We start from the raw sequence: 95,425 nt of genomic DNA, 5'->3' as shown, positions 1-95,425 counted from the left end.
GCTTTTATGGAATCTTGCATGTCTGTGACCTCTTCAGGTCTTTCGTCAATCAGAAGAACAATTAAATGCAAATCATCATAGTTTGTCAAAATACTATTTGCTATTTTCTTTAAAAGTGTTGTTTTACCAGCTTTTGGTGGAGCTACAATAAGACCTCTCTGGCCTCTTCCAATTGGAGCAATCAAGTCAATTAGTCTTACTGCCAAATCGTTCGGCTCTTTTTTGTTTTCCAAAACAATTCTTCTATTTGGGAAAATTGGAGTCAAGTCTTCAAAAGGTGTGCGTTTTGCAACCTCTTCAGGTTTCATGTCATTGACGCTTTGGACGTACAAAAGCCCTGCAAATTTTTCATTTTCCTTGGGTAGTCTAATTGGACCTCTTATCTTGTCACCTGTTTTGAGATTGAATTTTCTGATTTGAGATGGTGAGACATAGATATCGTTTGGTCCTGGCATAAATGAGTCGTCTCTTAGAAAACCGTAGCCACCACCGCCACCTGGCTCATATATAATCTCCAAAACTCCTTCACCTATGCCACCTATCTCAACTTTACCTTCAAGTTCTTTTAATTCTGGTGGAATTTCAATAACCATTTTATCCTCTTTTTTTTCTTCTTTTTTTTCCTTCAGCTCTATGATTTTCTTTTCCTCTTCTCTTTTTTCCTCTGCCTCAGCAACTTCTTTAGGTTCTTGTTCCTCTTTGGGTGCCTTCCTTTCTCCCTCTTGCCCTTGTTCTTGCACCTGTGTTTCTATTTCAGACGGCACTGCTTCGACTTTGTTAGATTCTTCTTTACTTTCTATTTCTTCAATTAACTGTTTATTTTGAGCATCAAGCGCTACAGTTTCCTGTTGCTGAAGCATTTCACTTTTTTTCTTTCTTCCTCTTCTGCCTTTTTCTTTTTTCTCTATACCTTCTAATATTTGTGCATCTTGTGGTGTTGTACCAATAAACTCTTTAATTGCTTCTATAAGCTGATTCTTTTTGAGCAAAGAATATTTTTGAATACCAAGACTTTTAGCAATCTCTCGAAGTTCAATGATCGACTTTCCTTTTAAAAACTCATCAACCGAATTAGGCACTCTTTTCCCTCCTTCTAATAATATTAGAATTTTTTCTTGCATTTATACACTATTAACTTCTGTCTGGGGAAGTTAATCTCAAGAGATGAAGGCCAATCTGACATATTTTATTTTAAAAGTATAACATTATATTGTCAATAGCAGATTTTTAAATTTGAATTAAAATTAATACAAAAACAAAAAACCCCGAACGCTCTATAAGTTGCATTCGGGCAAGTACTTGAATTTTATACGCTTATTTTTCATCATAGCCGTTTGGATGTGTCGAGTGCCATTTCCATGCAGTTGAAATTATAACCTCTAAGCTATTGTACTTTTGCTCCCAGCCAAGCACTTCCTGTGCTTTTTTGGATGATGCAACTAAAATTGAAGGGTCTCCTGGTCTTCTCTGTCCAATCTCATATGGAATCTTTTTCCCAACAACCTCATTTGCTTTTTCAATTACCTCCATTACAGAAAAGCCCAATCCGTTTCCAAGATTAAATATATCGCTTTTATTATATTTTTCCAGATATTCTAATGCTTTTAGGTGCGCATCACACAAATCAAGAACATGTATATAATCTCTTATACATGTGCCATCTTTTGTGTTATAGTCATTGCCGTACACAGTGACCTTTTCGCGCATACCAAGTGCTACTTGAAGAACTATTGGTATCAAATGAGTTTCAGGGTTGTGGTCCTCACCAATAATTCCATCTGGATGAGCACCGGCTACATTGAAGTATCTGAGTGACACAAATTTTAAACCATATGCTGTGTCCATCCATTTTAACATTTTCTCAATTGCAAGTTTTGTCTCACCGTAAGGGTTTGTTGGCTCAGTTTTGTCTGTCTCAAGTATAGGAATGTTTTCTGGCTCTCCATATACTGCTGCTGTTGATGAGAATACAAGTTTTTTAACATTGTGCTTTATCATTGTATCTACAAGATTGAGTGTGCCATAGACATTGTTATAGTAATACTTTATTGGATTTTGTACACTTTCACCAACTAAGGAAGATGCTGCAAAATGAATTACTGCTGAAATTTCATTTTCAGAAAAGACTTTATCTAAAAACTCCTTGTCTTTCAAATCACCCTTGTAGAACTTTCCACCAAGTACCGCTTTCGAATGACCCTTTTCGAGATTGTCAATTACAACAACGTCATACCCTCTTTCAAGCAAAAGCCAAACCATATGGCTTCCTATATATCCTGCTCCACCCGTAACAAGAATCATCTTAGTCCCAACCTTTCCTTTATTATTTTAAATTTCTATCTCTCTTGCTCCATCGTCAATGTCAAAGATGTAAAAGTCAGGCTTTAAAGAAGTTTTTTGATAATAATTCTCTCCAACCTTTTTTATAAACTCATCAATAGCATCCTTGTGAACAATTGAAACTGTACAGCCGCCAAAACCAGCACCTGTCATGCGACTGCCAATCACCCCGTCTATCTCGAGAGCTTCTTCAAAAAGTGTGTCAAGCTCAAACCCGGTCACTTCATAGTCATCACGTAAAGATATATGAGAGTCTATCATGAGCTTTCCAAAACTGACAAGGTCGCCTTTTTCTAACACCTCTACTGACTTTAATACCCTGTCATTTTCATAAACAACATGTCTTACCCTTTTCAAGATGGTTTCATTTTCAATTAAGTTTTTATACTTTTCAAATGTGTCTCTATCCAGCTCGCCAAGGCAGGAAATTGTAAGCTTTTTTTGCAACATTTTAAGTCCTTTTTCACACTCTTCTCTTCTTTCATTGTATTTTGAGCTGGCAAGACTTCTTTTCTTATTTGTATTACTAACAACAATCTTGTAATCACCAAGCTTTAAAGGTACATACTTGTACTCCATAGTCCTTGTGTTTAAGAAAATTGCATGGTCTTTTTTACCAAGGCTTGATGCAAACTGGTCCATAATTCCACAGTTTACACCAACAAATCTATTTTCAGCTCGTTGGCAAATAAAACTTAAAGCTACCTTATCAATGGGTTTTTCATTAAAAATCGAATAGATTGCAATACCAGTTGCACACTCAATTGCTGCAGAAGAAGAAAGCCCAGCACCGTGTGGAACTGTGTCATGAAAGAGCATATCAGCACCACCAACATTATAGCCTGAGTTCATAAGCTCTTTTATAACACCAAGTTGATAATTCCCCCACTTGATAGACTTGTAGCTATCTATATTCTCAATATCAGCTTCAACAAGCTCTTTTAAATCTGTTGCATAAAGTCTTATTTTGCTGTCATCTCTTTTTCTAATCAAAATGGTTGTGCCCACATTGAGCGCTGCAGGGAAAACATACCCACCATTGTAGTCTGTGTGCTCGCCAATCAGGTTTACTCTTCCGCTTGAAAAAAAGCACCTTATCTTTTCATCCGTCTTACCATAAACCTCTTCGAACACCTTCAAAAGATCTTTGATTTCCATTTTTATTTGCCTCCTTGCATCTTGTCCAAAAATCTCTTGTACGCCTGTCTTAACTCTTCTGCCTTTTCTTCGGGCGATGTTGTATTGCACGGCGCCCATGCGCCTGTCTCGCTTGATGCATTGAACTTTTGTTTGTCTTTTGAACGCATCGGCGGATAAAATTCAACGTGAAAATGATAGAAGCTTGAATAGTCCTTGTCAACATTTACAGGTAGCTGATGAAAACACATCATATACGGAAATTGATAGTCAAACAAGCTGTCAAGTGTGCCTGTAGTTTCTTTCAAAATCTTTGCAAAACTGTTCTTTTCGTCATCTGTAAATTCTGATATTGTTCTAACATGGCGTTTTGGTGAGATAAACACACCGTATGGATACTCTGTAAAGAAAGGAAGGTATGTCACAAAGTGATCATTTTCGATTATTACTCTTTTCTTAAATTCCATCTCCTCTTTGTCAATTCTACAAATTAGGCACTCATTGTAAGAATTGTAGTGCAACTCAGCACTCTCAAGTTCGCGCAAAATCTTTAGTGGAATCCACGAATAGCCGTATATCTGCCCGTGTGGATGTGGCATTGTAACACCCACAACCTCGCCTCTGTTTTCAAAGATGAATATAAACTTTATATTTGGATCTTTTTTCAAGGCTTCAAACCTTTCAACCCACAAGTCTACAAGCTTTCGAATATGCTGAACGCTCAGCTCAGGTAATGTTATTGTATGATTTGGTGAGTACAAAATGACCTCACACTTTCCATAAGCAGGAGCCACTTTATAAAAATTGGTTGCCACAGGATCAGGTTCTGGTGGATTTTGCATTAGTGCCGGAAAATCATTGTCATACTCTAAAACGTCGTAAGTTTCTGGTACTCTGCCAGAACCAGGACAAAAAGGACACCAATCTTTCGGCATTTGAGGTCTTTCTTGCCTGTGTGATGCAATCATCACCCAGTCGCGTAAAAGTGGGTTCCATCTTAGTTCTGCCATCTTTTCTCCCCCCATGTTTTTAAATTATTTTTTAGCTTTTCTTCTATTTTCATTCTAAAAAAAAAGAAGTGCAATTTAAATGCACTTCTTTTTTATGTATTAGCATTTTTTTTAGATATATCGTAAATATATTTATCCTTTTTGTAATTCAACGGCGACACTCCAAATTTTTTCTTAAAAAGTCTGCTAAAATAATTCTGATCTTCTATCCCAACCATTTTTGAAATCTCTCCAATTGGAAGGTCTGTTGTCTCAATGAGTTCTTTTGATTTCTTCAGTCTTATGTTAATAAGATACTCCTTAAATGTTATCCCAAGCTGTTTTTTAAAAAGATAACTCAAGTATGTCGGTGACAGATACACCATCTTTGCCAAATCATCTAATGTTATATCTTCCATATAGTGGTTTTTGATGTATTCGATTATCTTTTCAATTGACGACAGTGAAGATATTCTGATCATCTCAGAGTCTAAGATGTACTTTGCAACAATGTGCATCATGTCGAGTACACTTTGTAGCTTTTCATGGTCTATATGAGTAAGGTTAAAAAAACTTCTTCTTGCAGCTTCAATATCAAGTGGCTGGTCTTTTATTTTTTCAAAAACTTCCTGCCACTTCTCTTCAGTTGGGGGCTCTAACAAAATCTGTCCTATAAAAAGTGCACCTATATAGCTATTGTTGAAAAAAAGAGGTATTACAGCTTCAACAAGTCCCATGTGACACCTGTAAACATGTACACCTTTTTTCTTCTGGGCAGTCTGTGCACCGGCTAAATCAGAATTTCGGCATGCTTCACCATTTTGGTAATACTGCTTCATTAACATACAAAATCCACATGTGCCCTTTTTCTTATTCTCAACCCATTGATTGTCTGCTGTTAAGAAATTTGCCGATATTCCTGTGATATAAGAAAAGTTGTCCAAAACCGAAATCAAATCGTCATATTTGATAATCTCTTTGAAATCCATGCCAATTTAACACCCTTTATTATTTTTAGTCAATACAAACAATCTTAATACCATTCTCTGCCAAAACCCTTGCAGCAATTCCTGTACCGTCTACAAGCCTTCTTGAAAAGCTACCATCATACACCTTGCCAAAGCCACAAGAAGGACTTTTGGACTTTAAAAATGCAATGTCAGCGCCAAAAAACCTTGCCACTTTTAATGTTTCTATAGCTCCTTTATAAAAATTATCGGTAAAATCTCGGCCTTCTATATCAAGCACCTTACCATCTTTAATTTCACAAGGGTTTCTTGGGGTTGGAAGACCACCAAGCTGCTCAGGACAAACAGGTATCAAAATATACTCTTTTTTGAGTCTCTTTACTATCTCACTTCTCAAGTTATTTGTTCCATCATATTTCGTATTAAGCCCTATAAGGCAGCTACTTATAAGTGCAAACCTCATCTTTTCCCCTTCTCTTTTAAAATTGCTTCTTCCATAAATTTAACTATACTGTACTGAATCTGCTTTGCACCTATGCCTGTTTTTGCAGAGAATTGATAGAATAGATCCTTTTCAATTCCAAGTTCTTTCGAAATAAGCTCTGTGTTTTTTGTAAGTTCATTATTAGAAAGTTTATCGCATTTTGTCAAGACAATCATAATAGGAATCTCTTTCTTATCAAAAAAGCCAAGCATAATTTTGTCATCTTCTGTTGGAAGATGCCTTGAGTCAAGCAGCAAAACCGCAAGTTTTAGCTCTTCCCTTTCCAAAAGGTACTCTTCTATCATATCCTTCCATCTTTTCTTCTCCTCTTTTGAAACCTGAGCGTAACCATAGCCGGGAAGGTCGACAACTCTGAACTTGTTATCAATATTGAAAAAGTTTATTGTTCGTGTCTTGCCTGGTGTTGAGCCAACTTTTGCCAATTTGTCTTTAAAAATAGTATTTATAAACGAAGATTTTCCAACATTCGACCTTCCACAGATACACATCTCAGGCATCTTTATAGGTGGATAGTCATCCTTTTTGACAGCAATTTTCTCAAGCTTTGCATTTGACAGGTTTATCTTCAAATTCTCTTTTAACCCCCCTTTACTTCTTTATTGCAATTTTAAACACCTCATCTATTGCCTTGACAAAAACGAAGTTCATGTCCTTTTTAACATAGTCTTCTAGCTCGTCTACATCCTTTTTATTCTCATAGGGTAAAATCACATTTTTAATTCCAACTCTTTTTGCAGCCAAGATTTTCTCCTTCACACCACCAATTGGCAAAACTCTTCCACTTAAAGTAATCTCTCCTGTCATTGCAACGTCATGTCTTACAGGTTTTTTAGAAAGAGCTGAGACCATTGCGGTCGCCATAGTAACCCCAGCAGACGGTCCATCTTTTGGTATAGCACCTTCTGGCACATGAATATGAATATCACATTCTTTATAAAAATTCTCATCTATTCCGAGCTCTTTTGCACGTGCACGGATGATACTAACTGCTGCTTTTGCCGACTCCTTCATCACATCACCAAGTTGGCCGGTAAGCTCAAGTTTACCGTTTCCTGGCATAACCAGCGCTTCAACAAAAAGTGTCTCACCGCCAAAAGGTGTCCATGCAAGGCCTGTTACAATTCCTATTCTGTCTTCTTCAATTAGTTCATCTCTTCTGTATTTCCTTACACCCAGATATTTCTCCAAGTTCTTTGTGGTAACCCTAACCATTTTTTTGTTCTCTTCCAAAATTTCTTTTGCAACACGCCTGCAAAGCCTTGCAATCTCTCTTTCTAAGTTTCTAACACCTGACTCTCTTGTATAGAAGGATATTACATCACGAATCACAGCTTCATCATATCTAATTTGAGACTTCTTAAGTCCATTTTGCTCTATCTGCTTAGGGAACAAATATCTTTTTGCAATCTCCACCTTCTCTTCTTCAGTATAACCTGTAATTTCAATGACTTCAAGCCTGTCAAGAAGAGGCCTTGGAATTGTCTCAAGTGTGTTTGCTGTTGCAATAAACATCACTTCTGACAAATCAAATGGAATTTCAATATAATGGTCACGGAATGCATAGTTTTGCTCACTGTCAAGTACTTCTAAAAGGGCTGATGCAGGGTCACCTCTAAAATCATGCGACATCTTGTCAATCTCATCTAAAAGTATCAGCGGATTTTTTGTCTTTGCCTGCCGAAGAGCATAGATAATTCTCCCTGGCATAGCACCAACATATGTCTTTCTGTGTCCACGAATTTCTGCCTCATCCCTAAGACCACCAAGAGAGATTCGTACATAGTTTCTATTTAAGGCTCTTGCAATTGATTTTGCAATAGATGTTTTACCAACACCGGGCGGTCCAACTAAGCATAAAATAGGACCTTTTAGGTTATTTTTTAATTTCCTCACTGCGATATATTCAAGAATCCTCTCCTTGACCTTTACCAAACCATAGTGGTCCTCATCTAACACCTTCTTTACCACATTTATGTCAATTTTCTCTTCACTTTTTACATTCCACGGAAGTTCAACAATCCAATCCAAATATGTTCGGATAACTCCAACCTCAGGTGAGTTTGGTGGAAGCTTCTCAAGTCTATCTATCTCCTTGTAAACCTTTTGCAGGTTTTCGTTACTCAGGCCTAATTTTTGTACCTGTTCTCTGTACTCTTGTGCTTCTGAAAAGAGACTATCTTTTTCGCCAAGCTCGCTCTGGATTGCTTTGAGCTGCTCTCTCAAGTAATATTCTTTTTGCATCTTGTCAATCTGTTTTTTAACCTTGAGGGTAATCTTTCTCTCTATTTCGATTATCTCTTTTTCTCTTAACATGAGCTCATATAGCTTTGTGAGCCTTTCTTTTAGGTCTACTTGTTCTAAAAGTAGTTGCTTGTCTTCAAGCTTGACAATTACATTCGCTGCAATAACATCAGCAAGCTGTCCAGGATTTTGAATTGTGGTAACAGATAAAATAGCATCAGGTGGAATTCTACTTGTTAGCCTTGCATACTCCTCAAATGCAGAAACTACGTTTCTTATAAGTGCTTCTAATTCAGGGTCGTCTAAATTACCACCGTTTTCTTTGTATTCTTCAACCTCTACCAAAAAGTATGGATCAACAGAAACATAGCCTATGACTTTTGCCCTGCTAAATCCTTCTACCAAAATTCTTGAAGTTTCGCTCGGAAGTTTTAACATTTGCTTAATCTTTGCAACTGTTCCATATTGATATAAATCTTCTGGGCTTGGCTCTTCCTGTTTTGGGTCTTTTTGAGCCAAAAGCAAAACCTGCTGGTCGCTGTTCATAGCTTCTTCTAAAGCTTTTAGCGAGATCTGCCTTCCAACATCAAAGTGAAGCATCATATATGGAAATACCACAAGTCCACGCAACGGTATAACTGGTATAGTTCTTTTGGTTACAGCAATCATCAACGCCTATCTGCCTCCGTTTTTAATTTTTGAATTTGAGGTGTATAATTATATTAAAAACCCAAAAAGGAGCTAAATTACAATGGAAAATCTATTAGATGAACTCATTCAAAATCCTATTATACCAGCTGTAAGAGATAAAGCAATACTTGAATCTGCATTAAATTCTAACTGTAAGGTCATTTTTCTTCTTCACTCTACTATTTTAACCATTAGGGATGAAATTAGTATGATAAAACAAAAAAATAAACTTGTCTTTGTCCACATTGACCTCATAGAAGGGGTGGGAAAAGACGAAAAAGGGATTGAATTTCTCAAAAGCATTGGTGCTGATGGTATTATATCAACAAGGCAAAACCTAATCAACCATGCTTTTTCACTTTCTCTTCCTTCTGTACAAAGAATATTTCTTATAGACTCACAATCAATATCTTCAGGACTTAAAATGATAGAAAACTCAAAACCAACATTTGTTGAAGTGCTGCCAGGTATTATACCAAAAGCGATTTATAAGCTTTCACAAAATACTCAAATTCCAATTATTGCGGGTGGAATGATTGAATCAAAAGAAGAAATATTGGAGGCATTGGGCGCTGGAGCTGTTGCAATATCAACAAGCAACAGTAATCTTTTTTCTCTTCTTTAAAAAGAACTTTTTTTTCTCACTTTTCTTGTTGCTATTACATCAGCACCAGTATCTAAAATATTCTTTACAACAACACTACCAACCTCAACTGGTGCTGTAACCTCTACTTTTCTTAAAATTACCATAGCCTCAAAAAGAAGTTTCTTCGGTATTGGCTTATTTGTTCTAACAGGCAAAAACTCAAACTCTCCATCTTTCACATGAATGGTTGTTGTGAGAATTCTTTTGGGCTGGGTAAACTCATCTTTTGCATACTCAAGCCCACGGCTACATCCATAACCTATATATTTTATTTCATTCCCTTCTTCTTTTTTCTCAATACTGCAGCCTTTTGGGCACAAAATACACGTAATTTTCTCCATCCACCCTCACATCTCCCTTTTTTTAGCTATTTATCATCTTCAAGCTTCAAGATTATATCCCCAGAAAAATCTATCTGGGATAATATTTTTTCTGACAAGGCGATGCTTTCCATCTCACCAGGTGAAAGGTACTGCTTTTTTATTTTCAAAAGTTCTTTGCCTGAATTTATAAGTAGAATTACTTTGTCGTGGTAAACATTGTTAACTCTAAATCTTAAAATTGTAGGTTCCAAAAAGTTCCTGTTCAAGTGCTGTGGTACAACATATCTGATACCATCTGATGCTATAATATTTGTTAGCTTTCCTTTTTGAAAAAGTTCTGGATTTTGGCAATAAAGTGCAGCGTACTTACCAGCAGTTTCAGCCTCTAAAGTTACATTATCAACAAGGTCGTGAATATGAAGAACATTCCCACATGCAAATATGCCGTGGGCAGTAGTAGAAAATGTGTTATCTACAAATGGTCCACCTGTTCTTTCATCTATCACTACCCCTGCTTTTTTGCTAAGCTCGTTTTCAGGAATCAGTCCGACAGAAAAAAGTACTGTGTCGCATTCAATAAACCTTTCAGTAGCCGGAATTTCTTTAAAATCTTTGTCAACAGCTGAGATAGTAACACCTTCAACCCTTTCCTTGCCGTGGATTTTTACTACTTTATGAGAAAGAAGAAGAGGAATACCAAAGTCTTCTAAACACTGGACAATGTTTCTTCTGAGCCCTGTTGAGTATGGCATTATCTCAACAACTGCTTTTACCTCAATTCCCTCTAATGTAAGCCTTCTTGCGATAATAAGGCCAATGTCCCCAGAGCCAACTATCACAGCTTTTTTGCCTATTTTATACCCTTCGATATTTATAAACCTCTGAGCCTGTCCTGCAGTAAAGATTCCTGCCGGGCGTGTACCTGGTATCTGCACTGCACCTCTTGTTCTTTCTCTTGCTCCCATTGCAAGCACAATTGCCCTTGCTTTGAACTTTTTAAGACCACGTTTGTTCACAATTATAACTTCTTTCTCAGGAGTTATATCTATTACATGTGTGTCTGTCAAGTACTCAATGCCGTTTTTCTCAACCAATTCAATAAACCTTTGAGCATATTCAGGTCCTGTTAATTCTTCTTTGAAATAGTGAAGACCAAAACCGGGGTGGATACACTGATTTAAAATCCCACCTAAAAAACTATCTCTTTCTATTATCAAAACCCTTTTATCATCTAAGTTTTCAAAACTCTTTAAGGCTGCTGCAAGCCCTGCAGGCCCACCACCTATGACTATTACACTATACTCATGCATATTAATTTCCCCACCTTTTCTCAATCAAAATATATGAATTTTTCCCAAATTTAGTTATCTGGGTTTTATCAACGTTAAGTTCTCTTGATAGAATATCAATTATGCGTGGTGTGCAAAATCCGCCCTGACACCTTCCCATACCTGCTCTTGTTCTTCTTTTGATGCCATCTATGGTCCTTGCACCTCTTTTTATTGCCTCAACTATCTCATATTCTGATACAAACTCACACCTGCAAACAATATTCCCAAAACTCGGAAATTTTTTAATCATCTCATTTCTTTCTTCCTCAGTAAGCTCTGAAAACCTTTTTATATCTTCTCTATAGGGGTTAAAATTGGATTTTTGTTTTGCATTTAATTTTTCTGCTATCATGCCGGCAACATACTTTCCTATTGCAACTGATGATGTCAGGCCAGGAGATTCAATCCCCGCAACATTTATGAAGTTTTTAACTCTCTCGTCCTCCTCGATTATAAAATCATGAGTATCAGGTGTTGCTCTGATACCTGAAAAGATTGTAATTACATCCTTTTTAGTTAAAGTCGGGACAACTCTTTTTGCCTTTTCAAAAACCTCATCAAGTCCTTCTTGAGTTGTTGATGTGTCGTCTTTGCACTCTATATACTCTGAATTTGGACCAAGAAGGACATTTCCATCTACAGTTGGTGTAACTAATACACCTTTGCCTTTTTCTGTTGGCACTTGGAATATAACTCTTTTGACAATTTCCTTCTCAGGCTTATCTAATATAAAGTACTGTCCTCGACGCGGGTAAATTGTAAACTTTCTTGCACCTGCCATCTTGCTTATTTCATCTGCATGTACACCTGCACAGTTTACAAGAATTCGAGTCTTTAGCAGCCTCTTGTCTTGGAAATAGATAATAAAATATCCATTTTGTGTATCTACTCTGCACACCTTAAAGCCAAAATAGACCTTGGCACCGTTTTGGATGGCATTTTCATAAAGTGCAATTGTGAGCTTATATGGATTTGTAATTCCCGAATATGGCGCAAAAAGGGCAGCTCTAATCTCTCTGTTCAAATTTGGCTCATTTTCTAAAACCCATGATTTTCCCTTTATCTCAAGCCCTTTCACACCATTTCGTTTGCCTCTTTGCAAAAGCTCTTCTAAGATATTTATCTCTTTTTCATCAAATGCAACAACCAATGACCCAATCATCTTATACTCAACATCAAGCTGCTTGCAGACCTCTTCAAACATTCTATTTCCTTCAACATTGAACTTTGCCTTGTTTGTACCTTCAATAGGGTCATATCCGGCATGCACAATACCAGAGTTTGCTTTTGATGCACCTTCTGCAACATCTTCCATTGCTTCAACACAGGCAATTTTCAAATCGTAAAATGAAAGCTCTCTTAAAATTGACATACCAACAACTCCAGCTCCAATGACAATAACATCATAGATTTTATCCATTTTTCAGCCACCCTTTTTAAAATTTAGTAAATAAAAAAGCCTGCCAACAGCCCCTTTCTCAAAAGAAGCTGTTCACAGGCTTCTCCACATCTCTTGCCAATACTATTTTAAGACAGTTGAACTAAAAAATCAACAGAAATTTTCAAAAGCCCATTACAAACTCTATGTCTGGTCCATGCTTGTCAGGACATTATCAAAATAATTTATACTGCACTTTTTTCCGTCCCAATGAATGCAAACATCACAGCTCATATCACCTTTGTGAGAGTAACCACCATCGTTAAACTCTGGACACAATTTTGCAACTGCTCTTTGCTGTTCCTTGCTTGCCATGTTTTTTATCACCCCTGGCTTGGTCTTAAAATACTTTCTATAATAAATAACTTTTCCTGTGAAGATGGTCTTTTATACGTCTTTAACACAAAATATGTGCTATAATTTATCTTAAAGCACAAATAGTATCTTACCGTGAAGGAGGCCTTGAAAATGAGCAAATTTTTCATGCCAACAAAGGTCATATTTGAAAAAGATGGTGTTTTGAAAAATAAAGATCTTTTCAGGCTCGGTAAAAAAGCTTTCATCGTGACATCTCCATCTTCTCTGATGAACGGCTCTTTAGAAGATGTAACAACTGTATTAAAGGAACTTTCAATTGAATATTCAATATACAGCAAAATTGCTCAGAACCCAAGCGTAGAACAGATAGATGAAGTTTCAAAATTGGCAAGAGAGTTTTCCCCAGACTTTATAATTGGAATTGGTGGAGGTTCTCCTCTTGACTCATCAAAGGCAGTGGCAGTGCTGTGTGCTGAAAAAAATCTAAAAGCTCAGGACCTTTTTGACTCAAAATTTGAAAAGTGCTTACCTATAGTTGCAATACCAACAACATGTGGTACAGGAAGCGAGGTTACTCCATATTCTATTTTGACTTTGAAAACCATTGAAAATAAAAAGAGTTTTGCATCAGAATTAATATTCCCTAAAATCGCTATAGTCGATTATAAATATCTCACCACTCTCCCTCACAACGTCATTGTAAACACCCTCTTTGATGCTCTTTCTCATGTAATAGAAGGTTACCTTTCAAAATCCTCAAACCATATAATTGAAGCTTACGCTAAAAAAGCCTTGAGCCTGTTTGCAAGTTCAAAAGGTAATCTAAAAGAGAACGCTCTAAAAGAAACTGACCTTGAAAAGTTTGCATGGATATCATTGATTGGGGGAATAATTATTGCACAGACAGGTACTTTAATTGTTCATCCTTTAGGTTACAACCTTACTTATTACCATGACATCCCACACGGAAGAGCCAATGCAATCTTACTTTCAAGCTTTTTGAGGCTTGAGAGCAAATATTTAAAAGAAGAAGTAAGCTTTGTTTTAAACAACATGGGCTTTGAAAGCATAGATGAATTTTCTGAGTTTGTAAGATTTTTTGTTAAAGACTCTATTCCAAAATTACCAGGTGACAGAATAGAATATTATGCAAAAAGAGCACTTGAGTCTAAAAATGTAGCAAATTTAAGACATGCAGTCTCGCTTGATGAAATGGTAGATGTTTTGAAATCTTCGGTTGAGTAGTCAAAAATAAATTCATAGTTATACAATCGATTTACAGGGGTATAATATAATCAAGAAAATTATTCTTGTAAAGGAGATGTTCGAATGGCAAAGCTACTGTATATAAAGGCTAATCCAAAGAGCGACCAAAGTTCAAGAACATTTATAATCTCGGAACATTTTATAAAGGTATACAAAGAATTTCATCCAAATGACCAGATTATCACTTTAGACCTTTACAAAGAAGGAATTCATTTTCTTACTCAAGAGGACATCAACGATATCTTCGCTCCAAAGACTGAGGCATCAAAGCATCACCCTATTTTGAAGTATGCCTATCAGTTTGCCAATGCTGACAAGTACGTATTTGCAGCACCTATGTGGAATTTGGGCATTCCTGCAATCCTCAAGGCATATATAGACTATATCACAGTCTCTGGAATAACCTTTAAATACACAGAACAAGGGGCTGTGGGGCTTCTTCGTGGCAAAAAAGCAGTTCATATCATGGCAACAGGCGGAGAGTACAAAACACCTCCATTTTCGGACTTTGAGATGGCAAACAGGTACCTGAAAACAATTTTGGGTTTTATGGGAGTTGAGGATTTTCAGACAATAACAGCTCAGCGGCTTGACATCGTAGGTGAGGATGTAGAAAAGATTATCTCAAATGCGTTGAAAGAGGCTGAGGAGATAGCAAAAAGATTTTAAAAAGAAAATTTTGGGGACAGATTAAAACAGGGGCTGTCAAAAAAATAATTTGATAGCCCCTTTCTTGCAATACAAAGTGTTCGTTTATTTCATACTTTGATACAGTAATTAGATTTAACATTATTTTTATTTCCCATATGAAACTGTCATCCCTGTTACAAAAGTATTCTTTTTTTCAAATATTTTTCGCACCTTTTTCTCTCTTAAATCATACTCAAAAACAGCACTTGGATAAGCTTCAATCCCTTCACCAAACATCATTCTCTTTACATCTTTAGGAATACCGATAAACCAGAGTTTTTTCCCATCATTACTTAAATAACCTGCTATCGGAGAGGAAAACTCCTCAACAGATGTATCTTTTATTTTTTTTAGCATACTTTCAGTTAGTATTGGTACTATTACTTTTGACTTCAGATCTAACTTGTATATGCCCGTTTCTCCCTTTTTTCTGGTAGAGTTTAGATAAATATTGGTTGCACTAAAAGTAATAATATTACTCTTTGGTACAAAACCTAAAGCTCCAATTGATCCTGCTTTGAGTTCAGTAATTTTCGTATATTTTTGATTTTTTAAATCAATGATGTAAAAAGTATGTTTTATTGAATCAACAGAGGAATTATCCTCATACATCTTTTTCTCATCCTTATATGAATAAGCAACAGTCAAAATGTGATTACTATCAATCACCTCAATTTCGTCAAATGCCATATCAGAATTTATAGGTTTTACCATTTGAGCTTTTTTCTTTTCAACATCAAAAATCCATATTCTTGGTATTGGAGAACTCAATCCAACTCTTGATACACATATTTTCAAAGGTTTTTCACTGAGAATTTCAATATCTATTTCTCCAGCTTGATCATTATTAGTAACTTGAAATACTTTTCGATTTTTCAAATTCTTCACAAACAACTCCCAAGGCCCAGTTCCAATTGCATCATCATACGCAAGCCATTCCTCATTTGTAGAAATATCTCCAAAGGTCATAACTTCCCTGTTTTTAAGAATTAGTTCTTCCTTTCTCTTTTTAGGTATAATCTTCCACATATGAGTCTTTCCATCTTTATCATATACTGAGATAAGTAACTTTTCCACTACCTCTTCTTTGCTGGCTCCCCCTTTATTATAAATTCCTAAAGATAAGGATAGTAGCAATAAAATTGCTACTATCCTTATTACATCTATTTTTAACTTTGAATAGGCCATTCTATTTTTCCCCTAAAAATTCCTTTACTTGGATTATGAATTTTTGAAAATGCTGTTTTTACCATATCCAATATTCTACCTTGCATATATGGACCTCTATCTAATATTTTTACTGTTGTGCTTTTGCCATTTTCAAGACTGGTTACCTTTACCCTTGTCCAAAATTTAATTGTCTTATGTGCAGCACTTTCGCTATCCAATATAACTCCTGCTGCTCCTTTTTTTCCTTCACCATTATACCATGAAATATAACCTGTTTCTGTATTCAACTTTATAGCACCCTGTTGCAAAATGTTATTACTATTTTCATCATCGTTTGCTTTATTTTCTATTTTTTCTGATTTACTATCATTAGTTTTGATTTCATCTAATTTCACTTCTTTTAAATCAATTTTCAAAGGTTCTTCTTGCCCCTGATGAATAACAACTGGTGCACCTAATGCGTCATATACAACTATCATTCCAGGCTCTACTTCAGGTAAATCCTCTTCAGGTAGCGGTTTACAATTTTCTGCTATTTTTTTGTCTTCTTTTGATAAAGAAACTAGATTATCACTGCCTTCAGACAAAATAATTAATTTTCCATTTTCATCAAATGTAATAATCGTGCCTGGTTTCATATAAGAGGGTATTTTATTATGGCTTTTATCTATTTCGTTACTATTCAAAGCCGTTGCAGCTAAAGAATTCCAACTACTTAACACTAAAAGCAAAACTGAACAAAAAGCAATGATTTTGTCAAAGTTCATTCTAAACATTTTTTTGGTAAACATTTACTATCCACCTCCCATTTTATTTTGCATCCCTTCATGAGCGCTCATGAAAAGGTGAACGCCGTTGGACTAAAATAAAAACTTCATTTTGAAATAACATCATAACTTACAATACCGCCCTTTACCTGAAATAATAGCTCAACCTTTTTATTTTTTAGCCTATAAATATTAGTATCAAAAATTTTATTAGGTACAAATGACTGATAGTTTCTGTCAATAAAATAAATTGCTTTATCATTTCCATATATCGGCCAATAGACATTAATGTCTTTTGGCACATCATTCACAATTTCCAATTTTCCAGTATTAAGGTCAAGAATAACCGGCTTTGACTTAAACGGATCATTTATAGTAGAATAATCTCCAAATCCTCTATATTCTGGCTCACCCTGTGTAAATAAATATTTATCTTCTGATACAAAACATCCCGGTGAGTTGCTCAAACCTGTGTTTTCAGTAAATTCTTTTTTCGTACCACTTTTTAAATCAATTGCAGAAATCCATACATATGGTGGTTCAGCAGGAGTCCTTGATTGTAATACAATCCATTTATTGATTCTGTTTATTGCTGTAAAATATATTATTCTATATACTTCTTTCACAGAAAAATTGCCAATCTTCTCAGATAAAAGTTTTTTCTTTGTTTTGTTCAACAAATCAAACATAACAAGAGATACAGCCAACTCATTTTCTTTATTATCATACTCACCACACACTATATATCTACTATCAGAGGAAATAGAGGGACAGCAAAATTTACCTTCTGCTATACGTGTTAATAAAAATTCATTGTTATCTTCATCTCTTACTTTATTTTTATTCCTCAAAAGATACAACGCTTTACTTGTCGCTATTACAAATTCTTCTTTTTCTTTATTTACGCTGATATATTCTATTCTTTCATTTAATTTTTGCCGATACACCTCTTTTCTGGTTTTATAATTAACAACAATTATTTCTTTCAGGTCGTTTGTGTAAGCTATATGATTTTTTCCCCATGCAAAAAATCGACGTGGAAAAAGCGTAAAATTTTTATCAATCTCACTATCTGCTGTTTTAAATTTGAATAACAAATTGTCATTTCCACGGCTATCAATTACTCTTCCTTCCAATGTTCTTCCATAAATTTCATTGATGTTTTCATTTCCTAATATTCTTACATATCCAATTTTTACAATATTTTGACGGCTGTAAATTATTAAAAATCCAACTAAAAGTATCCCAGCAAAACAAGCTATTACAGCAAATAGTTTGGGCACAAGCAATTTTTTTTTTAACTTCATTCTTTTTTGCTCCTTTCATTTTTTTAATAAAAATTCTCTGATACAAACACTTATTATAACTGTCTTGCTGACAATTGAACCTATGTCTTTTTGTCTATAATAAAATCCCCCTTGTGGCAAATTTTTGATAAAGCCACAAGGAGGTATTTTGATTTGATAACATACATATTAACTACGGACACTGATACGCACCATATGAACCTTCTACCTCAGACTTGCTTCGTGCACGATGGATAACTCGATCATAACCTCCAGTTGTACTTTCATATACTATATAGTTGCCAGAAGCATCCTTTTGATAAAACAGCATAACATGACCACTGTTACATAAAGCATCTCCTTGTTGCAAGGCACTAAAACTGATACTTTTACAGTATCTCATTATATCATAAGTACTCCATTTATAAGGCAACATCCAGCATTTACTAACAAAACCCGAGCAATCGACCCCAGTTGTTCCTCCTACATAACCACTACTACTTGTATAAACATTTCCTGCAGCATAACCCTCATTAATTTTTTGCCCAAACTCTGATAAAGAATCTCCTCCACCCCAACAATATGGAACCTGATAATAGTAAGTATTATATGAGGTTATAAAACATGGTCTTTTCCACAAATTAGGATTTGCTACTTTTGAACCATCAAAATTCTGTTTTGAACAATACCATTTGTAATTATTGTACTGGTAAGCAATAGACATAATTTGGTTTCTATTTAGACTTGAGGTACTTATATATTTAGTTTGCTCATTAACTGAATATCACTGTTTTTGTTCTCAATTAAGTTTTTTTCACTTCCCAATGATTCTTTATATTTGATATACTGATCATTTGTCATCCACGAATCAACTTCTAATACATAAACATTCTTTTCACAGGGCACCAATACAAAGACGTCATTCCCTTCAAGTACTGCATCACGTATCGGGAAATAATATTTACCATCTGGAATCTTAACAAGTCCTTCAATATTCTGTGTTTTTGAATTTAACTTGACTATCCATTCACCGTAATCGTTAGTTATCTTCCAAAACTGAATAAAACCTCTTCTACCAATATATTCATAAGCACAATTTTCATTAACAAACCATCTTGGAAATTCAAAAGCATCACCTGTATCTATGCTTGCTTTACAAGCAGAAGCGTTTACTTTGCTTACACTTCCATCAGAAGAAAATACTCCTTCTCTTTCTTCTGCTACATATAATTTGTTTTTGTTGATATCCTTAGCTAAAAAACACGTTTTCATTTTATCACCAGAAAGCACAACAAATGGACCGTTATCATTTACATCAAACTTGTAAAACGGCTCTAATCTCAGCTCTTTATTTGTTGAGATATCAACTACTCCATTATTTATTGTAATTAAAGTATTTGTACCAGCATTAAACAAATATATTTTTCCTTCTTTATCTACTGCCATACCGTGAATCCATTGTTCATTTGGTATATTAATTCTTCTAATCAAATTACCATTTTCTTTGCTGTATACGAGTACTCTGTGATGAACATTATCCAGAACATAAACTTTATCACCTTTTACATCAAAAGCATTAGGACCTTCATGTGAACCATATCCTATAATGCCAGTATATTCAATGCCATCTACCGAAACAGGAATATTTACTATCGTTTTGAAGTTTGGAAAATCAGTTTTTTGAACAGCAGAAACTGAAATTGCAGCAGTTTTATGAGTTGAAAAATAGAAAATGCTTACTATCATTAAAGTAAGTGTAATTAAAAATGATAAAATCTTTTTGTGGTTTTTCATATTCCCATTCCTCCTACCTATTTTATTTTGCATCCCTTCATGGGCGCCCATGAGAGGTTGATGCCATTGTAAACTATAACCTCTCAAGAAATAATTTTAATCATATACAGGTCTAATACCAAATAGCAAATCAACCTGGTGGTATATAAACTATATTATTTTGATAAGACATTGTATAAATTGTTATATCTATTAATATCCACCTTACTATCTTTGCCTAAATTCTACATTGGTAATTTTATTTTGTCAAACGCGTTTTTTACTTTTTTTAATCAATTTTTTAGCATTTTTCAGCTGTAAGCTCTCTCTTTTTTCAAATATCTTTAAATCCCTTGAATTTTCTTACATTTCCATGTAAATAAAAAGCTGCCACCTTTCCGGTAGCAGCTTTCTAATTATCTTTAGGTCACTTTTAAACTATATCCCTTTTTACCCTCATCAAACTATTGAACAAAAACGGCAAAAGGAAAAATGCAAGCAGAACAAGACCTATCACAACACAGATTGAAACCTGCATTAATGTCAAAATCCCAGATGGCAGCATTGCCGCAAATGTGCCGGCTAAAATTATCACCGCGGATGTTACAACATGACCAATGTTTGCTGAGGTAAGTCTCAGTGCTTTGTTTATCTCCAAGTCTTTATATTCATAAAATCTTATCAGCAAGAACACACTGCAGTTTATTCTAAAGTATACTTTTCCTTTCCTTCTCTATCCATTTATCCTTAAATACAATCATATTATGACATAGAGCCTAATTTTTGTTCCTTTACGTATCTATACATTTTATCAAATTTACCCATAAAATTATATTACAAAAAAAGAAAAAATCGCCTTTATTTTTACAAAGGGACTTTTGTAGATTGCTGAAATAAAAATAACCTGCAAATCTTTGAAAATAAAGGATTGCAGGCTATTTAAGCTTAAGAAAAATTCTATAGCGAAAAAATACTCTGCTCACTTTCCCTGAGATTTTTGTTTTTTATTCAAAATTGTTCTATCGCCTTTTTACAGGTTCTTTTCTCCAATCAAAAGAGTCTTTAAAAATGTCTAATCTGTGACCATTAATTATAACTACATCATTATTTATCCATTTAACATCAGCTCTATCTTCCGGGTAATCCCAGTATATGTTTCTAATTTTTAAGCCACTTTTATAACACAGCTCTCCTCTAACTCCATATGCTGTTGTTGCACCACCATTGATTAAGTAAAATTTAATTTTATATTTTCCATCAGGGGATAAAGATTCACTTAAAAATTCGCCATGCGGAAGCATGTTCATATCAAAAAATCGCCAGCAGACAAATAAAGTAAATAATAATATGAGCATTAATATTGTCATCAATAATTTGATTAATATTCTTTTAAAAGAACCTTTGTTTACTTCAGCTGAACCATTAGATTTATAAACCTTGCTCATACCATGATATCCCTTTCCTAATTGCTTCTTGATCATTCGGATCATCAAAATAGCTATTACACCATGAAATTCTAAAATTGCCAGTTAATATTTAAACAAGTTTTTTAAATTCTTATTACTTATTTTATTTTGCATCCCTATCATGAGCACCCATGAGAGGTTGATGCCATTGTAAACTATAACCTCTCAAGAAATAATTTTAATCATATACAGGTCTAATACCAAATAGCAAATCAACCTGGTGGTATATAAACTATATTATTTTGATAAGACATTGTATAAATTGTTATATCTATTAATATCCACCTTACTATCTTTGCCTAAATTCTACATTGGTAATTTTATTTTGTCAAACGCGTTTTTTACTTTTTTTAATCAATTTTTTAGCATTTTTCAGCTGTAAGCTCTCTCTTTTTTCAAATATCTTTAAATCCCTTGAATTTTCTTACATTTCCATGTAAATAAAAAGCTGCCACCTTTCCGGTAGCAGCTTTCTAATTATCTTTAGGTCACTTTTAAACTATATCCCTTTTTACCCTCATCAAACTATTGAACAAAAACGGCAAAAGGAAAAATGCAAGCAGAACAAGACCTATCACAACACAGATTGAAACCTGCATTAATGTCAAAATCCCAGATGGCAGCATTGCCGCAAATGTGCCGGCTAAAATTATAGCAGCTGAGGTTACAACATGCCCTATATTTGCCGAGGTAAGCCTGAGCGCCTCGTTTATCTCTAAGTCTTTATATTCATAAAACCTTATCAGCAAAAATACACTGTACTCTATACCCAAAGCTAAGAACACAACAAAGTGAAAAATGGCACTGCCCAGTTGAGTGCTTCGTATTTGAAAATACCATAGAAGACTCTCATCTTTTATATAATTTATCAAGTAATTATATAAAACCTCATATACTTTCATTATATGACATTATATTCCTAAAATAAAATTTAATTGAAATCAATTTGATAAATTTTATTAAAATATCTCAATAAGTCCCTTTCATGAGTAACCATAATAATAGTAGTGTTTGGATCTTCTAGTAAACTGGAAATAACTTTTTTCCCCTCTTCATCTAAATTTGCAGTTACTTCATCAAACAAATAAAATTGCCTCCCTTTGAGCATTGCTCTTCTAAGAGAAATTCGTTGTTTTTGCCCACCTGATAAATAAATTCCATTATCACCCGCACGTTTGTCTTTTATTTCTTCCAACATTAGTTTTTTCATAACGCTCTCTAAAGTATTTATTTCTTTGTTGAATTTCACCATCTTGATATTATCTTCCACTGAAAAGTTAAATATAAATGGCTGTTGAGAACAATACCCAATACTTTCTCTTAAACTCTCTAAATTTATTTCCTTGAGTTCAATCCCATTAATGTAAATTTCACCTTCATAGTCCTCATAGAAACCCAAAAGAATTTTTAAAAAAGTAGTCTTTCCAGACCCATTTTCACCTATTATTACTACTTTATCTCCTTTTTTTATGTCAAGAGAAATATTCTTGAAAATATAATCTTTATCAAACCTATATCCTATATTTTTTATCTCTACAATTTCTATATCCTTTGTTAGTACTTTTCCTCCATATCTTTCTGGAGAGTTTATTAAATCTAATATCCTCTTTGAGAATATTTTAAGTTTATAAAACTGGTTAATCGTATTAATGATGTAATTTATCATTCCCTTTATCAAAATTGAATATCCAGCTATTTTTATAAAATCTCCCAAGGAAATTTTATTTCTTAACATAAAATAACTGCCCAAAATATACATAAATAGCATTGAAATCTGAGAGAAAGTATCATCCATTGTCTTTAAAATAACTGAAGTTTTGATCTTCTCTTTTACATACTTTTCAATAAAGTCTTGGTAGCACTTTTTTATCATTTCCTCTATTTCCTTTTCTAATGAATGAACTTTGATATACATAAAACTTTGAACAACTTGATTTTCTAATTCTCTTAATTCATCTTTCCTCTCCTGACCATATTTTGTAATTCTCTGGTTTTGTTTTTTTGTGATTAGAGGAACTATTATAGGAAGTAAAACTAATATAAAAGATAATATTGAATAAAAAATTTCTATTTTTATCATTACATATAGTACGTAAAGTATGAATATACAAGAAAATAAAATTTCAACAACATCCAAAATTGCAAATCTAAATAATCTTATATCATCATTAAATCTTGTCAGCACTTCACCATCTGTCAATTTACTTAATTTCAAAAGCTTTTGACACAAAAATTTTTTGTAGATATTAGTATCGTGTAGGACTACTACCTTCCCAAACAATAAAGCTCTATATATAGAAGATATGCACGGCAAAACAAAAATAACAATACACAGAATAAATAGAAGATTAATTATGTTGTTTTTCAATAAATAAAAATCTCTTTTTAATGCTGCATCCATATAAACTCCTAATTTTGTTGATACCAAATATATGTCTACAATATTTTGTAGAGAGAAAATAATTATATCACACAACAATACATACCAATATTTAACCAAAAAATCTTTAACTAATTTATTTTTTTCTTTAATCACCATAAAATACTACCTCACTGTTAATAAATTTCAGCAATTTCGTTTACTGATTGGTTTTCGATTCTCCAAATTTTATTTACACAACTTGCCAATTCAATATTATGTGAAACAATTATTATTGTTTTTTCACTTTTACAAAGAATATCTTTCAAAATTTCTATACTTTTAGTATCAAGATAATTAGTCGGTTCATCAATTATTAAGATTGAAGACTTTTTCAACAACCCTCTTATTATTGATATTTTCTGTTTTTGCCCATCTGAAAGTTGATTAATTTTTTTTGATAAAATATCATCCAAACCAAACAAGTGCAGTAAACTTCTTTTTCTATCTTCCAAATTGTCTTGAATCACCATATTAAGGTTATTATCTATATTTTGTGTAAAGAAAGTAAAATTTTAGGGAATAAATGAAATGTGTTTACTGAAACTCTTAAAATCTACTTTTGAAAGTGGTACACCATTAATAAGAATATCACCTTTAAAAGATTCATAAAGTCCCATTATAAGCTTCAAAAGAGTAGTTTTTCCACTTCCATTAGAACCCATAATCAATATTTTATCTCCTTTGTTGATACGAAAATTTATTTTGTTGAAGATACTCTTAGAATTTTCATAGGAAAACGAAACATTTTTAAACACAATATTTTCAATTTCATTTATTTGTATCATATTCCCATATTGATTTTCTATATCAAAATTTAATATTTCACTAATTCTTTCAAAAGAACTTTTTTCAACCCTCAAATTTTGAAAACCTTTTGCTGCTACTTTAAAATTATCAATTACAATAGGAAAAAGTGATATAAACACTACAACCAAATCAGGAGTTATTAATTTTTTATATAAAAATAAACCTAACATGATATATGTACTAAATTTTGCTATATTGTTGCATAAGTTGTAAAGTATATCTTCAATTGTTCCTACTTTTTCCATTTCATTTGCACATTTTTTGCTGACTTCTTCCAAGGAAAGAAATCTTAAAGAGGCCCATTCATAAAGATTATATGCTTTTATTACTTCAATTCCTTCAAAAGACTGTTTAATAAAACCTGTTAACTCATCATCTGCACGATGACTTTCCTCAACTATTTTATTCATATATTTTATTGTAAAAAACAGTGGAAATATAGGTAAAATCCAAAGACCAAAAAAAATAACTGAAAGAGAAAAATTTTTTAGACCCAAAAAAATAAAATAACCTGCTAAACATATTAAGGCTGAAAAAACTGAAGAATAATGAACATAAAAACACTTTACTATATCATTAAAGTCCTGCTCTAATCTATTTAAAATCTCACCTTGTCCATATTTTTCTATTAATGAATATTTGTTATTCAAAAACAACATAAATAACTTTTTCTTTAGTTCAATAATTCTATTCTCTTTAAAAAATTCAATTAACAATGAAAAAAATAATTTGCCAGAAATAATAATAAGATAAATTAAAAGAAAGGTAACTACATTACATATAAAAACCTCCATATCTTTTTGGATAGCTAATGAAAATAATTTAGCAAAGGTATTAGAAATATATATGTTTATGATACCCTCAATTAAATTTATAAAAACAATGAAAATAGTAGGTAATAACAATACTATTCTTACATAGTATTTAAAATTCATCCTTTTGCACCCTTTCCCAATAAATATAAGCTTATTCAATAATTCTACTCTGTATTGTTATATAAATTATCTAATAACCAATTACATGTTACTTTTGAATCAATCACCTTTTCTTCTAAATCCCAATCTGGCAAAAGTAATCTGTAATAGGTGCATTTATTGATTTATAACAAGTAATTGAGGTAGTATTGTTTTGATCTAAAAATACTTTTAAATATAGATTTTTATAATTATATACTAAGCAAGAAAGAATTAACTCCTTTTCTTTTTGCATTATTATTCTAAATTTATTGTTTTCGAAATGATATAGTTCCGGTATATATGCAACATTCAAAGTTTTATTGTAATTCTTTAATTTTGAAACGAATTAATTGTAATTATTTTGTATTTTAAAATTTGTTTTTATATCTATTAAGAAAGTTCTCACATTATTTTGCATTACATCTTTATAGTTTTGTAAATTTATCAAAGTCTATTAATTGAATTAACATAATCACACCTTACAATTAAATCTACCACTGGCAATTCATATCGTTTAATGACAATTTGATCATAATTTTCTCTCATAAGACAAGTAGCTATTGTCACATTTTTAAAGTTCAACTCTTTTAAGGACTTTAAAGCATTTATTGCTTTTTCAAAAAATCCATCACCTCTAATCTTATTATGAATTTCTTTAGGACCATCAATACTAATTTGAAATACAGAAAAATCTATATTTTGTATTTCCTTTTAATATATCCTTTGTGAGTAAAAAACCATTAGTACTGATTAATATTTCCATATTTTGTAGTATGCATATTGTAATATCTCTACTATATCTTCTCTTGCAAACGGTTCTCCACCTGTGAAAAAGATTTTCTTTACCAAAATTCATCACTATAAACATCTATTAGCTTTTTAATTTTCCCGAGTAGTCAACTCATTATAAAATGGTTCGCCTGAGTTGCCATAGCAGTGTTTGCATAATGCATTGCATCGTTTAGTCACCCTTATTGAAGCTGCAAGTATAGGTATATCACCTAATAACTCTTTAATTCCAATAGTCCCATATTTCAATAGTTGTTTTTTTTAAAGCAATCCTATTACTAAATAAATATCCATTTTAAACACTCTGTAGTCCATATTTATTTGCTTATAAATAGGCATCTAAACATTCCCCATCTTAATCTACATTTCTATATATTCTTTCAAAAAATAACAAAACAAAAACTGCTAAACCCGAAATTAAAATAAATGCAGCACTTACAAACAAGCCATATGAAATACCTAAAACCTTTATAAAGTAACCAATTCCAATACCTGCTAAAATTTCGCCACTAGCCTCTGCAAATTGAAAAAATGATAATGCAGTAGCCCTTATTTCAGAATTTATATATCTATTTAGATAACTTTGAAGATAAGGCCTAAGAAGAACTTCTAGTATAAAAAAAAGTATTAAACATAAATATGAAATAATATTTAACTTTACAAAGACAGCAATAGTTACTATCATAAACATTGAAATTTTTAGACAACCAATTATTAACAACTCATTCTTTTTAGGACTATCCAATTTGTTTTGTAAAAGCATAAACATAAGACTAAAAATAGCACTGATTATATATATATTACTTATCAAGAAAATATTAAATTTTTTAAATTTAAGAAATGTTTGATAAAATCTTTCTATGCCATCTAATCCTATTGCGAATAAAAATACTGCTAATGACAATAAAAATAAACTTTTAGTTGAAATAATATAACAAATAGATAATTTAATCTTATTTATCATTGACTCGTTGCTATTTGAATTATAAGATTCTTGTAACGATTCAGGTACAAAAAAATAAGTTATCAAAGCTGCAATAATATATAATATTGCCGATACTATAAATGGTAGGATGGCATTTATTTTGTACATAAAGGTTATAAAAACTGCTCCAATAATACTTCCTGTAATAAAAACAATGTACATTTTTCTAATCTCAATCTCAAATTTATCGCTTTTCCCTTTCAGAATTAAATAATCAGCTAACCATGCTTCTAATGCTCCAGATTCAAAGGAATCTGCTAATCCCATTATTAATACAGAAAATAGGAACATACAAAATGTATTTCCTAATGAAAATAAGAAAAAAGCAATAAAATTTAAAAGAGCTGATAAAAACAATGAAACTTTTCTACCATATCTATCTGCAAATGCCCCAAAAGGAATTTCTGTAACAAACCTAATTGTTTCTAAGACACTACCCAGTATTCCGATAGCAAATAATGAAACTTTTAAATTTGACATATGTAAAATCCAAATAGGAAAAAATAAACCTTTTGCAGTCCCTTTAATTAAAACAGTAATAAAATAAGCTAACATAAAAATTCCCCACCTTTTTTGTAGTTAGTAAGTCACTAAATAGTGACTTGCCACTAAATATCTAAACTTTGTGACCACCCATTACTACTGAACCTCTAACGACTCCTTGATTTAGTTTCCTCAGTCACAATTTATCTAAAATCAACAAGTCCACATTGACGTATTTTTTTAGTTTCTGCTGATATGAATTACCTGCTCTTGAAATGTATAAATCTTTAAGCATCCTATTTACTTTTGTAACCAGTACCCTATAGACCAATGACACAGCTTTTAATTCTAACGCTATTGCAAGATGAGTCTTTCCTGTTCCAGGTAGCCCTATTGATGCCCACATTCTCTTCTATTCAATATCTTTGATTACTTTCCTCACAGTTTTTCTATCAATGCCCAACATTCTGGCTATCTGGCTTTTGTTGCATTCCTGTTTGTATAATGTATGAATTGTAATATGCATTGCTATTGTCAGCATCCCTTCGTTTTCTTCTTCTGTAGTTTTTATATACCCTATTCTACACTACAGAAGGTATTTTTGGAATTGCCAGGTGGAGAATTTTTTGTGTCATTTCTGATGATTTTATTTTATCATTAGCACTTTTACTCCAAATATCTTCAAATTTCTTCAATTTTTTTCGCTTTCTCACAATAAAAAAGCTACCTCATTTTTGGAAGCAGATACTTGCTATTATCGGATTTATTAGCTTCTTCCAAACGTTTGAATTAACTTGTTATTATCTTTTCTACATTTATCCTTTTAAGTATCACTAAACCAACAATAAATACACCCCAACATAACAATATAAGTCCAGCTTTTAAAACTTGAATTGATATATTACTCGAAAATGCCAATTTAGGAATATATGAAAATAAGAAAACAAGTGAAAATTTTACTCCACTTATCAATACGCTGTTTTTCGTAGTGAGACTGACCGAATAAATTATGAATATACATCCTAATGAAAACACAAAAACAGTGAGAATAACAAAAAGAAATAAATAAATGTTATTCAAATGACTTTTTAATAAAATAAAGGTAACCCATATGAAAACAATTATTGAGCTTGTAATTAAAACTGGAATAACTTTTGATAAAAATATCAATGTATTACTTAAAGGTGATGTAAAATATCTATGATAAACATAACTACTCTTGTCCTTATCGAAATTAATGGTTGTTATAAATACAATTGAATATGAAATAGTTATTACAACACACAATGTATAAAATAAGCTTATCGAAGGTTTATCTTTTAAATAATTTAAAAATTGTTCAAAATTCTTAAGCGCATACCACACCGCAATGTTTAAAATTAGTAATAATATAATTGCATTTTTAATGTAATTTTTGACTTCTAATTTTATTATTTTAAAAAACATTTTAACTAACCCTCCCTTCTATAAATTTTACATATAAATCTTCTAATTTTTCTATCATCTGATAATTCTTTGGTTTAATCTTTAGAAACATTTTCTCATCAAAAACATATAATTTGCTATTTTTCACTCTATAGGTTTGAAATTCAGGATAATCTCCTTCTACCAAATAAAACTTTTCTGAAACAGGTATTTCGAAAATCGTTTCACCGCTTTTTATAAATCCAATTCTATCACTAATTTCCTGTACCTCATATAAATTGTGAGAAACAAAAAGTACAGTTTTACCTCTCTTTTTTAAATCAAGCAACAGCTTTTTAAAAACTACTTGAATTTCCGGATCTAACCCAGATGTAGGTTCATCCAGAATAAGTATTTTAGGATCATGCATTAAAGCACCAATTAAAGAAATTTTTCTCTTTGTTCCTTTTGAAAGTTGCTTGAATTTTTTACGAAAATCTTCCCTTTTTAAGTCTAATATTTCAACATAATCATATATTCTATGTTCATCTACTCCAAACAAATAACACATATGCTTCAAATTATCTATAACGGACCACTCTAAATTATAAGTTTCTATTTCAAACATAACCCCTATTTCTTTAAAATGTTTTTTCGAAAGTTCTTCACCAAAAATTTTTATCTCTCCATCATCCTTTTTAAGTAGCCCTAACAAAGTATAAATTGTAGTAGTTTTACCAGCTCCATTTGGCCCCAATAAACTATAAATTTCTCCTTCATAAATGTTTAGGTTTATTTCTTTGAGAATCAACTTACCATTGATGCTCTTTTTTAATTTTTTAATCTCTATTGCTTTCATTTTAAATTTTGTTACCCCCCCAATTTCTTATTTTTTCTTTATTTTTGCTATTATTTTGTTTATTGTTGCAATATATGCAAATTATATTATCTTCCATAAAACATAATAAGTTGCAAAATATAAACCTATTATTACTATTGTACCACCTTCTATCCCATTCATCTCGATCACAGCAGATAAAAGCCAGATAGAAAATATTATATAGGAATTTGCCACATAGTTAGAAAGCTTTCTCAAAATAAAATTATTAGGATTTCTTATGAAAAGAGATTTTAAACCTCTTATTATTAACACTAAACCATATAACATACCTATTGTTAACAGATATTTATTAAAATTTTTATGAGCTATATAAGTAAAAGATATTAACAGTGCTGAAACCCCTATTATTATATCAACAATCCATAACTTATCTCTGTTTGAATCTGTGTAATAAAAAGTTTTTTTTATGATGCTTTTTCCTCTCAAAATCATGTAAGCAAATCTTAAATAACCATAAAAACCTAAAATAAAGTATATGTATATATAATATTTCATCATTTTCATCTTCCCTTTCGATATACATTTTTGTATAATTTCTCAATCCATCTAAATTTTGCTATTGAAATAAACAATTTCGTTTCTGTTACTGTTATTATTGATTGTAATCATTCAAAAAAAATTAAAAAATGTTACTATCATTAGTACTATACCAGGCACATTTCACTTTATCTATAAAACCTTTCTCAAAAAGCTTTCTAACACGCAATGGACAAGGAATACAAAAATTTAGAAAGCTGCATTCATTGCAAATCTCTTTTTGAGCACTATTAAGATTTGCCCACTTGCTTAATTTTTCTTTCCAAAATTCAAAAAATAATAAGGGTGAATATGGTTCTATTTTACCATAATATCTTTTTAGGATCAGCCATTACACATGGATGCACGTAAAATTGAGGATCTATAACAATATATTTCCAACCTGCTCCACAATTTCTATTAATATATTCTCTATTAAATTCCTTAAGTTGAATATATGGAATAATATGTCCATATTTTTCTTTAACATATTTATCTTCTTCAGAAAGTCTTACTATATCTTCATATTGCCAAATATAATCACATGCTTTTCCAAAAGGAAGTATTGGACTATATGAAAATGCGTTAACCCCAATTTTCGGACACAAAGAGGTTGATGCTGTATATTAGCATACATAATAGTTAATTGGCATATATTTTTATAAACTGGTAATATATCCTAATTAGCTTGTTCAATTTCTTTTCTTTAATTGTAATTATTATTAATTCGTAAATAAATTGCTATATTGCTTATTTGTAATATTTTGCTTGAATTTTATTACAATATTTTCATTATGTCAAACCCGTTTTTTTAGCTTATTATCAGCCATTTTTACCTATAAAACCATCTCTTTCTTCATATATCTTTAAATTTCTCTAATTTTCTTTCATTGCCTCACAATAAAAAAAGCTGCCCCCTTTCTTGGAAGCAGCTTCCTAATTTTTTCAAAGATGCTTCTTAGATTACATCCCTTTTTATCCTCATCAAACTATTATACAAAAACGGCAGAAGGAAAAACGCAAGCAGAACAAGGCCTATCACAACACAGATGGAAACCTGCATTAATGTCAAAATCCCAGATGGCAGCATTGCCGCAAATGTGCCTGCTAAAATTATCACCGCTGATGTTACAACATGACCAATGTTTGCTGAGGTAAGCTTTAATGCCTCTGAAAGTTCTAAATTTCTATATTCGTAAAACCTTATCAGTAAAAATACACTGTAGTCTATACCCAGAGCTAAGAACACAACAAAGGTGAAAAATGGCACTGCCCAGTTGAGTGCTTCGTACTTGAATATTCCTTTGAAAATCATCTCTGCTATTGAAAGATAAACATAATACTTAGCAAAAACTATTACCAGAAATACTTCAATAACGAAAATTAATTTTGAAAATATTTAATTATTTTCTTCATTTAGATGAAAACTTTTCACTTTTGATAAATAAAAATTGAACAGTAAACATAAAGATTAAATAACTCAAAAGTATAAAAAATGATACTAACAGCGAATTATATGCTTGATTCTCAGGAACTATTATTATGCTTCCATATTTTAAATTTTTAAAAAATCCATTTAAGAAACCGTATATATTAAATATAACCAAAAATTTTATACAAAAGACTTTAATGGAAAATTTATGAATTGCTGGCTCAAAAAATATCAGAAATAAGGGTATACTTAACGAATAAACAAAATTCTTAGTTAACAGATGTAACGTATATGATAAATTTCCCACCAAATATAAACAAAAAACAACACTAATTAATTGTATAATTAGTTTGTACCATGGTAAAGTAATAGCAATTATAATTGCATCAAAAACCACACCCAAAAGTATAGAAATCAAACTGAAAAGTAAAGAATACCAAAATATTGTAAATTGCTTAAGTAAAAAAAAGTATTTTCTTTTCAGAATTGTAGAATAAATAAAGAGTAAATTTGCTTGGTATTCTCTATCACATATTAGAGCAGAAATAATTGTTATCGCTATACCGCCAATTAAATTACAATATAACAACAAACCTGATGCATAAGGAGAAAAAATACTATTTGAAGTTATGTTTCTATTTGTGTTTCTATATATCATAATCATTAGTATTACATAGAAAAAATATATTAAAAGAATAAGTTTAGATTTAAACAGTTTTTTTATCTCAGATTCTAATGTTTTGAAGCTAATCACTATATCACCTACCACTCTCTCAATATACCTCTCTCAATATACCTTTGATTTTCTCAAAATATCTCGCGATTTCTTTAAAATTCGCTATCGAAACAAATAATTTTGTTCTTGATATTGTTATTATTGCTTTATTCTACCATACCCAGCTTAGACTCAGCCTCTCTATTGTATTTATCTTGTTGCTCTACCATATTACGGCGGGTATCTATCCACAACAACCATGGTGTTTACCCTCTCATGTCTCTCAGGGTCTTTTCTCACTTGCCCTCAATTCCCTCGTCCCATCTACCATGGCGTGGACGTCAGTTATGCTCGTATGCAGGGTCTTCGCCCGTATGGAGGATGTACTCTGACCACCCGCTCACATTTTTCAATCTACTTTCTATAAAAAATCATTTAATCCTTTCTCCTTCATTTCTTAACCATCAATACATTTTCTAAGATGTGAACTATTATTAAAAGGGGCACTTTGCTACTCGACATGACTTAATCTCCTCGCAAAGCTAAGAATTTCTTTACCCCCTCAAGATGTGAATCACTCAAACTATTTCTCCTGCTTTAAATTAAGAATGTTCAAGCAATTTTTCTCACTTCACTTCACGCTGTCCTTGCTAAAGCCTCTCTCTTTATATCGCTCAACATCTTGTTCCCATCATACTTTACGCCTTTTTTCAAAATCGCATAAAATACCCTTATCAATTTACAACACAGTGCTATTAATGATTGCTTCTTCTTCAAGGGATTGTTCTCTCGCGTGGTGTAATACCTGTGCAGCTGCTTAAATTCTTCATTCTTTGCTACTATTGTAATCATGGCCTTGAACAAGCTACTTCTGAGCCTCCCTCGCCCTCTTTTACTTATACACGTCTGACCCTTGTACTTGCCAGAACTATTCTCAACTATATTGAGTCCCGCCAATTTCTGTATCTGTCTCGCATCCTCATACCTCTTTATATCTCCAACCTCAGAAATAAAGCCAACTGCCGTTTTTACACCAACACCTTTTATTTTAAGCAGTTCCTCTCCATTCGGCACCTCTCTCAAAAGCTCTGCCATCTCGGCTTCTATCTCTTCTATCTGCTTCTTTAAAAGCTCATATTGACTCAGCAAATATTTTATCTCTTGTCTTGCCAGCTTTCTCCCTTCTTTTTTACCTATACTCCTTTTGGCAGTCTCTACTAAATCCATCGCCCTCCTGCGACTAATCGCTCGCCTATCTAATTTGTCACGCCAGTACCCTATAATCCCTTCCACTTCATTTTCCACTACATCACAAGGCAATGGCACCTCCTTTAATGTTTCTATTGCCGTCTTGCCTTCCCAATCAGAAAATACTTCTAAAAATTCTGGAAAATACATATCGAGCCAGTTGATTATTTGATTTTTTAAAACGTTCAGCTGTTTTTGAAGCCTTTCATATATGTTCATCGCTACTCTCATCTCAGCATATATACCCTCGGGTATATTTGGCTCTGTATATCTTCCATCCTTCACAAGCTATCGCTATCGTCTTCGGATCCTTTATATCGCTCTTAGTTTGCGTACTATCATCAAGCTCCTTGCTCCTCTTCACGTGAAAAGGATTCACTAAAACCACTTTTATGCCATTCTCTCTCAGATACTGCTCAAAGCACAGCCAGTAATGCCCTGTAGGCTCTATCCCTACTATCATGTTGTCTTTGCCATTTGCTTTCATTATCTTATTTGCCCAATCCAAAAATTTCTCCATACCTTCTTTCCTATTCTCAAACTCTATTCTCTTGCCAAGCTCCACTCCTCTAAAATCAAATGCTCTGCCTACATGCCTTTCCTTTGCTATGTCTACTCCTACAACTAAAGTTCTCTCTGTTACTTGTAATATCTTTTCATTTTGTGTATACTTCAAAGAGGATACCTCCTTTGTTGTGTTTTGTCGTAAGTTGTACAACTTACATTCTGTATTTTACCAGGAGGTACCTTATCTCTTCAAATCTCATTTCTCTTCATTTTCACTCATTTTCGTTCATTACAGGAATGCTCGTATCATATAATTATCAAATCAATTAAAACTTCATATCTCAATTGGTACATTTAATTATCAGTACCAATTGATTACTGGAAATTTACTTTGATAATGCACCTTTCTTAAAACACTCACTTCTCAAAAATTGAATATTAAAATTGACTGCTACAGTTTAAATTTGCCCTTTATCTTTGGTAAACTAAAATCAGAAAAAGTTTAAGCCTGATTTAGTTTATTTGGATATTTTTGATCACCTCCTGCTGGACGTGCTTTGACATCTACACGCCACAGCTTGATAAAGACTTCAGCCCCAAAGGATTACATGAGTAATGTTTACTCGAAGGCTTAAGCACTGACAGTTTACCACATCTGATTTGAGCATGTCAGATGTGTGCACCCTGTAAACTGCTCAAGTAGCTCTAATATCGGCGAGGCTGCTATTGTCATGTAATCCCCAGGGATAAAGGGCTTAATACTTTTTCTTACCACTACTTGCAAAAAGGAGGTCTTCAAATTGCCAAATACTTTAATCGTGGGCATTGATATCAGTAGTCAGTCAAACTCTATCTTCTTCATCGATGATGCCGGTAATCACTTGATTAAAAAACCTTTTTCCTTGCCTAACGATCAAGAAGGCGCTAACGAATTAATCAAAAGAGTTATTGATTGCCTCAGCCAGTATAATCTATCCTGTATTAAGTTTGGCATGGAAGCAACTTCACATTACGCTTGGCATCTGCACTTGTATCTTGCTTCTTCATCTGAACTGCTGCCATATAAACCAACCTTTTATGTCCTCAACCCAAGCATTGTCAAAGGCTTCAAAAAAATCTACACTTTCTTGCCTAAAACAGATAGCATCGATGCAATTATCATCGCTGAATGCGTTAGGTTCAGTAAGCTAAATCCAACACCTTTACCTGATTTTAAATATGCTGCGCTACAACGCCTTACCAGAATGCGCTATCATCTTGTTCACAATTTGACACGTGAAAAAAACAGAGCTCTAAATCTCATTTATCTTAAATTCTCTACTTACACCCAGGATTGCCCTTTTTCCAATATCTTCGGTAAGGCCTCTTGCGCTATCATCGAAAACTTTACACCTGACGACATTGCCTCCATGCCTTTAGAAGATTTAATTAAATTCGTATCCGATAACGGCAACAATAGACTCTCAGATGTTAATAAAATCGCTGAAATACTTAAAACTGCTGCTAATCGTTCCTTTAGATTACATCCTCTGCTGGCTGAGTCAAATAGCTTAGCTTTGTCTATGACTCTTGAAAACATTAGATTCATGCAAAAACAACTTAAAAAACTTGATAAAGAAATCTCAAAACTTCTTAAAGCTTTCTCTCAAACATTAACAACCCTCCCTGGCATAGGTGACGTTCTTGCAGCTGCTATCTACGCTGAAATCGGTGATATTAAACGCTTCAAAAATGAAGCTGCTTTGGCAAAGTATTCTGGCTTGGTTTGGACTCAGTACCAATCAGGCAACTTCAATGCCCAGGAAACCTCATTAGCTAAGTGTGGTAACCAATATTCTCAGAATACTATCTTGTTGAAGCTGCTAACTGTGTGATGTAGCACACATTCCGTTATAAAGCTTTCTACAACAAGAAGTTCTCAGAGGTGGACCTGTCATCAGCATAAACGTGCCCTCGTCCTCACCGCAAGACACTTAATTCCTCTGATCTTTGCAATGCTCTAGCCTTAGTCAAATATATCAAGAAAGAGGTGATGTTTACAATACTTAGTTAGTCCCAATTTTTTAATTTAATAATCTTCCTCAGATAAGCTGCCAGTTAAATTTTTCCATGCTGAGCGGCTGGGTATTTTATTGCCTTTTTCACCCTAATTATCTAAAAAAATTTTTTAAAAACCCCCTTGACATTATACCGTTTGTCTTAGTAATACAATACTTTACTCTATTTTTATATACCCTTCTCCTACACCTTTATGAAAAGCAAGAATAACCTCATACTCTCCATTTTTCAAGTTACTGATCTCTAACTTTTCATCTTTTTCATCCCCAATGTCTTTTTTGTAAATTAACCTGCCTCTTCTGTCTTTTATTTTAATTGTTACCTTATTAGTACATTTTATGTGTTGACAATTAAGCACCAATGAATCCTTGTTTACATAAATCAAAAAAGATTTTTCTTGTCCATATGTAACATTGTAGTTAAATTTTATTTCTGTTGTATATTCTTTTGTGCCAATCCTATTAATAGAAGTATTATAACTTATTTTATCACTACTTAACTGCCGAAAATTTACTAAATTAAAAAACAACAACACACCTAAAAATAGAAAACAAACCAAAATAACTTTTAGTAAAAATTTGGCTCTCATTTGCTCAACCACCACCTGTACACACTAATTATCTGAAACAAAAAAGCCAATTAGTAATATAATTACCAAAAACACTATAAGATAACTAATAGAAACTAATAACAATAGATTGAAACTATTTAAAATGCTCTTATCAATCAATTTTATTGTTACATAATTTTCTGAAGAGGCTATATTAGAAAAAACTTGAGATATTAACATAGAATTAACTGTAGTAAACCAATATTTATTTAAATATTTAAATACATTAGAGATGTTACATAAAATATTTATCAAAAACGGTAACAATACTGCAACAGAAATCGCAACATATATTTTTCTTATAACGATTGCTAATATATATGAAAAAAGACTTAATTCAAATGAAATCAGTAGTATAACTAACGATTGTCCGATTAATCTTTTAAAATTAAATCTAAATTCAATATCAGAAATTCGAAAAACACAGAATACGTTTGTGATTATAAATGTAATTAACAAAATTCCAACCAATAAAATAAGTAGTGTAAATATTTTGAGAACATGTTGTTTTATTCTACCTTCAAATATATGAGAAAAACAAAAAGTGTTACTATGAAACTCATATCCTCCTACGTACCCTCCAAGTACAGCTCCTAAAAACAGAACATGCATTATATAAAAGAAAATCAATGAGAATGAATTTAGCTTTTCTAATTCAATCTTATATAAATAAACTCCTGAAGTTTTATTAAAAAACCTATTAACTAAAGCTATCACAAAAATTAAAATGTAAATAATCATTGAAATTAAAAATAATTTGGATTTTAAAACTTTCTTTAATTCGCCTGCAAGAATATTATAAATCATTTTCAACACCTACTCCTTTGTCACTGCCTTAAATACACTTTTTATTGTTTCCCTATATGTTTCAAACCTCTGTAACTCAATACCATTTTTTACTACTTGTTCAAGAAAATTTATTTTTTCATTTTCTTCAACTATAAATTCAGTATTAGCAACTCTCGTGTAATTCAACTTTAATAAATCTACAAGTTTAGTAAATTTTTCTGTATCTTTATTGCTAACTTTTACAAATTTTTTATTTTTAATTTCTAAATCACAAACATCGCTTTTTTTCTTTATTTCTCCTTTGTGAATTATGATAAACTCATCTATTACATTTTCAAGCTCCTCGAAAGCGTGTGTTGAAATAATTATAGTCTTATCTTTTTTTTCTTTCATTTCTTTAATCTTTTCTTTAAACCAAAACACACCTTCAATATCAAGTCCATTAGTTGGTTCGTCTAAAATAAACAATTTTTTATCACCAATGCAAAATGCAAAAGCAAGTTGAAGTCTCCTCTTCATCCCAAGCGAAAAATCTTTAACTTTTTTCGATGCTACTTCTTTCAAGTTAACAGACTCAAGAATTTTAAAAATTTCTTCCTTTCGTAATTTTATTCCCTGCATTTTAGCTATTATGTCAATATTATCATACGCATTTAAGTCAAAATATCCTGCTAAATTTTCGGAAAGATAACTAACTTCTTTTAAGCCGCCATCTCGTGGATTTTTACCAAAAACAGAAACACTTCCTTGTGTAGGAAACAAAAGTCCTAATATAATTTTTAACAATGTGGATTTTCCTGCACCATTTTTGCCAAACAAACCATAGACTTTACCTTCTTCAAACACAATATTTATTCCTTTTAAAACTTCCTTGTTGCCAAAGCACTTGAAGATATTATTAACACATACTGTTGTCAATTTTTTCACTCCTTTAAACGCTTAATGTTCCATAAAGTGTTATCAATGGGGCAATTTCTTAACGAAATTGCCCCGTACTTCTTAAATACTTAAGGCAATGCTGTAGCCTGAACAAACACATCTCGTGTTTGTATTGGTAAACCCAAAAATAAATATTGTGTTTGAACACCAACACCTAAGGTAAATCTAGCATATGCCTCACAAATACCTTTAGTGGAGGTTTGAGAAATCCATGACGAGCTAGCATTACTATATTGCCAAAGCGATAAAGTGTTTATCCATGGGAGACTATAAGTAGTAGAATAATTCACAATTTTAGAACCATCTGAAGAATAATGTCCCTTTACACCCAGTCCAAATACAGGAACACCACACCACGAATAATATTGTACCGAATTTTGCGCTGTTTTTAAAGTTGTTCCACCCAACGTAGCGGTAATATTATTTAATATAAAAAAGATAAAAACAAATACAAAAACCGCAATAAATTTTAGTAACTTTTGCTTTTTGAACATCTTACTTCTTACCCTCCCTACTTTTTATTTTTGCATCCCTTCATGAGCGCTCATGAAAAGGTAGATGCCTCTGTAAATCAAAATTTTTTATGCAATGTAAGCAAATTCCAATATCTTTTGTATTCCCTGGTATACCAACCTATTTGCATATAAATTATCTCATTCACAAGAGACAATATGCAAATTGCTATATTTATTAATATTCTCCTTGGAATTTTCACCTCAATTTTACTTTATTAATTTCCATTCTGTCAAACTCGTTTTTTTTTTTTTTTTTTTTTTTAGTTAATTTTATGCAATTTTTAGCTATCAGCTCTCTCTTTCTTTAAATATCTCTAAATTTCTTAAATTTTTTCATGTTTTTTCACAAACAAAAAGCTGCCCCCTTTCTTGGAAGCAGCTATACTTAAATTGTTTTTAAAAAGCATTTTTAAACTATATCCCTTTTTATCCTCATCAAACCATTGAACAAGAACGGCAAAAGGAAAAATGCAAGCAGAACAAGGCCTATCACAACGCAGATTGAAACCTGCATTAATGTCAAAATCCCAGATGGCAGCATTGCCGCAAATGTGCCGGCTAAAATTATCACCGCTGATGTTACAACATGACCAATGTTTGCTGAGGTAAGCTTTAGTGCTTCTGAAAGTTCTAAATTTCTATATTCGTAAAACCTTATCAGCAAAAATACACTGTAGTCTATACCCAGAGCTAAGAATACAACAAAGGTGAAAAATGGCACTGCCCAGTTGAGTGCTTCGTATTTGAATATTCCTTTGAAAATCATCTCTGTGATAGACAGTGCAAGGTAGTAGTCGACAAAAACTATTATTACCATTATTGCAGCATTAAAGATTGACCTTGAAATTAGGAACATGAGAATAAAGATGCTTATTATCATTATTAGTCTCAAAGTCTTAAAATCTTTAAAATAAATGCTCTTCAAATCATGGTTTGAAGATGATATCCCACCAACTCCTACCGACATAAACTTTGTGTTTATAAACTCTAAAGAGTTATTTAAAACCTTTTCCACATTATCAACAATATCAATTGCCTTGTTTGTATACGGATTTGTGTCAAGAATCAAGATTATCTTTGTTATTGTTCTATCTTTGTTCATATATGAATCTAAAGCCTTTTTGAAGCTACTGCTTTTTATAGCCTCTGGTGGGACGTAAAAGATGTTTGTTGTTTTGTATCCTTCAAAATAACCCTTCATACTCTGCATAGAATTTGCCATCTTGTTAAGTGCATCAGAAATCTGTAAAAGAGCTGATTTTAAGCTTGTAAACCCTGTCTGAAGTTCATCAACTTTTTTTAGAATCTGTTCTTTTTGTTTGTCAAATTCCTGAAGTTTTGAATACATAAGGTTTACACCTGAGATTATTTGCTTTTGACCTTTGTCAATTTGATAGTAGCCACTTAGAACCTTCCCTTGAGCATCAGCAAGCTGTTTTGAAGCTGAAGTTATGCTATTAATAGAATTTGAAATAAGCTTCAGAGCTTTGTCAGCTTCATTTATCTGGGCTGAAATCTTTTCATATTCAGAAGAAAACTCTTTTAGCTTTGGAGCAAACTTATTTGCTTCAGTTTCAATTTTTGATAAAATCTCAGATGCCATAATATAATTGATATCCCTTGAGATTTCCGGATACTTATTTGAAAGTGCTTTTAAATTGTTATTAGCAGTATTAATACCTGTCAATAAAAGTTCAATTTGATTTACATCAAATCCCTGTAATTCACTTTTTACCTTATTTATTGACCTTGTATACTCAAAATAGAATTCTTTAAAGCCTTCAGACAGCTTGCTGCTTCCAATTGAAAGCTTATTAAGACCATCATATATCTTCTTAGAACCATTTAACCCCTGTTCAAATCCACTGTTTAGTTTTTCTAAAGAAATTTTCAATTCATATACACCATTCTCAAGCTGTGAAATGCCAGTTACAAGTTTTTGAACATCAAATTCTTTTGTTGACATATTTAAATTTTTATTTATAGTCTCAATTGCATTGTTAACTTTCAAAAGACCATCTCTCAAACTATCAATACCTTTTATAACAGTATCTGCTTGGTTTGACAAAGTAAATTGTTTTATAATCTCCCCTTCAGGTCTTGTGACTGAATACACATCTTTTATACCTTTTTGCTTACTCAATATCTCAGTTATTTTTTCAATGTCAGACAGAGCATCTGAAGTTGCCAAGTTCTTATTAGATTTTAAATAAATTGTAACAGGAAATGTTTTCCCACTGCTAAAGTTTTTTGAAATTATGTTAAATCCTTTTACGGATTTGTACTTTTCAGAAAGCTCGTTTAGTGTGTTGAATGACAAATCGCCTCTGACTGATAAGAGAAAAGGTATTAAGATTAATATCACTGTTGTCAACACCACATAAGGATATTTAGTCGAAAGTCTTGCAGCAGTTTCCCAGAGTTTGCTGTGGGTGTGGTGTATTTCTTTATTAAATGGCCAGAGAAGATTTTTACCAAAAATTTTAAGCACAGTTGGAACCAAGGTTAAAAGCACAAGCAAGAGCACCAGCACGCTTATTGCAATTGCTGTCATTGCCCTGAAAAAGTTAAAAGATGCTGCTGCAAAAGCTGAAAAGCCTGCAAACACTGTAAGACAGCTAAATATAACCGTTTTCCCTGCTGTTTTGTAAGTTGTCAAAATTGCATCATCAACATTTTTACCATTTGCAAGCTCTTCTCTGAACCTTGAAATTATCAACAGGTTGTAGTCAGTTCCTATGCCAAACAGTGACACAACTATAAATGTTCTTGTAAAAGTATTGATTGGAAAATTAAACTTATCTGCCAAATGTCCAACTATGCTAAGTGAAATTAAAAACGAAACACCAACTGTTAAAAGTGAAACAATTGGTGTGACAGGAGAGCGGAAAACAAGAACTAACACAATTATAATAAATATAATTGTGATTACATCGGTCTTTTTAACACCATCTTCTGAAGCTTTTACAAAGTCTTGAGTAATTAAATCTCCACCTGTAAGATACACCTCTAAATTCTTTGGTTTTTGAACAGATTCTATAAACTTATAAATATCATTTCTTATTTCAATAATTTCTCTTCTTGACTTGTCTGCTTGAATGCTTGCAAGGACAACCTTGTTGTTGCTTGATACGTAGTAGTTCTTTAACTCTGGATTCTTAAAATGAGTTGAAATATTTTCAATGTTGTATCTTTCTTTGCTATTGTCAAGTCCATAAATTATTTTCTTGATTGCTTCAATGTCTTTATTCGAAAGACCATTTTTGTCATAAAATACAATTGCTACTGTTGAAAGCTTTTTATCCTTTGGCACTCCCTGATACTCTTTTTCTAACGCTGCTGCAACTTGAGATGGATATTCCTGACTAATTTTAGGTTCACCTTTGAGTCGAACTATTTTATTTATATCTGGCATAGTAACTACAAATATAACTGTTAAAATTGCCCATATAATAGTGCCTAGCCACGGACGTTTTAAAATTACTCTCACACACCTCACCTCTTTTAAAATATTACACAGCCTATTTTAACATATGCACTGACCAAACGTCAATGACTAAAAGTCAATTTAAAAATTAAAAAATTAGCTTTTGCAAAGGAATATACCCTTTACAAAAGCTTTATCTTCACAAATTTGAGTTTTCCAACTTGCAAGACATCTCCATTTTGAAGTTCAATGTTAATAAAAACCCTATCATCGCTCTGTTAACTAAAATTAGTACAACCTAATCTTAGGTTATGAAAATTTGGAATAACTTTTGATATCATTATACTACATTCTTATCAGTATTACAATTGACTATTATAAAATCCTTTATATAACAGCCCAAACTTCTGCTTTTTCAAAAACTTTCTTATTTTGTCTCAACACCACAATTGAATAAAGCAAAAGTTTTTAATTAATAAAAGGGCCTGCAAATTTTGCCGTAAGCCCTTTTCAAATTGTTGTTATACATTACTTATTCTGGTATACCTGCCTCTTTGGCAGATTCCTCAAGTTGTTTTCTGACTTCCTCTCTTGTGTATTCTTTCACCTCTTCATACCTCTTCTGCCATTGTTCAATGACTTTTTCGGTTATTCCACCTTGCTCTGCTAACTCCTTACCTTCTTCTGTCTTTAAATATGTTATCTTTTTAACTTCTAGATCATAATCAAAATTTCTTACCTTAGCATAATATTCAATAGCATAGTCTTTATATCTCTTCCATACACTCTTCCAATTCTGTGGATTTCTTTTAAGTTCATCCATTAAACTTTCATAATAAGCCATTGCCTCTTTATCAAGTTCTTTTTTCTTCTTCCTGATTGAATAAAATTCATCATCTCTGTCTTCTGCTAAAGAAGATTTTTGCATATAATTACTATCTATATTGTTTGTGTCTTGATACCTATCAGCTATAACTGAATGATTAATTAAAATTAAATCAAAAACTTTTCTTGCAATTGGATCATTTATTTCAGTTGCAAGATTAGTATAAACAGCATCGCATGTGGTCTGACTCTGGTTGCTATCTTCCTGCTTTCCACTTACCACTTCTTCAGTATTTTCTGCTCTATTATTTAGCTCAGATGCCAAAACTACCTTCTCCCCTGCTTTGACTGTGTCCCCCTTCGATTCTGTCTTTCCTCCATAAAAAAACCAACACAACAATCCACAGCCTGTCAAGATAAACATGCATATTATACCAATTATTATAATTCTCCTTCTCATTTCCATAGCTCCTTTCTCATTACATTTAACACCTGTCGTTTATACATACAATAATTAGCAGCTGATGCCACCAGAGTTTGAGAAGGACTGTATAGAAACATACTGTAACTTATATTTTGATTCACATTTATATAATATATTCCAAGCTTGTACCATATGCTCTGTTAGTTTTAGTATACCAAAATATTATCAAAAAAACAATTGAAAATACTATTAAACCTAAAAAATACTTTAAAAACTTTATTTGCCAATAAATGTTGCCATTATTTTTTGGCAATTTAATTTGATATTAGTACAGTTAAAATTTTTACTGATATAATTCTGATATAAAATCAAGCTTTACATAATAATATTACTTCTTAAATAATTTATTTGCTTTTTATCTGGCACAACAACAGACAACCTACTAAACTCAAATTCCTGCGTTTGTAAAATCGTAATGTTTCTTAATATGAAAATCAAAAAAGCTTTTGCGAAGATTTTTCCTTCACAAAAGCTTTAGTTTTACCAATTTTATCTTTTAGCTGTATGGCATCAAAGCTTTTAAATGTCAATTTCAAAACTTACACTCCATAACAAATCATATATTTATTCTCCTCTTTTGCTTTTTTAATCTTCTTCAAAAGTTCCTTAAGACTTTGGTCTTCTTTTGTCCTCGGGTCACTTTCTACTACTTTCTCTAATTCAGGAAGAGACTCGGGCGGTATCAATGTGACTCCATTTACGTCTATACCATAAAACTCTTTATCAAAACCTCCTCCAACATAGGTTTTTACTCTCCTCAGCCCCATCTCCCACCAGTCCAATACAATATCACTATCCACATATATACAATCATACTTTTCAGGCTCATACTCACCATAATATTTGTTTCTATCTATCTCGTCAATAATACCAAATTCACACATTGTACCTTTGTACATTTATAAAAACACCTCCATAATGTAATAAATTAACACAACTTTATTATTTACCAAAACTAATTAAATCCCCGGTTGGAACTAAGTTCACGCATACTGCATCTAAATAATACCCATTGTATCTGAATCTGTACACATTAGGAGTTTTACCATCAACAAGTTTTTGTGGCGTTAATTTCAATTCAATAACTCTTTTCCTAAATTCATCAGCCTTTCTTACATACTCACATATATTTGATGCTGCTACTTCTTTACCGTGTGTTTTGAAATGATAATTTAAACACTCAGCTCTTGAACCAAAACTTCCTGGTCCCCATAGATTAAGTAAACTCTGGGGAATTTGACGACTTCCTGTTGATGTGGCACTTCCAAAAGTTTCTCCCCCATCTTTAGCATACCATGTTATTTTAATTCTTTCTTCACAAGTTAAAAGCGGAACTCCACTTACAGTGTATTTGTTCTTCCCAATCCCAACATTAGAAAATTGAAAGCTTTTCTTCATGTTCCCAGTATCTATAGTACCATATACCAAGTCTACTGAATCTATTCCTAAATTTGTTATATCGAAAATAATTGAATCTTCAGTTGCAACCCAATTTAATATAACATAATTTGGTAATGTGTTTCCTAATATTTTCTCTTCGCCTTTATTAGTTTGAATTTCTCTAATTTCAGAACTGCTATCTGAACTACCTAAAATTTCATTGCCATAGTTCTGGGTAATATTAGTAACTTGTTGTGCTCTTAAATCATCTGCTACATTTGCTAAAGTTCCTGTACAAAAAACTCCTATTAATACAAGTATTACAACTATCATACTTGTAAGTCTTAAGATGCCTTTTCTCATATCCCCAAATCTCCTTTCTATTTTTTACATTATAATTTCTTCTCTACCTACCTAACCAATAACAAAATCCTTATAACTTCTATAGGCTACAAAGGGCAAAAATAATAATTTTAATTACCACAGGCAACACTTTTTCTTTAGTTCAAATTAAAACTTTTTATAACAATGTCACCTCTTTAACTATTTATTTACTTTTACTATATCACAACAACAATAACAATAACAATATGTAAACTGTCTAAATTTTTATTTAGAGTGCTTGTAATATTGCAACAAAAATACAACCATTGTTTTATGCAAAATAAAAAAGCTTTTGCAAAGGAAAAACCTTTACAAAAGCTTTACTTTTACAAATTTTAGCTTGCCTACCTGCAAAACATCGCCGTTTTGAAGTTCAATGTCAAGTTCATTTACCTTATCACCGTTGAGTTTAACAGCACCGCTTTTTATAAGCCTCATTCCCTCGCTTGTAGAGGAGCAAAGTTTATTTTCTACCATAAACCTTGGCAGGTAAACCTTGGGACTCACAAGCTCAACCTCTGGAATGTTATCTGGTATGTCTTTTTTCTGGAACACTTTTATAAATTCTTCTTCAGCCTTCTTTGCAGCCTCTTCGCCATGGTATAGCTTTACTATCTCTCTTGCAAGTCTCATCTTTGCATCTCTTGGATGCAAAGTCCCTTCTTCAAGCTTTCTTTTCATCTCTTCAATCTCTTCAGGCTCTAAATCGCTTGTTAGTTCATAGTACGAAATCATAATCTCATCAGGGATTGACATTACCTTTCCATACATTATATTTGGCGGTTCATTTATTCCAATATAGTTTCCAAGGCTCTTGCTCATCTTGTTAACACCATCTGTGCCAACCAAAATTGGCATCAAAAGAGCAACCTGGATTGTTTTGCATCCATACTCCTTTTGCAGCGTCCTTCCCATAAGAATATTAAATTTCTGTTCTGTTGCGCCAAGCTCAACGTCAGCTTCAATCACAACAGAGTCATACCCCTGCATAAGTGGGTAAAAGAACTCATGTATAGAAAGTGGCAAGTTCTTCTCCATTCGCTGGCGGAAAGTTTCTCGCTCAAGCATTCTTGCAACTGTGTACTTTGATGCCAGGTTTATAACATCTAAAAAATTCATAGGCTCAAGCCATTCGCTGTTGTATCTAATTGTAGTCTTTTGCGGGTCAAGAATCTTTAAAACCTGCTGCTTGAATGGCTCTGCATTTTTTTGGACCTCTTCTTTTGTAAGCTGTTTCCTCGTCTCAGATTTCCCTGTCGGGTCACCAATCATTGCTGTAAAATCACCAATTATCAAGATTATGTTGTGCCCCAAATCCTGAAGCTGTTTTAGTTTCCTTAAAACAACAGCATGCCCAAGATGCACATCTGGCACGTTTGGGTCAAGGCCAAGTTTTATGTTTAAGGGTCTGTCCTGCTTTAGCTTTTCAATGAGCTCTTCTTCAGTAATTATCTCAGCTGCGCCTTTTTTGAAAACTTTAAGCTGGTGTTCTATGTCCATCTGCCACATCTTCTCCTTTCTATGTTTTTATATTCCAAGTCTTTCCTTTACCATCTTCACAAGCCAGTTTGCTTCTTCAACTTTAAAAAGATAAATCAATCCTGCATAAATTGCCATACCAAGTACAATAGCTATTAAAGTGTAAAGAGAAAAAGGAGCAAAGTGCATATTTAAGTTTATAAACCTTTGCTTAAAAAGATATACAAAAATGCCCATTATTAAGCTTGCAATGAGCGATTTTACAAGCACACTTGCGATCCTCTTCCAACCAATTGACCCAAGCTTTTTGCGAAGAGAGATAAACAAAAGCACTGTTGCTATATAGTTTGCAGACGCAAAGGCCATTGCCGCACCTGTGTGCTTGAATTTATGTATAAAAATTATGTCAAGAATGATATTACAAACTATTGCAATAACACCATTTTTTACTGCTGTTTTTGAATCTTTTAGAACATACAATGTTCTGTTCAAAATATCTCTCAAACCTAAACCCACAAACCCCAAAGAGTAAAACATGAGTGGTGATGCTGTGAGCATAGTAGAATAAACTGTAAAATTTCCTCTCTGGTAAATTAGCCTTGTTATCTCTTTTGAGAGTATCATGCCACCTACTGCAAATGGCATCATAAGAAGAATAATTGAGTTTACTGAAGATACAAAAAATTTTCTGAAATTTTCTTTATCACCCTTTGCTTGAAGGTTTGAAAGTGTTGAAAATGCTAAAACCGAGATAGATGAAGAGAAAAACACCAACTACCATGTCATTGAGCTTCCCAGCATATGCAACCGCAGCAACAGCACCACTACTCGTCCCTGTCAAAAGATACCTATCAATAAACGTGTAAACCTGTGCCATGCTGCTGCTTATAAAAACAGGAAAAGAGAATTTTATCATGTTTATAATATTTCTATCCTTCAATCCAACCACAGGATAGAATTTAAATCCATATTTTTTGGCATTGTATAGCTGATAGACAAGGCTCAAAAAATACCCAAAGACAAAACCAACTGCAACAATGTATATATCTATCTTCTTAAAATATCCAAAATATGATAAAAATATAGCAACAAAAATTGCAAGATTAAACGGAATGCTTGACAAAACTGGTTTTATAAAATTGCCATTTGCCTGAAGAAATCCTTGCAAAATGTTTGCAGAACTTGTAAACAGTATCATGAATATGGTTATTTTAAGTAACCTTGAAGCATAAAATATCTGCTCACTTTTACTTGCATGTACTTGAAGTAAAATGAGCTGTTTTGAAAAGATAAAACCTAAAATTGCTACAACGCTCGATGCAAGAAGTAACGTATTTATTACGCTGTTTGTAAACCTTACTCCTTCATCTCCACCTTTTTTCTCTCTAATCTCAGTGTAAAAAGGAATAAAAGAAGTTGAAAATGCAGCAAATACAGAAGCAAAGAGTATATTCGGAAGCTGCAAGGCCAAAGGAAAAGCATCTGCTTTTATACTGGTGCCAAACCTTGCACCAAACGCTACCTCTCTAATAAATCCTATTAGCTTTGTAAAGACTGTTACAGCAAAAAGTTGCAACGCTATTTTTGTTGCTTTCTTGAACTGCAATTTATGTTCCTTCCTTTCATATTCAAAAAGGTTTTACTCTATGCTTTCTTCTAAAATCTTCTCAATACTCTTAATCTCTTTAATTAACGCCTCTTCGTCAATTGTCAAAAGTCTCCCATCCATGTATAAAATTTCACCATCAACAATTGTAGCATAAACATTTGAAGGATTGCTACTATAAACAATGTTTGAAATAGTATTGTAGCAAGGAAGCATATTTAAATCATTTGCTTTTATCAATACAATATCAGCACTAAAACCCTTTTTTAGTCTGCCTGTGTTGTGAATATCTGCTGCCATCGCAGCATTTACAGTTGCCATTTTCAAAACCTCTTGTGCTTTCAATATTTCAGGAAGCCTGTACATTCCCTTTTCCAAAAGTGCTGCAATGTGAATCTCTTCTAAGATGTTGAGGTTGTTGTTGCTTGCTGCAGAATCTGTGCCAATTGCAACATTAACACCTGATTTAATCAAATTAAAAACTGGAGCAAATCCATTGCCAAGCTTTAGATTGCTAGTTGGATTGTAAACAGCTGTGACACCATTTTCAGCTAAAATCTCAATGTCCTCGTCATCAACATACACACAGTGTGCTGCAATACATGGTCTTGTAAAAAGCCCAGCTTTTTGGCATAGCTTCACAGGCGACATATCGTATTTTTCATAACACTGGTTTACCTCATCTTCAGATTCGCTTAAGTGTATCATTATCCCAGTGTTAAATTCTTCTGATAGCTCAGCAACTTTTTCAAGCAGCTCATATGAGCAGGTATACACAGAATGAGGTCCAAAGAAAACCTTTATCTTGTCGCTTGAATAATTATAAATCAATTCTTTTGTCTCATCAAGTCGCTGCTGCTGTCTTTCATCTGTTTGAAGTCCTCTTGACAAAACAGCCTTGATTCCAGTTTCAAGAGCTGCTTTTGCTGTCATATCTTCATGAAAGTACATGTCAAAAAACATTGTTGTTCCACATTTTAGCATCTCAGCAATACCAAGCAAAGAGGAATAGTAAACTATCTCTTTTGTTAATTTCTCCTCAGCAGGAAAAATCTTTTCAAAAAGCCACTCATAAAGAGGAAGGTCGTCTGCATACGACCTCAAAATGGTTTGACCACAGTGAGTATGTGCATTTATAAATCCAGGCAGAGCAATGAGATTTTCTGCATTTATAACCTTGGTAGCAAACATCTTCTCTTTTGATAGTTCTATACTTTGTGAAATCTCTGAAATCTTGCCATTCTCAATCAAGATATCTCCTTTTAAAACTTCATTCTCTCCATCAAGAGTTATTATAGTTGCACCTTTTATTAATAAGTCCATTATCTACACTTCCCAACTATTAAGATATTTTTTCTGCTCATTTGTGAGCCTATCTATTTCAATTCCAAGCGATTTAAGTTTAGCCATCGCTACATAAGAATCTATTTCGCTTGGCACCTGATAGACTTTTTTATCCAAATTCTTGTAATTTTGCGCAACATAAATGGTACAAAGTGCCTGAATGGCAAATGACATATCCATAATCTCTATTGGATGGCCATCTGCTGCTGCAAGGTTGACAAGCCTGCCTTCTGCAAGTACAAATACATCTTTGCCATTTTCAAGCTTGTAACCTGTGATATTCTTCCTTGCTTCATAAATTTTTATAGCTTTTTTCTCAAGCGTTTCTATGTCAATTTCAACGTTAAAATGCCCGCTATTACACAAAATTGCTCCATCTTTCATCTCCAAAATGTGTTCATATCTTACAACATCTTTGCACCCCGTTGCGGTGACAAATATATCACCTATCTTAGCAGCATCTTCCATCTTCATTACCTCAAACCCGTCCATATATGCCTCTAAAGCCTTTATAGGGTCAACCTCTGTCACTATTACCTTCGCACCAAGACCTTGAGCTCTTTTTGCAATGCCCTTGCCACAAAAACCATAGCCTGCAACAACAACATGCTTCCCCGCAACTGTGATATTGGTTGTCCTCATTATTCCATCCCATGTTGACTGACCTGTACCGTACCTGTTGTCAAAAAGGTGTTTGCAGTATGCATTATTGACTGCAATCATAGGGAATTTAAGCTTTCCATCCTTTTCTAATGCTTTTAATCTTATTATACCTGTTGTAGTTTCCTCACATCCGCCCATTATCTTATCAGAGAGGTTTTCAAGTTTTGTGTGAAGAAGGTATGTCAAATCACCACCGTCGTCTATTATCAGCCTAATATCATTTTCAAGCGTCTTTTCAAGATGGTAAAAGTATTCTTCTTCAGTTGCGCCTCTTATTGCAAAGACTTCAATATCCTCATGTACAAGCGCTGCTGCAATATCGTCTTGTGTTGACAAAGGGTTTGAGCCTGTCACATACACATTTGCTCCAAGGTCTTTCAAAAGCAGTGCCAAATTTGCCGTCTTTGCCTCAAGATGAACCGAGATTGCCACATTTATACCGTTTAAAGGTTTTTCATTAATATAATCTTTTCTTATCTGTTCGAGTATAGGCATAAACCTCTTTGCCCACAGAATCTTCCTCAGCCCTTCTTCCCATAGACAATAGTCTTTTATGATTGCCAACAACACCACATCCTTTTTTGGTTTATTTATACTCTGTTTTTCTCTAAGTCCTTGAACTTTGTATGCTTGTCCAAGAACAAAAGCTCAATTGTTCCAGTCGGACCATTTCTGTGCTTTGCAATTATAAGTTCTGCTATGTGTTTTTTGTCAGTGTCAGGATTGTAATACTCGTCCCTGTACAAAAACGCAACAATATCCGCATCTTGCTCAATTGCACCACTTTCACGAAGGTCAGAGAGTATCGGTCTGTGGTCAGCCCTTGTTTCAGGTGCACGGGATAGCTGTGAAAGAGCAAGCACAGGGACATTTAGCTCTCTTGCCAAAGCTTTTAATGACCTTGAAATCTCAGCAATTTCTTGTTGTTTGCTTTCAAATCTGCCACGAGCTGTCATAAGCTGCAAATAGTCAACCATCACAAGACCAAGACCTTTTTCTTTGAGTTTGAGCCTTCTACACTTTGCCCTCATCTCAGAAACTGTTATGGCAGGTGTGTCGTCAATATAAATTGGAGCATTTGACAAAAGTGCCAAAGCCTTTGCAAACTTTTTCCACTCTTCATCTTCCAAATTACCAGTGCGAAGCTTGTGGCTGTCTATCATTGCCTCTGAACAAATCATTCTTGTGACAAGCTGTTCTTTCGACATCTCAAGCGAAAATATAGCAACAGGAACACCTGCCCTTAAGGCTGCATGCTGGACAATGTTAAGTGCAAAGCTTGTCTTGCCCATTGCAGGCCTTGCAGCAATCAAAATCAGATCTGATGGCTGAAGCCCTGCTGTCATTCTGTCAAATTCAGCAAATCCTGTTGGCACACCTATGATATGTGATTTTCTGAGATACAGTTCCTCTATCTTATTGTATGTTTCAATTAATATTTCTTTTAAATGAGAAAAATCTCTTGAGCTTTTGTGAGAAATCACATTGAAGATAGTCTTTTCAGCAAAATCAACTATATCTTCAACTCTTTCTGTCTGGCTTTTACACTTTTCTATTATCTTCATTGATGAGTTTATAAGCTTTCTAAGTAGCGACTTTTCCTCAACAATCCTTGCATAATATGTAGCATTTGCAGATGTTGGCGTGTTTATAACAAGATTTGTCAAATATTCACTTCCACCAACCGCCTCAAAACTTCCTCTTTCTCTTAGACGTTCTGAAACTGTTATAACATCTATGGGCTTGCCCTCTTCAAAAAGGTCCATGATAGCTGCAAAAACTTCTTTTAGCTGTGGGGTTGCAAAATCATCTTCTGTCAAAATCTCTGTGATGTCAGAAATTACCTCTTTGTCAAGAAGCATCGCCCCAACAACAGCCTCTTCTGCCTCGCGGCTTTCTGGCATTTCACTGTGGCTTTGGAGAATATCAGGTTCCATGGTCAAATCACTTCCTCTTTAGCTTGAGGTCACATGGACTTTCAGTTTTGCCACAATACCTTGATAAAGTCTAATTGAAACCTCATAACTTCCAATTTGCTTTATTGGGTCTTCAAGCTCAATCTTTTTCTTGTCCATGTCAATTCCAAGCTGTCTTTTTATCTCATCAGCTATTTCTTTGTTTGTAATAGACCCAAAGAGTTTTCCGTTTTCACCTGCTTTCGCTTTTATTATTACCTGACTTTTCTCAAGCTTGTCTGCAAGGTCTTTGGCAAGCATAAGCTCTTTTTCTTTTTTCTTCTGCTCAGCCTCTTTCTTTTCTTTAATGTGCTTTTCTAACCCCTCTGTTAAAGGTGCTGCGAGCTTTCTTGGAATTAAATAATTTCTTGCATACCCATCATTTACTTCAACAATTGAGTCTTTTTTACCCAAGCCCTTGACATCCTGAAGAAGCACAACTTTCATAGCAAAACCTACTCCCCTTTTTTATTTTTAAGTTTTTTGATTTTCCACAATGTATTCATCAATTGCTTTGAAAAGTATATCTTTTGCCTCATCCAAGGTTACATTTTCAAGCTTGCTACCTGCTGTCTCCAAGTGTCCGCCACCGCCTATTTTTTCTAAAATTAGCTGGACATTTATCTTGCCGTTTGACCGGGCACTAATTAATACTGTGTTGTCTATTTTGCAGACTACAAAAGATGCATCAATCCCTTTTATATTCAAAAGCTCATCTGCTACCTTTGCTATTATAACATTATTCCTGCAAGTTTGTGAATAATCAATAACAACTGCAATATTTCCATAAAGTACCTGTGCATTTGATATAAGCTGGTGCTTTAAAATGTAATCTTCCAAGTCCTCTTTTAGATATTCTTTTATACTCTCAGGCAATGCTTCATTTTCTCTAAGGTATGTTGCAACCTCAAATGTTCTAACACCTACATTTTTGGTAAACCCTCGCGTGTCAATCATAATACCAGCAAGCATAATTTCTGCTTCAACTTTTTTGAGCTTTATTCCTTCATAACTCAAAAGCTCGGCAACGAGCTCTGATACAGACGATGCGTATGTCTCTGAATAGCAAATGAGAGCTTGTTCAATCCAGTCAGCTGCTCTTCTGTGATGGTCAATTACAATTATCTTCTCAAAACTCAGAATCATATTTGGCATATCAACGTAACTTGTCCTCTGCGTATCAACAACAAACAAAAGTGAATTTTTTGTCTTTAGCTTGAGCGCCTTTTGCTCGTCAATTATCATGTTTTCATATTGAGAATCTGATTTTAGCATTTCAACGAAATCCTTTATAGTTGGGTTAAAAGAATTTATAACAATATATGTCTCCTTGTTTAAATTTAAGCAAAGTTTCGCAAGACCAACTGAGGCACCTAAACAGTCCAAGTCAAAATACTGATGGCCCATGATAAAAACCTTGTCAGAGTGCTTTATAATTTCTTTTATAGTCTGTGCCATGACACGTGAGCGGACTTTTGAGCGTTTTTCATGCTCTTTTGTCTTCCCGCCATAAAATTCAAACTTTCCATTGTAGAAAACCACAAGCTGGTCGCCACCACGTGAAAGTGCCATGTCCAGCGCTGTTTTCGCATCTTTTTGAGCTTGGAATATAGAGTCATCTCTTATTCCAATACCACAGCTGATTGTAGGAATTATTCGATTATACAAGTTTACCTCTTTTATCTGATCAAGTATATTAAATCTTCTTTCTTGCATTTTGTAAAACGCTTCTGTATTACAGATGAAAAGGTACTTGTCTCTTTCATATTTCATCAAAAACACATCAGACCTTATCTGGTTATAAAACCAGTCCATGACCCGCCTTTCAATCTCAGATGCAATGTTTGACTTTGAAACCTCCGGTGCAGAATTTAAAACATCATCGTAGTTGTCAATCATAAGATAACCAAAAACCACATTTTGAAGTTCAAACGTCTTCTGAAGAGTAACATAATCTGTTATGTCGATAAAGTAAAAAAGCCTCAAATACCTTTTGTCGTTTTTCTCTTTCTCTACCTCAACAAGAGTAATAAAGACATTGAAAAAATAGCTCTGATACTCAAAACTATCCAGCCTTGGCTTGTTATCTAAAATTGCCTGATAAAGCTCTGGAAGTTCATCTTTTAGATTTTTGCCAATAAGTCTCTTGTCTTTGGATATTTCTAAAAACTTCTGGTTATACCATATAATATCTCCGTTGTACTCTGTGATTAGTATAGGTAAAGGAAATTTTAAAAGTGTATCTTTTGATGCAGTGTCAATGTTGAGGGTAAGTGTTTCTATAAATTCTAAAAGTTGTTTATTCTTCTTTCTATTTATTCTTATGTTATAAGCTGCAAGTAAGATTATGAGTGAAAAGCAAATTATACCAATCCTAAGGTTATAGTACAAAATTATTAAATTAAAAACAAAAGAAAGTGCAAATCCTGCTTGAGATACAGAAAAGTCAAATTTAAAATGTACCTTTTTATCTTTCACAATTTCACCTTCTTTGGTCCTCTTTTCTTAAAATCAAATACCAAATCTAAAAAGCCGATTAAAAACATTATCGGTAAAATTTGAAAACTAAAAGTTATAATAACAATCATCATCCAGCCTCTAAAAAATAGTGAAGAAATCTTCTCAGTAATAATTGCATATATTAAAGAAAGGGATTGAATAAAAAGAAGCCATAAGAGAATTATTATCATGTTGCTGACAACAATGTACAAAAGGTTCACTTGTGTCAGAAAAAAAGAAAGTATAAAGAAGACAACAACCCCTACTGTCACTTCTTTTGGCATAAATAGCTTTTCAAAATTTAGAAAATCCTTTTCAATTTTTAACCTCTTTGCAGTCCATTTAAAAAAATAGTAGGCAACAGTCCCAAATGTAATTGATTCTATTATAACAAAACTGGGTACCATCAGTTTCATAAATTCGGCAAACTTATCAAGTAAAACATCTTCGTTTAAGGCTTTAAAATATTCCTCAAGCATATTCTTTAAGAACAAAATTAATCCATTTATAATGTCAATTTTATATAGACTTTTGATTGCCTTTATCATAAAAACTTGGTATGCCAAAAAAGCTACTATTAAAGCCGAAAAGTCTAAAATATAGTTTTTTGCGTATTTCAAAGTGATATAAATTGTAACTGGAACAATGTATACAATCAAAAGATAAACAAATACTATTGGAGTTTTATCCATAAACATAAGTCCAATACTTGCAAAGACATATGAGATTATAATTCTTGGAATAAAATTTTCTTTGGAAATTAAAGTATATAAAGGAACAAACAAGAGTACTAATAGAGGATTAAACTGTGACAAAAACAAAACAAATTGAAGTAAAGCAAAAATCCCAATAAGCAAAGACTCTTTTGCCAACTTTTTCATACTCTTCTCATCCATCCTCACTTTTTATTTCACTCTCTCATTACCGAATAAGACCCAAGAAGCTTATAAAATGCAGACTTTCTCTGCACAACTTTTAGAGCATCACTCACATCCTCTTCATCTATAAACCCATCAATATCAACAAAAAAAACATACTCGCCAAGACTTGTCTTTGCCGGTCTTGATTCTATCTTAGTTAAATTTAAATCATATAGATTAAATATGGCTAAAATCTTATATAAACTTCCCGGTTTGTCATATGTTGAGAATATTATTGATGTCTTGTTCTTTTCTCCTCTTTCAAAATTAGGAATCTTATTCAAAACAAAAAACCTTGTAAAGTTATTGTCTTGATTTATTGGCCCATCTATTATCTGCAGGTTATTTTGCTTTGCTGCAAAGAGCGAACAGATGGCAGCATCAACTTTGCCTTCTTTGCACATCCTTGCCGCATACGATGTACTGTTTACCTGTATTAGCTCTGCGCCCTTGTAATTTTGTCTTAGATAGTCATGACATTGTGAAAATGCTTGCGGATGTGAAGCAATCGAGTTTATCTTCTTTGTATTCTCTCTGCTACAGAGGTAATGCTCAACCTTTAAAACTATTTCTCTTATGATATAAACATCTGCTTTCAGAAGATTGTCAAGTGTAGTTGACACACTTCCTTCAATAGAATTTTCAACAGGGACAATTCCGTGCACTTTTTCATCCTCAGTAACCATCTCAAATACATCATCTATTGTATCACAAGGTAGGAGGTCTATATTTTCATCTTTTATTATAAATCTTTTTGCAGCTTCATAAGAATACGAACCAATGGGACCTAAATAGGCAATCTTCACCTTTTCACCTCAAATCTGCTTTTTATATATTTTAACATTGATTTTATAAGTATTAAAGGCTCAAAATAAAGTTTAAACAAAAAAGGTCCTTTGACCAGTAAACTTGCGGCCAAAGAACCCTTTTGGAAAGCCCATTTTTATTATAAAAACTTTACTTTTCACCACAAAGCTCTAAAAGTCTCTCCCATCTTCTATCAACTTCCTGCTGAATCTGCTCAATTAAATGTTCATTCCCTTTCTTGAATAGGTGTCTGAATCTCCCCTGTGTCTTTAAAAACTCAACAACAGGAAGCTTTTCTTTTGGCTTGTATGTGAGTCTGTACTGACCGTTTACAACCTCGTAAAGAGGCCAGAAGCATGTATCAACTGCAAGTTTTGAAATTTCAATTAGCTTTGATGTTTCATATCTCCAACCTCTTGGACACGGAGCCAAAACATTCAAAAATGCAGGACCGTTGGTATAAAGTGCTTTTTCTGCCTTTTCAATTAAGTCTTTCAAGTTTGGTGTTATGAATGCTGTCTGTGCAACATATGGTATACCATGTGCAACCATTATCTCGGTCAAATCTTTTCTCCATTGCATCTTACCAGGTAAAACTTTTCCTTGTGGTGATGTTGTTGTATCAGCATAAAGTGGTGTTGCAGAAGATCGCTGGATACCCGTGTTCATATAAGCACCGTTGTCGTAGCAAACATATACCATGTTATGACCTCTTTCCATTGCACCAGACAGTGACTGCAAACCTATATCGTATGTTCCACCGTCTCCTCCAAATGCGATGAATTTAAATTCACCTTGAACTTTTCCTTTTTTCTTCAAAACCCTGTACGCTGCCTCAGCACCTGCAATTGTTGCAGCAGCGTTTTCAAATGCACTGTGGATAAATGAATCCTTCCATGCTGTGTACGGATAAATACAGCTTGAAACCTCCAAACAACCTGTTGCAACACCAACAACTGCTCTGTCTTCTGGCTTTAAAGCTCTTAAAATTGCTCTTACAGCAACGGGCGCACCGCAGCCTGCGCACATTCTGTGCCCGCCTGTAAATCTTTCAGGTCTTGCAGCAAGCTCTTTTATATTGTATGCCATTTTAAAGCGCACCTCCTTATTCTCTCACGCCAATGTAGTTGTAGACTTCTCCGATATTGCCTGTCTTGACAATGTCAAGAAGTCTGTCAAAAACTTTTGCAATATCATCAATCTTTACGTCTCTTCCACCAAGGCCATAGATGTAGTTGATAATCTTGATACCATCAGCTCTTCCGTACAGAGCACTTGTAATCTCAGTAAACAGAGGACCACCTGCAGCATTAAAGCTGTCTGTCTTATCCATTACAGCAATTGCTTTAAGGTGCTTAAGTGCCCCTACAATCTCTTCAACTGGGAATGGTCTGAAAAGCCTTGGCTTAAGCAAACCTACCTTGTATCCTTTGCTTCTGTACTCGTCAACAACAGCTTTAGCAGTTCCTGCTGTTGAGTTCATAACAACAATTGCAACCTCTGCATCATCAAGCTTATAGGTTTCAAAAAGTCCATACTTTCTTCCACTTATCTTCGCAAACTCTTCGGCTACCTCTAAAACTACCTTCTTTGCATTTCTCATAGCTTCTGCCTGTTGCCTTTTGTGTTCAAAATAGTATGGTGGCAAGTCCAACGGACCCATTGAAATTGGATTTTCTTCATTCAAAAGGTAATATTCAGGATTGTACTCACCAATGAAGTTTCTTACAACCTCATCTTCTAAAAGCTCTATATTCTCAACAGCGTGGCTTGTGATAAACCCATCGTAACATACCATAACAGGAAGTCTAACATCTTTGTGCTCTGCAATTCTTATTGCTTGAATTAAAGAATCATATGCTTCTTGATTGTTTTCACAATAAATCTGAATCCATCCACTGTCTCTTGCACCCATTGAGTCTGAGTGGTCATTGTGAATATTGATAGGACCAGAAAGTGCCCTGTTTATAACTGCCATTACTATTGGAAGTCTCATTGAAGCAGCAATATATAGCATCTCCCACATCAGAGCTAAACCTTGTGAGGATGTAGCTGTCATTGTTCGAGCACCAGCTGCTGAAGCACCAATGCAGGCACTCATTGCACTGTGTTCAGATTCAACAGCAATAAACTCTGTGTCAACCTCACCATTTGCAACAAATTGAGAAAAATACTGTGGTACCTCAGTTGAAGGTGTTATTGGAAACGCGGCAACAACATCAGGATTTATCTGTCTCATAGCATACGCTATTGCCTCGTTACCGCTAAGTCTATCACGAATTGCCATTATTCTATTCCCTCCTCTGTAAAATTCTTACTTCTGTTCTTCTACAAAGTCAAAAGCCTTAAATGGGCAAACTTCTGTGCAAACACCACAACCTTTGCAATGGTCATAATCAACGCCAACCATCTTTCCATTTTCAACCTTTATAGATGAATCTGGACATACGTAGAAGCAAAACAGGCATTGTTTGCATTTATCTTCATGCCAAACAGGTCTCATTGTTCTCCAGTCGCCTGTTTTGAAATCCTCTGCATTCCCTGGGTCTATTATTATACCAGCGGGTGTCAATTCCTTCCATGTTGATTCCTCTGTTACTCTCATCTTTCTCATTATCCTTGCACCTCCTGCATTCCTCTAACAAACGCCTTCAAGTTACCCTCTATCACATCTGGCTTTGTCGCAAATTTGTGCTTGAGTGACTCCTCCATGTCCTTAATAGCTTCATTTTCAGGAATAATGCCTGTTACCTTAATTACAGCACCCAACACTGGAACATTGGGGAAATACTTACCCAAGCACTCCATAGAAATCTTTCTTGCGTCAATTGTATAAACCTTGCCATCAAAATCGCCTAAAAGCTTCTTGATTTCATCTGGAGATTTTGAAGTGTTTACAATGATTGCTCCGCCTTTCTTGAGTCCTTTTGTAACATCGACACTGCCAATGAGTGTCTCATCAACAACCACAACATAGTCTGGTTCATAGATGTTGCTATGGATTGTAATTCTCTCATCGCTTATTCTGTTGTAAGCTGTGATTGGGGCACCCATTCGCTCAGGACCATACTCAGGAAAACCTTGAACGTATTTGCCTGTGTTGAAAGCAGCTTCAGCTAAAAGAAGTGAAGCTGTCTTTGCACCCTGGCCACCTCTTCCGTGCCATCTTATCTCAATCATCTTGCCCATGTTCGTACCTCCTTTTTTAAAAACGTTACAGTCTTTTATTTGAACTACTAAAGAGAATCAATATTAACACTACCTTTTTATTATATATTTTGAATGTTAAAAAATCAACATATTTTTGAATACACCATAATTGTAATTATTTGTTATATGGCTTGATTTGTTTTTGTATTTAGGGTATAGTTATTTTCGATGAAAAATTTTTAAAAGAAACTTGTGGAGGGAGAAAGTGAAGGGCAAAAATGCTAAAATTGTGTTAAACATTATTGCAATATTACTTTTTTTAATTGCAATTGCCTTAGTTGGAGCAAAGTATTCAAAACAAATAATAGCACTCACATCAAGCCCAAGCAAATTCAGAGATTGGGTACTTTCTTATGGAAAGTGGGGCGTACTGGTTTTTATACTTTTCCAGGTTCTACAAGTTGTAGTGTCAGTTATTCCAGGTGAAGCTGTTCAGGTCTCTGGTGGATACATCTATGGAACTTTCGCGGGCACTTTTTACTCACTCACTGGGATAATGCTCGGTTCAGTAATAGTCTTTTGTCTTTCCCGACTTTTAGGATATAACTTAATCAAAAAAATTGTATCAGAGAAAAGTTTAGAAAAATTTTACTTTGTAATAAACTCGCCAAAAATTGAGGCAGTGATATTTCTTCTATTTTTAATTCCTGGAATACCAAAAGATATACTGGTGTACATTGCTGGACTTTCTCCAATTAAACCTATTAATTTCTTCATAATAACAGCCATTGCAAGATTCCCTGGAATTTTCTTTTCATCTTATTTTGGCAGCAATTTAGAAAAGAAAAATTATGAAGTTGCAATCGCAGTTGCAGTTGTGGCAATTGTTCTTTTCATAATCGGTCTTGTTTACCATGAAAAAATTATAAAAAAGATATCTTCTCTTGTTCATAAAAAAAGGTAGCAGCCTTTTTAAAAGGCTGCTACCTTTTCTGTTTTTTTACTTTATAATGTCTGTGCCCATATACTTTCTTAAAACCTCAGGCACCACTACACTCCCGTCCTTTTGCTGGAAGTTTTCAAGTATTGCTGCAACAGTTCTGCCCACTGCAAGACCTGAGCCATTTAATGTGTGGACAAAGTCGAGCTTTCCATCTTTTCTTCTAAACCTGATATTTGCTCTTCTTGCTTGATAGCTTTCAAAATTAGAACAAGATGAAATTTCAACATACCTTCCGTAACTTGGCATCCAAACTTCAATGTCGTACGTCTTTGCAGACGAAAAACCTAAATCACCTGAACAAAGCAAAACAACCCTGTATGGTAATCCTAAGTGCTTTAGCACATCCTCAGCATCGGCTGTAAGCTTCTCAAGCTCATCATAAGAATCTTCTGGTTTTGCAAACTTTACAAGCTCAACCTTGTTAAACTGATGCTGGCGAATAAGCCCTCTTGTGTCTTTGCCGGCAGCCCCTGCTTCTGCTCTAAAACATGCAGAGTAGGCAACATATTTTATCGGGAGGTCTTCTTCTTTTAATATCTCTTCTCTGTGGTAGTTTGTAACAGGCACTTCTGCAGTTGGTATCAAAAAGTAGTCATCTGTTGTTTTAAAAGCGTCTTCTTCAAACTTTGGAAGCTGCCCTGTGCCAATCATAGATTTTCTGGCAACCAAAAATGGTGGGAAAAGTTCTATATATCCGTGTTTTTCTATGTGAAGGTCAAGCATAAAGTTAATTAAGGCTCTCTCAAGCCTTGCACCAAGCCCTTTGTAAAATGTAAAGCGGCTACCTGAAACTTTTGAGGCTCTTTCAAAATCTAAAATCCCTAATTTTTCTCCTATTTCCCAGTGAGGCTTTATCTCAAAATCAGGGACCCTTGGCTCTCCCCATCTGCGCACCTCAACGTTCTCTGTATCGTCCTTGCCAACCGGCACAGACTCATGAGGAATATTGGGAATGGTTAGCAAAATCTTTTCTATCTCATCCTCGACTTCTTTAACCTGGCTATCTAACTCTTTAATTTTATCAGACAACTCTTTTAGCTCATTCATAAGCTCTGTTGTGTCTTTTCCTTCTTTTTTAAGCTTTGGAATCTCTTTTGACTTTTGATTTTGAGTAGCTTTCATTCTTTCAACTTCTGCAAGAAGTTTCCTTCTCTTTTCATCAAGTTCTAAAATAGGTGCAATTGAAATATCCTTATTTCTTTTATTGAGGCCTTCTTGGACTTTTTCTGGGTTTGATCTTATAAACTTTAAATCAAGCATTTTATGGTCTCTCCTTCTATAGTTAAGTTGTTTTTCTAAGGTTGATTATAAAGTTATTCTGTAGTTTAAATCTTATCAGTGTTTTCAGAGCTTGTAAATATTTTATCACAAAAAGCTGCTACTTTACAAACCCTAAGAAATGTTGTATTATATTATTTGCAAAATCCAAATAGATGCGCCCGTAGCTCAGCAGGATAGAGCAATGGTTTCCTAAACCATGTGCCGGAGGTTCGAGTCCTCTCGGGCGCACCATTTTAAAAAGGAAAATCAACAACCAATAACAGAAAAAGAATAAAAAACTTGTGCTGCGAAAGTAGAAAAAGCTTAATTTAAGCACAGGTTTTTTTGTTTTTTTAACATTTCTGGCAAAAGACCTTCAAAAATTTGACTTTATATATTAAGCAGATATCCATTCTTCTTAAGCCACTCTTCATGCTTTTTATAGTCAGGCATAAGCATCTTTACCTTTGTCCAAAAAGCCTTGCCATGATTTTTCTCTTCAAGATGCACAAGCTCATGAACAATCACATAGTCTATTACAGACAGCGGTGCCATAATAAGTCTCCAAGAAAAGTTTAAGTTACCTTTTGCAGAACAAGAACCCCATCTTCTCTGTGCATTTGTTATATTTACTTTGTTGTATTTAAAATCTCTTTTTTGAGCCCACCAGTTTACTCTCTCAAGAATCTTCTCATAGGCAGCTTTTTTATACCAATCTATGAATACATTCTTTGCTTCTGGCAAAGCACTTCTTGAGAGATAAAACCCATTTTCGAATTTGAGCGGGACATCTTGGTTTTCCACTATGTGCAGTTTATAATACCTGCCAAGGTATAAAAATCCCTCTCCGCTGACAAATTCTTTTGGCAAGACTTTGGGATCTCTCGCTTCTATCTCTTTCTTTCTCTTGTCAATCCACTTTCTATGTTTTTGAATAACATCCCATATTGTTTTTTCATCCACATTGATCGGAGCTTTGACTATGAGTGTGCTATTTTCTGTTATTTGCAAAGCTATGGTTTTTCTATTTGAGCGTATGATTTTTTCAATTTTAATGTCTAGCATAATATCACTTCCTAAAATGATGATAAGCAAGTTCTAAAAGTCTTTGAGCTATTTCATTTCTCTTGTTGAATATATTTTGACCGGAAGAATTAGAGATATATACTGCAGTTTCAGTTTTAACTCCATCATGGTTGTTTTCATACATAGCAGGTGATATTTTTTCAAGCAAATGCGAAATTATAAAGAATTTCAACTTTCTTTGTTTTGTTGCACTTTCCCAAAAATCAACCGCTTGAACCTCTCTGCTTATTAATTCTACCAAATCTCTTGTTGTGCTAACAAGAAAATCTATTTCGCTCTCAGAAAGTTCACTTACAGGTTTTTTCCCAAATATTTGGTCTTTTAGCAACCCAAAAAACGGCATTTCTTTCTTAGGGTCAAGCCCATAAGTCTGTTCTGCTTCTCTCCCTTTTTTCAACTCTTCTCTTAATTTTTCTAATTCAATACATTGAGCATCCCAATTTTCTTTGTATTCTTGAAGTAACCTCTTTAGTCTATCTGAAAACCTCTCATAAAGTTCTGGATCTTCTTCCCAATGCTCATCAATATACTCAATTATCGCATGCTGTAACTCTTGAGCTTTTGCCTTGCTTGATTTTTTGTGAAGTTTTTCTAGGAATTTGTCTTCAAAAAGTGGAGTAGGTGGTACTTTGGGATCTATTCCCTGAGAGATCAGGTATTCTTCCACAATTTCTCTTATCTTATTGCTTGCATCTTTTATACTCAGCTTGTCATCTCTGTATCTATTTCGAGCGGATTCTTTTATGAAAGCAAGAATTTTCAAGTCAGTAAGGTATCTTAGTGCTGCAGGGTCAGGAAAAACCTCGTCCATACAACGGTTAAACCATCTCACAAGAGCTATAAATTCATTTCTGACCTGCTCATCAACAAGAATGTCAATACATTCATCTACATTCTGGCGCCAGTTTCTAATGCCATATTTTTCAAAAAACTCTTCAATAAGATTGTGAACATACTTTAGCTCATCAATGCTCTTTGCTTTGTTCTTTACAACCTCTGAAATTTCCTCAATATCTTCATCTGCGTAAATAGCCAGGGCCTCTTTTAAATGTTTTAAAACACCTACATAATCTACAACAAAACCACATGACTTATTTTTATAAACTCTGTTTACTCTTGCAATAGCTTGTAGCAAGTTATGTCCTTTTATCACATTATCAAGATACATAACCTGCTCAACAGGTGCATCAAAACCAGTTATTAGCATATTTTGAACAACCAAAATACCAACATTGCCGCTGATACCATTTTCATCCACTTTGTCAAATGGAAGTTTAAAACTTTTGATTATCCTTTCGTGCTCATTTGGGTCAGTATAAGGACGATACTCAGGTGGGTCATTCTGAGCTCCTGAAATAACCACACCAACCTCTAACTTTTTCAATGTTTCTAAATCTATTTTTGAATTATTTTCTTTTTCCAATTCAGAAATCTTTTCTTTGAGAGCCTCTTCAAGTGCTTTTTTATATCTTATTGCAGCAAGACGTGACACTGTAACAACTTGAGCTTTAAATCCATTTGGGAATATATGAGTTATATAGTGCTCTATCATATCTCTGGCTTTGTCGCGGATTACCTCTTCAGCTTCAAGATATGCTCTCCATGTGAATCTTCCCATTATCATTCTTTTTGTATCTTTATCAGCGTCTTTGAAAACATCTTCAAACTTTGCATTTGCTGCCTCTTCGTCTGAAAGCTCTGCGCTATGGACTCTTCCTTCATATACAATCTCAACAGTCACACCATCTTCAACTGCCTGCTTTATGCTGTACTTGTCTATGTAATCGCCAAATGTCATCTCGGTCTTTTCTATAGGTGTACCTGTAAATGCTATTTTTGTTGCATTTGGAAGAGCTTTTCTTAAATTTGCACCCAGCAGTTTGTATTGTGTTCTGTGTGCTTCATCTATCATTATTAGAATATTAGGTGATGTATTGAGGACAGGAAATTCTCCTTTTAATTCCCTCTCTTGAAATTTATGAACCATAGCCATGACAAGTTCGGGTGTGTCAGTTTTTAAAAGTTCTTTAAGTTCCTGAATGCTTCTTGCTAACTTAACAGTAAATCCAACACTTCTTGATGTTTCATTTAACTGCTTTTCAAGATCTCTTCTATCTGTGACAAAAACAATTTTATAGTTTCCAAATTCAGGATTGTGATAAAGCTCTCGAACCATAAACATCATTGTCAAAGATTTACCGGAGCCTTGTGTATGCCAAACAATTCCTCCTCTTTCGGTTGGTGTTTTGCCTTCTTTTATCCTTTTTATCATCTTCTTTACTGCTCTAAATTGCTGATATCTTGCAACAACCTTTATCATTTTGCTCTTTGGATCTTCTTTAAAGATGGTGAATGTGTGAAGCAGATCAAGAAGGTTTTCTTTTGAAAGCATACCATGAATCAAAACCTGTTGACTTGTTACATTTCCATCTGGATTTACGTCTGACAGTGAAAAAGGATAAGGGTCTTTCCACTCAACAAAGTGCTCATACTCTGAAGTTATTGTGCCATATTTTGCGACCTGATTGGATGTAGCTACCACAAATAGGTTGTACCAGAAAAGCTTTTCATTTCCCTCAATTACGCCACGTCTGTTACAATAGCGCATAAGCTGAGTAATTGCTTCAGAAATTGGGTCAGCAACTGCTGGAGATTTGCATTCAACCACCACAAGAGGCAAACCATTTACAAAAAGAACTATATCGGGAATAATATGTTTTTCAGTCCCCGTTATATTCACTTTAAACTGTGATATAGCAATGAATGAATTATTGTCCGGATTTTTAAAATCAATAAACTTAACAGTTGGGCTTTTTTCTCCTGTTTTTCTATTTTCAGAAACTGAGGTGTTCTCTAAAAGCAAGTCGTGGATTTCTTTATTTGCCTCTAAAAGAGAGTTTGACTGTGGTGTTGTAATTCTTCGAACAACTTCACTTATTTGGTCATCTTCTATCCATGGGTTTATTCTCTTTAAAGACTCCCTTAAAACTCCCTCAAGGATTACTTCTTTAAAGCTTTCTCTAAATTTCTGGCTTTCACCATATTCAGCTTCTAATGAAGAAGTGAACGATATTATTTCTTTTGTATCCTCAGGGTTATCTTTGTTCTGCCTATAAATCTTCCATCCAAGCCTTTGAAGCTGAAAGAGGAATGGATTTTCAACATAATGTTCTTCGTCAAGTTTGTAAAACATTTTTAACTCTCCTCTTCAAGAAGGAATTTTACTGCCTTTTCTAGTTCCGGCAGCTTCTTTTTGATAACCTCCCAGATTATTTCAGCATCTATTTTCCGAAATACTCATGAATAAGAATATCTCTTAAACCAGCGATTTTCTTCCATTCTATTGGATAAAGTTCTCTTTTATCATCCGGAATCTGCTTAACAGCTTCACCAATATTTTCAAGAGCTTTTAAAACTGCATAAAAAACCAGTTCATTTTCAACAAAATTGTTGTATTTTTCAATCCCTTGTGTAAACTTTTTAATGCGGTCAATCTCTTCAATGATGTCTTCAAGAATTACTTTTAGTATACGCTTTTTAGACATATACTGCTTCCTCCATTATGAAAGGTTTTAGACGTGGATTTATAGCTGATTTAATCACAAGGTCAACCTTTTTACCAAAAAGTTCTTCAAGGTAGAATTTCAAATTCATATAATTATCGAATGTTTTGTAACCCTCTTTAAAATCAACAATGATATCTACATCACTATCTTTTCTTTGTTCGCCTCTTGCATAGGAGCCAAAGATAGCAATTTCAATTACTCCGAACTTTTCCACTAAATAATTTTTTCGTTCTTGTAGAATTACTTGTATATCATTGTTCATTTTTCTTCCTCCTCAATAAGGTGGTTTACCCTGACTTTGCCTGTTAGCAAATCTTCCATTAAGCCTTTTTTGATTCTTTCAAGTTTTTCCTTATAGGCTTGCTCTTTTTCTATGGCTTCATCTATTTGAGATAGAATTGAAGCTATGCGTTGTTGTTCACGAGGGAGTGGTAGGGGAATTTCAAAATTAAAAATTTGAGATCTAGCAATTGCTTGAAAGGTTGAACCTTCCCCTATTGCTTCAACATTAGATTTTTGAAACGTCATTAGATAATATAAGAAAAGAGCTTTAATACCTTTTTTTGCACTTAATGAAGCTAACCCTCTTCCGATACAGTAAGTCTTATCTGCAATATTAACATCACCTACTGGAGCTCTAACTGAAATCAATATAGAATTCTCAAAGGCTATTTTTAAAGGTTTAGTGGTATATTTAACCTCTACAGGATGCTTACTTTCAAATTCTTGTTTGCCTTGCAAAAAAGGCATTCCTTTTCCTTCTATATTGTATGATTCACTTGGTGGAGACTGTCCCATGGTTATTTCTACAACTTCCCCCAACCTCACCACTTCCCACTCCTCTGGAATCCTCCCAAGCGGTGAGTCCTTGAATTTATCAATATTCTCATCTCTCAACCTCCACCTCTCGCTTTCACCTTCACCCTCACTTACCACTCCTTTAGTAAGCAAATCTTGCATCAAACCTTGCTTTATGCGTTTGTATTTTTCTATAATGGCGTCAGTCTTCTCAATTGCACTGTCAATTGTCTCAAGTATTTCAGCGATTTTGCGTTGTTCGGGGAGAGGAGGCCTTGGTACTAAAAAATTTTTAATAAAAGTTGACGATAAACCGGGTTGAGCAGATCCTGTTATTCTATCTGTTATTTGTTTTTGACCAAAACGTGAAAAAAGCCAGTAAAATAAATATTGTTGAACGAATAATTTTTTGCTCCTGATAATAAAAAGGTGTTCATTAATAGCTATATCCTTATAAAACTTCTTTTTTAACATTGCAACTTTTCCAGTGTTGGCACCATCCTTATTTATAAGTATATCATTTTCCTCTGTTTTTCCCTTTGTCATAATTTTAAAAAATTTCTCAGGGATATATTTGGCATTTACATCTGAAAAATTTATCCTACCATCTAAAGTTATATGTTCTCCCCCTAAACTTGGTATTCCTTCATCTGAAGCACCACCTTTTGGCCTTAGACCCGATATTAAAACACAATCTCTTTCAAGAGACACTATTGTCCATTCTTTTGGAAACTCTGCATTATTAGCCACTTTCACATTACCTCCATTTGACCCCTTTATGACCCCATTGTGACCCATTTGACCCCTTTAGAGATCTTTTAATGAATAGTAAGTTCCCTTTCCTGTTATTCCTACTTTTTTAAGTAAATCTTTTTTAACAAGTTCTTCAAAATCTCTACTTGCAGTCTTTTTTGAAACTTTGTTGATCTCTTGATATTCCTTATTCGTGATTCTTCCTTTCTCCTTTACATACATAACTGCCTTTATCTGCCTTTCATTTAACCCAAGCTTGGCTAAATACTCTTCTGTGTATATGTCTTTATAAAATTCGACCACAAAACCGCCTTCTTCTTTAAACTCAGGTTCTGGCAGTCCTGCTTCCCTGCAAAGTTCAACCATTCTTTTTGTACCGCTTCCCCATTTTTCAATTAATCCTGCAAGGAAAAATACATAAGCAATATGCCTGTTGCGTGGTATTGATCCATGATCTTGTTTTAGCATCTCAATTGTTATTTCTTCTGGCAGTTTACCCGGATTGAAAAACCAAATTTTATTATCATAAATCTTTATTTGAATGTCCGCAAGGCTTAAATAATCCCTATGAATTAATGCATTTATTACTGCCTCTCTTATAGCTTCAAGAGGATAATCCCATATATCTTCTCTTTCTATCCCTTTTATTTCAAATCGAACATTCAAATGTTTTTTAATAGCTTCCATTAATCCATCAAGCTGTTTGAAAAGATTTCCACTAACATCAATGGTATCAAGTATGATGGTTGGAGTTTTAAATCTTCCAACACGGGCACCTGCACCGTGGATATACTTTTTGAGGTTTTTTACCAAAAAGCAACAATCCTGCATTTGTAAGTTTATCCTCTTTTACAAGTTCAAGGTTTTTGAGAATCTTTTCGATGGAATCTTCTTCGGATATTTCGGGCAATCTTTTCTTTGCCATCCTTTTAAACCTTTCTATTGTTTCGATGTCTACTTCGTCAACGCCTGCCTCAGAAGGTAATGAATCCCACGAAATTCGTTGTTTTTTTAACATAAATCTCACAAGTTCATTTCCGCTAAGTTGCTGAATGGTCGAACCTGTCCGAATGTAAAACTTGCCATCATATGAGATCGGCACTTCTGACTTTTCCACTTTTATTTTTATTACCTCCTGCCCTTTTACCATTTCAACATCAACATCTGCAATAACTCCAAGTTTGCTTAAAATTTTATTTGGTATGTCTTCAAGGAGTTTATCTATATTGGTTATTCCAATAGGATTGCCTTTGTCATCTACACCTATGTATATTATTCCACCTTCTGAATTAGCAAATGCACAGATTGTTTTAAGATGCTCGTCGTTCCACTGTGCTTTAAATTCCACTTGTTTAGACTCTCTCATAGTATCCAAGTTCCTCCAAAAATTTATTTAACCTACTGACCTCCTGCTCTCGTTCCTTTAAAAGATGTTCAAGAGACACATGATATTTATCCCAAAGCTTTTCAAAAATCTTTATCAGTTCTTTTTTCTCTGCATTTAAGTACTTTTCAAGTTGATTGCTAATTAATTCAAAGAACTTTTCAAGCAAAAGCTCTTTTGTTTCTTCTTCAGTAATAGATTCAATCTTTTCATCTATCTTATTTTCAATTTCCTTTTGCTTTCTACTTATCTCACTTCTTACCTTTTTAATTTCCTTTTCTTTTTGAGCAATATTTTCCAACAAATCTTCCCATTTTTTTGCTTCTCTTTTTGAAGCCTCGCTGTCTTTTGATCTTAAATCATTAACCAAGTCCTTCAAAAACTCTTTGACCTTGCTTGCAGTTTTATCACCCTGTTGCTCTTCATCCCAATCTTCAACTTCTTCTAAAAGTTCACTTAAATCTGCTTCAGTTGAAATGGTTAATAAGGTCAATAAGCTGCTGATCTTTGAGTCGGGTTTTTCCTTTTACTGCGTTAAAATCTATGTGTTTCAAAACTCCATCAAGCTCTGAATTTGCTTCCTCTAAAGCGCTCAGAGCTTTATTTAGCTGATTCCCAACATCTTCTTTTAATTTCAAAATATTTTCCCATCTTGCCTTTTCAGGGACAAAAAAGGCATCACCATAAGAGCTTGGATCTTCTAATAGTTCACGTATTTGTTTTTCAGAAAATCCCATAGCTATAAATCTGTCTTTCAACTCCTGCCTTTTTTCTTCAAAAACATCTGAGGTGTATTTTAGAAAAAGCATACCAAAAATATATTCTTTATACTCAGAGGCATCCATCTTACCTCTGAGTATATCAGCTGCCTTGAAAAGATGGGTTTCAAGCTGTCTTAAGGTTATTTTGTCACCAGCCAAATCAACCCCTCCGATTAAACTTTATTGACACAATAAATATTATACTATAGTCATTTTATTCTTTGTTATCTATTTTACCAATTACTAAATTATTTCTCAATCAATTCAATCTGTGAAAATTCCCAATCTATATCACTTTGAATTTGGCATACCCAGAAATCACTTTACCCTCTTTAGCCTCTTATTTTCTGTCACTCCAGGAATTCTTCCTCTTTTTGCAACAGGTTTGCCGTCAACCTCTTTTATATCCATTGTCATGTCAATTGGAGGTGCAGAAGAAATATAGCTTCCAACACCAAAAGCATCAGCCCCTGCTTCAGATAAAGCTTTTATCTTCTCAGGGTAAAGCCCGCCTGAGACAAATATTTTCACATGTGAAAAACCCTCTAAATCAAGCCTTTTTCTTACCTCGTAGACAAGCTCGGGTGTAACGCCGCCTCTTTCACCCGGGGTGTCAAGTCTTATGCCATGCAACCTTTCTTTCAATGTCCTTGCAACATCCAGCGCCTCTTGAGCTTCGTCCTTGAACGTGTCAACAAGTATGATGCGAGGTGAGTCTTCTGGAATCACCTTATCATAGGCCACTGCAACATCTTCTGTTGACCCAGCAATCAGTATTGCAGCATGTGGAATTGTTCCCGATGGAGAAATTCCCAATATTTTGGCTGCCAATATGCAGCTTACCCCATCAGCGCCACCCACTTTTGCAGCCCTTTCCATCACAGGCGCAACTGAAGGATGGATGTGTCGCGCACCAAAGCACAAAACAGGTTTTCCATCTGCTGCCTGCTTGCACTCATGCGCAGCTGTTGCCCACGCAGATGAACTTGCAAGAATGCCAAGAATTGGTGTTTCAAATATACCAAACTCTGTGTACTTGCCCTCTATTCTCATCACAACTTCTTTTGCTGAAAAACTTTCTCCCTCTTCTAAGGAGTACACTTTACAATCTATATCTTTTAAAAGATTCAAAACTTCAGGAAGTCCACAAAAAATTCCATCTCTTCTTGCAAAAATTTCAGCCTTCACCACTGCATCTTCTTTTTTAAGATACCTTAATACTTCCAGTGTTTTTATAAAATAAATGTCAGTAGTTAATCCCATCTTTATTTCATCATGCTGTGCTGAGAAAAAAAGTCTGTCTTTATCTGTTTTGAGCTTTTCAACATCTTCAAGTTTGTTTATTCTCATGGACCTGCCTCACTTCCTTTAGGATATTTTTTGAAAATCTCAAATTCCTCGTCTATTACATTTGCTTCTATTAAAAGTTCTTTGTCCTTCAATATTTCCTCTGTCTTTCCAATTTTTAGAATCTTATGATCAGGTGACATAACAATCATAAAATCAGCAAGTAGTAAAAGCACATCAAAATGGTGGGTTGAAAGAATGATTGTCTTTCCAGCATTTTTCAGCTCGCTTAAAACTTTCGCAATGAACCTTATACTCTTTGGATCAAGATCGTTTGTTGGCTCATCTAAAATAAGAATATCAGGATTGTTTACAAGGATTGATGCAAGTGCTACCTTTTTCTTTTCACCACCGCTTAAAACAAGTATATCACTTTGTAATAAATTCTCAATCCCAAAAAGTTTTGCGATCTCCAAAACCCTCTTTTCTATTTCTTTCTCATCGGCTATGTACTGCCTTGGTCCAAATGCAATTTCATCAAACACATTAAGATTAAAAAGCTGTAGGTCAGTATCTTGAAACAAATAGCCAACCTTCTTGTAAAATCCTTCTTTGAACAGCTTTTCAAAAGTGGATTTGTCAAGCTTTTTGTCAAAAAAATAAAGTTCACCTTCAAAGTTAAGTTCTACTCCTGCAAGAATCTTCATAAGCGTGGTCTTGCCACTGCCGTTGCAGCCAATGAGTGCGTATGACTTTCCTTTTTCTATTTCAAAATTCAGATTATCGAGAATAATCTTATTGTTAATTTTATATGTCAAATTCTTTGCCGAATAAACGTTCATACTAACATCCTCTCCAAGACTGTCAATATTAGTGCCGTTAAAAGTGTGAGAATTTCACCTATTCCCATTCTGAATTTATAAGTTGTAGAAGCACTTTTATTTTTGGGACTATATCCGCGAGTTTTCATCGCAATAAGTGTATTTTCTGAGAGATACAAACTCTTTGCCATTACAACCTTGAGCATTTGTTTTACAAATACCATCTTGTTAGGAGTCTTCCCTACTGTCCTTGTCTTTTTTGCTAAAAGAATGTGCGTGATTGTTGTAATGAGAATAAAAATATTTCTCAGTGTAAGTTCCACAAGCCACATAAATTCTCTCAATCCCTTAAAAAAAGAAAAAGGCTTAAATAGCCTATCGATTTTTGAGTTGTAGATTATAACCTCACCTATCATAATTATAATACCCACTTTTAAGCTCTGTAAAACAGTGGTAATGAAATTTTTAGTCAACACCGTATAAGGAATACCTATTGCAAACGTCAAAAGCGGTACAAAAACCCACGAAGAAATTAACAATGCTTTTAAATCTGCTTTTGAAATAAGAGCAATAATAATAATTAATGCAAATGACAATGCTATAAAATATAAACTTTGTGATGTCGCAACTAAAAAACTAAACCAAATCAAGAATATAAGCTTTGCCCATTCATCAATTTTTGAAAAAACACTTTTATTTGTTTTAAAGAACCACTGCGAAAGCTTTAAATACTCAGAAATAGATTTTTGTACGTAGCTTTCTTTTTCAACACTTATTGCAAAGGTATCTTCGCTCTTTAAAAACTCTGGTAACACTTTATAACTACTTCCTTTCAGCCATTACGAATTTCAAGATATAAAATAGTGCAAATATAACCACAATTCCAATTACTGCAGACAAGATATATCCTATATAATCATTGTGAATAAACTTTACTGTGTAACCGTCAAACAAATCAAATTTGTATATATCAGCATACTTTTTTATTCCTTCTGGCACAAACCCTAGCATCTTTTTTATCTCCTCTTGAGTCCACTCTCCAAAAGTAGGGTTTTGAGTCAAAAGCCCAATGGGAGTCAAAAAAGCAAGCGCCAAGAGGATTATAAAAATCTTATTTATATTGTTTATATATTTCTTTTCTTTCATTTTAACTCACTCACCTCTTTTTTCTTCAGCTTTAATTGTAGCAAAATTTTTTAAAGGTGAATAGAGCAGAACTGTCAGTGCTGCCTCAATTACTGCTACAACCAAAAGGTGGGGTATCATCATTGCAGGAATGGTGGTCTTTAAATCATACATGAAATACAAAGGCTTTCCTGCTTTTGTAAATAAAAGTGGTTGAAGGCCAAGCTCAATGGCTGTCAAAAGCGCTGCAATGTTCATTGAGAAATAAGACGAGATAAATATCCGAACCTTTTCATTTTTGAGACCTAATTTTTCCAAAAGTTTGCTTATAAGAACCGCAGTTAAAGGTATTGCCACTGCCATGTTAAATATATTTGTCCCAAGCGCCAAAATTCCACCGTCTCTAAAAAGTAGTGCTTGAATAATCAAAACAACGCTTGAGGCAACTGTTGAAGCCATTGGTCCAAACAAAAATGTTATAAGCGGTATTCCGGTTATGTGAGCAGAGCTTCCACCGACAACAGGAAAGTTAAACATCATGACTATAAATGTAAAAGCTGATGCAACAGATAACTGAATGTAGGTCTTTTCATCTGCCTGTTTTCTAAATCTGTTAAAAGCATAGCCAACTGCAACTGCTGATACTGCATAAAATGTTGCACACGTCTGAGGACTTAAATAACCATCTGGAATATGCAAATTCAATCAACCTCCTTTAAACTTGAATTTAATTTAATAAATTCAAAGATTAGCCTGCAGAAAATAATAAAAACCCACTTCAGGTTTTTCAACCCTTCGTGGGTTTATTCTTATTACTTTTGCTACTCTTTAATTTTTATAGTTTTTGGTTTTTATTTTACATTTCCCTGCTTTCGTAGCAGTGAAACTTCAACTTTAATTTTATCAAGATATTTTAAAAAAGTAAAGGCAAATAACATCATAAAATTTCCTTCTCTTAAACTCAAATCCCCCTATATGCACTTTATAACAACCTCTGCAATCTTTAGACCTTCTGCTAAAACTCTAACTCTAATCTCTCCTTTCTCTCTAATGCTTTTTACAACTGCAAGTGCACGTCCTTTATACAGCTTTCTTTGAGAGCTAACAAAAAGCTCGGTTGACAATGGGTCAGCCGTTCCTAATGCCATAAACCTACCTGCACCTTCAACTTCTACAGTTACTGTGTTATCTGCATATGGTACTTCTCTTTCATTCTTATCTACTGCAATAATTTTTATATAGCACAAATCACCACAAGAAGAAATGACATTTCTGTCAGGCAGCAGTTTTAAAGCAACTGGCCTGTCAGTTGTTTCTATCTTATCTCTGCCAATTTCTTTGCCATTTTTATATACCACAGCTTCAATTACACCTGGTTCATAAACTGTGTTATAAACTGCTTTAAATTGGCTATTTATTCCACATACTTTTCTTCCTAAGCTTCGACCATTTACAAAAACTTCTACCTCGTCTGCATCTGCATAAACATGAACTGCTATAGGCATCCCTTCATAACCTGGAAATGTATAGCTGCGCTCAACTGGTTCCCACGCCCAGGGTCTAAAGTACAATTTTTTCCCAAAAAGTTGTGGTGGAAGGACTACAATATAGGGCTCTTTTCTCAATCCCCAAACTATATCTCTGTAATACGATTGAGGACGTTTATCTCCACAAATATCAATATCTCCACAATTTGCATAAAACCATGGAAATTCTCCACCAAACATCTTAGCCTCATTTTCGTCTGTGCAAACTCTACCTATCCCAGCTTCACCTAAATAGTCAATAGCAGTCCATACAAAATCTCCAATAACATTTGGATTCTTTACAGTTTCAGTCCAGTTTTTGAATAAAGTATATGGATATGTCTCCGTTCCGCATATGATACGATTAGGATATTTTTCTAAATCATATGAATATCTATCGACCTTGTAGTTATAACCTGCAACGTCTAAAAACTTAAAGAATTTTTCTGTAACTTTCCCCCATTTATCGTTACCAGCTACTGCTTCTTGTTTTAACATTCTTATTACATTACTTCCATCTTCAATTGTTGTGAGCAAACTCTCATAATCAGCTGGAATAGCACAAAACGCAGCGGTAACCAATCTTGTTGAATCCAATTCTTTTACTTTTTGTGCCAAGCGCTTGCACCAGGTATATATACTTGAATATCCTTCTTCATCATCTACATCAATTCCAACACCCCATGTAATTTCATTACCAATAGACCACATTATAATAGACGGATGATTATAATCTCTCATAATGGTGGCTTTTAAATCTTCTTCCCAATATTTATCAAAGAATAGATGGTAATCATAACTCACTTTGCCTGCTGTCCAGACATCAAAAAATTCTTCAATTACAAGCATACCTAATCTATCACAGGCATCTAAAAACGCGGGAGCAAACGGATTATGGGCAAGTCTTACTGCATTGAATCCTGAGGCTTTCAAAAGCTCAACTTTTCTCTCTTCTGCTCTGTCATAGCTGGCACTCCCAAGAGGTCCGTTGTCGTGATGGATACATCCACCTTTTAATTTTATGGGCTTACCATTTAGCTTTAAACCTTCCTTTGGACTTACCGAAATTGTCCGTATTCCAAAAAACGCAGAACTGCTATCTTCAATGTCTTCATCTATTTTAATTGTTGCAAGGATTTTATAAAGGTAAGGATTTTCTATATCCCAATATTTAAATGGTGATAATGTTATGATTTTACTAACTGTCTTTTCCTCATTTTCACTGAGGATAAGTTGTTCCTGACTGCTTGTTATAAGCTCACCATCGTTAGAAAAGATACTAAACTCCATAACTCCTTGAACACTTTCATTTGTACTATTTGCTACAGCTGCTCTAACTTCTAATATTGCTGTTTCATTTTCAATAGCCTTGGTTTCAACATGCAAATGCCACGGTTTTATGTAAACTTTGCCACCTACATGAAGCCATACATGCCTGTATATGCCACAGCCTGCATACCACCGTGAACTTGGTTTGTGAGTATTTTCCACATGCACAACAATAGTGTTCTTATCATCAAACTTAACATGTTTTGTTATGTCCACAAAGAAACTTGTATAGCCATTGAAATGCTTAGCAACAAGCCTTCCATTTACAAAAACCTCAGAGATTCCCATAATTCCCTCAAATTCAAGAATTAAGTTTTTGCCCTTCCACTCTTCTTCTAACATTAACTCTTTTTTGTAATATAAACTACACCCTGGAGTATATCCTTCTGAGGCACCTGAAGGATTATTTTCGCATCTTGGTCTTTCAATCACAGCATCATGTGGCAAATCTACAGGTTTCCACTCACACTCTAAGTTGGCTACATTCAATACGCTGTATAGGGAACTTTCAGCATATTCCCATGATTTGTCTATATTGACTTTCTTCATAACTAAAGTACAAATCGTCTGAACGGCACACATATATATCACCGTTCAGACGGCTGGGGTATTTATTTTTCCGCCCTGTAAAAGAAGTTGTTCCAGCCCCAGCAGGCGGTTTTTGGAACAACCTCGCACACTTTTTTATTAGCCTTGATATTTTGACATCTTTTCAATAGCTTCCCATAGACCATTTAGATATGCAATGCCAAGGGCTCTGTCATAAAGCCCATAGCCAGGTCTTCCCTTTTCACCCCAAATCATCCTTCCATGGTCAGGTCGCAAATACCCTTCAAATCCTATATCGTATATCGCTTTCATTATCTCAAACATATCAAATGAGCCATCTGTCGACAGGTGCGATGTTTCATAAAAAGACCTCTCACCTGTAAATTTGATATTTCTCACATGCATAAAGTGAATCCTGCCCATCTTACCAAAATACCTTATCAGCTCTGGGATATTGTTTTCCCTGTTTGCTCCAAGTGAACCTGTACAGAGCGTAAGACCATTATATGGGCTGTCAACAGCTTTTAAAAATCTTTCTATGTTCTCTTTATTTGTTACAACCCTTGGCAGTCCAAATAACGACCATGGTGGGTCGTCAGGATGAATTGCCATCTTAACATCGCACTCTTCACAAACAGGGATTATGTTCTCTAAAAAGTATATTAGATTTTGAAGAAGCTTTTCTTCATCAACATCTTTGTACAGATCAAAAAGATTTTGCAGCTGTTTTAGCCTGTAGCTCTCCCAGCCAGGAAGCGAAAATCCTTTTGAGCCACTTTCCATACTCTTTACCAACTCATCTGGCGTGAGATTCTTTAGCATCTCATGGTTGTATTCCATAACCTCTGAACCATCAGGTAGCTTTTTAGCAAGGTCTGTCCTCAGCCAATCAAATACAGGCATAAAGTTGTAACATATTACCTTTACACCTGCTTTTGCTAAGTTCCTTATGGTCTGCTTGTAGTTTTCTATATACCTATCTCTTGTTGGAAGTCCAAGCTTTATATCTTCATGAACATTTACACTTTCTATCACCTCAAATTTGAGCCCTGCATCCTCCACCATCTTTTTTAGCTCAAATATCTTCTCTTCTGGCCATACCTCACCAACCGGAATGTCAAAAAGAGCAGTCACAACTCCATATATTCCTGGAATCTGACGAATATACTCAAGTGGAATGTTGTCATCCTTTGGACCAAACCATCTAAATGTCATCTTAAAACCCATTTTTTCTCTGTCTCCTTTCTATTTTTGTTTAATTGCAGCCGACATACTTCTCAAGTGTCTTTCGCACAGCTCCAACACCTTCTGTCATCTCTTTAAAATAATCTATAACCTTGTTTGCAAGGCCTATCTCAAAAAGATTTACTCTAAAGAGCATCTCGTTTGACAATATTGGCTTTAGCTTTTCATCTAAGTTTTCTACCTTCTTGCCAAGCTCAATCCAATTCATGTGTTTTTTAAGCTCCTCTAAAAGCGGGTCAGGACTTGGCTCAAAGGGCTTGCCACTGTCATCTACACACATCAAGTATCTTAACCATCCTGCTATCACAAGCGGTATGAATTTTAAACTTTTTACATCCAAATTAGGACTTTCGCTGTACGCCTTTATTGTCTCACCAAATCTAATTGGCATCTTCTGTGATGTGTCTGTCGCTATTCTTTGTGGTGCATCTGGTATATATGGGTTTGGAAACCTTTCTTCAATTACCTCCTTAAGATATTCTTTTGGGTCAATTATCTTTGGGTCAACCACAACTGGCAAGCCCTCTTCATACCCTATCTTCTCTATAAGCTTCTTTAAACACCCGTCTTTTACCTCTTCATAGATTGTCTTGTAACCCAGCAGACATCCAAAGATAGCTAAGGCGGTGTGAAGCGGATTGAGACAAGTCTGAACCTTCATCCGCTCTGAGTTCTCGACTGTCTGCCTGTTTGTAAAATAAACTCCTGCCTTCTCAAGAGGTGGTCTGCCATTTGGAAAGTTGTCTTCAATCACAAGATATTGAGATTTTTCTGTATTGACAAAAGGTGCTATATATGTGTTTTTGGAAGTGCAAATTATCTCTATTTTCTCTAACCCGTCTTTTTCAAGTAACTCCTTTATGCTCTCAGAAGGTCTTGGAACAATCTTGTCTATCATGCTCCATGGAAAGCTAACTGATGAAGAATTGCTAAGATACTCAACAAAACCTTCTTCTACTAATTTGTTTTTTACCCACTCTTTTGCTATTTGAATGATTGAATTATAAAGCCTTTCACCGTTTTTTGAGCAATTATCAAGGCTCACAACTGCAACTGGGTGCTTGCCATTTTTGTACCTCACATACAAAAGTGAGGCAACCTTCCCCATACTACTTTTTGGTTTTTCTGGTCCGTTTTCTATATCTTCTTTTACTTGTGGCAGATATTCACCATTTAAATCAACAATATTGTACCCTTTTTCTGTAATAGTAAATGTCACCATCTGCAAAGATGCACTTTTAAAAATCTCACAAAGCCTTGCCCAGTCATCTTTAAAATCAGGGTCGCACTTTAGCGCCTCAGTAATACTTGCAATTATTCTTTTTTGTAGATTTCCTTTTGCATCTGCTGTAACAACTAAGGAAAGATTGTCATATGGTTTGTAGATTCTATCAATTATTTCATAGTCAAATAGCTCTGCTGCAATAACCCCTGTCTGAACCTCGCCTCTTTCTAACAAATCCTGCTCAAGTGCTGCAATATACCCTCTAAAAATATTTCCTGCTCCAAAGTGAATCCATGTGGGATTTTCATATGTGTTTTTTATAACATCCTCTATATCAAATTGAGGCATCTCAATTTGAATCTTTTGCCACAAATCTTTATGTGCAAGGCTTTCTCTATTTAACTTTAGCATTTTTGGCACCTCGTCCTTTCTACAAAAACTCAAGTTTCTATTTTACGGATATATGAGTCTTCCTTTTTCATCAGGAATTCCTGTTTTTCTGTAAAAGTATGTATTGATCACATCTCGCCACTCAATTGCATGTTCTTTTTGCATCTTTAGCCGCTCAGAAACTCTATTGAAGATATCTTCATCTATCTTTCCTCTTAGCTCTTCCCACTTTTGGATAAGAACATCTACCTCTTCAGCACCTTCAAAGTGCGAATCATACATGAACTGAATGAGCGTTTTGCCTGATTTTAATCTGTGAGTGTATGGCACTCTGTGGAAAAATAGTAAAAGGTTTTCTGGACATTTTTCTATATCGTCAAAGATTTTTTGCCAATGCGGATGATACTGCAAAGTATATCCTGTACCCTTTGATGTCCTGTCAACCCCAATTGCTTTTGTATCTGCTCTGTGGTAGGTCCCCCACTTTGAATACTCATACCCTTCTGGATTAGGACCATAGTGGTGACCCGGATTTACCATCCACCCCAAACCAAGAGGTGTTGTATACTTCTCATAGATTCTATGCGAATTTAAAAGTATCCAAAGAATATTTTCTACAACCTTTTTATCATCCCCAAATGTAAGCAAAATCCATTCTTTAGCAATACCTTCAACTGACCCATCTGGATTCCAAGCAAGTTTCCCAAACGTCCAAAGATTTGCCTGGGCTAAATCGTGTCCTGTCCAGTTTATGCTACTACCTATGTTTGACACACCAGCAAATCCACAATACTTCCATCCAAATAGACTTCCATCTACTATTCTTTTGACATATGAACCTTTGCCTTTGCAGTAGGTGTCAAACTCTAAAATCTCTTTCCACAAGGTACCTAAATAGCAAAGATGAATCTGCTGGCCTGTATATTCCTGAGTTATTTGTAATTCTATCATTTGATTTGTCTTTTCCATACCACCAAAAAGTGGTGATACAGGCTCCCTTACCTGAAAGTCCATTGGACCATATTTTACCTGAAGTACAACATTATCAAGAAACTCTCCATCAAGAGGTTTGAAGTTTTCATACGCAGCCTTTGCTCTGTCAGTCTTTGTGTCTCTCCAGTCCTGAAGGCAGTTGTAGACAAACGCGCGCCAGATGACAACTCCACCATATGGCAAAAGAGCTTTTGCAAGCATGTTTGCTCCATCCGCATGACTCCTGCCATATACATATGGGCCAGGATTGAACTCAGAATCAGCTTTTACTAAAAAACCACCAAAGTCAGGTATATAGCTATAAATTGTCTTGACCGTCTCTTGCCACCATTTAAATACATCAGGGTCAAGAGGGTCTGCAGTTGAAAGTCCTCCGATATAAATTGGACTTGCAAAATTTATGCTAATATACAATTTTATACCATACAATCTGAAAGTCTCAGCAATTTCAGAAAGCTCAGGCAAATACTTTGGAGTTATCAGCCAAATTGCCTTTCCTCTGACATTGACATTGTTAATTACCACCCCATTTATACCAATTGACGCAAGTAGCCTTGCATAGTCTCTTACACGTTTTAAAGACCTTTTTACCCTGTTGTTTGAAAAAAAAATGGAACTTCCTGCATAACCTCTTTCAATGCTTCCATCCATATTATCCCAGTGGTTGATCACCCTCAAAGGTGCTTTTGGATTTTCTATGATATATAAACTACTTAAATTGCTTTTTACCCTCAGCCTATTGATAAGTTCGAATGTACCATAAATTATTCCACTCTCAGTTTTAGCAACAAGTAGAATAATGTTTTGCGTTTTAGTTGCAACAACCTTTATCAAAAAGCCTTCATTGCCAATTTGCTCTTTTTCTTCTTTTTCAAGAAACTTTTCTATTACTTCATTTCCCAACTTTCCTATTAATGTACCATGATGAAAGTCAAGATAAGAAGTAGTTTGTATATTGGGTTCTACTCCAAAAATGTTTTTGATAGCCTCTTTTAGCTCAAGGGCAGCATTTCGAAAATAGTAATTGTTATCCAATATAAAAATGTTTGAAATGAAAGGTATAACCTTTTTCAAATACTCTTCATCTTCGCACCTTTTGTAATCAAGCCAACACATAGTATATTGATTTTGTGGCACTCCTTTTTGTTTGACGTGTTCCATAAGTCTACACTCCTTCTTAAATGAAAATCATTATTCTATCTGAAACCGATTTCTATTTAACTTAGTTTTTTACATTTAATAATTAGTTTCACCTATCATTGAACTCCTATATTTAGATGGGCTTTTACCTACATACTCTTCAAATTTTAACGCAAAATAATCAGTGTCATTATAACCCACTTCTTTTGCAATTTCATAAATTTTTTTATCGGTCTTGAGTAAAAGTTTTTTAGCCTGTTCGATTCTTAATATGTGCAAATACTTATTAAATGGCATGTTAAAGTGCTTTTTAAACATCCTGCCCAAGTAAATTGGATTGATATAAAACTGCTGAGCAATGCTTTTTATAGTGATATCTTTATTGTAGTTTTCCTTTATGAACAGCTCAATCTTCTTCATAAAGCTTGAACTGTTGAACTTTGTAGCTTCAGTAACGTACTCTGCTATTTGAAGTAATATCTCCATTACCTTTTCAATAAATTTGCTCTTTTGGAGATTGCTCCTATAGATAAACTTAAGACTGTCTGCCTCAAAAAGTTGATACACTTCAAAATAATCTATAACCTCGAGTAACGTAAGAAGTATGAAGCCTTTAATTATCTCAGGAGAAATCTTTTTGTTGTGGCACTCATCAAAAAATTGAGAAAGTTTGTATCTAATTTCTTCGCATTTTCGCTCTTCAATCAATTTAATAAGTTCACTGCCCAACTTCTTATCCTCAATGTACATTTCAAAATCCTCTATTTGAGCAGCTTCAATCACTCCAGTTTTCTCATAAAATTGGGCAAAGCTGAGTTTTTTAAGAAGCTGTTTGTAAAAACTATGTATATTCTTGTAATTTTTGATTTCATCAAACACTATGGATTGCAAGTTCAATCTTCTTGTTATGTATTCATAAACTTGTCTTATCACCTGACCCCTTCTACTCTTCTGCTCAGCCTCAATGATAAGTATTATGTTAAAAAAGCTGTCCCAGTAACATCTAAAGTCAATCCCTTTGTTTGCAAACTTTGCGTTAACTTCTCTTTCAATCTCTAACAAACTCTCACAAATAGTCAAGTCATCTTCATATTGCAGAGCTTCTTTTTTGCCAATTCCCATCCATGTTGCGGTACCGTCCATGCCAAGTTGTTCTATAGTGGACACCTCATTAAATTCTACTACCCTCATGAACTTTGAGTTTCTTTTCAGGTATTCAAATAGGTTTTTTCGTCTGTGATACTCTCTTTCGTTGAGGATTCTTGTTTTAATTCTTTCCAATGTCTGAATGAGCTCTGCCTCATCTATAGGTTTTAATAAATAGTCATTGACACCATATCTTATAGCTGCTTTTGCAAACTCAAATTCATTGTACCCACTGATAATAACCACAGCCGGACGGTTTTCAAATTCCTCTGAAATTCTTCTTATCAGCTCAATTCCGTCCATAACGGGCATCTTTATATCTGTAATCACCACATCAATATGCTCTTTTTTCAAAATCTCAAGCGCTTCTTGACCATTACTAGCTTCCCTATATATCACAAATCCACGTCCATTCCAGTCTACAAGCTTTATAATACCCTTTCTCATATAGACTTCATCTTCAACCAAAAGAACTTTAAGCATTTTTAACACCCTCAATTTTTTAGATTTTATATACAAATGCAGGAAGTTCTAACGGGATTTTGATAACAACCCTTGTACCCTGTTTAAAATTGCTATGTATTTTAAAATCAACGGCATTGTTGTAATAGAGCATAAGCCTTTTGTAAACATTCTTAAGACCAATATTTTTTTCGTATGTATTATTGCTCAGGTTTTCATAAAGCTGAGAAAGTTTCTCTTCATCCATACCAATACCATTGTCTTCAACCTTTATGATAAGATAAGCCTCTTCTTTTTTAACCTCTATTATAATCTCCCCATTTCCTTCTATCTCTTCAATACCATGAATGCACGCATTTTCAACCAGCGGTTGGATGGTCATCTTTGGTATTAAACAATTTCTCGCTACTTCATCCACATAAATACGATATGCAAGTTTTTCTCCCAGCCTGTACTTTTGAATCTTTAAAAAGTCCTCTACAAAACCAATCTCTTCTTCTACGGTGGTGATGTCATTACCCCAGTAAATAAGTCTTCTGAGTGTTCTCGTGAGATACTTAATAATCTCAGCTGTCTCAAGCTCGTTTTTAAGTACTGACCTCATTCTTATCGAATCCAATGTGTTAAAAAGAAAATGAGGATTTATTTGACTCTGCAAAGCGTTTAACTCTGCCTGTTTCTTTTCAATTTCTAAAGTCTTTCTTTGTATTTCAGAGAGCATCTCTTTTTCAATGAGTTCTTTTAACTTTATTGTCATATTGTTAAACTCTTTTATTACATTGCCAATCTCATCATTTCCTTCTTTGCAATTGAGAATCTCAAAATTCTGCTTTTTGATTTTCTTAATGTGCCTTGTCAAAAGTTCCAATCTTGCTGACAATGACGAGGTAATCATCCTAATTAAAAGAGTTGCAAAAAGTAGACTCAAGACTGAAATAAAGAGTATATACTCAATTGCCCTATAGATTTCTCCAAGCATGTATGATTTTGAAAATACACCTACTAATTTCCAGCAAGATAGTAAATTGTAATCCAATCTTTCTTCAAATATATAGGAATCCTTAGAAACAAACTTTCTCTTGTCAAATTTTATAAAAGGCTTTGCAAATATAACACTGTTGTTACTACGTGCAGCAATAATCCTATTTGACTTGTCAAGAAGGTAAATCTCGCCACCAAATATTTCAAAATTTATAGAATTGAAAAAGCTTGCTAAGTACATGTCGATTTTAGCTATTTTTAGATACTTACTGTTATTTCCTCTTGATGTGCTTCTCCTTTCAAACTGGTTTAAATTTCTAAACAGCGACACATATCCCTCTTCTCCATTCACACCTTCATCCACAGTAGGAATCACTATGATCCCCTGCTGATTATCCATAACTAAACTGAACCATTCTTTTGCTTCTCCCTCATTTAATTTTCTGTAACCATCGCTATCTACAATAGTTGGATTGTTAGTATAAATGGTAACACGTGCTATATTGGAATATACATTTCTGCCCTGATAAATCCTATTCCTTAAATATCCTTCATAATTGGAATAAAAATCTTCTAATCCTTTGTATTCTATATCAAGCATATCATTTAACAACTCATCTGTATACAATGTATTGGAGTAAAGAATTGCTTCTTCAAGCACTTTTTTAATATTTGCATTCAAAATATTAAAGACACCTTGTATCTGATCAATCTTTTGTTGTTGAAGATTTTTCACAATAAACAATGTAAAAATAAAATGAGTAACAATTGTTGGAATTAACACGCACAGTATATAAACTAACAGTAATTTCTTTCTAACTGAGAGATTGTCAAGTCCTGCCAACAATCTTTCTCTCAATTTAGCTGAGAATTTACAAATCACCTTTGTCACCAAGTTCATCTTGGATATCCTTTGATTTTAATTATAGCATATCTATTAACATAGGTGAATTAAAAAGTGGGCTTTTTAACACCCACTTTTATTTATTTCTATGAAGTTAAACAATATAATTTGCCAAAAAATTCGACAAACTCCGCTCTCCCTCTATTCTCCTTTAACACTCCCAAGAGTTAGCCCCTTGACAAAATATTTTTGTAAAAATGGATATACAATTATAATTGGTACTGTCGCAACAATTGTCATACTTGCTCTTACTGAAGTAGGCGTTACTTGCTGGGTTTCTGCCAATGCGCCCATCTGGTAGTCAGGGTTTCTTCCAACCTGCATACTTACAGATGCTAAAATCTTTTGTAGCTCATACTGCAAAGTACTGAGGTCAGGTCTCTGGGAGTTAAAAATATACACGTCAAACCATGAATTCCAGTGCCCAACACCTATAAAAAGTGCGATTGTTGCCACTGCTGGTAGTGTAAGAGGGAAGATTATCTGCCACAGTATCCTAAATTCGCTTGCACCATCAATTTTGGCTGACTCTATAAGACTTGTAGGGAGAGATTCAATGTAACTTCTCACAACTACCACGTTGAACATTCCTAAAAGAGCAGGAATAATATACACCCAGAATGTATTTAAAAGATGTAAACTTCTATATAGTAAATATTGTGGTATTAATCCTGCTCCAAAGTACATTGTTAAAACCATAATTGCAGAAAATGGTCGTCTTAGCACAAAATCTTTTCTAGAAAGAGGATATGCAACAAACATTGTGCATATGATTCCAAGAACAGTTCCTAAGACTGTTCTTGCTACTGATACAAGAGTTGCATTATATATCTGTGGATTGCTTATTATAATCTCATAATTTTTTAAGGTCCATTTTCTAGGCCAAATATATATCCCGCCTCTTACTGTATCAAGAGCATCATTAAAGGATACTGCAAGAACATTTATAAAGGGATACAACGTTACAATACCAACAAATATCAAACTTATATGAACTACTAAGTCAACTATAATGTCTTCGGCTGTCTTTTTTCTAAGCATTTAACATATACCCCCTATTTTATCCTCTAATAGATATTTTACATAACAGTTGAAGCATTTAATTTTTGAGCAATCTTATTAGCAAATAATACAAGGAAGATGCTTACAACACTTTTGAACATACCAGCAGCTGTTGCATACGAATATCTGTACATGGTAATACCGTAATCAAGAACATATGTGTCAAGAATTTGGGCATAGTCTTGAACAAGAGGATTTCTTAACAAAAGTACCTGTTCAAATCCTGCGTTCAAAAGCCAACCAACATTTAATATTAAAAGCATACTAATTGTTGGTGCAATCCCTGGCAAAGTTACATATCTTATTTTTTGAAGCCTTCCACAACCATCAACACTTGCAGCATCATAAAGTTCAGGGTCAATACTCGTTATTGCAGCTAAATATACAATAGCATTCCATCCTGTTTCTTTCCACACACTGGATAGTGCTAATATCCACCAAAAATAATGCCCTTCACCCATCCATACAATTGGTTGTTTGATAATTTTTAGAGACATCAAAATCTGGTTAACAATACCCGACTCTGGTGCAAGCGCACTTATAACAATACTTGCAGCAACAACCCACGACACAAAGTGGGGAAGATAGGAAATGGTCTGAATAGTTCGCTTAAATAACATATTCTTTACTTCATTTAACATCAATGCAAGTAAAATTGCCGCAGCAAAAGAGGTCACAAGTTTTAAAAAACTTATAACAATTGTGTTTCTCATAGCAAGCCAAAATCCTGAGTCACTAAACAAATCTTTAAACTGTTGAAAGCCAACCCACTCAGATCCCCATACACCTTCATAAGGTCTATATTCTTTAAAAGCAATTATCCACCACCATAGTGGAATATAGTGAAAAAGAATAACGTACAATACAAAAGGAAATATCATAAAAACTAACTCTTTTTGCTCTTTTACTCTTTGCCAAAAAGTTTTTTTAGAAGAGTAATAAATTGCTGATTCCAATGTCACTGACCTCCTTTTTAAACATTCAACAACTATACTACTGTATATTTTCAGAAATTCTTAAAAAGTTTTTAAAGAAGGAAAGAGGATGTTTTGCCTCTCCCCTCCTTAATTATCTATTCTTATCCGCTATTTAATCTTAATTCCGTACCAATCTTCCATACGTTTTCTTAGTTCTAGTGTATAGAAATCTGCTATAACTTTGCTATTTATTTTTTGCCTTACTTCGGTTTTATACTTATTCCATACTTCATCATATTTGCCCTTTGGTGCCATAATAAGCAGTGGAATGTACTTTCTTGCTAAATCATTAGCAATATTTAAAGGAACCTGGATTTCTTTTTGTTTTTCTGGTGGAACATTAATCTCCCAAGCATAACCCCACTTTGGAGATTCAGGTTCATCTGCAAATGGTGGTTCTACAAATGTCTTTGCTTTATAAGCATCAAGTACTTGTTTTTGTGCAGGTGCCCATTGCATGTATGCAATATCTGGATCAAGATCAGGTTTTACATAGTTGCCATCTGGAAGTTTTAATTGCCATCTTGGATAAATATTCCAGTAACCAAGACCTTCTTGTTTCTGATATACAGGATCTCTTGCCTTGTCTATCATAGCTTGAGTTCTGTACATCTTGCCTTTCTTGTCAACAAGGTAGTCTCTCCCCTTGATTCCCCAGAACATGAGTTTTTGAACATCAGGATTTAATAATGAGTCTAAAAACTTAAATGCTGTAACTGGGTCTTTACACTTTTTAGTTATACTTACTCCATCACGCGTGCCAATTGACTGTAACATAACATACGTTGACTTTTTAACACCTTTGAAAACTATCCCAAATGGAACCAATATTCTATCGTCTTCTCCATTCTTTCTCAGTGTATTAAATGCATTAGTGAAATGCCATGACCTTCCCCATGAAGTTACTACTCTACCCTGAGCTATCTTTGCTTGCCATTGGTCATATGTTTGGACAAATGCTTCTTTATCAAACAATCCTTCATTCCACAGCTGATTCAATGCTCTGTATGCTTTGTACATCCCCATACCTGCCGGGTCATAAGATGCCGTATAAGTTTTTGGATCAAACTGAACAGTGTCTGCAATCAGTCCATTTAACCCTGTCGCTGGGTCTTGAATGACGTAAAATCTTGAACCTTCTGTAATTGCAGACATCCCTATAACAGGCATACCTTTGTATTTTGGATACTTCTTAACATAAGCTCTGAGCATTGGAACCAAATCTTCCCAATATCTAAGCCTTGGCCACTTATTTTTCTTTAGCATATCAATCATTACATATAAACCTTCGCCCATTGAGCTTGGAGATACTTCTCCTCTTGAGTAGCTCAAGAAATAAATATGACCGTCCGCCTGACGCAGTTTCTTTAAGTCAGCCTCTGAATATGCCTTCTTTGTCCATGTTCCATATTTCTGAATATATCCTTCTAATGGTACTAAGACTTTGTTCTGAATAAACTGCTTGTGCTCACCACTACCATACACAAGATCTGGCAAGTCACCCGATGCAAGCATAAGCGATACCTTTGTTGCCTGGTCCATACCAACAAAGTGTTCAATTTTGAGTCTTACACCCGTCTTTTTAGTAATCTCCTGTCCTATTGCGGTGCTGAAAATATCCGGATGGTATTGCACTGTTGCATCAGCACTAAACATTGTGAAAGTTACAACTTTTTTAGATGCAGCTTCTGCATTTTTTGTTCCAACAGGAACAAAGCTGCCAGCAACTGTCGCAAAGATGAAGATTAAAGCTATTATCAAAGCACTTTTCTTTTTAAAGCTCACTTTAAGAATACCTCCTTCTTTTAATTTTCTGAGGATTATTTTTTACATCCTCTATTGTTCATTTTACATAGTATTTGTTTAAAAACAACCCTTAAAATCTAACATATTTACCCCATAAAATTGATATATAGAAGTTTATAATCTGCCATATTCTTGCACAGCCCACATATAAATTCTAATATTTTCTAAAGGTGTACCAGAAGCAATAGAACCAGCAGGAGTTTCAACAAAATTGCCATCTGCTTTTAACACATCCATATCTCCTTTTACAATTTCAATTATCTCCTCTTTTGTACCATTTCTAAGAACAAAAGGTGGCATTTGACCATAGATTCGTGCATTTGGCATAAGTTTTCTTATAGTAGCAGGATGTATTTCTGGCCCAAAGTTCACTGCATTTACTCCCAAATCATTCAAAATAGGAATTATATGCTGCATGTTGCTGTCTGAGTGCTGATATCTTGTGTCAGTTTTGTTTGGAGCAAATTCTTTAAATAAGCTCTCCATTATAGGCGCACAATATCTTTCATAAAGCTTTGGTGAAAACAAAAAGCAGTTGTCATCATTAATTGATATTCCGTTGTATTCAATATCACAATAACTTCTTAAAAGCCTTATGTACTCAACAAGTTTTGTTCCCAAAATTTTAAAAAACTCATCCATAAGCTCAGGTTCATCCATCAGCAAAATGCAAAGGTTAGTTGTACCCAATAAACTTGTGGCAATTGTTGCTGGTCCTCTTGTCATAGAGCCCAACTTCAATTTTTTGCCAGTTTGGAGTTCATAGCTATTTTTAGCATCTATAAGCTCAGCAGTTACCACATTTTTTATTTCAACCTTTTCAAGCTTTCTAATTAAGTCCTTTACCTCATCCACAGAGTCAATTGCAGGTTCAAGCCAAGGTGTACCTCCTTCAGAGATAACAACCTTTGAGCCCATAATAACCTCAAATCTTGCCGGCTCAGGTGGATCTAATTCTTCTTCTGAATAGAACCTTCTTCCAAGCTCTTTTTCTAATATATCATTTGCCTTTTTGTGAATCTCCAATCTAACAGCTTTGTCGGTGTAGTACTTGACAGTAGAAAATGGACCAACAAGCTCAAATAAGAAGTGGTCATCAAGCCAAAAATGAATAGGAATGCGCGTTTTTTTGTCAAAGTTTTGTTTGCAGTACTCATTTTCCTCCCAGAATGCCTTTAAATCAATTTTTATTTCATTCATCAGCTTCAACACTTCCTTTCTCAAAAAAAATCAATTATCTTTCATTATTAAAAATTATAGGGAAGACCCTAAAAGGCCTTCCCTATAAATATATCACTTTTAAATCTTTAATTCCAATTCTTTACTCTCCACTGAATCATCTCAGTCTTAAATTTCTCATATACCTTATAGTTTGTCTTCTCAAAAGCTTTAACATACTCTTTCCATATTCTCTCAAAATCACTATCACTCTTTGCCATTACAAGTTGTGGAAGATACTTTCTCTGTACCTCGCTCATCTTTTGAGTTGCTATAGTTACATCTGTTCTATCAGCAGGAATGTTAATCTCCCATGCAAAACCATATGGTGTTTCAAGTGGTGTGTCTGTAAATGGCGGCTGCATGAAGGTCTTTGCTTTATAAGCATCAAGTACTTTCTTCTCAGCTGGTGAGAAATTCTTGTATACATAGTCTGGGTCAAATCCTGGCTCTCTGTAGTTTCCATCTTGCAGTTTCAAATATGCATGTGGGAATACCCACCAGTAACCAATACCCTCTTTTTTACGATATACGGGATCTTCTCTTTGTTTCTTCTGTTTGTCTGTTAAATACATTTTTCCATTCTTATCTACACTATAATCAACACCTTTGATTCCCCAATACATTAGCTTTTGTGCTTCTAAAGAACATAGCGTGTCCAGGAACTTAAATGCTGTAAGTGGATCTTTACATTTCTTGGTAATACTGATTCCATCTCGAGCTCCTATTGGTTGAATCATAAGATATCTTGCTCTTTGCACACCTTTGTAAACAACAGGGAATGAAATGTGCATTCTGTTGTATTTCTTTGCATTTTTGAGTGATGCTTCTGCATCATATCCAAATTGCCACCATTGATCATAAAATCCTACTACTCTACCTTGAGCAATCTTTGAAAGATATGTGTCATAGTTCTGAACAAATACTTCTTTGTCAATTAACCCTTCTTTCCATAACTTGTTCAAATCCTTGTAATATCGCTTTGAACCTTCCATAGTTGCATATACCTTTGCTTGGTAAGTTTTTGGATCAACAATGACATCGCCATCGTTTTGATAACCCATTAGATATGATGGTGGATTTGTAAGAGTAAAGAATCTCCAGCTTTCCGTTATAAATGTAAATCCAATTGTAGGTTTGCCTTCAATTTTTGGATTTTTCTTTACATAATCTCTTATAAGCTGTAGATAATCTTCCCAATATCTTACTTTTGGCCACTTTGCCTTTTCAAGCAAGTCAATTGGGAGCCAAAAACCATCTGGTTTTAAATCTGGTGTAATTTCATTTCTGTAGGGAGACAAGAAATAGATGTGTCCGTCTTTTTGTCTGAGTCTTTTGAGGTCTTTTGCGCTATAGATTTGTTTGCAATATTTTCCGTACTTTTGAATGTAGTTGTCCAAAGGAACCAAAACACCTGCTTCAATTAACTTTCCATGCTCTTGATGTCCATGAATTAAATCAGGCAAATCGCCTGATGCAAGCATAAGTCCTATTTTTGTCGCCTCATCCTGTCCTGCTAAGTACTCAATTTTAAGTCTTACACCAGTAAGCTTTGTCAACTCCTTACCTATTGGTGTGCTAAACAAATCGGGATGTGGGTCTGCATTAGAGTCGCCATAGAAAAATGTCAATACTTTTACTTTCTGACTGCTTGAAGCCGCTTTCACAGTATTAGATGTAGAAGTACCAACCAAAAGTACATTTGAAAGAATAAATACCATACAAATAAGCGTTGCAACAACCTTCAATCTTTTTGTCATTCAAACTCCTCCCCTTTATAGATTTTTTTGATACATACCACACCAGCACTAAAAGAAAATCCTCTAATCATTACATGTAAATTATAACTATAAAATTAAAACTTGTGACCCTAAAAAATTTAATAATTTTACCCCATAAACTTGACTTGTTTTTAAACTATAATCTCAGTATTTTTATAGCTCATTGCTAAAGCAATTTAAACTAATTAAATTCTACATCTTTCACTTTCTACTCTCTTCTCTTGACAACCCCAAAGGTTGATAATAAAATTAATGAAAATAACTTTAACAAAAGGGGATGTGGTAGATTGTTCAGAGAGGTCATACGTACTATTTCGCCATATATCCCTGGAAAACCAATCTCTGAAGTAAAAAGAGAACTGGGACTTGAAAAGGTTATAAAGCTTGCCTCAAATGAAAATCCATTAGGACCTTCTGAAAATGTCAAAAAAGCAATAAAAGAAAGTTTGGACGACTTAAGCTTATACCCTGACGGAAACTGTACAGAGCTAAAGCTAAAGCTTGCAAAAAAGCTAAATGTAAAGCCTACTCAGATAATATTTGGTGCTGGTTCTGACGAAATTACTCAGCTTATAGCCAGCATATTTATTAATCCCGGCGATAATTCAATAATGGCAAGACCTTCTTTCCCAAGATACGAAACTGTGACCAAAGTGATGGGCGGTATTCCCATTGAGATTCCTCTAAAAAACTATACTCATGACCTTGAGGAATTTTCCAAACATATAAATGAAAGGACAAGAGTAATATGGATTTGCAACCCCAACAATCCAACAGGTACAATTGTCAAAAAAGATGAGCTTTACAACTTCATCAAATCTGTACCATCTGAAATTGCAGTTGTTGTTGACCAAGCTTACAAAGAATACATCGACGACCCAGAATATCCAGATGCTATCCACTGGCTTGATGAGTTTAAAAACTTGATTGTACTTCAGACATTCTCAAAGATTTATGGTCTTGCATCACTCAGAATTGGTTATGCTATAGCTTCAGAAGAAATAATTGAAAAGCTAAACAGGGTAAGACCACCTTTTAACGTCAATCATGTAGCTCAGATTGCTGCAATTGCTGCACTCGATGACCAAGAACATATAGAGAAGGCTAAGGAGCTTAACAAAAAGTCACTCGAATTTTTCTACAAAAGTTTTGAGGAAATGAAACTTCCATATATTAAGTCTTACGGCAACTTTGTAATGGTAGATGTAACAAAAGATGCTGTTGAGGTGTTTAAAAAGCTCCTTTTAAAAGGTATAATTGTAAGACCAGGGGATATTTTTGACATGCCCACATATATTAGAGTAACAACAGGACTGGAGAGTGATAACATGGAATTTATAAAGGCTTTGAAAGAAGTTCTGTAAAAAGCAAAGGTTTGCAGAACGGTAGAATGGAGATAAAGGATAATGAATTACATTGTAGGATGGGGGTATGTAACGTGATTATTGTTATGAAAAAAGATTGCAAAGAATCAGAAATTGAAGAGGTTGTAAAGCTAATCACATCACTTGGGCTTCGCCCACACATCTCTCAAGGTATTGAAAGAACTGTAATTGGTGTTATTGGTGATGAGAGAATACTTTCAGATGTACCAGTTGAACTTCTTCCTGGAGTTGATAGGATAATACCAATCTTAGAGAGCTACAAACTCGCAAGCAGGACATTCAAGAGCGAGCCAACAGTTATAAAAATTAAAGATATTGAAATTGGTGGAAATGCGTTAACACTTATTGGCGGTCCTTGTGCAATTGAAAGCTATGAGCAGATGTTCGAAGTTGCTGAAAAGATTAAAAAAAGCGGAGCAAAAATACTAAGAGGTGGAGCTTACAAGCCCAGAACATCTCCATATTCGTTCCAGGGTCTTGAAGAAGAAGGTTTGAAGATATTAAAGGAGGCAGCAACAAGATATGACCTTTTGGTTATAACAGAAGTTATAAGTGAAAATGCTGTTGACAAAGCATACGATTATGTAGACATCTTTCAGATTGGTGCAAGAAATATGCAAAATTTTAATTTACTAAAATATGTAGGAAGACAAGATAAACCTGTGCTTTTAAAGCGTGGTCTTGCTGCAACAATTGAAGAGTGGTTAAATGCTGCTGAGTACATTTTGAGCGAAGGAAATCCTAATGTCATACTTTGCGAAAGAGGAATTAGAACTTTTGAAACAGCGACAAGAAATACGCTTGACATATCTGCAATACCAGTTGTGAAGGAAAAGAGCCACTTGCCAATTATTGTGGACCCGAGCCATGCAGCTGGAAAAGCAAAGTATGTTCCAGCACTCTCAAAAGCAGCAATTGCAGCAGGTGCTGATGGGCTTATGATTGAAGTGCATCCAAATCCAAAGCAGGCTCTATCTGATGGTCCACAGTCGATTACACCTGATGAATTCGATAAACTTGTAAAAGAAATATCTCAAATTGCTAAATCAATCGGAAAGAGTGTATGAGAAGATGAGAAATAAGATTTTGGTGGTTGGGCTTGGCTTGATTGGTGGTTCA

Annotated in this window: 79 protein-coding genes, 1 tRNA gene and 9 pseudogenes (1 of these 89 running past the window's edge); 9 read left to right on the top strand and 80 right to left on the bottom strand. The window is 34.1% G+C overall.

All coding sequences use genetic code 11. The annotated features are described in order from the left end of the window. From PGC14_RS03115 to lon, 8 genes are all read right to left on the bottom strand, one after another. Nucleotides 1–1,079: Rho termination factor N-terminal domain-containing protein (locus tag PGC14_RS03115; RefSeq protein WP_271629495.1), on the bottom strand; the 1,079-nt coding region annotated here is incomplete at its 3' end. Between the two features lie 235 nt (nt 1,080–1,314). Beyond that, nucleotides 1,315–2,301, bottom strand: coding sequence for a UDP-glucose 4-epimerase GalE (gene galE, locus PGC14_RS03110; protein WP_011917040.1), 987 nt, complete (start codon nt 2,299–2,301; stop codon nt 1,315–1,317). 27 nt (nt 2,302–2,328) lie between these two features. Further along, nucleotides 2,329–3,498 carry a galactokinase gene (locus tag PGC14_RS03105; RefSeq protein ID WP_039765616.1) on the bottom strand — a complete coding sequence of 390 codons (1,170 nt, stop codon included), beginning with the start codon at nt 3,496–3,498 and terminating at the stop codon, nt 2,329–2,331. A 2-nt stretch (nt 3,499–3,500) separates the two neighbouring features. Continuing rightward, nucleotides 3,501–4,487, bottom strand: coding sequence for a galactose-1-phosphate uridylyltransferase (gene galT, locus PGC14_RS03100; RefSeq protein ID WP_271629494.1), 987 nt, complete (start codon nt 4,485–4,487; stop codon nt 3,501–3,503). A 92-nt stretch (nt 4,488–4,579) separates the two neighbouring features. Then, nucleotides 4,580–5,455 carry a PocR ligand-binding domain-containing protein gene (locus PGC14_RS03095; RefSeq protein ID WP_271629493.1) on the bottom strand — a complete coding sequence of 292 codons (876 nt, stop codon included), beginning with the start codon at nt 5,453–5,455 and terminating at the stop codon, nt 4,580–4,582. Nucleotides 5,456–5,480: 25 nt separating this feature from the next. Continuing rightward, nucleotides 5,481–5,897, bottom strand: a complete 417-nt coding sequence (locus PGC14_RS03090; protein WP_271629492.1) for a DUF523 domain-containing protein — start codon at nt 5,895–5,897, stop codon at nt 5,481–5,483. Continuing rightward, nucleotides 5,894–6,508 (bottom strand): ribosome biogenesis GTP-binding protein YihA/YsxC, encoded by a 615-nt coding sequence (gene yihA, locus PGC14_RS03085; RefSeq protein ID WP_011917035.1) that lies wholly within the window; start codon nt 6,506–6,508, stop codon nt 5,894–5,896. The genes PGC14_RS03090 and yihA overlap by 4 nt, the downstream gene beginning before the upstream one ends. Nucleotides 6,509–6,527: 19 nt before the next feature. Continuing rightward, on the bottom strand, nt 6,528–8,849 hold the full coding sequence (gene lon, locus PGC14_RS03080) for an endopeptidase La (RefSeq protein ID WP_422653035.1): 2,322 nt from the start codon (nt 8,847–8,849) through the stop codon (nt 6,528–6,530). Nucleotides 8,850–8,931: 82 nt separating this feature from the next. On the opposite strand from lon, the gene PGC14_RS03075 reads away from it, so the two are divergent. Then, nucleotides 8,932–9,495 (top strand): glycerol-3-phosphate responsive antiterminator, encoded by a 564-nt coding sequence (locus tag PGC14_RS03075; RefSeq protein WP_039765629.1) that lies wholly within the window; start codon nt 8,932–8,934, stop codon nt 9,493–9,495. Here the strand turns inward: PGC14_RS03075 and PGC14_RS03070 are convergent. From PGC14_RS03070 to PGC14_RS03055, 4 genes are all read right to left on the bottom strand, one after another. After that, nucleotides 9,492–9,857, bottom strand: coding sequence for a DUF1667 domain-containing protein (locus PGC14_RS03070; protein WP_039765630.1), 366 nt, complete (start codon nt 9,855–9,857; stop codon nt 9,492–9,494). The genes PGC14_RS03075 and PGC14_RS03070 overlap by 4 nt on opposite strands. Before the next feature lie 26 nt (nt 9,858–9,883). Next, complete coding sequence (locus PGC14_RS03065) at nt 9,884–11,149, bottom strand: NAD(P)/FAD-dependent oxidoreductase (RefSeq protein WP_271629490.1); 1,266 nt, start codon at nt 11,147–11,149, stop codon at nt 9,884–9,886. A 1-nt stretch (nt 11,150) separates the two neighbouring features. Then, nucleotides 11,151–12,590, bottom strand: coding sequence for an NAD(P)/FAD-dependent oxidoreductase (locus tag PGC14_RS03060; RefSeq protein ID WP_271629489.1), 1,440 nt, complete (start codon nt 12,588–12,590; stop codon nt 11,151–11,153). 162 nt (nt 12,591–12,752) lie between these two features. After that, the gene (locus PGC14_RS03055; protein ID WP_193353819.1) at nt 12,753–12,923 is read right to left on the bottom strand and encodes a hypothetical protein; all 171 of its coding nucleotides are present in this window, start codon (nt 12,921–12,923) and stop codon (nt 12,753–12,755) included. Between the two features lie 153 nt (nt 12,924–13,076). Here PGC14_RS03055 and PGC14_RS03050 point away from each other — a divergent pair, with 153 nt between their 5' ends. Further along, entirely contained in the window at nt 13,077–14,171 is a 1,095-nt protein-coding gene (locus PGC14_RS03050) for an iron-containing alcohol dehydrogenase family protein (protein ID WP_271629488.1), read from the top strand. An 84-nt stretch (nt 14,172–14,255) separates the two neighbouring features. Continuing rightward, nucleotides 14,256–14,861, top strand: coding sequence for an FMN-dependent NADH-azoreductase (locus PGC14_RS03045; protein ID WP_039765639.1), 606 nt, complete (start codon nt 14,256–14,258; stop codon nt 14,859–14,861). A 126-nt stretch (nt 14,862–14,987) separates the two neighbouring features. Here the strand turns inward: PGC14_RS03045 and PGC14_RS03040 are convergent, their stop codons facing one another. The 21 genes and pseudogenes from PGC14_RS03040 to PGC14_RS02955 all read right to left on the bottom strand — a co-directional run bounded on the left by PGC14_RS03040 (nt 14,988) and on the right by PGC14_RS02955 (nt 34,678). Next, a complete protein-coding gene (locus tag PGC14_RS03040; RefSeq protein WP_011917026.1) occupies nt 14,988–16,070 on the bottom strand; it encodes a hypothetical protein in 1,083 nt (360 codons plus the stop codon). Next, nucleotides 16,052–16,843: a septal ring lytic transglycosylase RlpA family protein gene (locus PGC14_RS03035; protein ID WP_271629487.1), complete on the bottom strand. Its 792-nt coding sequence runs from the start codon at nt 16,841–16,843 to the stop codon at nt 16,052–16,054. Before PGC14_RS03035 ends, PGC14_RS03040 begins: the two co-directional genes overlap by 19 nt. An 83-nt stretch (nt 16,844–16,926) precedes the next feature. After that, entirely contained in the window at nt 16,927–18,126 is a 1,200-nt protein-coding gene (locus PGC14_RS03030; protein WP_039765644.1) for a hypothetical protein, read from the bottom strand. 172 nt (nt 18,127–18,298) lie between these two features. Then, nucleotides 18,299–18,829, bottom strand: coding sequence for a hypothetical protein (locus tag PGC14_RS03025; protein ID WP_218587324.1), 531 nt, complete (start codon nt 18,827–18,829; stop codon nt 18,299–18,301). A 29-nt stretch (nt 18,830–18,858) separates the two neighbouring features. Then, on the bottom strand, nt 18,859–19,899 hold the full coding sequence (locus tag PGC14_RS03020) for a YncE family protein (protein ID WP_271629486.1): 1,041 nt from the start codon (nt 19,897–19,899) through the stop codon (nt 18,859–18,861). 412 nt (nt 19,900–20,311) lie between these two features. After that, nucleotides 20,312–20,584: pseudogene (locus PGC14_RS03015) on the bottom strand (MMPL family transporter); the annotation flags it as partial. A 313-nt stretch (nt 20,585–20,897) separates the two neighbouring features. Continuing rightward, the gene (locus tag PGC14_RS03010; protein WP_271629484.1) at nt 20,898–21,323 is read right to left on the bottom strand and encodes a DUF5412 family protein; all 426 of its coding nucleotides are present in this window, start codon (nt 21,321–21,323) and stop codon (nt 20,898–20,900) included. Nucleotides 21,324–21,838: 515 nt separating this feature from the next. Then, a pseudogene (locus PGC14_RS03005) lies at nt 21,839–22,191 on the bottom strand (MMPL family transporter); the annotation flags it as partial. Between the two features lie 84 nt (nt 22,192–22,275). Further along, nucleotides 22,276–23,883, bottom strand: coding sequence for an ABC transporter ATP-binding protein (locus PGC14_RS03000; RefSeq protein WP_271629483.1), 1,608 nt, complete (start codon nt 23,881–23,883; stop codon nt 22,276–22,278). Between the two features lie 17 nt (nt 23,884–23,900). After that, nucleotides 23,901–24,551: pseudogene (locus PGC14_RS13475) on the bottom strand (ABC transporter ATP-binding protein). 123 nt (nt 24,552–24,674) lie between these two features. Continuing rightward, a pseudogene (locus tag PGC14_RS13470) lies at nt 24,675–25,508 on the bottom strand (ABC transporter transmembrane domain-containing protein); the annotation flags it as partial. 1,165 nt (nt 25,509–26,673) lie between these two features. Then, on the bottom strand, nt 26,674–27,858 hold the full coding sequence (locus tag PGC14_RS02990; RefSeq protein WP_011917015.1) for an MFS transporter: 1,185 nt from the start codon (nt 27,856–27,858) through the stop codon (nt 26,674–26,676). Nucleotides 27,859–27,982: 124 nt separating this feature from the next. Then, a complete protein-coding gene (locus PGC14_RS02985) occupies nt 27,983–28,192 on the bottom strand; it encodes an ATP-binding protein (protein ID WP_039765659.1) in 210 nt (69 codons plus the stop codon). Between the two features lie 9 nt (nt 28,193–28,201). Continuing rightward, nucleotides 28,202–28,312, bottom strand: a pseudogene (locus PGC14_RS13465) (helix-turn-helix domain-containing protein); the annotation flags it as partial. Nucleotides 28,313–28,575: 263 nt separating this feature from the next. Further along, a complete protein-coding gene (locus tag PGC14_RS02980; RefSeq protein ID WP_011917014.1) occupies nt 28,576–29,232 on the bottom strand; it encodes an ABC transporter permease in 657 nt (218 codons plus the stop codon). 1 nt (nt 29,233) lies between these two features. Continuing rightward, nucleotides 29,234–30,049, bottom strand: coding sequence for an ABC transporter ATP-binding protein (locus PGC14_RS02975; RefSeq protein WP_011917013.1), 816 nt, complete (start codon nt 30,047–30,049; stop codon nt 29,234–29,236). An 81-nt stretch (nt 30,050–30,130) separates the two neighbouring features. Then, on the bottom strand, nt 30,131–30,586 hold the full coding sequence (locus PGC14_RS02970; protein ID WP_271629482.1) for a hypothetical protein: 456 nt from the start codon (nt 30,584–30,586) through the stop codon (nt 30,131–30,133). A 344-nt stretch (nt 30,587–30,930) separates the two neighbouring features. Beyond that, the gene (locus PGC14_RS02965; RefSeq protein ID WP_011917011.1) at nt 30,931–31,215 is read right to left on the bottom strand and encodes a hypothetical protein; all 285 of its coding nucleotides are present in this window, start codon (nt 31,213–31,215) and stop codon (nt 30,931–30,933) included. A gap of 350 nt (nt 31,216–31,565) precedes the next feature. Further along, nucleotides 31,566–31,970 (bottom strand): annotated as a pseudogene (locus PGC14_RS02960) (MMPL family transporter); the annotation flags it as partial. A 49-nt stretch (nt 31,971–32,019) separates the two neighbouring features. Further along, nucleotides 32,020–32,793 carry an ABC transporter permease gene (locus tag PGC14_RS13460; protein ID WP_422653039.1) on the bottom strand — a complete coding sequence of 258 codons (774 nt, stop codon included), beginning with the start codon at nt 32,791–32,793 and terminating at the stop codon, nt 32,020–32,022. 597 nt (nt 32,794–33,390) lie between these two features. Beyond that, a pseudogene (locus tag PGC14_RS02955) lies at nt 33,391–34,678 on the bottom strand (IS110 family transposase). A 631-nt stretch (nt 34,679–35,309) separates the two neighbouring features. On the opposite strand from PGC14_RS02955, the pseudogene PGC14_RS02950 reads away from it, so the two are divergent. Next, a pseudogene (locus PGC14_RS02950) lies at nt 35,310–36,558 on the top strand (IS110 family transposase). Nucleotides 36,559–36,724: 166 nt separating this feature from the next. On the opposite strand, the gene PGC14_RS02945 reads toward PGC14_RS02950, so the two are convergent. From PGC14_RS02945 to PGC14_RS02840, 22 genes are all read right to left on the bottom strand, one after another. Next, nucleotides 36,725–37,156: a hypothetical protein gene (locus PGC14_RS02945; protein WP_271629480.1), complete on the bottom strand. Its 432-nt coding sequence runs from the start codon at nt 37,154–37,156 to the stop codon at nt 36,725–36,727. 24 nt (nt 37,157–37,180) lie between these two features. Continuing rightward, nucleotides 37,181–37,984 carry a hypothetical protein gene (locus PGC14_RS02940; RefSeq protein WP_271629479.1) on the bottom strand — a complete coding sequence of 268 codons (804 nt, stop codon included), beginning with the start codon at nt 37,982–37,984 and terminating at the stop codon, nt 37,181–37,183. A 9-nt stretch (nt 37,985–37,993) separates the two neighbouring features. After that, the gene (locus PGC14_RS02935) at nt 37,994–38,893 is read right to left on the bottom strand and encodes an ABC transporter ATP-binding protein (protein WP_271629478.1); all 900 of its coding nucleotides are present in this window, start codon (nt 38,891–38,893) and stop codon (nt 37,994–37,996) included. Nucleotides 38,894–38,973: 80 nt separating this feature from the next. Continuing rightward, nucleotides 38,974–39,399 (bottom strand): hypothetical protein, encoded by a 426-nt coding sequence (locus PGC14_RS02930; protein ID WP_271629477.1) that lies wholly within the window; start codon nt 39,397–39,399, stop codon nt 38,974–38,976. Between the two features lie 430 nt (nt 39,400–39,829). Then, nucleotides 39,830–42,910, bottom strand: coding sequence for an MMPL family transporter (locus tag PGC14_RS02925; RefSeq protein ID WP_271629476.1), 3,081 nt, complete (start codon nt 42,908–42,910; stop codon nt 39,830–39,832). Nucleotides 42,911–43,379: 469 nt separating this feature from the next. Beyond that, complete coding sequence (locus PGC14_RS02920; RefSeq protein WP_271629475.1) at nt 43,380–44,132, bottom strand: hypothetical protein; 753 nt, start codon at nt 44,130–44,132, stop codon at nt 43,380–43,382. Nucleotides 44,133–44,695: 563 nt separating this feature from the next. Further along, entirely contained in the window at nt 44,696–45,055 is a 360-nt protein-coding gene (locus PGC14_RS02915) for a hypothetical protein (RefSeq protein ID WP_011917008.1), read from the bottom strand. Nucleotides 45,056–45,098: 43 nt separating this feature from the next. Further along, a complete protein-coding gene (locus PGC14_RS02910; protein ID WP_271629474.1) occupies nt 45,099–45,899 on the bottom strand; it encodes a hypothetical protein in 801 nt (266 codons plus the stop codon). A gap of 330 nt (nt 45,900–46,229) precedes the next feature. Beyond that, on the bottom strand, nt 46,230–47,420 hold the full coding sequence (gene tyrS, locus PGC14_RS02905) for a tyrosine--tRNA ligase (protein ID WP_271629473.1): 1,191 nt from the start codon (nt 47,418–47,420) through the stop codon (nt 46,230–46,232). 27 nt (nt 47,421–47,447) lie between these two features. Then, entirely contained in the window at nt 47,448–48,170 is a 723-nt protein-coding gene (gene murJ, locus PGC14_RS02900) for a murein biosynthesis integral membrane protein MurJ (RefSeq protein WP_271629472.1), read from the bottom strand. After that, the gene (locus PGC14_RS02895; protein WP_271629471.1) at nt 48,103–49,005 is read right to left on the bottom strand and encodes a lipid II flippase MurJ; all 903 of its coding nucleotides are present in this window, start codon (nt 49,003–49,005) and stop codon (nt 48,103–48,105) included. The genes murJ and PGC14_RS02895 overlap by 68 nt, the downstream gene beginning before the upstream one ends. Before the next feature lie 33 nt (nt 49,006–49,038). Further along, complete coding sequence (locus PGC14_RS02890; protein ID WP_011917004.1) at nt 49,039–50,328, bottom strand: amidohydrolase; 1,290 nt, start codon at nt 50,326–50,328, stop codon at nt 49,039–49,041. 3 nt (nt 50,329–50,331) lie between these two features. Then, nucleotides 50,332–51,582, bottom strand: a complete 1,251-nt coding sequence (locus PGC14_RS02885) for an adenosylhomocysteinase (RefSeq protein WP_083755744.1) — start codon at nt 51,580–51,582, stop codon at nt 50,332–50,334. A 20-nt stretch (nt 51,583–51,602) separates the two neighbouring features. Further along, nucleotides 51,603–52,949, bottom strand: a complete 1,347-nt coding sequence (gene dnaB, locus PGC14_RS02880) for a replicative DNA helicase (RefSeq protein ID WP_011917002.1) — start codon at nt 52,947–52,949, stop codon at nt 51,603–51,605. Nucleotides 52,950–52,967: 18 nt separating this feature from the next. Then, nucleotides 52,968–53,414 (bottom strand): 50S ribosomal protein L9, encoded by a 447-nt coding sequence (gene rplI / locus PGC14_RS02875; protein WP_011917001.1) that lies wholly within the window; start codon nt 53,412–53,414, stop codon nt 52,968–52,970. A gap of 27 nt (nt 53,415–53,441) precedes the next feature. Then, nucleotides 53,442–55,445, bottom strand: coding sequence for a DHH family phosphoesterase (locus PGC14_RS02870; RefSeq protein WP_271629470.1), 2,004 nt, complete (start codon nt 55,443–55,445; stop codon nt 53,442–53,444). After that, complete coding sequence (locus PGC14_RS02865) at nt 55,442–56,347, bottom strand: DUF2232 domain-containing protein (protein ID WP_039766095.1); 906 nt, start codon at nt 56,345–56,347, stop codon at nt 55,442–55,444. The genes PGC14_RS02870 and PGC14_RS02865 overlap by 4 nt, the downstream gene beginning before the upstream one ends. A gap of 29 nt (nt 56,348–56,376) precedes the next feature. Then, on the bottom strand, nt 56,377–57,192 hold the full coding sequence (pheA, locus tag PGC14_RS02860; protein WP_039766093.1) for a prephenate dehydratase: 816 nt from the start codon (nt 57,190–57,192) through the stop codon (nt 56,377–56,379). Between the two features lie 151 nt (nt 57,193–57,343). Continuing rightward, nucleotides 57,344–58,282 carry a thiamine pyrophosphate-dependent enzyme gene (locus tag PGC14_RS02855; RefSeq protein WP_039766090.1) on the bottom strand — a complete coding sequence of 313 codons (939 nt, stop codon included), beginning with the start codon at nt 58,280–58,282 and terminating at the stop codon, nt 57,344–57,346. A 16-nt stretch (nt 58,283–58,298) separates the two neighbouring features. Then, the gene (porA, locus tag PGC14_RS02850; protein WP_271629469.1) at nt 58,299–59,480 is read right to left on the bottom strand and encodes a pyruvate ferredoxin oxidoreductase; all 1,182 of its coding nucleotides are present in this window, start codon (nt 59,478–59,480) and stop codon (nt 58,299–58,301) included. 27 nt (nt 59,481–59,507) lie between these two features. Continuing rightward, a complete protein-coding gene (locus PGC14_RS02845; protein WP_039766086.1) occupies nt 59,508–59,807 on the bottom strand; it encodes a 4Fe-4S binding protein in 300 nt (99 codons plus the stop codon). Further along, the gene (locus tag PGC14_RS02840) at nt 59,807–60,382 is read right to left on the bottom strand and encodes a 2-oxoacid:acceptor oxidoreductase family protein (protein ID WP_271629468.1); all 576 of its coding nucleotides are present in this window, start codon (nt 60,380–60,382) and stop codon (nt 59,807–59,809) included. Before PGC14_RS02840 ends, PGC14_RS02845 begins: the two co-directional genes overlap by 1 nt. Before the next feature lie 226 nt (nt 60,383–60,608). On the opposite strand from PGC14_RS02840, the gene PGC14_RS02835 reads away from it, so the two are divergent. After that, nucleotides 60,609–61,307, top strand: coding sequence for a TVP38/TMEM64 family protein (locus PGC14_RS02835; RefSeq protein ID WP_039766081.1), 699 nt, complete (start codon nt 60,609–60,611; stop codon nt 61,305–61,307). A 36-nt stretch (nt 61,308–61,343) separates the two neighbouring features. Here the strand turns inward: PGC14_RS02835 and serS are convergent, their stop codons facing one another. Then, on the bottom strand, nt 61,344–62,606 hold the full coding sequence (serS, locus tag PGC14_RS02830; protein ID WP_039766079.1) for a serine--tRNA ligase: 1,263 nt from the start codon (nt 62,604–62,606) through the stop codon (nt 61,344–61,346). Between the two features lie 175 nt (nt 62,607–62,781). Here serS and PGC14_RS02825 point away from each other — a divergent pair. After that, nucleotides 62,782–62,858: transfer RNA gene (locus PGC14_RS02825), tRNA-Arg, on the top strand. A 138-nt stretch (nt 62,859–62,996) separates the two neighbouring features. On the opposite strand, the gene PGC14_RS02820 is transcribed toward PGC14_RS02825, so the two are convergent. The 24 genes and pseudogenes from PGC14_RS02820 to PGC14_RS02700 all read right to left on the bottom strand — a co-directional run bounded on the left by PGC14_RS02820 (nt 62,997) and on the right by PGC14_RS02700 (nt 92,900). Further along, entirely contained in the window at nt 62,997–63,671 is a 675-nt protein-coding gene (locus PGC14_RS02820; RefSeq protein ID WP_039766077.1) for a M48 family metallopeptidase, read from the bottom strand. 4 nt (nt 63,672–63,675) lie between these two features. Then, nucleotides 63,676–66,885, bottom strand: a complete 3,210-nt coding sequence (locus PGC14_RS02815) for a type I restriction endonuclease subunit R (RefSeq protein ID WP_271629467.1) — start codon at nt 66,883–66,885, stop codon at nt 63,676–63,678. Nucleotides 66,886–66,973: 88 nt separating this feature from the next. Continuing rightward, nucleotides 66,974–67,237: a DUF86 domain-containing protein gene (locus tag PGC14_RS02810; protein WP_271629466.1), complete on the bottom strand. Its 264-nt coding sequence runs from the start codon at nt 67,235–67,237 to the stop codon at nt 66,974–66,976. After that, nucleotides 67,230–67,520: a nucleotidyltransferase family protein gene (locus PGC14_RS02805; RefSeq protein ID WP_127351497.1), complete on the bottom strand. Its 291-nt coding sequence runs from the start codon at nt 67,518–67,520 to the stop codon at nt 67,230–67,232. Before PGC14_RS02805 ends, PGC14_RS02810 begins: the two co-directional genes overlap by 8 nt. Next, the gene (locus PGC14_RS02800) at nt 67,517–68,854 is read right to left on the bottom strand and encodes a restriction endonuclease subunit S (RefSeq protein ID WP_422653034.1); all 1,338 of its coding nucleotides are present in this window, start codon (nt 68,852–68,854) and stop codon (nt 67,517–67,519) included. The genes PGC14_RS02805 and PGC14_RS02800 overlap by 4 nt, the downstream gene beginning before the upstream one ends. 9 nt (nt 68,855–68,863) lie before the next feature. After that, nucleotides 68,864–70,175, bottom strand: a pseudogene (locus PGC14_RS13455) (ATP-binding protein). After that, nucleotides 70,162–70,686 carry a hypothetical protein gene (locus PGC14_RS13340; RefSeq protein ID WP_271629462.1) on the bottom strand — a complete coding sequence of 175 codons (525 nt, stop codon included), beginning with the start codon at nt 70,684–70,686 and terminating at the stop codon, nt 70,162–70,164. Before PGC14_RS13340 ends, PGC14_RS13455 begins: the two are co-directional and overlap by 14 nt. Beyond that, nucleotides 70,661–71,113 (bottom strand): type I restriction-modification system subunit M N-terminal domain-containing protein, encoded by a 453-nt coding sequence (locus PGC14_RS13335; protein ID WP_271629461.1) that lies wholly within the window; start codon nt 71,111–71,113, stop codon nt 70,661–70,663. Before PGC14_RS13335 ends, PGC14_RS13340 begins: the two co-directional genes overlap by 26 nt. A 159-nt stretch (nt 71,114–71,272) precedes the next feature. Continuing rightward, on the bottom strand, nt 71,273–72,304 hold the full coding sequence (locus PGC14_RS02775) for a nicotinate phosphoribosyltransferase (RefSeq protein ID WP_271629460.1): 1,032 nt from the start codon (nt 72,302–72,304) through the stop codon (nt 71,273–71,275). Further along, nucleotides 72,301–73,083 carry an energy-coupling factor ABC transporter ATP-binding protein gene (locus PGC14_RS02770; RefSeq protein WP_271629459.1) on the bottom strand — a complete coding sequence of 261 codons (783 nt, stop codon included), beginning with the start codon at nt 73,081–73,083 and terminating at the stop codon, nt 72,301–72,303. Before PGC14_RS02770 ends, PGC14_RS02775 begins: the two co-directional genes overlap by 4 nt. Then, the gene (locus tag PGC14_RS02765; RefSeq protein ID WP_271629458.1) at nt 73,080–73,877 is read right to left on the bottom strand and encodes a CbiQ family ECF transporter T component; all 798 of its coding nucleotides are present in this window, start codon (nt 73,875–73,877) and stop codon (nt 73,080–73,082) included. Before PGC14_RS02765 ends, PGC14_RS02770 begins: the two co-directional genes overlap by 4 nt. A 7-nt stretch (nt 73,878–73,884) precedes the next feature. Further along, on the bottom strand, nt 73,885–74,208 hold the full coding sequence (locus tag PGC14_RS02760; RefSeq protein ID WP_039764215.1) for a PDGLE domain-containing protein: 324 nt from the start codon (nt 74,206–74,208) through the stop codon (nt 73,885–73,887). Between the two features lie 6 nt (nt 74,209–74,214). Next, the gene (locus tag PGC14_RS02755; RefSeq protein WP_271629457.1) at nt 74,215–74,886 is read right to left on the bottom strand and encodes an energy-coupling factor ABC transporter permease; all 672 of its coding nucleotides are present in this window, start codon (nt 74,884–74,886) and stop codon (nt 74,215–74,217) included. Nucleotides 74,887–75,158: 272 nt separating this feature from the next. Next, nucleotides 75,159–77,591: a glycoside hydrolase family 2 TIM barrel-domain containing protein gene (locus PGC14_RS02750; RefSeq protein WP_271629456.1), complete on the bottom strand. Its 2,433-nt coding sequence runs from the start codon at nt 77,589–77,591 to the stop codon at nt 75,159–75,161. A gap of 138 nt (nt 77,592–77,729) precedes the next feature. Continuing rightward, nucleotides 77,730–78,818, bottom strand: a complete 1,089-nt coding sequence (gene uxuA, locus PGC14_RS02745; RefSeq protein ID WP_271629455.1) for a mannonate dehydratase — start codon at nt 78,816–78,818, stop codon at nt 77,730–77,732. A 28-nt stretch (nt 78,819–78,846) separates the two neighbouring features. Beyond that, nucleotides 78,847–80,472, bottom strand: coding sequence for a mannitol dehydrogenase family protein (locus tag PGC14_RS02740; protein WP_271629454.1), 1,626 nt, complete (start codon nt 80,470–80,472; stop codon nt 78,847–78,849). Nucleotides 80,473–80,514: 42 nt separating this feature from the next. Next, nucleotides 80,515–82,605, bottom strand: coding sequence for an alpha-glucuronidase family glycosyl hydrolase (locus PGC14_RS02735; protein WP_271629453.1), 2,091 nt, complete (start codon nt 82,603–82,605; stop codon nt 80,515–80,517). A gap of 75 nt (nt 82,606–82,680) precedes the next feature. Continuing rightward, nucleotides 82,681–84,213 (bottom strand): response regulator transcription factor, encoded by a 1,533-nt coding sequence (locus tag PGC14_RS02730; RefSeq protein ID WP_271629452.1) that lies wholly within the window; start codon nt 84,211–84,213, stop codon nt 82,681–82,683. Between the two features lie 19 nt (nt 84,214–84,232). Next, nucleotides 84,233–86,074 (bottom strand): sensor histidine kinase, encoded by a 1,842-nt coding sequence (locus PGC14_RS02725; RefSeq protein ID WP_271629451.1) that lies wholly within the window; start codon nt 86,072–86,074, stop codon nt 84,233–84,235. Nucleotides 86,075–86,218: 144 nt separating this feature from the next. Beyond that, the gene (locus tag PGC14_RS02720) at nt 86,219–87,118 is read right to left on the bottom strand and encodes a carbohydrate ABC transporter permease (RefSeq protein WP_271629450.1); all 900 of its coding nucleotides are present in this window, start codon (nt 87,116–87,118) and stop codon (nt 86,219–86,221) included. Between the two features lie 38 nt (nt 87,119–87,156). Then, nucleotides 87,157–88,095, bottom strand: a complete 939-nt coding sequence (locus PGC14_RS02715) for an ABC transporter permease (protein WP_011918178.1) — start codon at nt 88,093–88,095, stop codon at nt 87,157–87,159. 129 nt (nt 88,096–88,224) lie between these two features. Next, a complete protein-coding gene (locus tag PGC14_RS02710; protein WP_271629449.1) occupies nt 88,225–89,901 on the bottom strand; it encodes an ABC transporter substrate-binding protein in 1,677 nt (558 codons plus the stop codon). 135 nt (nt 89,902–90,036) lie between these two features. Beyond that, nucleotides 90,037–91,122: a uroporphyrinogen decarboxylase family protein gene (locus tag PGC14_RS02705; protein WP_271629448.1), complete on the bottom strand. Its 1,086-nt coding sequence runs from the start codon at nt 91,120–91,122 to the stop codon at nt 90,037–90,039. Nucleotides 91,123–91,229: 107 nt separating this feature from the next. After that, entirely contained in the window at nt 91,230–92,900 is a 1,671-nt protein-coding gene (locus tag PGC14_RS02700; RefSeq protein ID WP_271629447.1) for an ABC transporter substrate-binding protein, read from the bottom strand. 308 nt (nt 92,901–93,208) lie between these two features. On the opposite strand from PGC14_RS02700, the gene hisC reads away from it, so the two are divergent. The 3 genes from hisC to PGC14_RS02685 form a co-directional block, all read left to right on the top strand. After that, on the top strand, nt 93,209–94,285 hold the full coding sequence (hisC, locus tag PGC14_RS02695; RefSeq protein WP_011918182.1) for a histidinol-phosphate transaminase: 1,077 nt from the start codon (nt 93,209–93,211) through the stop codon (nt 94,283–94,285). Nucleotides 94,286–94,359: 74 nt separating this feature from the next. Then, a complete protein-coding gene (aroF, locus tag PGC14_RS02690) occupies nt 94,360–95,373 on the top strand; it encodes a 3-deoxy-7-phosphoheptulonate synthase (protein ID WP_271629446.1) in 1,014 nt (337 codons plus the stop codon). A gap of 4 nt (nt 95,374–95,377) precedes the next feature. Then, nucleotides 95,378–95,425 carry the beginning of a prephenate dehydrogenase gene (locus tag PGC14_RS02685; protein WP_039764210.1) on the top strand. 792 nt of this gene lie beyond the right edge of the window, so the window shows 48 of its 840 coding nt (coding positions 1–48); the start codon lies at nt 95,378–95,380; its stop codon lies beyond the right edge, outside the window.

Source organism: Caldicellulosiruptor sp. DIB 104C (assembly GCF_028198085.1).
Lineage (GTDB): Bacteria > Bacillota > Thermoanaerobacteria > Caldicellulosiruptorales > Caldicellulosiruptoraceae > Caldicellulosiruptor > Caldicellulosiruptor saccharolyticus.
The sequence above is the reverse complement of the archived record's forward strand: the minus strand, read 5'-3'. Positions and strand labels throughout refer to the sequence as shown.

Excerpts from the sequence above, each read along its gene's own strand:
- galE (WP_011917040.1), bottom strand. The coding sequence starts at position 2,301 with ATGATTCTTGTTACGGGTGGAGCAGGATATATAGGAAGCCATATGGTT.
- PGC14_RS03105 (WP_039765616.1), bottom strand. The coding sequence starts at position 3,498 with ATGGAAATCAAAGATCTTTTGAAGGTGTTCGAAGAGGTTTATGGTAAG.
- galT (WP_271629494.1), bottom strand. The coding sequence starts at position 4,487 with ATGGCAGAACTAAGATGGAACCCACTTTTACGCGACTGGGTGATGATT.
- PGC14_RS03095 (WP_271629493.1), bottom strand. The coding sequence starts at position 5,455 with ATGGATTTCAAAGAGATTATCAAATATGACGATTTGATTTCGGTTTTG.
- PGC14_RS03090 (WP_271629492.1), bottom strand. The coding sequence starts at position 5,897 with ATGAGGTTTGCACTTATAAGTAGCTGCCTTATAGGGCTTAATACGAAA.
- lon (WP_422653035.1), bottom strand. The coding sequence starts at position 8,849 with ATGATTGCTGTAACCAAAAGAACTATACCAGTTATACCGTTGCGTGGA.
- PGC14_RS03075 (WP_039765629.1), top strand. The coding sequence starts at position 8,932 with ATGGAAAATCTATTAGATGAACTCATTCAAAATCCTATTATACCAGCT.
- PGC14_RS03070 (WP_039765630.1), bottom strand. The coding sequence starts at position 9,857 with ATGGAGAAAATTACGTGTATTTTGTGCCCAAAAGGCTGCAGTATTGAG.
- PGC14_RS03065 (WP_271629490.1), bottom strand. The coding sequence starts at position 11,149 with ATGCATGAGTATAGTGTAATAGTCATAGGTGGTGGGCCTGCAGGGCTT.
- PGC14_RS03060 (WP_271629489.1), bottom strand. The coding sequence starts at position 12,590 with ATGGATAAAATCTATGATGTTATTGTCATTGGAGCTGGAGTTGTTGGT.
- PGC14_RS03055 (WP_193353819.1), bottom strand. The coding sequence starts at position 12,923 with ATGGCAAGCAAGGAACAGCAAAGAGCAGTTGCAAAATTGTGTCCAGAG.
- PGC14_RS03050 (WP_271629488.1), top strand. The coding sequence starts at position 13,077 with ATGAGCAAATTTTTCATGCCAACAAAGGTCATATTTGAAAAAGATGGT.
- PGC14_RS03045 (WP_039765639.1), top strand. The coding sequence starts at position 14,256 with ATGGCAAAGCTACTGTATATAAAGGCTAATCCAAAGAGCGACCAAAGT.
- PGC14_RS03040 (WP_011917026.1), bottom strand. The coding sequence starts at position 16,070 with ATGGCCTATTCAAAGTTAAAAATAGATGTAATAAGGATAGTAGCAATT.
- PGC14_RS03035 (WP_271629487.1), bottom strand. The coding sequence starts at position 16,843 with ATGTTTACCAAAAAAATGTTTAGAATGAACTTTGACAAAATCATTGCT.
- PGC14_RS03030 (WP_039765644.1), bottom strand. The coding sequence starts at position 18,126 with ATGAAGTTAAAAAAAAAATTGCTTGTGCCCAAACTATTTGCTGTAATA.
- PGC14_RS03025 (WP_218587324.1), bottom strand. The coding sequence starts at position 18,829 with ATGTCTATTGCTTACCAGTACAATAATTACAAATGGTATTGTTCAAAA.
- PGC14_RS03020 (WP_271629486.1), bottom strand. The coding sequence starts at position 19,899 with ATGAAAAACCACAAAAAGATTTTATCATTTTTAATTACACTTACTTTA.
- PGC14_RS03010 (WP_271629484.1), bottom strand. The coding sequence starts at position 21,323 with ATGAGCAAGGTTTATAAATCTAATGGTTCAGCTGAAGTAAACAAAGGT.
- PGC14_RS03000 (WP_271629483.1), bottom strand. The coding sequence starts at position 23,883 with ATGGTGATTAAAGAAAAAAATAAATTAGTTAAAGATTTTTTGGTTAAA.
- PGC14_RS02990 (WP_011917015.1), bottom strand. The coding sequence starts at position 27,858 with ATGTTAGCTTATTTTATTACTGTTTTAATTAAAGGGACTGCAAAAGGT.
- PGC14_RS02985 (WP_039765659.1), bottom strand. The coding sequence starts at position 28,192 with ATGTGGGCATCAATAGGGCTACCTGGAACAGGAAAGACTCATCTTGCA.
- PGC14_RS02980 (WP_011917014.1), bottom strand. The coding sequence starts at position 29,232 with ATGTTTTTTAAAATAATAAAATTAGAAGTCAAAAATTACATTAAAAAT.
- PGC14_RS02975 (WP_011917013.1), bottom strand. The coding sequence starts at position 30,049 with ATGAAAGCAATAGAGATTAAAAAATTAAAAAAGAGCATCAATGGTAAG.
- PGC14_RS02970 (WP_271629482.1), bottom strand. The coding sequence starts at position 30,586 with ATGAAATATTATATATACATATACTTTATTTTAGGTTTTTATGGTTAT.
- PGC14_RS02945 (WP_271629480.1), bottom strand. The coding sequence starts at position 37,156 with ATGAGAGCCAAATTTTTACTAAAAGTTATTTTGGTTTGTTTTCTATTT.
- PGC14_RS02940 (WP_271629479.1), bottom strand. The coding sequence starts at position 37,984 with ATGATTTATAATATTCTTGCAGGCGAATTAAAGAAAGTTTTAAAATCC.
- PGC14_RS02930 (WP_271629477.1), bottom strand. The coding sequence starts at position 39,399 with ATGTTCAAAAAGCAAAAGTTACTAAAATTTATTGCGGTTTTTGTATTT.
- PGC14_RS02920 (WP_271629475.1), bottom strand. The coding sequence starts at position 44,132 with ATGAGAAGGAGAATTATAATAATTGGTATAATATGCATGTTTATCTTG.
- PGC14_RS02915 (WP_011917008.1), bottom strand. The coding sequence starts at position 45,055 with ATGTACAAAGGTACAATGTGTGAATTTGGTATTATTGACGAGATAGAT.
- PGC14_RS02910 (WP_271629474.1), bottom strand. The coding sequence starts at position 45,899 with ATGAGAAAAGGCATCTTAAGACTTACAAGTATGATAGTTGTAATACTT.
- tyrS (WP_271629473.1), bottom strand. The coding sequence starts at position 47,420 with ATGGACATAGAACACCAGCTTAAAGTTTTCAAAAAAGGCGCAGCTGAG.
- PGC14_RS02890 (WP_011917004.1), bottom strand. The coding sequence starts at position 50,328 with ATGGACTTATTAATAAAAGGTGCAACTATAATAACTCTTGATGGAGAG.
- dnaB (WP_011917002.1), bottom strand. The coding sequence starts at position 52,949 with ATGGAACCTGATATTCTCCAAAGCCACAGTGAAATGCCAGAAAGCCGC.
- rplI (WP_011917001.1), bottom strand. The coding sequence starts at position 53,414 with ATGAAAGTTGTGCTTCTTCAGGATGTCAAGGGCTTGGGTAAAAAAGAC.
- PGC14_RS02865 (WP_039766095.1), bottom strand. The coding sequence starts at position 56,347 with ATGAAAAAGTTGGCAAAAGAGTCTTTGCTTATTGGGATTTTTGCTTTA.
- PGC14_RS02855 (WP_039766090.1), bottom strand. The coding sequence starts at position 58,282 with ATGGCATACAATATAAAAGAGCTTGCTGCAAGACCTGAAAGATTTACA.
- porA (WP_271629469.1), bottom strand. The coding sequence starts at position 59,480 with ATGGCAATTCGTGATAGACTTAGCGGTAACGAGGCAATAGCGTATGCT.
- PGC14_RS02845 (WP_039766086.1), bottom strand. The coding sequence starts at position 59,807 with ATGAGAAAGATGAGAGTAACAGAGGAATCAACATGGAAGGAATTGACA.
- PGC14_RS02840 (WP_271629468.1), bottom strand. The coding sequence starts at position 60,382 with ATGGGCAAGATGATTGAGATAAGATGGCACGGAAGAGGTGGCCAGGGT.
- serS (WP_039766079.1), bottom strand. The coding sequence starts at position 62,606 with ATGCTTGATTTAAAGTTTATAAGATCAAACCCAGAAAAAGTCCAAGAA.
- PGC14_RS02820 (WP_039766077.1), bottom strand. The coding sequence starts at position 63,671 with ATGCTAGACATTAAAATTGAAAAAATCATACGCTCAAATAGAAAAACC.
- PGC14_RS02815 (WP_271629467.1), bottom strand. The coding sequence starts at position 66,885 with ATGTTTTACAAACTTGACGAAGAACATTATGTTGAAAATCCATTCCTC.
- PGC14_RS02810 (WP_271629466.1), bottom strand. The coding sequence starts at position 67,237 with ATGTCTAAAAAGCGTATACTAAAAGTAATTCTTGAAGACATCATTGAA.
- PGC14_RS02805 (WP_127351497.1), bottom strand. The coding sequence starts at position 67,520 with ATGAACAATGATATACAAGTAATTCTACAAGAACGAAAAAATTATTTA.
- PGC14_RS02800 (WP_422653034.1), bottom strand. The coding sequence starts at position 68,854 with ATGGGTCACAATGGGGTCATAAAGGGGTCAAATGGAGGTAATGTGAAA.
- PGC14_RS02775 (WP_271629460.1), bottom strand. The coding sequence starts at position 72,304 with ATGAGAATAAACAAACTTGAAGATGTTGAAAAGCTCAAAACAGATAAA.
- PGC14_RS02770 (WP_271629459.1), bottom strand. The coding sequence starts at position 73,083 with ATGAACGTTTATTCGGCAAAGAATTTGACATATAAAATTAACAATAAG.
- PGC14_RS02760 (WP_039764215.1), bottom strand. The coding sequence starts at position 74,208 with ATGAAAGAAAAGAAATATATAAACAATATAAATAAGATTTTTATAATC.
- PGC14_RS02750 (WP_271629456.1), bottom strand. The coding sequence starts at position 77,591 with ATGAAGAAAGTCAATATAGACAAATCATGGGAATATGCTGAAAGTTCC.
- uxuA (WP_271629455.1), bottom strand. The coding sequence starts at position 78,818 with ATGGGTTTTAAGATGACATTTAGATGGTTTGGTCCAAAGGATGACAAC.
- PGC14_RS02740 (WP_271629454.1), bottom strand. The coding sequence starts at position 80,472 with ATGCTAAAGTTAAATAGAGAAAGCCTTGCACATAAAGATTTGTGGCAA.
- PGC14_RS02735 (WP_271629453.1), bottom strand. The coding sequence starts at position 82,605 with ATGGAACACGTCAAACAAAAAGGAGTGCCACAAAATCAATATACTATG.
- PGC14_RS02730 (WP_271629452.1), bottom strand. The coding sequence starts at position 84,213 with ATGCTTAAAGTTCTTTTGGTTGAAGATGAAGTCTATATGAGAAAGGGT.
- PGC14_RS02725 (WP_271629451.1), bottom strand. The coding sequence starts at position 86,074 with ATGAACTTGGTGACAAAGGTGATTTGTAAATTCTCAGCTAAATTGAGA.
- PGC14_RS02720 (WP_271629450.1), bottom strand. The coding sequence starts at position 87,118 with ATGCTTAGAAAAAAGACAGCCGAAGACATTATAGTTGACTTAGTAGTT.
- PGC14_RS02705 (WP_271629448.1), bottom strand. The coding sequence starts at position 91,122 with ATGAATGAAATAAAAATTGATTTAAAGGCATTCTGGGAGGAAAATGAG.
- PGC14_RS02700 (WP_271629447.1), bottom strand. The coding sequence starts at position 92,900 with ATGACAAAAAGATTGAAGGTTGTTGCAACGCTTATTTGTATGGTATTT.